General features: G+C 38.4%; 105 protein-coding genes, 7 tRNA genes and 9 rRNA genes (1 of these 121 only partly in view). 33 read left to right on the plus strand and 88 right to left on the minus strand.

All coding sequences use genetic code 11. The features are described from left to right. Both MHI47_RS16615 and MHI47_RS16620 read right to left on the minus strand, forming a co-directional pair. On the minus strand, positions 1 to 195 hold the start of the coding sequence (locus tag MHI47_RS16615) for a carbohydrate ABC transporter permease (protein ID WP_445678300.1). The gene continues 702 nt to the left of window position 1, outside the view; the window shows 195 of its 897 coding nt (coding positions 1–195); the start codon lies at positions 193 to 195; the stop codon falls past the left edge of the window. 277 nt (positions 196 to 472) lie between these two features. After that, a complete protein-coding gene (locus tag MHI47_RS16620) occupies positions 473 to 1,843 on the minus strand; it encodes an ABC transporter substrate-binding protein (RefSeq protein WP_093538263.1) in 1,371 nt (456 codons plus the stop codon). Between the two features lie 275 nt (positions 1,844 to 2,118). Between MHI47_RS16620 and MHI47_RS16625 the strand changes: the two genes are divergently transcribed. The 10 genes from MHI47_RS16625 (at position 2,119) to MHI47_RS16665 (ending at position 11,158) form a co-directional block, all read left to right on the plus strand. Further along, positions 2,119 to 2,913: a response regulator transcription factor gene (locus MHI47_RS16625; RefSeq protein WP_340831532.1), complete on the plus strand. Its 795-nt coding sequence runs from the start codon at positions 2,119 to 2,121 to the stop codon at positions 2,911 to 2,913. A gap of 4 nt (positions 2,914 to 2,917) precedes the next feature. Continuing rightward, the gene (locus MHI47_RS16630) at positions 2,918 to 4,726 is read left to right on the plus strand and encodes a cache domain-containing sensor histidine kinase (RefSeq protein WP_340831533.1); all 1,809 of its coding nucleotides are present in this window, start codon (positions 2,918 to 2,920) and stop codon (positions 4,724 to 4,726) included. A 232-nt stretch (positions 4,727 to 4,958) separates the two neighbouring features. Continuing rightward, entirely contained in the window at positions 4,959 to 5,396 is a 438-nt protein-coding gene (locus MHI47_RS16635) for a GNAT family N-acetyltransferase (RefSeq protein ID WP_340831534.1), read from the plus strand. Between the two features lie 387 nt (positions 5,397 to 5,783). Next, positions 5,784 to 6,326, plus strand: coding sequence for an NADPH-dependent FMN reductase (locus tag MHI47_RS16640; RefSeq protein ID WP_340831535.1), 543 nt, complete (start codon positions 5,784 to 5,786; stop codon positions 6,324 to 6,326). Between the two features lie 238 nt (positions 6,327 to 6,564). Beyond that, positions 6,565 to 6,756 carry an IclR family transcriptional regulator domain-containing protein gene (locus tag MHI47_RS20230; protein ID WP_445678314.1) on the plus strand — a complete coding sequence of 64 codons (192 nt, stop codon included), beginning with the start codon at positions 6,565 to 6,567 and terminating at the stop codon, positions 6,754 to 6,756. 119 nt (positions 6,757 to 6,875) lie between these two features. After that, entirely contained in the window at positions 6,876 to 7,577 is a 702-nt protein-coding gene (locus tag MHI47_RS16645; protein WP_340831536.1) for an alpha/beta fold hydrolase, read from the plus strand. A gap of 330 nt (positions 7,578 to 7,907) precedes the next feature. Next, positions 7,908 to 8,624, plus strand: a complete 717-nt coding sequence (locus MHI47_RS16650) for a carboxymuconolactone decarboxylase family protein (protein WP_340831537.1) — start codon at positions 7,908 to 7,910, stop codon at positions 8,622 to 8,624. Positions 8,625 to 8,637: 13 nt separating this feature from the next. Continuing rightward, complete coding sequence (locus MHI47_RS16655) at positions 8,638 to 9,324, plus strand: CoA transferase subunit A (protein WP_340763568.1); 687 nt, start codon at positions 8,638 to 8,640, stop codon at positions 9,322 to 9,324. Then, positions 9,317 to 9,952 carry a 3-oxoacid CoA-transferase subunit B gene (locus tag MHI47_RS16660; RefSeq protein ID WP_340831538.1) on the plus strand — a complete coding sequence of 212 codons (636 nt, stop codon included), beginning with the start codon at positions 9,317 to 9,319 and terminating at the stop codon, positions 9,950 to 9,952. Before MHI47_RS16655 ends, MHI47_RS16660 begins: the two co-directional genes overlap by 8 nt. 12 nt (positions 9,953 to 9,964) lie before the next feature. Continuing rightward, a complete protein-coding gene (locus MHI47_RS16665) occupies positions 9,965 to 11,158 on the plus strand; it encodes a thiolase family protein (RefSeq protein ID WP_340831539.1) in 1,194 nt (397 codons plus the stop codon). A gap of 90 nt (positions 11,159 to 11,248) precedes the next feature. Here the strand turns inward: MHI47_RS16665 and MHI47_RS16670 are convergent, their stop codons facing one another. From MHI47_RS16670 to MHI47_RS16685, 4 genes are all read right to left on the minus strand, one after another. Continuing rightward, complete coding sequence (locus tag MHI47_RS16670) at positions 11,249 to 11,569, minus strand: DUF3870 domain-containing protein (RefSeq protein ID WP_340831540.1); 321 nt, start codon at positions 11,567 to 11,569, stop codon at positions 11,249 to 11,251. A gap of 167 nt (positions 11,570 to 11,736) precedes the next feature. After that, positions 11,737 to 13,044, minus strand: a complete 1,308-nt coding sequence (locus tag MHI47_RS16675) for a TRAP transporter large permease (RefSeq protein ID WP_340831542.1) — start codon at positions 13,042 to 13,044, stop codon at positions 11,737 to 11,739. After that, on the minus strand, positions 13,041 to 13,586 hold the full coding sequence (locus MHI47_RS16680; protein ID WP_340831543.1) for a TRAP transporter small permease: 546 nt from the start codon (positions 13,584 to 13,586) through the stop codon (positions 13,041 to 13,043). The genes MHI47_RS16675 and MHI47_RS16680 overlap by 4 nt, the downstream gene beginning before the upstream one ends. Before the next feature lie 26 nt (positions 13,587 to 13,612). Next, on the minus strand, positions 13,613 to 14,635 hold the full coding sequence (locus MHI47_RS16685; RefSeq protein WP_340831544.1) for a TRAP transporter substrate-binding protein: 1,023 nt from the start codon (positions 14,633 to 14,635) through the stop codon (positions 13,613 to 13,615). A gap of 217 nt (positions 14,636 to 14,852) precedes the next feature. Between MHI47_RS16685 and MHI47_RS16690 the strand changes: the two genes are divergently transcribed. After that, the gene (locus tag MHI47_RS16690; RefSeq protein WP_340831545.1) at positions 14,853 to 15,599 is read left to right on the plus strand and encodes an IclR family transcriptional regulator; all 747 of its coding nucleotides are present in this window, start codon (positions 14,853 to 14,855) and stop codon (positions 15,597 to 15,599) included. On the opposite strand, the gene MHI47_RS16695 is transcribed toward MHI47_RS16690, so the two are convergent. Both MHI47_RS16695 and MHI47_RS16700 read right to left on the minus strand, forming a co-directional pair. After that, complete coding sequence (locus tag MHI47_RS16695; protein ID WP_340831546.1) at positions 15,592 to 17,241, minus strand: FAD-dependent monooxygenase; 1,650 nt, start codon at positions 17,239 to 17,241, stop codon at positions 15,592 to 15,594. The two genes, MHI47_RS16690 and MHI47_RS16695, sit on opposite strands and share 8 nt — an antisense overlap. A 19-nt stretch (positions 17,242 to 17,260) precedes the next feature. After that, entirely contained in the window at positions 17,261 to 17,899 is a 639-nt protein-coding gene (locus MHI47_RS16700; RefSeq protein WP_340831547.1) for an aspartate/glutamate racemase family protein, read from the minus strand. Positions 17,900 to 18,073: 174 nt separating this feature from the next. Between MHI47_RS16700 and MHI47_RS16705 the strand changes: the two genes are divergently transcribed. Continuing rightward, on the plus strand, positions 18,074 to 18,979 hold the full coding sequence (locus MHI47_RS16705; RefSeq protein ID WP_340831548.1) for a VOC family protein: 906 nt from the start codon (positions 18,074 to 18,076) through the stop codon (positions 18,977 to 18,979). 15 nt (positions 18,980 to 18,994) lie between these two features. Further along, positions 18,995 to 19,888 carry a fumarylacetoacetate hydrolase family protein gene (locus tag MHI47_RS16710; RefSeq protein WP_340831549.1) on the plus strand — a complete coding sequence of 298 codons (894 nt, stop codon included), beginning with the start codon at positions 18,995 to 18,997 and terminating at the stop codon, positions 19,886 to 19,888. 86 nt (positions 19,889 to 19,974) lie between these two features. On the opposite strand, the gene gltS is transcribed toward MHI47_RS16710, so the two are convergent. After that, positions 19,975 to 21,159 carry a sodium/glutamate symporter gene (gene gltS, locus MHI47_RS16715; protein ID WP_340831550.1) on the minus strand — a complete coding sequence of 395 codons (1,185 nt, stop codon included), beginning with the start codon at positions 21,157 to 21,159 and terminating at the stop codon, positions 19,975 to 19,977. 10 nt (positions 21,160 to 21,169) lie between these two features. Next, positions 21,170 to 22,099 (minus strand): formimidoylglutamase, encoded by a 930-nt coding sequence (hutG, locus tag MHI47_RS16720; protein ID WP_340831551.1) that lies wholly within the window; start codon positions 22,097 to 22,099, stop codon positions 21,170 to 21,172. Between the two features lie 118 nt (positions 22,100 to 22,217). Between hutG and MHI47_RS16725 the strand changes: the two genes are divergently transcribed. Together MHI47_RS16725 and MHI47_RS16730 are read left to right on the plus strand one after the other, a co-directional pair. Beyond that, positions 22,218 to 23,096: a LysR family transcriptional regulator gene (locus tag MHI47_RS16725; protein WP_340831552.1), complete on the plus strand. Its 879-nt coding sequence runs from the start codon at positions 22,218 to 22,220 to the stop codon at positions 23,094 to 23,096. Positions 23,097 to 23,367: 271 nt separating this feature from the next. Then, entirely contained in the window at positions 23,368 to 23,763 is a 396-nt protein-coding gene (locus MHI47_RS16730) for a pyrimidine dimer DNA glycosylase/endonuclease V (protein ID WP_340831553.1), read from the plus strand. 260 nt (positions 23,764 to 24,023) lie between these two features. On the opposite strand, the gene splB is transcribed toward MHI47_RS16730, so the two are convergent. The 4 genes from splB to MHI47_RS16750 all read right to left on the minus strand — a co-directional run bounded on the left by splB (position 24,024) and on the right by MHI47_RS16750 (position 28,424). After that, positions 24,024 to 25,052, minus strand: coding sequence for a spore photoproduct lyase (gene splB / locus MHI47_RS16735; protein WP_340831554.1), 1,029 nt, complete (start codon positions 25,050 to 25,052; stop codon positions 24,024 to 24,026). 391 nt (positions 25,053 to 25,443) lie between these two features. Then, complete coding sequence (locus MHI47_RS16740; RefSeq protein ID WP_340831555.1) at positions 25,444 to 26,280, minus strand: ABC transporter ATP-binding protein; 837 nt, start codon at positions 26,278 to 26,280, stop codon at positions 25,444 to 25,446. Then, positions 26,277 to 27,281: a FecCD family ABC transporter permease gene (locus MHI47_RS16745; RefSeq protein ID WP_340831556.1), complete on the minus strand. Its 1,005-nt coding sequence runs from the start codon at positions 27,279 to 27,281 to the stop codon at positions 26,277 to 26,279. The genes MHI47_RS16740 and MHI47_RS16745 overlap by 4 nt, the downstream gene beginning before the upstream one ends. Positions 27,282 to 27,299: 18 nt before the next feature. Next, positions 27,300 to 28,424 carry an ABC transporter substrate-binding protein gene (locus MHI47_RS16750; RefSeq protein WP_340831558.1) on the minus strand — a complete coding sequence of 375 codons (1,125 nt, stop codon included), beginning with the start codon at positions 28,422 to 28,424 and terminating at the stop codon, positions 27,300 to 27,302. 245 nt (positions 28,425 to 28,669) lie between these two features. On the opposite strand from MHI47_RS16750, the gene MHI47_RS16755 reads away from it, so the two are divergent. From MHI47_RS16755 to MHI47_RS16765, 3 genes are all read left to right on the plus strand, one after another. Next, positions 28,670 to 29,311, plus strand: coding sequence for a phosphate starvation-inducible protein PhoH (locus MHI47_RS16755; protein ID WP_340831560.1), 642 nt, complete (start codon positions 28,670 to 28,672; stop codon positions 29,309 to 29,311). After that, positions 29,308 to 29,913: a hypothetical protein gene (locus MHI47_RS16760; RefSeq protein WP_340831563.1), complete on the plus strand. Its 606-nt coding sequence runs from the start codon at positions 29,308 to 29,310 to the stop codon at positions 29,911 to 29,913. The genes MHI47_RS16755 and MHI47_RS16760 overlap by 4 nt, the downstream gene beginning before the upstream one ends. 293 nt (positions 29,914 to 30,206) lie before the next feature. Beyond that, on the plus strand, positions 30,207 to 30,611 hold the full coding sequence (locus tag MHI47_RS16765) for a hypothetical protein (protein ID WP_340831564.1): 405 nt from the start codon (positions 30,207 to 30,209) through the stop codon (positions 30,609 to 30,611). A gap of 234 nt (positions 30,612 to 30,845) precedes the next feature. Here MHI47_RS16765 and lexA read toward each other — a convergent pair whose 3' ends face one another. The 4 genes from lexA to MHI47_RS16785 form a co-directional block, all read right to left on the minus strand. Continuing rightward, positions 30,846 to 33,287, minus strand: coding sequence for a transcriptional repressor LexA (gene lexA / locus MHI47_RS16770; protein WP_340831565.1), 2,442 nt, complete (start codon positions 33,285 to 33,287; stop codon positions 30,846 to 30,848). A 191-nt stretch (positions 33,288 to 33,478) separates the two neighbouring features. After that, positions 33,479 to 34,210 carry an MBL fold metallo-hydrolase gene (locus tag MHI47_RS16775; protein WP_340831566.1) on the minus strand — a complete coding sequence of 244 codons (732 nt, stop codon included), beginning with the start codon at positions 34,208 to 34,210 and terminating at the stop codon, positions 33,479 to 33,481. Positions 34,211 to 34,315: 105 nt separating this feature from the next. Then, positions 34,316 to 34,909: an ankyrin repeat domain-containing protein gene (locus MHI47_RS16780; protein WP_445678315.1), complete on the minus strand. Its 594-nt coding sequence runs from the start codon at positions 34,907 to 34,909 to the stop codon at positions 34,316 to 34,318. A gap of 146 nt (positions 34,910 to 35,055) precedes the next feature. Further along, on the minus strand, positions 35,056 to 36,213 hold the full coding sequence (locus MHI47_RS16785; RefSeq protein ID WP_340831570.1) for a TerD family protein: 1,158 nt from the start codon (positions 36,211 to 36,213) through the stop codon (positions 35,056 to 35,058). A gap of 136 nt (positions 36,214 to 36,349) precedes the next feature. Here MHI47_RS16785 and MHI47_RS16790 point away from each other — a divergent pair, with 136 nt between their 5' ends. Beyond that, the gene (locus MHI47_RS16790) at positions 36,350 to 36,805 is read left to right on the plus strand and encodes a staygreen family protein (protein ID WP_093538248.1); all 456 of its coding nucleotides are present in this window, start codon (positions 36,350 to 36,352) and stop codon (positions 36,803 to 36,805) included. A 121-nt stretch (positions 36,806 to 36,926) separates the two neighbouring features. Here the strand turns inward: MHI47_RS16790 and MHI47_RS16795 are convergent, their stop codons facing one another. Continuing rightward, the gene (locus tag MHI47_RS16795; RefSeq protein ID WP_340831572.1) at positions 36,927 to 37,637 is read right to left on the minus strand and encodes a nuclease-related domain-containing protein; all 711 of its coding nucleotides are present in this window, start codon (positions 37,635 to 37,637) and stop codon (positions 36,927 to 36,929) included. A gap of 460 nt (positions 37,638 to 38,097) precedes the next feature. After that, the gene (locus MHI47_RS16800) at positions 38,098 to 38,256 is read right to left on the minus strand and encodes a hypothetical protein (protein ID WP_340831573.1); all 159 of its coding nucleotides are present in this window, start codon (positions 38,254 to 38,256) and stop codon (positions 38,098 to 38,100) included. Between the two features lie 381 nt (positions 38,257 to 38,637). On the opposite strand from MHI47_RS16800, the gene MHI47_RS16805 reads away from it, so the two are divergent. Next, positions 38,638 to 39,171: a dihydrofolate reductase family protein gene (locus MHI47_RS16805; RefSeq protein ID WP_340831575.1), complete on the plus strand. Its 534-nt coding sequence runs from the start codon at positions 38,638 to 38,640 to the stop codon at positions 39,169 to 39,171. 95 nt (positions 39,172 to 39,266) lie between these two features. Here MHI47_RS16805 and MHI47_RS16810 read toward each other — a convergent pair whose 3' ends face one another. The 4 genes from MHI47_RS16810 to MHI47_RS16825 all read right to left on the minus strand — a co-directional run bounded on the left by MHI47_RS16810 (position 39,267) and on the right by MHI47_RS16825 (position 42,662). After that, a complete protein-coding gene (locus MHI47_RS16810; protein WP_340831576.1) occupies positions 39,267 to 39,509 on the minus strand; it encodes a hypothetical protein in 243 nt (80 codons plus the stop codon). Between the two features lie 150 nt (positions 39,510 to 39,659). After that, positions 39,660 to 41,075, minus strand: coding sequence for a tetratricopeptide repeat-containing diguanylate cyclase (locus MHI47_RS16815; RefSeq protein WP_340831578.1), 1,416 nt, complete (start codon positions 41,073 to 41,075; stop codon positions 39,660 to 39,662). Between the two features lie 259 nt (positions 41,076 to 41,334). Next, entirely contained in the window at positions 41,335 to 42,375 is a 1,041-nt protein-coding gene (locus MHI47_RS16820; protein ID WP_340831579.1) for a Gfo/Idh/MocA family protein, read from the minus strand. Between the two features lie 80 nt (positions 42,376 to 42,455). Then, a complete protein-coding gene (locus tag MHI47_RS16825; RefSeq protein WP_340831581.1) occupies positions 42,456 to 42,662 on the minus strand; it encodes a hypothetical protein in 207 nt (68 codons plus the stop codon). A 511-nt stretch (positions 42,663 to 43,173) separates the two neighbouring features. Between MHI47_RS16825 and MHI47_RS16830 the strand changes: the two genes are divergently transcribed. Genes MHI47_RS16830 through MHI47_RS16840 form a run of 3 tightly spaced genes read left to right on the plus strand, consistent with a single transcriptional unit; the run spans position 43,174 to position 45,859 of the window. Next, positions 43,174 to 44,310, plus strand: a complete 1,137-nt coding sequence (locus tag MHI47_RS16830; RefSeq protein ID WP_340831582.1) for a betaine/proline/choline family ABC transporter ATP-binding protein — start codon at positions 43,174 to 43,176, stop codon at positions 44,308 to 44,310. Further along, positions 44,303 to 44,956, plus strand: a complete 654-nt coding sequence (locus MHI47_RS16835) for an ABC transporter permease (RefSeq protein ID WP_340763615.1) — start codon at positions 44,303 to 44,305, stop codon at positions 44,954 to 44,956. Before MHI47_RS16830 ends, MHI47_RS16835 begins: the two co-directional genes overlap by 8 nt. 9 nt (positions 44,957 to 44,965) lie before the next feature. Next, positions 44,966 to 45,859, plus strand: coding sequence for a glycine betaine ABC transporter substrate-binding protein (locus MHI47_RS16840; RefSeq protein WP_340831583.1), 894 nt, complete (start codon positions 44,966 to 44,968; stop codon positions 45,857 to 45,859). A gap of 95 nt (positions 45,860 to 45,954) precedes the next feature. Here the strand turns inward: MHI47_RS16840 and MHI47_RS16845 are convergent, their stop codons facing one another. The 11 genes from MHI47_RS16845 to MHI47_RS16895 form a co-directional block, all read right to left on the minus strand. After that, the gene (locus tag MHI47_RS16845; protein ID WP_093538232.1) at positions 45,955 to 46,569 is read right to left on the minus strand and encodes an NUDIX hydrolase; all 615 of its coding nucleotides are present in this window, start codon (positions 46,567 to 46,569) and stop codon (positions 45,955 to 45,957) included. A 208-nt stretch (positions 46,570 to 46,777) separates the two neighbouring features. After that, complete coding sequence (gene rlmN, locus MHI47_RS16850) at positions 46,778 to 47,845, minus strand: 23S rRNA (adenine(2503)-C(2))-methyltransferase RlmN (protein ID WP_340763617.1); 1,068 nt, start codon at positions 47,843 to 47,845, stop codon at positions 46,778 to 46,780. 109 nt (positions 47,846 to 47,954) lie between these two features. After that, positions 47,955 to 48,731, minus strand: a complete 777-nt coding sequence (locus tag MHI47_RS16855; protein WP_340831585.1) for a DUF1295 domain-containing protein — start codon at positions 48,729 to 48,731, stop codon at positions 47,955 to 47,957. Positions 48,732 to 48,746: 15 nt separating this feature from the next. Then, positions 48,747 to 50,534, minus strand: coding sequence for a DAK2 domain-containing protein (locus MHI47_RS16860; RefSeq protein ID WP_340831587.1), 1,788 nt, complete (start codon positions 50,532 to 50,534; stop codon positions 48,747 to 48,749). After that, the gene (locus MHI47_RS16865; protein WP_340763620.1) at positions 50,531 to 50,938 is read right to left on the minus strand and encodes a DUF2177 family protein; all 408 of its coding nucleotides are present in this window, start codon (positions 50,936 to 50,938) and stop codon (positions 50,531 to 50,533) included. Before MHI47_RS16865 ends, MHI47_RS16860 begins: the two co-directional genes overlap by 4 nt. A 294-nt stretch (positions 50,939 to 51,232) precedes the next feature. Then, on the minus strand, positions 51,233 to 51,871 hold the full coding sequence (gene trhA, locus MHI47_RS16870) for a PAQR family membrane homeostasis protein TrhA (RefSeq protein ID WP_093538226.1): 639 nt from the start codon (positions 51,869 to 51,871) through the stop codon (positions 51,233 to 51,235). A 269-nt stretch (positions 51,872 to 52,140) separates the two neighbouring features. Continuing rightward, positions 52,141 to 52,341, minus strand: coding sequence for a cold-shock protein (locus tag MHI47_RS16875; protein ID WP_090568691.1), 201 nt, complete (start codon positions 52,339 to 52,341; stop codon positions 52,141 to 52,143). A gap of 168 nt (positions 52,342 to 52,509) precedes the next feature. Beyond that, positions 52,510 to 53,025 carry a hypothetical protein gene (locus tag MHI47_RS16880; RefSeq protein WP_340831588.1) on the minus strand — a complete coding sequence of 172 codons (516 nt, stop codon included), beginning with the start codon at positions 53,023 to 53,025 and terminating at the stop codon, positions 52,510 to 52,512. A 228-nt stretch (positions 53,026 to 53,253) separates the two neighbouring features. Further along, the gene (locus MHI47_RS16885) at positions 53,254 to 54,204 is read right to left on the minus strand and encodes a hypothetical protein (RefSeq protein WP_340831589.1); all 951 of its coding nucleotides are present in this window, start codon (positions 54,202 to 54,204) and stop codon (positions 53,254 to 53,256) included. Between the two features lie 95 nt (positions 54,205 to 54,299). Then, complete coding sequence (pcp, locus tag MHI47_RS16890) at positions 54,300 to 54,899, minus strand: pyroglutamyl-peptidase I (RefSeq protein ID WP_340831590.1); 600 nt, start codon at positions 54,897 to 54,899, stop codon at positions 54,300 to 54,302. A gap of 205 nt (positions 54,900 to 55,104) precedes the next feature. Continuing rightward, positions 55,105 to 55,305, minus strand: coding sequence for a cold-shock protein (locus tag MHI47_RS16895; RefSeq protein ID WP_090568691.1), 201 nt, complete (start codon positions 55,303 to 55,305; stop codon positions 55,105 to 55,107). Between the two features lie 329 nt (positions 55,306 to 55,634). Between MHI47_RS16895 and MHI47_RS16900 the strand changes: the two genes are divergently transcribed. Continuing rightward, entirely contained in the window at positions 55,635 to 56,075 is a 441-nt protein-coding gene (locus tag MHI47_RS16900) for a small multi-drug export protein (protein WP_340831591.1), read from the plus strand. 48 nt (positions 56,076 to 56,123) lie between these two features. Here the strand turns inward: MHI47_RS16900 and MHI47_RS16905 are convergent, their stop codons facing one another. The 3 genes from MHI47_RS16905 to MHI47_RS16915 all read right to left on the minus strand — a co-directional run bounded on the left by MHI47_RS16905 (position 56,124) and on the right by MHI47_RS16915 (position 59,569). Continuing rightward, entirely contained in the window at positions 56,124 to 57,650 is a 1,527-nt protein-coding gene (locus MHI47_RS16905; protein WP_340831593.1) for a sensor domain-containing diguanylate cyclase, read from the minus strand. 283 nt (positions 57,651 to 57,933) lie between these two features. After that, positions 57,934 to 59,097, minus strand: coding sequence for a PstS family phosphate ABC transporter substrate-binding protein (locus MHI47_RS16910; RefSeq protein WP_340831595.1), 1,164 nt, complete (start codon positions 59,095 to 59,097; stop codon positions 57,934 to 57,936). A 16-nt stretch (positions 59,098 to 59,113) separates the two neighbouring features. Continuing rightward, positions 59,114 to 59,569: a helix-turn-helix transcriptional regulator gene (locus MHI47_RS16915; RefSeq protein ID WP_093538219.1), complete on the minus strand. Its 456-nt coding sequence runs from the start codon at positions 59,567 to 59,569 to the stop codon at positions 59,114 to 59,116. 193 nt (positions 59,570 to 59,762) lie between these two features. On the opposite strand from MHI47_RS16915, the gene MHI47_RS16920 reads away from it, so the two are divergent. Next, on the plus strand, positions 59,763 to 61,916 hold the full coding sequence (locus MHI47_RS16920; protein WP_340831596.1) for a M28 family peptidase: 2,154 nt from the start codon (positions 59,763 to 59,765) through the stop codon (positions 61,914 to 61,916). Between the two features lie 62 nt (positions 61,917 to 61,978). On the opposite strand, the gene MHI47_RS16925 is transcribed toward MHI47_RS16920, so the two are convergent. Both MHI47_RS16925 and MHI47_RS16930 read right to left on the minus strand, forming a co-directional pair. After that, on the minus strand, positions 61,979 to 62,941 hold the full coding sequence (locus tag MHI47_RS16925; protein ID WP_340831597.1) for a D-2-hydroxyacid dehydrogenase family protein: 963 nt from the start codon (positions 62,939 to 62,941) through the stop codon (positions 61,979 to 61,981). A gap of 12 nt (positions 62,942 to 62,953) precedes the next feature. After that, positions 62,954 to 63,688 (minus strand): sulfite exporter TauE/SafE family protein, encoded by a 735-nt coding sequence (locus tag MHI47_RS16930; protein WP_340831599.1) that lies wholly within the window; start codon positions 63,686 to 63,688, stop codon positions 62,954 to 62,956. A gap of 163 nt (positions 63,689 to 63,851) precedes the next feature. On the opposite strand from MHI47_RS16930, the gene MHI47_RS16935 reads away from it, so the two are divergent. Further along, positions 63,852 to 64,853: a PQQ-dependent sugar dehydrogenase gene (locus tag MHI47_RS16935; protein ID WP_093538215.1), complete on the plus strand. Its 1,002-nt coding sequence runs from the start codon at positions 63,852 to 63,854 to the stop codon at positions 64,851 to 64,853. A 104-nt stretch (positions 64,854 to 64,957) separates the two neighbouring features. Here MHI47_RS16935 and MHI47_RS16940 read toward each other — a convergent pair whose 3' ends face one another. Further along, entirely contained in the window at positions 64,958 to 65,452 is a 495-nt protein-coding gene (locus MHI47_RS16940; protein WP_340831602.1) for a GNAT family N-acetyltransferase, read from the minus strand. A gap of 48 nt (positions 65,453 to 65,500) precedes the next feature. Between MHI47_RS16940 and MHI47_RS16945 the strand changes: the two genes are divergently transcribed. Further along, positions 65,501 to 66,643, plus strand: a complete 1,143-nt coding sequence (locus MHI47_RS16945; RefSeq protein ID WP_340831603.1) for an FAD-dependent monooxygenase — start codon at positions 65,501 to 65,503, stop codon at positions 66,641 to 66,643. Positions 66,644 to 66,674: 31 nt separating this feature from the next. Here the strand turns inward: MHI47_RS16945 and MHI47_RS16950 are convergent, their stop codons facing one another. The 4 genes from MHI47_RS16950 to MHI47_RS16965 are packed head-to-tail and all read right to left on the minus strand — an operon-like array spanning position 66,675 to position 69,334. Continuing rightward, complete coding sequence (locus tag MHI47_RS16950) at positions 66,675 to 67,364, minus strand: hypothetical protein (RefSeq protein WP_340831604.1); 690 nt, start codon at positions 67,362 to 67,364, stop codon at positions 66,675 to 66,677. Then, the gene (locus tag MHI47_RS16955; protein ID WP_340831605.1) at positions 67,361 to 68,092 is read right to left on the minus strand and encodes a hypothetical protein; all 732 of its coding nucleotides are present in this window, start codon (positions 68,090 to 68,092) and stop codon (positions 67,361 to 67,363) included. The genes MHI47_RS16950 and MHI47_RS16955 overlap by 4 nt, the downstream gene beginning before the upstream one ends. Beyond that, positions 68,076 to 68,963, minus strand: coding sequence for an ABC transporter ATP-binding protein (locus MHI47_RS16960; RefSeq protein WP_340831606.1), 888 nt, complete (start codon positions 68,961 to 68,963; stop codon positions 68,076 to 68,078). Before MHI47_RS16960 ends, MHI47_RS16955 begins: the two co-directional genes overlap by 17 nt. Further along, positions 68,960 to 69,334, minus strand: coding sequence for a GntR family transcriptional regulator (locus MHI47_RS16965; protein ID WP_093538209.1), 375 nt, complete (start codon positions 69,332 to 69,334; stop codon positions 68,960 to 68,962). The genes MHI47_RS16960 and MHI47_RS16965 overlap by 4 nt, the downstream gene beginning before the upstream one ends. Before the next feature lie 173 nt (positions 69,335 to 69,507). Here MHI47_RS16965 and MHI47_RS16970 point away from each other — a divergent pair, with 173 nt between their 5' ends. After that, entirely contained in the window at positions 69,508 to 69,861 is a 354-nt protein-coding gene (locus tag MHI47_RS16970; RefSeq protein ID WP_340831608.1) for a VOC family protein, read from the plus strand. A gap of 60 nt (positions 69,862 to 69,921) precedes the next feature. Here MHI47_RS16970 and rrf (MHI47_RS16975) read toward each other — a convergent pair. From rrf (MHI47_RS16975) to MHI47_RS16990, 4 genes are all read right to left on the minus strand, one after another. Further along, a 5S ribosomal RNA gene (rrf, locus tag MHI47_RS16975) occupies positions 69,922 to 70,037 on the minus strand. 188 nt (positions 70,038 to 70,225) lie between these two features. Further along, positions 70,226 to 73,154, minus strand: a 23S ribosomal RNA gene (locus MHI47_RS16980). 195 nt (positions 73,155 to 73,349) lie between these two features. After that, a 16S ribosomal RNA gene (locus MHI47_RS16985) occupies positions 73,350 to 74,903 on the minus strand. Together the 16S, 23S and 5S rRNA genes form the textbook arrangement of a ribosomal RNA operon. Before the next feature lie 842 nt (positions 74,904 to 75,745). Further along, entirely contained in the window at positions 75,746 to 76,444 is a 699-nt protein-coding gene (locus MHI47_RS16990) for a hypothetical protein (RefSeq protein WP_340831609.1), read from the minus strand. A 180-nt stretch (positions 76,445 to 76,624) separates the two neighbouring features. On the opposite strand from MHI47_RS16990, the gene MHI47_RS16995 reads away from it, so the two are divergent. Further along, on the plus strand, positions 76,625 to 77,044 hold the full coding sequence (locus MHI47_RS16995; protein ID WP_340831611.1) for a hypothetical protein: 420 nt from the start codon (positions 76,625 to 76,627) through the stop codon (positions 77,042 to 77,044). Between the two features lie 448 nt (positions 77,045 to 77,492). Here the strand turns inward: MHI47_RS16995 and rrf (MHI47_RS17000) are convergent. The 28 genes from rrf (MHI47_RS17000) to acpS all read right to left on the minus strand — a co-directional run bounded on the left by rrf (MHI47_RS17000) (position 77,493) and on the right by acpS (position 100,412). After that, positions 77,493 to 77,608, minus strand: a 5S ribosomal RNA gene (rrf, locus tag MHI47_RS17000). A 109-nt stretch (positions 77,609 to 77,717) separates the two neighbouring features. After that, a 23S ribosomal RNA gene (locus tag MHI47_RS17005) occupies positions 77,718 to 80,646 on the minus strand. Positions 80,647 to 80,841: 195 nt separating this feature from the next. Further along, a 16S ribosomal RNA gene (locus tag MHI47_RS17010) occupies positions 80,842 to 82,395 on the minus strand. Positions 82,396 to 83,337: 942 nt separating this feature from the next. After that, a 5S ribosomal RNA gene (gene rrf / locus MHI47_RS17015) occupies positions 83,338 to 83,453 on the minus strand. A 109-nt stretch (positions 83,454 to 83,562) separates the two neighbouring features. Beyond that, positions 83,563 to 86,491 (minus strand): 23S ribosomal RNA (locus tag MHI47_RS17020). A 195-nt stretch (positions 86,492 to 86,686) separates the two neighbouring features. Continuing rightward, positions 86,687 to 88,240, minus strand: a 16S ribosomal RNA gene (locus tag MHI47_RS17025). A gap of 157 nt (positions 88,241 to 88,397) precedes the next feature. Beyond that, positions 88,398 to 88,471 (minus strand) — tRNA-Gly (locus MHI47_RS17030). Between the two features lie 28 nt (positions 88,472 to 88,499). Continuing rightward, positions 88,500 to 88,586 (minus strand) — tRNA-Leu (locus tag MHI47_RS17035). 64 nt (positions 88,587 to 88,650) lie between these two features. After that, a tRNA-Lys gene (locus MHI47_RS17040) sits at positions 88,651 to 88,723 on the minus strand. Between the two features lie 5 nt (positions 88,724 to 88,728). Then, positions 88,729 to 88,803 (minus strand) — tRNA-Gln (locus MHI47_RS17045). 3 nt (positions 88,804 to 88,806) lie between these two features. After that, a tRNA-Asp gene (locus MHI47_RS17050) sits at positions 88,807 to 88,882 on the minus strand. Between the two features lie 34 nt (positions 88,883 to 88,916). Next, positions 88,917 to 88,988: transfer RNA gene (locus tag MHI47_RS17055), tRNA-Glu, on the minus strand. Positions 88,989 to 88,992: 4 nt separating this feature from the next. Beyond that, positions 88,993 to 89,067 (minus strand) — tRNA-Asn (locus MHI47_RS17060). 80 nt (positions 89,068 to 89,147) lie between these two features. Beyond that, positions 89,148 to 89,618: a SprT family protein gene (locus MHI47_RS17065; protein ID WP_340831612.1), complete on the minus strand. Its 471-nt coding sequence runs from the start codon at positions 89,616 to 89,618 to the stop codon at positions 89,148 to 89,150. Positions 89,619 to 89,683: 65 nt separating this feature from the next. Next, entirely contained in the window at positions 89,684 to 91,849 is a 2,166-nt protein-coding gene (locus MHI47_RS17070) for a Tex family protein (RefSeq protein WP_340831613.1), read from the minus strand. A gap of 85 nt (positions 91,850 to 91,934) precedes the next feature. Next, positions 91,935 to 92,531: a PP2C family serine/threonine-protein phosphatase gene (locus tag MHI47_RS17075; protein ID WP_093537584.1), complete on the minus strand. Its 597-nt coding sequence runs from the start codon at positions 92,529 to 92,531 to the stop codon at positions 91,935 to 91,937. Continuing rightward, complete coding sequence (gene sigB, locus MHI47_RS17080) at positions 92,528 to 93,313, minus strand: RNA polymerase sigma factor SigB (protein WP_093537583.1); 786 nt, start codon at positions 93,311 to 93,313, stop codon at positions 92,528 to 92,530. Before sigB ends, MHI47_RS17075 begins: the two co-directional genes overlap by 4 nt. Further along, a complete protein-coding gene (gene rsbW, locus MHI47_RS17085; RefSeq protein WP_340831614.1) occupies positions 93,291 to 93,761 on the minus strand; it encodes an anti-sigma B factor RsbW in 471 nt (156 codons plus the stop codon). The genes sigB and rsbW overlap by 23 nt, the downstream gene beginning before the upstream one ends. Next, on the minus strand, positions 93,748 to 94,095 hold the full coding sequence (locus MHI47_RS17090) for an anti-sigma factor antagonist (RefSeq protein WP_093537581.1): 348 nt from the start codon (positions 94,093 to 94,095) through the stop codon (positions 93,748 to 93,750). Before MHI47_RS17090 ends, rsbW begins: the two co-directional genes overlap by 14 nt. 87 nt (positions 94,096 to 94,182) lie before the next feature. Next, positions 94,183 to 95,181, minus strand: coding sequence for a PP2C family protein-serine/threonine phosphatase (locus tag MHI47_RS17095; protein ID WP_093537580.1), 999 nt, complete (start codon positions 95,179 to 95,181; stop codon positions 94,183 to 94,185). A 15-nt stretch (positions 95,182 to 95,196) separates the two neighbouring features. Next, entirely contained in the window at positions 95,197 to 95,598 is a 402-nt protein-coding gene (locus tag MHI47_RS17100; protein WP_093537579.1) for an anti-sigma regulatory factor, read from the minus strand. 3 nt (positions 95,599 to 95,601) lie between these two features. Next, on the minus strand, positions 95,602 to 95,964 hold the full coding sequence (locus MHI47_RS17105; protein WP_093537578.1) for an STAS domain-containing protein: 363 nt from the start codon (positions 95,962 to 95,964) through the stop codon (positions 95,602 to 95,604). Further along, entirely contained in the window at positions 95,964 to 96,791 is an 828-nt protein-coding gene (locus MHI47_RS17110; protein ID WP_093537577.1) for an STAS domain-containing protein, read from the minus strand. Before MHI47_RS17110 ends, MHI47_RS17105 begins: the two co-directional genes overlap by 1 nt. 240 nt (positions 96,792 to 97,031) lie before the next feature. Continuing rightward, a complete protein-coding gene (locus MHI47_RS17115; protein WP_093537576.1) occupies positions 97,032 to 97,382 on the minus strand; it encodes a type II toxin-antitoxin system PemK/MazF family toxin in 351 nt (116 codons plus the stop codon). Positions 97,383 to 97,386: 4 nt separating this feature from the next. Then, complete coding sequence (locus MHI47_RS17120; protein WP_245762718.1) at positions 97,387 to 97,668, minus strand: transcriptional regulator; 282 nt, start codon at positions 97,666 to 97,668, stop codon at positions 97,387 to 97,389. 133 nt (positions 97,669 to 97,801) lie between these two features. Further along, positions 97,802 to 98,908 (minus strand): alanine racemase, encoded by a 1,107-nt coding sequence (gene alr / locus MHI47_RS17125; protein WP_093537574.1) that lies wholly within the window; start codon positions 98,906 to 98,908, stop codon positions 97,802 to 97,804. A 66-nt stretch (positions 98,909 to 98,974) separates the two neighbouring features. Continuing rightward, on the minus strand, positions 98,975 to 100,000 hold the full coding sequence (locus MHI47_RS17130; RefSeq protein WP_340763639.1) for a LolA family protein: 1,026 nt from the start codon (positions 99,998 to 100,000) through the stop codon (positions 98,975 to 98,977). Between the two features lie 58 nt (positions 100,001 to 100,058). Further along, on the minus strand, positions 100,059 to 100,412 hold the full coding sequence (gene acpS, locus MHI47_RS17135) for a holo-ACP synthase (RefSeq protein ID WP_093537572.1): 354 nt from the start codon (positions 100,410 to 100,412) through the stop codon (positions 100,059 to 100,061). Positions 100,413 to 100,480: 68 nt separating this feature from the next. Here acpS and MHI47_RS17140 point away from each other — a divergent pair, with 68 nt between their 5' ends. After that, entirely contained in the window at positions 100,481 to 101,107 is a 627-nt protein-coding gene (locus tag MHI47_RS17140; protein ID WP_340831616.1) for a rhomboid family intramembrane serine protease, read from the plus strand. A gap of 167 nt (positions 101,108 to 101,274) precedes the next feature. Here MHI47_RS17140 and MHI47_RS17145 read toward each other — a convergent pair whose 3' ends face one another. The 9 genes from MHI47_RS17145 to MHI47_RS17185 form a co-directional block, all read right to left on the minus strand. Then, complete coding sequence (locus MHI47_RS17145; RefSeq protein WP_340831620.1) at positions 101,275 to 102,777, minus strand: PH domain-containing protein; 1,503 nt, start codon at positions 102,775 to 102,777, stop codon at positions 101,275 to 101,277. Continuing rightward, positions 102,767 to 103,246 carry a PH domain-containing protein gene (locus tag MHI47_RS17150; protein WP_340831622.1) on the minus strand — a complete coding sequence of 160 codons (480 nt, stop codon included), beginning with the start codon at positions 103,244 to 103,246 and terminating at the stop codon, positions 102,767 to 102,769. The genes MHI47_RS17145 and MHI47_RS17150 overlap by 11 nt, the downstream gene beginning before the upstream one ends. Before the next feature lie 148 nt (positions 103,247 to 103,394). Continuing rightward, entirely contained in the window at positions 103,395 to 104,951 is a 1,557-nt protein-coding gene (locus MHI47_RS17155) for a DEAD/DEAH box helicase (RefSeq protein ID WP_093537569.1), read from the minus strand. A 338-nt stretch (positions 104,952 to 105,289) separates the two neighbouring features. Then, positions 105,290 to 106,009: an alpha/beta hydrolase gene (locus MHI47_RS17160; protein WP_340763644.1), complete on the minus strand. Its 720-nt coding sequence runs from the start codon at positions 106,007 to 106,009 to the stop codon at positions 105,290 to 105,292. Positions 106,010 to 106,028: 19 nt separating this feature from the next. After that, entirely contained in the window at positions 106,029 to 107,399 is a 1,371-nt protein-coding gene (locus MHI47_RS17165; protein WP_340831624.1) for a UDP-N-acetylmuramoyl-tripeptide--D-alanyl-D-alanine ligase, read from the minus strand. Between the two features lie 4 nt (positions 107,400 to 107,403). Then, positions 107,404 to 108,486 (minus strand): D-alanine--D-alanine ligase, encoded by a 1,083-nt coding sequence (locus tag MHI47_RS17170; RefSeq protein WP_093537566.1) that lies wholly within the window; start codon positions 108,484 to 108,486, stop codon positions 107,404 to 107,406. A 66-nt stretch (positions 108,487 to 108,552) separates the two neighbouring features. Then, positions 108,553 to 108,867: a DMT family transporter gene (locus tag MHI47_RS17175; protein ID WP_093537565.1), complete on the minus strand. Its 315-nt coding sequence runs from the start codon at positions 108,865 to 108,867 to the stop codon at positions 108,553 to 108,555. Continuing rightward, positions 108,867 to 109,205, minus strand: a complete 339-nt coding sequence (locus tag MHI47_RS17180; protein ID WP_340831626.1) for a DMT family transporter — start codon at positions 109,203 to 109,205, stop codon at positions 108,867 to 108,869. Before MHI47_RS17180 ends, MHI47_RS17175 begins: the two co-directional genes overlap by 1 nt. A 59-nt stretch (positions 109,206 to 109,264) precedes the next feature. Next, positions 109,265 to 110,008, minus strand: a complete 744-nt coding sequence (locus tag MHI47_RS17185) for a hypothetical protein (RefSeq protein WP_245762717.1) — start codon at positions 110,006 to 110,008, stop codon at positions 109,265 to 109,267. Positions 110,009 to 110,163: 155 nt separating this feature from the next. On the opposite strand from MHI47_RS17185, the gene MHI47_RS17190 reads away from it, so the two are divergent. After that, a complete protein-coding gene (locus MHI47_RS17190) occupies positions 110,164 to 111,345 on the plus strand; it encodes an FtsW/RodA/SpoVE family cell cycle protein (protein ID WP_340831628.1) in 1,182 nt (393 codons plus the stop codon). 361 nt (positions 111,346 to 111,706) lie between these two features. On the opposite strand, the gene MHI47_RS17195 is transcribed toward MHI47_RS17190, so the two are convergent. Further along, the gene (locus MHI47_RS17195; RefSeq protein WP_175496281.1) at positions 111,707 to 111,844 is read right to left on the minus strand and encodes an Lmo0850 family protein; all 138 of its coding nucleotides are present in this window, start codon (positions 111,842 to 111,844) and stop codon (positions 111,707 to 111,709) included. A 170-nt stretch (positions 111,845 to 112,014) separates the two neighbouring features. Here MHI47_RS17195 and MHI47_RS17200 point away from each other — a divergent pair, with 170 nt between their 5' ends. Beyond that, on the plus strand, positions 112,015 to 112,428 hold the full coding sequence (locus MHI47_RS17200; RefSeq protein WP_093537562.1) for a CBS domain-containing protein: 414 nt from the start codon (positions 112,015 to 112,017) through the stop codon (positions 112,426 to 112,428). Positions 112,429 to 112,605: 177 nt separating this feature from the next. Further along, positions 112,606 to 113,769, plus strand: a complete 1,164-nt coding sequence (locus MHI47_RS17205) for an MFS transporter (RefSeq protein WP_340763648.1) — start codon at positions 112,606 to 112,608, stop codon at positions 113,767 to 113,769. A gap of 205 nt (positions 113,770 to 113,974) precedes the next feature. Here MHI47_RS17205 and MHI47_RS17210 read toward each other — a convergent pair whose 3' ends face one another. Then, the gene (locus MHI47_RS17210) at positions 113,975 to 115,270 is read right to left on the minus strand and encodes an MFS transporter (protein ID WP_340831630.1); all 1,296 of its coding nucleotides are present in this window, start codon (positions 115,268 to 115,270) and stop codon (positions 113,975 to 113,977) included. Positions 115,271 to 115,343 lie beyond the last annotated feature (73 nt).

Raw genomic sequence — 115,343 nt, forward strand, 5'->3', positions numbered from 1 at the left:
CAAGGTTACATAGTTTTCCCATCCAATGAATTCAAAGCTTGTAATGCTATAGTCGAAGAAACTCATATATATCCCTCTTAACATAGGATATACAACGAAAATGAGGAAAAATGTTAACGCTGGTAACAAGAACAAATAACTCATCAACCAATCGTGCAATTTGTGTTTGTTTGGCTTACGAATAGTTGCTAACAATTTACTACCACCTCAATCTAATTCTTTTTTTAGATAAGTATATAAATATGGAGGATGAACACTGAGTTCATGGAATTTTAAAAAATGAATAATACTACTGATTTCAAAGGCTAAGAGCGCCACCTCGTGTGGCAACGCCTTTGTGACCACATCCTGTTAGCCTCCGCGGGCGATGGCAAGCATCCTTTTGACTAATTTTTCTTTTTAGAAAGGAGCAAGACATCAATGATGCTGCTCCTTTTCCATCTATTCATACTGCTGTGTAATATCGGTAATACTATTTTGCAGATTTTGCTTTTTCAATCGTTGCATTCGCTTTTTCCGCAAACTCATCTAATGCTTCTTTCGGTGTTTTCGTTTCAAGAATTGCTTCTTGCAGCGCAGGGAACCAGAAAGTACGGATTTCAGCATAACCATCTGCAGTAGTTGGAGGATCTGTTATAAATTTACGTGCTAACTCTGAGTAGTCATATTCAGACCCTTCGTATATCCCCGTTACGGAGTTACGAGCTGACAATCCTCCAGTTTGAATAAGGTTCTTTTCGCCCCATTCTGGATCATTCACGATAAAGTCGATTAATTTCTTAGAAGCCTCTACCTTTTTGTCATCTTCATTGTTGAATACAGCTAACCCTCCAAGAAACGGCTCAAGCTTTGGATCTGAACCATCTGGAGTTGGATAAGGTAATAATACATCTTCAAAGTCTTCTGTTTTATTTGGAGCAAATAGTGATTTTAGTACAGCAGAATAGTTAATAGCAAATGCCATTTTCCCTTGCAGGAACAAATCATTATGATCTCCTGCTTCAAGTGAAGCTGCACCCGGTGCTACTAATCCATCTCTAGAAGCTTGCACAACCCACTCAAGTCCTTTTACACCAGCAGCTGAATTAATCGCTACTTCGCTATAATCCTCATTTAAAAATCTACTTCCACCTAAGTTCGTAATGTAACCTCGTGTTCCTTGATCACCTGCAACACTCTTTGCATAAAACCCAGAAGGAATAATATCTGGCGCTTTTTCTTTCACTGCATTTAGAGCTTTTTCATATTCTTCGACAGTCCACGTACGATCTGGTCGATCTAAAGGCAATAAATCAAGTTCTCCAATTTCCTCAAACAATGTTTTATTTACCGCCATCATGAATGGTCCTGTATTGAATGGGTACATGAATACTTCCTCCCCAACCATCGATAGCTTTAACAAAGCTGGAGAAATATCACTCATTACCTCTTCTGGCATCATGTCATTTAACGGTGCAAGTAAATCTTTTTTACCCCAGTCAATAATTCTTCCAGGAGCATCATAAATTACGTCTGGCGCTGTATTTGTAGCAATAGCCACGTTAAGCTTTTCCGGACCACCTTCAAAAGTTAGCATTTCTAAATTCACTTTAATATCAGGATTTTTCTCCTGGAAAGCTGCTATAATTCCTTCTTCATACTTCCCTACTTCTCCATCTAAAGCCTGGAAGTTGGGAAAATTCCACCATGTTATTTCTACTGATTTTGCGTCACTAGAAGCTGGAACTTTTGTAGAATCATCTTTTTCTTTTTCACCGGCATCCTCACTACAAGCTGCCAAGAACATTGATACAACAAATGCAATTGCGATAAACAAAATGAACCTTCTCTTTGAACCTTGCATAGTATCCCCCCTATTATGAATCTGGAAATATCGGTAAGCGCTTTCATTACCTGTTTTTATCATAGAGTTATAGAGCTCTATCTACAATCCCTCTTATTTTACATTCATACTCCCATTCTGACCTATACACTCTAAATATATAAAATTATCTGAATGCTCATATAATTACCTATTGGGAAATTCTACTTTATCATGTACACTAGGAAAAAATGGCATAGAAAAATGTCTAAACGTCTTCTATAACAACAACTATTAAATCATTTTGGGGGAATATGATGTACAAATTAATGATAGTTGAAGATGAACCTGTCATACGTTCTGGCTTAAAGCAATATTTTGATTGGAAGGAATTAGGGGTTGAAACCATTGTGGAAGCAGAGAATGGCAAAGATGGAGTAGATACAGCTTTAATCGAATTACCTCACCTAATCATTACAGATATTCGAATGCCCGTAATGGATGGACTTGAAATGATAGGTCATCTACGACCAAAGTTACCTGACGCTATCTTCATTATTTTAACTGGGCATAGCGAATTTGAATATGCACAAAAAGCTATTCACTACGGCGGGGTACACGATTATTTACTCAAACCATTACAGTATGACAAGAGTTTTTCAGTTATTGTGGAATGCATAGAAAAAATCCGTAAGAAGCAATTAGGATCCCCAGAAACTATAGAGAGTACGCAAAATATACTGGATTCCTCTCTCATTTTGAATAGAATGGAAACGCTTTCTCAAGAGGATCTCCAACTGTTCAAAAAAATTGAATCCTATATAAAAAAGCATATTAACCAAGAGTTAACACTCAATATGGTTGCGGATCATTTCTTTTATAATCCATCGTATTTAAGTCGGTTATTTAAAACAAAACTCAATATGAACTATATGACCTTTGTAAGCGAAATCAGAATTCGCTATGCGCTAGAATGTCTAAAAGAATCCAAATACTCCATCAATGACGTGTCACTTATGTGTGGCTATAAAAGCTATAAACACTTCGTAAAATTATTTAAAAGTATTTCGCAAATGACACCTACGGAATACCGAAAACAATTAAGGATATAATGTGATGAAACAACTAAAACGACTCTTTCAAATATGTCAGTTTAAACATGTTAACTATCAAATTTTCAGTCTAATGATTATAACAATTACCATACCGTTGCTAATTTTATCCGTTATTATATATATCTTCTCTATACAATCAGCAAAAAGTGAATATCAAAATAGTTCGAACCTGATTCTCAATAATTTATCATTTAATTTCGATCAATACTTGCGGAGTGTGGAAATTGGAGCTTTAACAGCTCATATGGATAGTAATCTTCAAAATGCATTAGAAAACTGGGGGAAAACGGACTCCGACAAGGACTATGTTCAAAGTCTAGAATACGAAAATGCCATTGAACATTTCATCAGTAGCATTGAAATGACCATTGATAATGTAGACAGTGTACAAATCTTTTTAGATAATCGTGTATTTTACTCGAGCTTTAAAAGAGCTGTTTACGATGTTAGTAACCTTTCAAGTGAGGAATGGTATAAACAAACGGTCGCACAAAAAGGGAAAAGAGTATTATTTGGAACTCACCAACCCTTTCATCGCCCTAACTCCAATGAATCTGTTATTTCTATCGCAAGAGTCATTAACAAAAGTGGTACAAGGAATCCTTTAGGTGTTCTACTAATCGATATTCGTTTAGATTCACTCCGCAATATCTTAAACCTATCAGAGAATAGCAATCGAAACTTCGTTATTATGGATGACGTTGGCAAGATTATTTATGCTTCTGATTTAAATCAGGTTAACTCTAACAAAAAGTTTAAAACACCTGTTCAGCAAGCAATATCTGATACTCAAACAGATAACGGAAGCTTCTATGCCGAAGTAAATGAAGTTAACTCTTTCTTTAACTACGTTACTTCCCCATACTCCGGATGGACAGTTGTACAGTATATCGAAGAACAAGAAATGACAAAGCATGCAGATATCCTTCGTCAGGTTATTTTATGGTTAGCACTCTTCTCCATAGCGATGGCTATGTTGTTTATGGTGATCTTATATTCACGTGTGACGAAACCTATTATCTTTTTAAGTAAGCAAGTAAAAAAAATTGGAAGTGGACAATTCAATGTTAACTTAACTAGTGAACGTCAAGATGAATTCGGAGTTTTATATCAAGGGATTAGTAAAATGACTACTAACTTAAAGAATTATATTGAACGAGCTTCTTATCTCAAGGCCCAACAACAACTAGCACATTATCGTGCTCTAAAAAGTCAGGTCAATCCACACTTTTTAGCAAACGCCCTCGAATCAATTCAAATGAAGGCGGTCATCAACAAACAACGAGATATTGCAGAAATGATTGGACTCCTGGGACAGTTATTCCGCATCACTATACAAAGTGGAAAAGAAACTATCACATTGGAAGAAGAACTCGCACATATTCGCTTATATATACAAGTGCAGCAAATGCGATTTGGGGACAAAATACAGTATATCGAAAACTTAGCACCACATAGTAACTCCATACACATCGTACATTTTTCCCTACAGCCCCTAGTGGAGAATGCAATTATTCATGGTTTAGAACCGATGATTGGACAAGGCACGCTAGAACTTTCTTCTACCTTTTCAGGCAAAGACCTCCTTATTAAGATTCAAGATAATGGAGTGGGTATTAATCCAGAACAAGTTCAGCAATTACGGGATCATCTAGAAGAAACATCTAACACGTTAACCGAAGAACATATCGGTCTTAAAAATGTACACGAACAAATCCGATATTATTTTGGCAACAAGTATGGCATCACTATTGATAGTGTTTTAGGAGAAGGCACCACCTTAACCGTTCGAATTCCAGCGCTTTCATAACAAGAAAACTCAGGACATTTCGGAAGGGCTTGGACAAATTTTTTCTATATTATTAACGAGTAAATTAATAGTGGTATTGGTTGGACATAAATACACAGCCAGTATCACTTTTTTCTTTATCCCTGTGGTTTAAATTGAACTAAAGCGACAGGTTAGTTGAATTAGTAGAAATAGATATCTGGAATATTATGTTAGAATATATCAAAGAACTTTGAAAGGAATGACTCTTTTAATGGATATAAGAAGACCTAGTGATTGCGAACTTAAAGAGGTTCTTTTACTTTCTCCACAAGCCGTATTTGACGGCACATTGGGTAAAGTAAAACCTACAATTGAAAAAATAAAAAATCTTTTGGAGCCACTATTAGAAAAGGGGAACTATTATTTAATAGCAACAGAGAACGGTAAAATAATTGGGTGGATTCTTTTAGGGGCAAGTAAAGACCAATTTACTGATAAGATGAACGGATTTATTTATGAGTTATTTGTTAGAGAAGAATTTAGAGGGAATGGAGTTTCCAAACTGTTAATGAGAACAGCCATTGACCAGCTAAGATTAAATGGATACTCTGAAGTTCGTCTTAGTGCATTTGCAGGAAATCAAGCTATTAAACTTTACGAAAGAATGGGATTTAAGATAAGAACAGTTTCTATGAGTTTGCCATTATAAGCTTGGAAATTTTCACTAACGAGAGCTTTAGTAAAATACATTAAAATAAATGAGTAATGGTGAATATATCCCATCATTTTTGTACATTTTAAATAAACCTCTATCATTAACATAGCCTATTAACTTATTACTATTTCTCTTTATTGCCACTAGCTTTAAGGATCAACAGTATGTTTGTCGCGAAGACGTATTGTATATAGCAGCGAGCCAAATTCTTTGACTTACTTTTAGTAACCTCCTATACTAACAAAGGACTAAAGTTGAAAAAATGACACAATATAAAGAGTCTGCTTCTTATAATGTGTAACTATTAACGACTAGCAGTCACACACACTTATAATGGAAATCACAAATTTCCACTAACTAGAACTTTGGAGGGAACACATCATGAAATTAGTAGCAATTGTAGGAAGTATCCGAGAAGATTCATTGAATTTGAAACTAGCAAAACATCTACAAACACGTTATGCAGAGAAGTTTGAGCTAGAGATCTTAGATTTAAAACCGATTCCAATGTATAACCAAGATATCGAGTTAGATGCACCACAGGAAGTATTAGACTTTAAAGCAAAAGTAAAAGCAGCCGACGCTGTTCTTTGGATAACACCCGAATATAACTCTACGATTCCAGGTGTTTTAGGAAACGCTATTGACTGGATGAGTCGTGTAGATAAAGTGATGACTGGAAAACCATCTATGATTATGGGTGCTTCTATGGGTGCTATGGGTACGGTAAAAGCACAAATGCATTTACGTGATATTCTATTCGCAAGTGGTTTAAATTCACCTTTACTACCGATGAACGAAGTATACGTTGGAGCAGCGCATACTAAATTCAATGACAATGGTGAATTAACAGACCAAGCAACAGTTGAGTTTATTGATACAGTAATTGCTAACTTCCAAGAATGGATGAAAAATTACTTATAATACTGAAAAACACCTCTTCATCGAAGAGGTGTTTTCTATTTTCCTGCCTTACCTAGATGCTTCACAAAACCTTCGTACGCTTCTAATACACGTGTGTTCACTTCTTTTGTTTCAACTGGCATATTCATTTCCCCCTCAAATTTTGTAATTATCAAATCCCAGAAAGCCAATTGTAAACGCATATATTTTAGTTTTAAAAATATAACTTTGTCGCTATATTACTTGCTAAAAGAATTTAATTTATGTACGATACGGCTTTCGTTCTATCGCAACTCCAATTCGAGATGGAAATGGCAAAGTAATAGCAGCCATCAACTGCTCCGCCCATGCAGGCAGAATTTCTAAAGAAGTAATGTTAAAAGAGTTCCTCCCACTTCTACAAGAAAATGCTACGAAAATTAGCGAAGCCATGAAAATTATTAAAAACTAGAAAAGCTTGAAAACACTAATTAGTAAAAGAAAAATAGCTCACTCACAAAAATGTTTTTTGACATTTCTCAAAAGAGGGTGTACAAATTACTCTATACATTGCACATAAGGGGGATATATATGGAATATCGTTCAATTGAAGTTAACGGTGGTACGCTAGCTTATGCGGAATATGAAGGAACAAAGGGTGTTATCATAGGCGTTCACGGCTTAACAGGAAATAATAAACAGCTACATTACTACGCAGAGCAACTGAAGGGCGAATACAGATTTATTTCTGTCGATTTAAGAGGCCGTGGCAATAGTTCCGAAGCTACAGACAATACAGGTATCGAACAGCACACACAAGATATTATCAGTTTAATCGATGCATTAAATATACAAAACCCGATATTAATGGGCTACTCAATGGGTGGATTCATCATGGGGAATGTAGCAAGTAAACGGGATGATGTGAAAGGTGTTATTTTACTAGATGGCGCTGCAACTTGTACAGATCATCAACGAAAAATAGTGGAACCCTCCCTTGGACGTATTAGCAAACACTATGAAACTCCAGAAGCATACTTGGAGGAAATCCAAAAAATTTATAGCAATCTTGGAGTAGTGTGGAATGAGCATATGGAAAGCGTTGGTCGTTATGAGATTGCTAGGGTAGATGATCATTGGGAAAATAAATCGGATGAAAATAAAATTCGCCAAGATTTCCAGAGCTTCTATGATTACAAACCCGCCGAAGTGTTTGCTGAAGTGCAATGCCCCGTGTTATTAGTACATTCTACAGGTGGAATCGGTACGATGCCTGCATTATTTTTAGCTTAATCATATATAGAAACACAGAAACACGCAAAAGATATCCATAAAATTACATCAGATAGCAATCACTACACCCTTGTTTTTGAAGAGCGTAGTGATATAAACCCGGTAATTAAGGATTTTGTAAAAAAATTATAAAAAACAGTTGATATTTGCAAGGTTTTATGTGAATAATTAGTTAATCATAAATATAAAGCCTATCTGGTGGCTACAGAGAAATGACCTTTCTTTGTTTTCCCCACTTGACTGTTGGCCTCATTACGCTCAAATGACACTACTATTGTGTTCAAGAGCGTAGTGTGGCCTTTTTATTTAATTAAAAAGGAGCGAAATGATATGTCTACTGGGTTAGATTACTTTAAAAAAGTTTACGATGTCGTACCTGGCTGGGTTCAGAAAATGCATGATTATAACCCATCAATGCTGGATCATTATACTGCATTACGTGGAGCAGCAATGGCTGAGGGAGTACTTTCAGTAAAAGAAAAAGATATTCTACTAGTTGGTATTAACTCTGCACGACATTATGCACGAAGCATGGTTTATCACACAAAAGGTGCAATTGATGGTGGCGCATCACTGGAAGAATTAGTGGAGTATTTACTTGTAGCCTATATTTACGGCGGTGAAGAAGCATTACAAATTGGTCTTCAATCCTTTGAATACGCTTTAGAGCTAACTGGCACTCAAGCCGAGAAGATTTCACACGATTCTACAGCTACTGATATTGTTCGTTATTACGCACAATTTGCTACAACGGATGTTAGTAAAGATTACTACAAACAGCTGCTAACTCTTTTTGTATCAGAAGATGTAAACGCTTTAACTGATAAATTGTTAGCATTAAACGTGGTGGATGAACAAATGAAACACATTTTGATGACCGGCATTTACACAACTGTTTTAAAAAATACAGAAACAGATTACTGGGCTAAAAAAGCACGTGAAAAAGGCGTAGACGAGCCTCGATTAGCAGAGCTTGGATACATTTGTCTTTTGACAGCAGGTATCCCCTCTTGGTTTGAGATTAGTGACGCACTTATCCAAAAATAACGGAGTGAAAAAAATGAAATTTTATAATACAGCTGAAGAGGCATTAGATTGTGTCCAAACTGGTCATACAATTATGGTTGGTGGATTTGGTCTCGTAGGTGGTCCACTTACACTAATAGATACGTTAGTAGAACTAGATGTTAATGACTTAACGATTATTAGTAATAACCTTGGCGAGCAAGGACAAGGCTTAGGTAAATTACTTGAACAAAAGAAAGTCAAAAAAGCTATTGGCTCCTACTTTACTGGAAATAGAGATGTAGGTGATGCCTTCCAACGTGGCGAAATTGAAATTGAATTATTGCCCCAAGGTACATTAGCTGAATCTATTCGTGCTGGTGGTGCTGGGATTGCTGGGTATTATACAAAAACTTCTTTTGGTACTAATTTAGCTAAAGGCAAAGAAACCAAAATGTTTAAAGGCGAGGAATACGTTCTGGAGGAAGCATTACAAGCCGATATTGCTATTATTCGAGCTTACAAGGCTGATACGCTAGGTAATCTTGTATATTACAAAACAGCACGGAACTTCAACCCACTCATGGCAACTGCTGCTAAAACAGTTATTGTCGAAGTTGAGGAAATAGTAGAAGCTGGCGAACTTAAAAGTGATGAGATCGCTACCCCACACCTGTTCGTTGATCGCGTTATCCTAGCTAAAAAGATTTTGACAAAGGAAGGTGTCATCGAACATGGCTAATCCAGTTCAAGAAGCTATAGCTAAACGAGCTGCCCAAGAATTAGAACAAGGACAAATTGTTAACTTAGGTATTGGAATTCCAACACTTGTAGCCAACTATGTAAAACAAAACCATGTTTTCTTGCATACCGAAAATGGGATGCTTGGTGTCGAAGATGTTACCGAAGAGGATATTGACCCAAATATCGTCAATGCAGGAAAGTTTGCAGTCGGAGAAGCTATTGGTGCCTCTTACTTTGATAGTGCGACATCATTTGCAATGATTCGTGGTGGCCATGTGGACGTCGCAATTTTAGGTGTTCTTCAGGTAGATGAGCATGCTCGCATTGCCAACTGGGCTGTACCAGGTAAAAACATTATCGGTGTCGGCGGCGCCATGGATTTACTAGTTGGTGCTCGCAAAGTCATTGTAACGACTACACATACATCTAAGGATGGAAAAAGTAAAATTTTGAAAGAATGTAATTACCCTATCACCTCCACACGAAGTGTAGACACTATTATTACGGATTTAGCAGTCTTTAAATACATCGGTAGTCAATTACATTTAGTTGAATTAATGCCAGGTACCGATTTAGAAACAGTGGCAGCTAATACAGAAGCTACATTTATCAACAGCCTGAAATAAGGAGGAATCATTATGAAAGAAGTCGTAATTGTAGAAAGCGTTCGTACTGCAATTGGAAAGCTTGGCGGCTCATTAATGACTCAGACAGCTGATTACTTAGGTGCCGCCGTTATAAAAGAACTACTGACTCGCGCACAATTGGATCCTAATGAAGTCGATGAAGTAATTCTAGGTCAAGCAAAGCAAAGTGCTGATCAATCTAATGTTGCTCGTCTTGCTTCGCTAAGAGCAGATATCCCACTTGAAGTGCCCGGTTATACAGTGCATCGTCAATGTGGATCTGGTCTGCAGTCCATAAATAATGCTGCTCAACAAATTGCGCTTGGTTTAAGTGATGTAATTATAGCGGGTGGTACAGAATCTATGAGTACTGCACCCTACTATATTCGCAATGCTAGATACGGACTAAATGTAGGTAATAGCCAAATATTAGATCCAAATACTGAAAGTCAGCCCGGCTCTCAACCTGAATCATACGGTCTAAAAACAATGGGAGAAACAGCTGAAAATCTAGCTGAAAAATATTCTATCTCTCGTGAAGCTCAAGATGCATTTGCTTATCAAAGTCAATTGCGCACAGAAAATGCTATGAAAAATGGCTACTTTGATAAGCAAATTGTTCCATATGAGATTAAAACACGCAAAACAACGGAAGTATTTAAAGTGGATGAACATCCACGACTGACGCCAGTAGAGAAGCTAGCTACTCTAAAACCTGTGTTCCGTGAAGGTGGAACTGTAACTGCTGCTAATGCTAGTGGGCGTAATGACGGGGCTGCTGCCCTTCTCATAATGTCAAAAGAAAAAGCGGAACAACTAGGTCTGCAGCCAAAGGTTAAAATTATTGCCCAAGCTGCTGCTGGTGTAGACCCTTCTATCATGGGTATCGGACCTGTTCCAGCAACTAGAAAAGCATTAAAACAAGTTGGCCTATCTATTGAAGATATTGATGTGATTGAACTAAATGAAGCCTTCGCGTCCCAATCACTAGCAGTTATTGAAGAGCTCGGCTTAGACCAACGCAAAGTAAACCCGAACGGTGGGGCTATAGCAATGGGACATCCTATTGGAGCAACTGGTGCTATTTTAATGACGAAGCTTATTCATGAATTAGAGCGTACAGGTAAACGTTATGGGTTAGTTACACTATGTATCGCAGGTGGACTTGGCATTACAACGATTGTGGAAAATCTCCACTCAAAATAAAAGGGTCATTACTAGATTTTAGCAACTACTTTTATTAAATAGTGAAAACGCAAGAATGTTGTTAAATCAACATTCTTGCGTTTCAATTTTTCATTTATCTAGTTTTTCTAAATATCTTTTCTGTGCAGACTTTAAAGCGACAATAACTGCTCCACTTGAAGGTGCTATGTAATGCTCTTCAATACGTTCGATTAAAACATTAATATCAGTGGTAAAGTCGAAATCTATTAACATACGTTGAAAGAAATTTTGTGCTAACTTTGTTATAAAAGTAAATTCTGCATCGACTATTTTATGTGTTTGTTTATCAATTTCAAGGACAATACCTGCATGCTTGTAGATTTCATACATTGCCGTACCTTGTGGAGCTTTTGCATACGCAGTCACAAGTAAAGTATTTAATTGTTGCATTAATAGAACCTCCGTTAATTTAAACTAGATATAGTTTATCATAGTTAATCTAATTTTAATTTCACATACCTCTTTTCATAACTATGATTCCTATTTTTTCAAATAAAAGAGAGTTGGCTCAAAAGTAGCCAACTCTCTTTTATTAAATCACCTATATTTTGGATTCGCTATTTAAACGTAATATCTGGTAAGAACGTTACGATTTCAGGGAAAATGATTAATAAAATTATAAATAAAATCATTGTAATAATCGATGGAATTACACCTTTAAATATTTGCTCGATAGAAACGTGTTTTACTATACCTGCAATGATATAAACACTTAATCCGAGCGGTGGTGTTAATACCCCAATATTGACTATTAAAATCATGATTACCCCAAACCATAATCCGTTATATCCTAAATCAGTAATGATTGGATAAACTATTGGAAGTGTTAATACCATGATGGCAATTCCTTCTAAAAACATCCCCAAGAAGAAATACACTACTAAGATCAATGTCAAGATTACAAATGGTGCTACATCTAATGATGTGATGGAATCCGATAATAGCATCGGAATCTTTGATAATGCGAGGAATCTTCCAAAAATAGATGCACCAATTAATACAAAGAAAATCATAACCGTAATTCTCAATGTTTCATCCAATGAATCTAGCAGTATTTTAAGTGACATACGACGTGTAACAACCGATAAGATAAATGCTCCCATTGCACCAATCGCCCCAGCTTCGTTTGGTGTGAATACTCCCACGTAAATACCACCAATACTGATTAGGAAAATGACTAAAAACGGCCATACATTTTTAAGAGAGTAGACTTTTTCTTTCATACTCACTGTTTCAGTTCTTTGAGGAGCAATTTCAGGTTTCATTCTTACTTGAATATTTATCATTATCATAAAACAAATTGCCATTAAAATCCCAGGAACAATACCAGCAATAAGTAAAGCTCCGATTGGCTCAGACGTAAGTGCCCCGTACAGTATTAATAATACACTTGGTGGAATAAGTGATCCAAGAGTCCCCCCCGCAGCAACAGCTGCAGTGGCAAAGGTTGTTTTATAATTGTACTTTTCCATCTCTGGAATACAGATTTTGGCAAGAGTTGCTGTTGTAGCATTGGCCGATCCTGAAATAGCTGAGAAGATGGATGCTGCACCAATCGTTGCAATAGCAAGACCTCCACGAACTTTTCCAATCCATTTTTCAACGGCTGTAAATAAATCATTCCCAAATCCAGTGTTGGACATAAACATTCCCATTAATATAAACAGAGGGATAACACTTAGTGAATAACTGTTAACTGTTGAAAAGGATGATGATGCTAGTTGAGATAAGGCAACATCCATATTTTTAATCAAACCGATTCCTACAAAACCTACCAATAATAGTGATAGTCCAACTGGTACTTTAAAAAGAATTAGTAACACTAACACAATAATACCTATAAATCCGATTAATTCTGCACTCATTTATTCACCACAACCTTTGTAACTGTCGTTAACAGTGCTGCCAAATAAGTTAAAGTGAATCCTATACTACCAATGGTCACCAAGAATATGACAATATAAACTGGAAGTCCTAAATCACCTTTAACTTCACCGCTGTTCATTGAGGAAAGGCCAAGCTCAAATAATTTCCAAGTTAATAAAACTAATAGTACAGTTCCTATTAAATAAATTATTATTTGAACAACTCTTTGTACTTTAATTGGAAATTTATTGACTAAAAAATCAATTTCTAAATGATTCCCCATTATCTGGCCCATCCCTAAGCTAAAGAATACAACCATCGCTACAACAATTTCTGTTAACTCCATCGTTCCCTTTATAGGTGAGTTAAATAGAAAGCGCATTAGTACATCCACCACTGTTACTAGCATTAATCCAAACAATAAAACATATCCAATTTTATGGGTGATATTATTGATGAACTTCGTAATATCATTTACTTTCCGAGTGACTTTCTCTAATGACGTTTCATTTAGTGATGTATTTTGTTGATTATTATTCACTCTTCATCACCCCTTTGTATAACAATTTAGTTCGATCCAAGCTCTTTTGCTCTATCGTAAATTGCTTGACCTGGAAGTCCTTTGTCTTCCATTTCTTTTATCCAACTCTTAATCACTGGATTAACAACATCAGTCCAACGAGCAATTTCATCATCCGATAATTCTATAATTTCAATTCCTTCTTCTTTTGCTTTATCGAGACCCGCTTGTCCGCCTGCATCTAATGCTTTCCCTGTTTCCACAGCTCCTGTAGTGGCAAATTTATTTAAGATTTCTTTATTATCATCTGACAAGCTTGCATATGAGTCTTTGTTCATTACAGTAAACATAGAAGAGCTTGAAATATTTGTAATTGTGATGTAATCTACTACTTCATATAGTTTCATATCATTAATAGTAGAAACCCCTGCCATTGCTGCATCAATTACGCCTTTATTAAGAGATTCATATATATCGTTTACAGGCATTGAAACTGGAACTGCACCAAGTGCCTCTAAAGCTGCGTTCATTTGAGTAGATGGAGAACGAACTTTTAGTCCCTTTAAGTCTTTTAAAGATTTCACAGGCTTAGATGCACTTAAAATTTGATTGGGCTCGCCAGTAAACAACCATAGAGGATGAACATCATCATGCTCAGCTTGTATCTCAGGAAATTCATCGTATAGTGTTTGCATAATTTTAGAACCATCTTCAGAGCTTGTTGAGATAAAAGGTAAATCGCTTACAGAAGTTAGTGGATATATCCCTGGAGTATAACCATGTACACTTAAGGAAATATCAGCTGTACCATCAACAGCTAAATTATATTGCTCATCAGGAGCTCCTAACTGACCAGTGGGATAGATTTCTAATTTCATATTGCCATCACTTTCTTCATCCAATGTAGTTTGTAACTTCTCAATTACGTCCGTTTGGACAATATGGTGACTTGGCCAGAAATGTGAAAACGATAAATTAGCTTCTGATCCACTTGCATCCGAACTACTACATGCTGTTAATAACAAAAACAAAGCAATTAAAAAACCTAACTTTACACTTTTCACCTTCATCTTATTATTTCCCCCTTTTAAGATAGCGCTTTCATTTCTATGTAAAAATAGAAATTTTAGAATATTAACAAATTATATACGTAATAGCATTTATTATCAATAAATAATATTAATATTTAAATAAATATTTAATTAACCATTTTTTTCTCACCATTTGATAATCAATCATTTTTACGTGATATACTAACAATACTTATATGCAAAAGGAGTAATGATTATGTCGAGTCTACAAAAGATGCTAGCTATTCTTGATTTATTCACAGAAGAAAAAACAAAATGGCATATAGAAGCCATCATAGAAGAGATGGATTTTTCAGTCCCTACTGCCTATCGTTATATTAAAACGTTAATAGATGCTGGCTTACTAGCAAAAGTTAACAGTAGTGAATATATAATTGGTCCAAAAATAATTAAACTCGATTATCAAATTCGTATAAGCGATCCTTATATTGTTAAAGGCGAATCGATTATGCAAAGCCTTCAAGAATTAACAGGTTGCCAAGTACTATTAAGCAATATTTTTGATACTGAAATTATTAATGTTCATGCAGTTAGCCCTAATAATTGGAAGGAGCGTGTCACTTACGCAAGAGGAGTCCCTCATCCATTGTTGAAGGGTTCAACTTCAAAAGTAATCTACGCATACCTATCTAGAGCTAAGTTGTTGAAGCTTTACAGTGATAATTTAGCTAATATTGAATTAGAAAATTTGAGTGAATCTAAAAAAGATTTCCTGACATCCATGTCTCAAATAAAAAAACAAGGATATTGTATTTCTCATGGAGAACTCGATTCCAACTTAACAGGTATTGCTGCCCCAATTTTCAGTGAAAATATTATAAAAGGTAGCCTTACATTAATCGTTCCAACTCAAAGATTGGAAGTATATAATTTAGACCGCCTTATTACTTACGTTACAGAAGCTGCAAGCCAAATAAGCAGTATAACAAATGATTTCAACTAATATTATGCTGCAGTGCTGTTTCCTTGATAGCCATCGATTCTTTCATTTTCAGTGTATTTTCAAGCTTTCTAAAAAACTCATTCCATTGTTGGGATGTAAAAACACCTGCTACGTATCGATCAGGTCTCAATAAAATAAACTTGTTTTGATAAGCACTAAAAAGACTCTCTGTGTCGGTAATAACTGTCTCTCCATATGCTTCATGTGGTAAGTAGCTTGATGGAAGGACAGTTACTTCCTTTATCCCTAGCTTAGTAAACAAATCCTTATTAAATTCCGGAAAATTAATAGAATCGGGATTTCCGACTTTTAGTAACGTAAAGTTATTATTAAACGCGTAATCCATCAGTCTATACGTAATATCTGTAAAAAGAACATTGGGTTGTGGTATACACGCACCTAAAATAGATTCTTTTTCCCTCGTCTCTATATCAACAAATAATCCATTTGTACAAATTGGCTTTGGCTTAAATCTCATTTCTGTTACGTATCTCTTTAAAGGAGGTACAATGGACATAACTGAAAAAGCAGTGTTTCTAATTACTCGTCTTTTCTTACTAGTTGTTAGGATAAAATTTCCCATGTTAACGGATAGTTTAATCATCGCCGCAACATGATCTCTCCGCTCTTCCTCATATGAATCCAATATAGACTCATCTGAAATACCTTCTAAGATCAACTTCAGCTTCCATACAACATTATAAGAATCCCTTACACCCGAATTTAGTCCCTGTCCTGCAAAAGGAGGGGTTAAATGAGCCGCATCGCCTAAAATTAACGTTCTACCAACTCTGAATTTTTCTGCTATTAAGGCGTTGAAACGTACAACCGCTTTTTTCACGACATTTTCCTTTTTATAATTCGTAAAAGGTGCAACTAATTGCGCTAGAACATCATCCGAAAGCATTTCATCTTCACTTTCTCCTTGCAGCAGCATAAATTCATATCTTCTCATTCCCTTAGAGGTTGCTGCATGCATGGATGGTCTAGGAGGATTACAGTAGAATGCTGTATTTCTAGTTTTTACATCGTCATTTTTTAAGTCTAAAATAATCCAAGGCTCCTCGAAGCTAGAACCATCTGCTTTGTTAGAAATATCCTTAAGTTTAATGTTTAGTAGTTTTCGAACAGTACTACGTCCACCATCACAGCCTAGTAAAAACCTTGTCGATATCATTACAGATTCCTTTGTCACTGAATTACATAGATTAATACTTGTCTTATCTCGTTGTTCATCAAAACTTATTAGCTCATGATTAAATACGATGTCAACAGAAGGATATTTATGAGCTTTTTCATATAATGTCCGCTCAAATTCTGGTTGATCTATTTTGTTACGTGGATAATAACCAAACTTTCCTATCCGTGGCTTCACTTGAGCAAACGGCTTGATACTATCACTATCTGCAAAGTAATCTGCTCCCCCCCCGGGGCTAATTACTCGTTCCATGACTTTTTCTAAACCGAGATTTTGGCAAACCCTTAAAGTCTCGTCATCTACTAAAATAGCTTTTGGTATGTCACTTGTGGAAGTGTTTCTTTCTACTACCAAGGTTTGAATATTATATTCACCTAGTAAACTAGCTGCGATAAGACCTGTTGGTCCCGCTCCGATTATTACAACATCGTAATAACTCTTCATAGTGATTACCTCCTTCAATTTATGTGCTTTCATTTATTCTTCTCATAATTTCCTTCACTGCTGTTTGAGTTGGATCTATAATGGGTTTGTTTATTTGAACCTGCTTCTTAAGATGAGCAATACTAAATTGTGATAAGCCTATAACTTCAACTTTCCCAGCTAAAGAATGAATATGACTTTTCAGAATTTCATCGTGTTGTTTGAAATCTCCCTCTTCAGCCAAATGTATTAATCCATCCTCTACTACGGTCTTTATAACCTGATTAGATCTAACTTTCTTTAATGAACTGATCAATACTGGTGGTGTTTCTTTAACTGTCGAGATAATTCCCACATTATCATATTGTAATAATTCATTTATCAATCCTCGGTCAGAACGAACAATAGGGATGGTATATTTCTCATCAAAGAAATCAGCTAGGTCATTAAAGGCAGAGCAAGTAAACAAGACTCCATCACATTGTGCATCGATAGCAAGTTTAATGAGAGTATTAAAACGTGATTTAATCTGCTCATCAATTTTGTCCTTTTCTTTGAGTTGCTTCAGTAAGCTAGAATCCAATAAATGAACATACTCTACCTCAGGAGATACCTCTTTGAAGGCTTTTTCTATAGGAGCTATGGAAGCAGTAGTAGCAGAAATAAGGCAAATTCTCATGACACTCCTCCTCTTTAATTTTTTAATATTCTATGAACTGATAGTATTTAATAATGTACCGCATGTCAAATATTTTTTCCTAATTATCAAAATATAAAAATAAATCTGTTGATTAATCATTTAAATTGAATTATTATCATAATGTGATAATAATTCGATTTAAGGGGTGATTATTTGATTAAGACTGTTAAATTAACTTATGCTGCATTAAACTGTCGCAATGTCAAAAAAATGGTTGATTACTACGAGAATGTAATAGGTCTTACAGTAGTTGAATCTACCAATGATGATACTTTTTATTTAAGTACAGGATTAGAACATCATAATCTTGTTTTAACAAGCAGTGAAAATAGTGAACTCTCAACTATAGGTTTCCATGTTGCTGCCGATGAAAGCCTACTTGAAATACAAAAAAACTTAAAAGCTCAAGGAATTCAATCGGAGTTGAAACACGATTTTCAGCCTGGTGTCCACGAACTGTTAGAACTGGAAGATCCAGATGGATACAAAGTACATCTCCTTCAAAATATTGAGATGCCAGCCCCTGGATTTAAGAAGAATTCGATTTGTCCCCAAAAGCTTGGACATATTGCTCTCGGTTCGCTTAACCCAGAACTATCTAATGAATTTTATATGAAAGTACTAAATTTTAAACACACTGACAGAATCGGGGAAAGAGCGATATTTTTAACATGTAATAGTGACCATCATGTACTGAATATCTCTAAGTTTGGTCATAAGATGATGCATCATATCGCTTTCGAGCTAAAAGACTCAAGCCACCATACATTAAGCGCTGACTTTCTATCACAAAACGGAAAGGCTTTATCATGGGGACCTTTCCGTCATACAGCTGGTCATAATTTAGCGTCCTATCACCATGATCCAGAACTTAACGTAATCGAACTATTTACAGATATGGATCAGTTTATACCAGAATTAAATTACTTCGATCCACGCCCATGGCATGCTGAACTACCAATGCGACCAAAAGTCTGGGAAAATAATTGCACTTGGTATGATAGCTTTGAAAAAAATATTACTGACTATGTATTGGATAAAGTTCAACTAACAAAATAATTGGAGGCGTTTTCAATGAAATTAGTTACATTCGAAGTAAATAACGAAGAGAAATTTGGGATTTACACCGAAGAGGGGATTGTAGATTTAACTGCTAAAACAGGAATTAAAGACATTAAGTCTGCTCTAGAACAAAATATGTTTGATAGCTTATCTGCATACGTAAGTGATGGAGTAGATTATCAAATGAACGAAGTGAAGCTACTTCCTGTAATAACTAATCCTTCCAAAATATTTTGTGCTGGTGTAAATTACGATGAGCATCGCCTTGAAACGAAAAGAGACCATACTCCACATCCTACAATATTTTTCCGAGTGCCAAGATCTCAAGTTGCACACAATGCGCCAATGATTATTCCCCAAGAATCTGAACGCTTTGATTTTGAAGGAGAAATTGCCATTGTGATTAATAAAGAAGGGCGACGCATTTCACAGGAAGATGCATATGATTATATCGCTGGTTATTCCTGCTACAATGATGGAAGCGTCCGGGACTATCAACTTCATACTTCTCAATGGGGTCCAGGTAAAAATTTCGAGCATACAGGTGCATTTGGACCGTGGTTAGTTACTGCAGATGAGTTTAAACCAGGTGAAGTATTAACGTTAGAAACACGTTTAAATGGCGAGGTTATGCAAAAAGCTGATACAAGCCTACTCTTATTCTCTATCCCAGAGTTAATAGAGTATGTTTCTTCATTTATCACTTTAGAGCCAGGTGATGTTATCGTTACAGGTACTCCTGGTGGCGTAGGTGCAAAACGCAACCCTCCTGTTTTCATGAAAGATGGAGACATCGTAGAAGTAGAAGTAAGCAAAGTAGGAATCTTAACAAATCCTATCAAATCTGAAAAACTTATTCAGGCTGAACGAGAAGCTAGTGGAACTGTGGAAGTCACGCATAGCTAACCGTTCCCTTTAAAGCATTAAATAGCTGATAGAATAATGCCCTAAAAAGCATTCATTCTATCAGCTTTTATCAATCTAACAGCATTTTATTTAAAGAGATTAATAGTTGTTATAATAATTGGCATACCGAAAACATCTATTAAGAATGCTCCTACAATCGGTACGACTAGGAATGCTTTCCGTGATGGACCAAATTTCGAAACTACCGCAGACATATTAGCCATTGCGTTAGGTGTTGCACCTAGACCATGTCCAAGGAAACCCGATACCATAATTGCTGCATCGTAGTTTTTTCCAAGCAAGCGGAAAAGGACGAACACAGCGAATAGTACGATGAAGATTACTTGAACTAAAACGATGATAAATAACGGTAATGCTAAGTCTGCAATTTCCCATAGCTTTATGCTCATCAATGCCATTGATAGGAAAATACCAAGGGAAATATCACCGATTAAATTTATTTCTCTCATATTGATTAGTTCAGGCTTGATGCGATCCACCACATTACGAACGATTACTGCTATGAACATAGCACCTACATAACTAGGTAAAACAAATCCTGTTATAGTAGAGAACCATTCGCCTACATATGTACCAACTGCCATACAGAACGTGATTAAGAAAACTTGCATCATGAATGATTTGTCTGTAATCGGACGTTGTGATTTTTCAACGTATGCTTCTGTTTCTTCAGAAGATGGCTTTAAGTCAAATTTGCGGATTAAGTAGCCGATAACAGGACCACCAACAAGTCCACCAGCTACTAGTCCACATGTAGCTGCAGCCATCCCTATTGATACTGCGGATGGTACTCCTAACCCTTCAATTGTTTCCCCAAAAGCTGCAGCCGCACCATGTCCCCCTTCCATAGATACAGCCCCAGCCATAACGCCGATCAATGGATGAAGATCCATTAATTTAGCTAAAGAAACACCAATCACATTTTGCATTAAGGCTAAGAATCCACAAGCTAACCAATAGATTACTAATAATTTCCCACCTAATTTAACAAGTTTGAAACTCGCACCAAGTCCGATAGTTGTAAAGAAGGTAATCATGAAAATAGATTGTAGTGATGTATCTAACGTAATCTCGATTAAGTCTAAACCCTTTAAAGTCGTTGCTAGAATTGCGAAGAGCAAGCCTCCTACAACCGGTGCCGGAATACAAAATCGATTTAAAAAGCCTACCCTTTTAACTAAAAAAGTGCCTACTAAAAATAATGTTACTGCAAGACATAATGTTGTAATTTGATTTATAGCCATATACATTCCCCTTTGTTTATTCGAAGCTATTCATAATTACTTCATTTATAAAGTAAGCCCCCAATTTTGCTGTTTGATTGTTTATATCAAGCGAAGGATTCACTTCACAAATACTAAAACTTACCGTGTTTTTATGCGAAACCATCTGACGTAAAATGTCTCGAACTTTTATAGCGGATAAACCAAACGGAGATGGTGCACTGACACCTGGAGCTTCAGCGGCATTTAAAACATCCATACAAAGAGTAACGAGTAATACATCATGGGCGTCCATAAAATCTGTTAAACATTTGTTAAACTGAGGTGAATCCAATTGTTCATCTAAAAAATATTGAACATTATAATGAGCTGCTGTATTGAATAATGCCGTAGTGTTCCCATATTGTTGGATGCCACATACGAAATAATGTGCATTTGGATCCTCGTCTAAAATTTGCTTAAACATGGTGCCAGAAGAGGTTTGTTCATCATAAGCACGCATATCAAAGTGAGCATCAATATTAAGTAAACCTATGGAAGCTTCTGTCCCTACTGCTTTACGCACTCCTAAATATTGTCCATATAACGTTTCGTGCCCACCTCCAAGTACAATTGCCTTCCCATTTGTTAGGATGTCAGAAACTTTATCTCCCAATTCCAGTTGCGCCTGCTCTAGTTCATGCCCCTCACAAACGATATCCCCAAAATCCACTAAAGAATTTGTCTGAACATGATTGCGCCATGGTAACGATGCCAACTGTTTCCGCAAAGCAAGAGGAGCATCTTTTGCACCAACACGTCCATTATTACGCCGGACACCTTCATCACAAGAAAAACCTACTAAGCCAATTTTTCCACGCTCAGTTGTTGGTTCGACTTGAACAATTTGGTGATAACGAAAGTAGGCCGAATCCACCTCATGATCGATGCGCCCTTGCCAAATACTCACATCCGTTTTTCTATACAATAGGCTCGTCTCCTTATAAACTGAAAAATTCATATTTTCATTATATTTATATGTATTTATAATAACAAATACTATTTTTTTATATTATAATAGTTTAAAACTATAAATGAGGTGCGAAATGGATTTACGGAGGATGTATTACTTCAATGCCACTGTAAAATATCAAAGCTTTTCAAGAGCCGCAAAATCTCTACATATATCCCAGCCTTCATTAAGCAATGCAATAAAAACCTTAGAATTAGAAATAAATGCACCACTTATAGAGCGCACAACCAAACAATTTCAACTAACAGAATTAGGTCAGCAATTCTATGAACGTTCAAAAAGTTTACTTGCTCAATTTGAAGTAATGGATACTGAGTTAAAGGAGTTAGCAAAAGGCGAGCAATTAGAAATTAGATTAGGCATGATTGAGTCAGCAAATCACTGGTTTTCACAAGTAATCATTGCCTATCAAAAACAATATCCACAAAACCAAATTACGTTAATCGATACCTTGTACAATCAAACGGTTCGTCAAGCGTTATTAGGTTTAAATGTACATGGTGTTATTACAAACCAGCATATTGTAGATCAGGAAATAAAAAGCGAATTATTGTATACCGAACCGTACGTCGTGCTAACTAAAAAAGATCATCCTTTTGCTACAAAAGAGAAAATAACGCTCGTAGACTTTGCGGAAGAATCCCTCATAATAGGAATGCCTGAATTTCAAACGAGTGCACAAATATTAAAAGCATTTGAACAAGAAAATATCACACCACATATTCAATATAAAATAGAAAGATTTGAGATGATTAAAGTTTTGGTAGAAGAAGGTCTCGGAATCGCTCTACTGCCCCAACAATATGTTAACCACCATTTATCCGAGAGCTTAATATCACGTCAAGTACACAGTGATTTCCTAAGTCGAAGTGTATACTTAAGTACTATGAAAGATCGTACATTTCCGGAGAGTATACGAAAGCTATTTGAACTCATAAAGTCAATGCACTGAATTGATACAGCATAAAAACAAACTATGAGCTGTTTTTAAAGGAACGTGATACTTACAAATGATTTGTAGTACTATAGGAGTAAAGCGTTTGATAAAGCTGTTCTCGAATTTATTTCATTCCTTGGTGAACTATTAATAAAATATCCCCCTATTATTGTTTTGACTTTGATGTAATAGGGAAGTAAAAGTGTTCATTGATTAAATTAAGATTGGCTGTTGGATGAACTCATAGATGAAATTACTTTAGCAGATTGAACTGGAGATGATTTTTTTGCGTTTATGGCACCAAAGTTTGCTTAGCGTTTTGCCAAAATCTCAGCTACTGGCACAGTGGCGTGAGTTGAATAGTATTTATGCAAAGGAAGACCGGCATATTTTGATAAATTATATTTATGACTATTCAAAAGATGATTTGTTTTCCTATACTCAACTCGTTCTGCAAGAGATGCGTGCACGTGATATCAATATTCGTACAGTCGATAAAATGGAACGTTACTTCGCAGATGGACCTTTCGAGAAAGTGATGAACCCATTTATCCATCATCATAACAACGAGTATTTCGAGATATGTTATTTCAATCTTAAAGAAAAATTTATGCGTGGACAGAAGGACTTTGATACGGAGCGATTTGAGGCTTTGAGGAAGATGTATGAGACGCTGGAGTGAGGTATTCGTTGTGCGTTTATTTGGTATGATGCTTCGAATCGCAAGGCGGATATCAAGAATCACAAGATACTTCCGGAAAATCGCAAGTCGGAATGTGTATTTGGATGAATCGCAAATGAACTCCTTCAAATCGCAAGTTAGACTCTGAGAATCGCAAGATACTACCGGGATATAGCAAGTTCATCTCCACTAATCGCAAAACGACCCATTTAAAAAGCGTAAAGCCCCTTCACTCCTGGAGCTTTACGCTTTTTAGTATCTCAAGTAAAATATTCTAACTTCGCATTCGGAAAGTATTTATCCATATAGCCGTAAAGATGAGACTTTATATCCTCCTCTTCGTCCTTTTGATAAATATACTTCCCAATTCCATACTTGCCCCATTTGTAGCGTCTTTCTTCTTCATTTAACTCGAGTTTTGACTTTGGATAATTTTTTTCAATTACTTTTTTTGCGGGCTTTGTAAACCGATGTTGGATGAATTCAAAGGTAATATCATCTCTTGCATCTTTTGGCAATTCCTCGTCTAGTCGTTCGAACATCTGACGGTAGCCTTCCTCCCAGCCATCATGAAGGTAGATGGGAGCAACGATAAAACCAAGCGGGTACCCTGCTCTTGCTACTTTCCCTGCAGCCTCGATTCTTTTATCCAAAGGAGAAGTGCCTGGCTCAAAATTTTTAATGACATAGTCGGCATTTATACTAAATCGGAATCGCGTATTCCCATTGTGTTTGGCATCCAATAAATGGTCGACAAAATGAAATTTCGTTACAAAACGAAGCCTACCTAGCTCTGTTTGACCAATATGTTCAATGGCTCTTTTTAATGAATGTGTCAAATGGTCAATTCCCACAATATCGGAAGTACATGCTGCTTCGAATCGAGTAATCTCAGGTGCACGTTCCTCAATATAGCGATCCGCCGCTTCGAAAATCTCCTCCACGTTCACGTAAGTTCGAATATATGGTTTACTGCCCATCGTCGTTTGTAAATAACAATAATGACAATGCCCCATACATCCTGTCGCAAGTGGGATTGCATATTCAGCAGATGGCTTGGACGTATCAAATTTTAACGTTTTGCGAATACCTACGACTAAGGTAGATTTTGCGATGCGATATTTTTGAGCGTCTGTTTCACCTGGTAAATCCCGAATTTGATTGTGTGAAGTAGTAAAGCGGATTTCGATACCCATTTTCTCGAACTTTTCCTTTAGTTCTTTTCCAAGCGGATAATCCAGTGCGTTAGGCTCAAAATAAACAAGCTGTGGTACGAAGGGTTTATTCATGCCGCGAACTACCTAATTCATTATTTTTGTCCATTCCATCACCTTTCTCTTTTTTATAGCTTGTCTTAAAAGTGAGGAATTATGAAAATGGACATAACTTGGGGTGATTGCTTAAGATTCGAATCAGTTAATGCACGAGAATATAACGGCTTCCCACCAAACAAACACATTTAGTGTAAGTGGTCACTTCACTAATTGGGTCAAGACCTCAAATCCGTTTTTTCTTTCGAGAAGCCACGATTTTCCCATATGAGAGGTCGGAGTCTGAAATTCGATGTTGCTTACACAGCGACAACATCAATTCCCTCCCTTAACTCTGGTAGCTACGAAAAACTTGAAATATGATTAAAGTAAACATAAAAAAACCAGATCAGAAATTCTGATCTGGTTTTTATTTTGGTTCGTCACCATTGTTCTCTATGCCAAAATAAGTAGGAACCATCGTTTCATACACTTGGCCATCTATTTCATTGCGGAGTCGCTTCACGTCAATCTGGAAGTAATTTAAAATATGAGCTTCTGTCATGATGTCAAATACGTTACCAGTTATCACCGGTAGTTCTTTCGCTACCATTAATACTTTATCGCCAAGATAGAATGCATGGTTCGCATAATGTGTATTAATAATGCATGCCAGTCCTTTTACTTTTACCAACTTTTTAATGGTTTGTAAGATGACTTTTTGTTTTTGCATATCTAGATGAGATTCAGGTTCATCTAATACTAGGATTTCTGGTTCTGCTACTAGTGTTCTAGCTATTAACGCGAGTTGTAACTCTCCACCGCTTACAGCCGTGCAAGCTTGATTGGCTAAGTGTTTAATGCCGACTAATTCTAGCGCTTCTAGTGCTAGTTCCTGGTCTTTTTTTGAAGGTTGCGCAAAAGCACGTATATATATAGCACGTCCCATTGTTACTAACTCCAAAATGGAATAGCTAAATGTCATCTGAGAAGCCTGTGGTACATAACCGATTTTCTTCCAAACATCTTTTGAGTTTAGAGACGTAAGTGGTTTACCATCAAGTAAGGTTGACCCTGTTCCCCATTTCAATAAACCCATCATGCATTTCAAAAGGGTCGTTTTACCTGCACCATTTGGACCGAGGACCGATAAAATCTCTCCTGGATGTAATTCAAAATTGATATCATTCGTATATAAAAAATTAGGAGTCTCACCTTTTTTAGGTTTCGTATAGGAATAATTGCCGTTTTTGACTTGTAAGATCAACTCCAGCCACCTCCAGTTTTACGAAGTAAGTATGCGAAAAATGGTGCTCCAATTATAGCCGTCAAAATGGATAATGGTATCTCTGCAGCAGTTAAACTTCTTGATAAGTTATCAATAATGAGCAAGTAAACCGCTCCAATTGAAATAGATGCTGGCAGAACATATTGGTTATTACTACCGACAAGCATACGAGCTATATGAGGAATGATTAAACCGATCCAGCCAATAATCCCCGCGATGGAAACAGCTGCAGCCGTGATTAATGTTGCACCTAAGATGACCATCCATTTTAGTTTTGTAACAGAAATACCCAGTGATGTCGCTTCTTCTTCTGATAGCGACAAAATATTTAGACGCCAACGTAATACATATAAGATCAATATACCAATCAAAATAAGGGGACCACCAATATATAAATCGGCGTAGCTTGCTGTTCCAAGGCTACCCATTAACCAATAAGTAATGGCAGGCAACTTTTCTTCCGGATCTGCTAGAAACTTCACGAGTGAAATTAGCGCTTGGAATAATGCACTTGTTACAACTCCTGCCAATACAAGCATAAATATGGGCATATCCTTTTTTACGCCACCTATTAAAAAGGTAAATCCGATAGCTAGCATCCCCATACCTAATGCAAGGAGTTGCATCGTTAAACCATTTCCAAAAAGTAAAATACCTATTGATGCACCAAAACCAGCACCTGCAGATACACCTAAAATGTCTGGGCTAACTAATGGATTCGAGAACATCCCTTGAAACGCTGCACCGGCGATAGATAACCCGCCCCCGATTAGCATTGCTAGAAGAATACGAGGTAAACGAACGTTAATGACAACTGTTTCTTCCATGTTTGTCCACGTTTGTTCCATAGGAATAATCTGTGAGAGTAGTATTTTCAGCTGAACAATGAAATCAATATGGTAGCGCCCTATCCCAATCGAGATAAGCGCTACTATTAGAGGTAATGTCCACAGTAATGTTTTAATTAACTTTGACTTCATTTGAAGGACACCTTTATATTAATATTTTGCTGCTTCTGATGGTGGATTTTGAATCTCTTCCACTTGATCATCAGTTAATTCATAATCATAGAAACGGCTATAATAGTCTTTAATCTCTTCATCCATATCATACGAAAATAATTCTGGGTAATTATGTTGCGCCATCCATTTAAGCATCAATGGTGCATCCCCACTTGGCGGATACCAACGATAAATACCTAATGGCATCTTATAGACTTTCTTGTCTTGTACTGCTTTTACTTCGCTCCAGTCCTGACTTTCGAATACATTGTTATATAAGTCTTCTGGTTGCGTTTCCGTAAAGTTTGTAATGTAAATAATGTCCGGATTCCATTCGTAGATTTGCTCCATATTAACTGCTTTAATCCCGTCAATATCATCTGCTGCAACATCAATACCACCAGTTGCGTTTAGCCATCGGTTACCATGCATATTTGTACCTGCAACGGAAATTTCTCCATCACTATGATATTGTAAGACCATTACACGTGGTTTATCTTCCTCTTTAATGTCTGCTTCTGCTAATGTGTCGTTAATCAGTTGTTGGTTTGCTTCACCTTCAGCAATAATTTCTGCAGGACGATCTGTTACACCAGTAATTTCTCCAGTTAGGGTTAACCAACGATTGAGCGTATCTAATGGGTTTAGAGAATCCGTATTGGTATCTAAAGCAACTGTAGCAATACCAGTTTCCTCTAATTTTTTCACCGTATTTTCTTGGCTTGCAATTTCAAAATAGACTTGAGGGTCTAATGTTAAGAGTTCTTCTATATTTACTTCACCATTTTCTATAAAGTTTGTTTTCGCATCCAAAATTGCTGGCGAAATGTCTTTTAAAATAGAATGGGAAGCTGCGTTAAATGAGTTAGGATGAATCCCAACAATCTCTTCCGTTGAGTTTGTAGCGATAAACCAAGTCGAGAAATAAGGGAGAATACTACCCATAACAACGCGGTCTAATTTTGCAGGTATTTCTACTTCTCTATTCAATTCATCTACAATTATTTTTGTTTCTGCTGTAGGTTCAAGATCTTTACTTACTTCATTATTAGAATCACTACATCCAGCTAGTAATAACGCTAAAGAGGCTGCAGTTAATATATACTTATATTTACTTTTCATGTTGTTCCTCACATTTCTTCAATTGAGAATGATTTTCATTACATTTAATAACTTATACTAATAAAACTTATACGTCAATAAGCTACACATAAGCCGTAATATTCCGAATTATTTCGTATGATTTTTGTTATTTTAGTATACAAAAAATGTCCCTCTTCAATTGCTTTTACCGCTTAATCTATGTTAACATTCATGAATGAGAATTATTATCAATTGTATCAATAGAAATGATTGGAGGGCTCTTTGTGGCTCAAGTTAATCCTATATTGTATTTAGATCCCGGCCATGCATTCGGCTTAGAAAATCGTACGAACTCATTTATCAATCAAAACTTTACATTAATTGACCAATATCGCTTGACCGAAATAGATTTAGCTCCATTTACATGTATCGTTGTACACGACTTTGCCGATCAAGAACATTTATATAGAAACAAGGCAATTATCGAAGAATTTTTGGCTGAGGGAAAAATTGTCATCTTTTGTGGTCATCTATTTAAAGAGTGGCTACCAGGATGCCCTATTTTCACTCCCCGTACTATTCAATCTCATACAGATTATGAAGTGGTTAATGACAGACAACATCCGATTTTTGCTGGAGTCCATCCGGATGATATGACTTTCAACAAAGGTATTGCAGGCTTCTTTGCACGTGTGACACATTCACCAGTACCTCCCGGCGCAGATGTGTTACTTACATTCCCAGACAAAGTGCCAATGACGTATATTGACCATTGTTCTACAAACGGGACAATTTTATGCCATGCTGGGCGTGATTTATTTGGGCTTCGCATGCAAAATAGATCAACAGACCGTATTAGTGCACAACTTCTCCAGTGGATTCATGATGAATACGAGCAGCTACAAAAAGGTGGGAACAACTTATGAGGAAAATTGCAGTTATTTACAGTGGAAATTCCTCCCACTATCGCACATTTAATGAGCCAAAATATAAACAATATATAGATCACTTAATTTACTTTCCTGATTTTATGACTGCTTCATTAGAAGGAGTGGAGGTGCTTTTAGTTCCTTCGCAGTTACACGGAAACCTTTTATTGGAAGCAAAAGAAAAAATAAGCGTGTTTGCGAGTGCAGGTGGAATTGTTGTAGCATTTGGTCCACAACCGTGGGGATGGCTACCGCATCAAAAATGGGAAGAACGTGAAACAAACTTCTGGTGGTGGCGTGAAAAAGATGCTAAAAGTGGACTTGTATTAGCTGATCCATGCTATGATTTGTTTAACTACATAACATTAGCAGATGCAACTTGGCATCAACATGGTGTCTTCTGGCCAGTCGAAGGTGCACAAAAACTGATCACTACCGAAGACGGCGGTGCAGTACTCTATGTAGACAAAGTAAGTACAAATGGGACATGGATTATCACAACACTAGATCCTGACTATCATTTTGGATCTTATTTCATGCCCGCTACAGAGCGGTTTTTAGACGGCTTCATGCCTTGGTTAGCAAACGGTAAAATATAATAAAAGCCTGATTGGAGACAAATTTCTTGTTTCCAATCAGGCTTTTTTTATCCACACGGTGGGAATGAAGTCTACATGTGCTAACCTTCCACAAGATATTCCTAAGCAGGAGGAGCAAGGAGTATAAACCCCATTTCTGGCCGGCTAACATTATTTTACTGAAGCTTCAACACTCGCCTTGTATTTTCCAATGTTTCTTACACACAGACAGCATCACCGATGAAACTGTTTCCTTCTTCTGCTAGACTAGTAGAAACTACTAATCCAGAAAATATAAGAAAGTAGGCGAAGCTATGAATCTTTTCCTATTCATCATGCTACTCATCTCGTTGACAATAATTATCGTCATAACCATTTACGGATTAAGAGCAAAGACTAGCGAGAACAAGATGCTATTCCAATCTCTCCCAGCCTTCTTTTTATTCAACTTTTTATTAATAGCTATACCACTAGTATACAATCTGTTTCCAGAGCCAAAAATAGAAAATACTAGTTTCTTTTTCACGCTGCTGTTTCCAGGCATAAGTTCACATTATGTTGGCTTCTTATTCATCGTACTATTTCCAACGTTTTTAGGTATTTTACTTTCCATGACTATACTAGGTATTAAAGGACTGACCAAGTGGAAGACAACGAAAGATAAACTCTTGCTCGCAAATCCATTCTATCCACCGCAAGCATCGTCTCCCTTACAGTGACGATTATCCTCTATACATTACTAACTATTTACATCATCTGTCTTAAATTGGTGAGGAAGCAAAATAAAAAAAACAATCTTATTTAGTTTAATATCCATATGCAAAAAGCTGATAGCACAAGTACTGCGAAGAGTATTTATTCTATCAGCTTTTATACTTCTATTAACATACCAGTCTCTGCTAACCCAATGTTGATTTCCTTGTTTTTCGAACTAGCTACCAACAAAGATAGTATTAAGATTTACTTTTCATAATCCCGATTACCTTTCCATTGATCAATACGTCTTCTTTTTTCATTTGAATCGGTTCGTATTTTTCATTTTCGGAAATGAGGAGAATAGAGTCTCCCATCGGCATAAACTTCTTCATCGTCGCTTCTTCATCAATTATTGCGATGACAATATCTCCGTTAGAGGCAGACTGCTGACGGTTAACAATTACAGTATCGCCTTTATCAATGCCTGCTCCAATCATACTTTCTCCAGTAACAGTAAGAGCAAATGTGTCCAGTTCGGACATCACCCACTCCTTAGGAAGTGTAAGGAAATTATCGTACTCAATACTAACTGAAATGGGAATCCCAGCCGCGACATTACCGATATGCGGGATCTTGCACTTCGTGTCGTAGTTTACAAACAACCCTGACTCAAGATCTGCATATTCAACTACTTCATCACTATCAATTTCCGTGGCAATCCTGTACTTTTTACTATTTTTCAGATTTGTATAAGTTCGGCTATTTTTCGTTTCTGGTAAAAATTGCGGTTGGCATTTTGGTAAATCATTTAATATTTCTCCAGTCCTATTCATACAAATTACTTGGAGACCGTCTGTCACTACGCCATAGCGTGCTCGAGTTTCCGCCTCTAAATACGATTTTAACTGTTCCGTCGCATCTTGAATGCCGCTTCCAAACTGTTTTACTTCGATAAAAAGATAAGGAAGCAAATCCCCGTTTCCATATATGTGCACAGCGATATCTACAAAGCCTTTACGTGAGAATTGCTGTACAGGATACTCCAACTCTAACAACTCCAGGGGGTAACCATATGTTTGATGTAATTCACGAATCATCCACTGCCGTACTACTTCCTCTTTGGAATTAGGGTCCATAATTTGATTGGTCAACTGATAATTTTGAATTCCAATTGATTGGAATGGCCTTAGTTGGCTATCTCTTTTCATTCGTAGATAATCAAAATTCATTTCTTTAATAAATCTAGATGGTTTTCTCACTGAAGACATATATAACAACTCATTTGCTCGAGTCATTCCAACATACAATAATTTACGTTCGTCCGAATCCATCGTATCTTCATCATCCACCAACCCAATCAGCATATTATTAGGGATAACCCCTTCATTCAAATCTATTAAAATAATTACCTTAAATTCTAGTCCTTTAATCGAATGCATCGTCACTAATTTTACCTTATCGGATTCAAAGTTAGCCTCCGCTGACTGGAGAATCTCACATGCGATTCCTTCCTGTTCAAGACCTTGGGCAGCACTTTCAATCAGTCGTTTCTCTTTAGCAACTAGACAAATTTCTGAAAGGCGGTAATCTTCGGATAGTGTTTTTATTTCATTTACTAAAAAGGTTAATTGTTCTTGACTTGTTGTAAAGAATCTATAAATAGGTGGATGCCCATGTCGATCTATTAATGATGGCTTTACAAAGTCAACATTCGTGTTAATAGTATGATCATTCTCAATAAGTTGATATGCTGCCTTCGAAATTTCAGTTGTTGTCCGATAATTTTTACTTAGGGTTCTGGATTTCCCACTCATATCGTATCCAATTGATGTATAAGGTCTTCCTTTACCAAGCCATGACTGTGAATAAATACTCTGTGTGTTATCGGCCACAAAAAGGATGGAAGAATACTCTTTTTCTTGATAAATACATTTTAAAAATTCAAGTTGAACCCTTGTTAAATCTTGGCTCTCATCTATAATAATATGCGTATATTTGCCATGATTTATTTGCTGTGCTTCTTTTAGAGCCATGATATTCATTTGTTTATAAGTAACAAAACCTTCTTGCATAAGCATTTCGTTAAAGGTTTCCATTAATTCAAAAATTGCTTTACGAAGATCTGAGTTTTTCGTTAACTTTTGAGGTGACCCACTTCCTCCTGTCGCACGTCCAATTCGATCCATCTGCTGGTAAGTTTCTACATCTTCTATTTGGCATGCATTGATCCACGTTACTTCATCCAACAAGAAATCACTATTCTTTGGACTTAGAATCTTACTTTTTGAATATTGCTGTTGTATTTTATGTATCGCTTTTATCATTATTTTACGTTCTAAAATCTTGTTGGAAGGTTGCAGTGAAAGATTCATGCGACGAATATAGAAGGAAAAGTATTTATACATAATGCTGTCGATATTAATAATTTTCACTTCACTTTCTGAAGAAAATAGACCAACTAATTGATCTCCCTCTTCATCCGCAAGTTTATGATATTGGTACTTAATATATTGTAATAATGTTTTATTGTAAGTAACGAGAAGAATTGTATCATTGTCTTCAGGAGTATAGTGATTCTGTAGAAAAGAGATTCGCCTAATCGCCACAGTTGTCTTTCCTGATCCGGCAACCCCCTTAACCATCATATGACCGTTCGGTTCCAATTCCACAATCCTTCTTTGTTCCATATTAAGCTTCATGTTGCCACCCCCACCCGTCCTTAACTAGTAGAATATTCTTACTTCTATTTTAGTAACAGATTAGGTATTTAGCAACCTTTTCCCATTTGACTGGAATTTACGTAAAAGATACCCCCTGTTCATCTCCTAATTTGTTAATTAAAAATAGCTACTAGAACAAATACTTCAAAGAGTATTCATTCTAACAGCTGTTATAATTCTATTAACATTCCTGACTCTGCTAACTCAATATTTGGATTGCCTTGTTTTTTCGCACTAGCTACTAAATCGTTCAAATCACCGTAGTGTGGAAGATGTGTTAATAACACTCTTTTTGCTTTTGATTGGTATGCAAGTATTCCAGCATCCTTCGAAGTCATATGCCCCGAGACTTCTCCGTCCATTCCTTCATACAAACTACATTCCGTTATCAAAAGATCACTATCCGCTGCAAAATCAATTAAATCCGGAGTAAAACTAGTATCAGACGTAAATACAATACTTTTGTTGTCACATACAATTTTTACGCTATACGTTTCTACGGGATGGATATTCCGCATAAACGTACAGCTGAATGGCCCGATGTCAAACTGACTCTGTTCATTAAATGAAGTGAAACGAGAATAAGCAACAGCTTCCACTTGCTTTTGCATCCCCTCGTCTTCCGGTCCATAAACACATAATTCTTCCGAAGTTCTACCTAACTGTGTATTTACCAGCCTAGAGAATAAATACGATCCAATATCACTGAAATGATCATAATGGTAGTGAGTTAAAATAACATGATTTATATCATTTAAATCTATATAATTTTGTAACTCTGATAAGACACCACTTCCACAGTCTAGTAGTAATGAAAATCCTTCGTGCTGGATTAAATATCCTGAGCAAGGGCCATTCTTTTTAGGGAACCCTCCCCACATACCAACTACTCTGCATTCCATAGGTTTTAGCCTCTTTCTATGAATCTTTCTGATTCCATGATATTATCATGCCCTATTAGGGAGTACCAAATTATATATAATACTCTGTAAAATATTCCTAGATTATTAGTTTGCCCCTGCTTCTAACAAAATCTCTTCAATCTCTTTATATCCCTTTTCCCTAGCATGTTCCAACGGAGTTACGCCATCTTTATCTGCAAGATTTACATCAGCTCCGTGCTCGATTAATAAACGAATCGTTTGCTGCTGTTTTTCAGATCCATCATTTAAAATGATAGCCTCGAGCAAAGCAGTCCACCCTAGATTATTCACATGATTCACGTCAGTCTTTGTATTTGTCAGAAGCTCTTTCACTACCTCTACATAGCCATGTTCTGAGGCAGGGATGAGTGCAACTCCACCATATCGATTAGTGATCGTTGGATCTGCTCCAGCTACAATCATTAGCTTTAAGATTTCCATATATCCTTCTGCTCCTGCATAAAGAAAAGGGTTATTAAGCATATTATCCTGAATATCTACATCTGCACCTTCAGCGATTAATACCTTGACCATTTCCACGTCATTTGCGTAAGTAGCAATCATGATCGCTGTTCTCCCCTGTGTATCCTGTGCATTGATATCTACTCCTTTATCAAGTAAATCTCTAACTCTATCAACCTCTTTGCCTTCTACTACTTTGAATAATTGCTCGTTCATCGTCTCATCCTCTCCTATATTCATCGCCATACAGCCTTGGAGGAATAAAGTTATCCCCATTAATATGAACAGTCTCTGCATATCCTACCCACAACTTTCCACCATCATCCTAACTTCCGCACACAAATGGATACAGCATATAAAAATTATTTAAACTCAACTACTCCACGATCCATTTCAAACAAGCCATCCGCGTATAGCTCTGGAGAATGTTCAGAACCAGATTTTGAATACCTCTCTACGTGACTGACATTAATATTATCGGCATCTGTAAAGTCAATATGGGCAATCGCTACCCAGTAAGCTAAACGATTTTTCTCATATAACGGGCTAGTTATCCGTTGACCCAATTGGTTATCAACGACAGCTTGCGCCTTCATACTTTTGAAACTACCTATGCCGTTGCTAACTGCGCTATATGCTGCAAACAATACATACTTCAATTTAGAGGGGTCGTGTATAACAATAGTTTCTTTTCCTGCTCCCCTACTATCACCATCTAGCGTAATAAAAGGCTTTTGGTTCGCATTCCCCATTGAACGGTAATACACTTTTCCTGTATCACCATTTTTCAATACATAAAAACAATATAAATCTAAATCCTTTTTACGATTCGCCCACTCCAAAGTGGCTACAATTTTATTGGACTTAGCTATCGATATGGATTCCTTTTTCTTCAGATTAATATTCATTTTCTCCAGGTTTGGCTTTTCTTTTTTAGGTGCTTCTATAGGAGGTGGAGTAGGATCACTCTGTATACTACTCTCGCTATTTTCAATCTCTAAACCATAATTTAAACATAATGCCTCCAGCCCTCCATTAAATCCACTACCAATCACACTAAATTTCCAATACCCCTTATATCTATATAACTCACCTACCACTATGGCCGTCTCCTGCTGCAAGTCGTCACCAAACGAATAAGTATATAAAGTATTGCCTGTAGCAGCATCTCTTATAAGAAGCTCTAGCTTTTCTACTTCTTGAAAACGTAAATTTTGCGCGTCTCCTTCATGAATAGTCAAGGCAATAGCTATTTTTTCAATTGTTTCAGGAACAGTATTCAACTGAATAGTAATCGAGCCATCTAATATTGTTCCTTTCGCATAGCTAACTGATTTATCGGGACTATGTGGTTGACCGTAAAAGATAAAATGTTCATCCTTTTCGCAGCGATCCCCAGCTTGCAATAAAAAGGAAGAAATATCTAGCTCCATATCTTTTTTCGGTGTGGACCATCGAACAAAACATTCCAATTGTGTTGTATTTTCTAATGTAACCTTCTGCCCACGTTGTATTTGCATGAAAACACCCCTTTAGATTATTACTTACCATTATACAAAATACGCTATATTTTTTCTTTGTTTTCACCATGACTTGTTACCGATCTCAAACAAAAAAGTAGCATATACATATAAATAAACGATTGGGGTTAATGGCATGAGTAAGTTCAATTCAGAAAAACTTTCTGTTGAATACAGGGATTGTGTCACCGCTACGGAGCCGATTATTTCTAGAAAATATACACTAACTCATTCTGATTTCACTGGAGAACTATTCTTAACAATTGGAACCCAGTTTGCGTGGGATAAAGTCAATCCTAAAATGAGAGATGAAGTATTAGGTGAATGGGTAACACATGAAAATTGTTTATATTTCAATGTATTTCTATATATCGATCAAGGAGAGTATGACTTAACCACAGCAACCAAACGAGAGGAAGTTTTCCGACGCGAACTACCACTTGCTTTAACAGCTATTCGATATGGTGACAGGTTTTTATTCCACCTATACCCAGATCTAAATAATCCCTTAATCATTGTGAACTTTATATCCACTTATCCTCCACTTGCTAAACAAGAGATTTGGCAGACTTTCAACAGTTTCACCACTTAATTTTCATTTAAATTGAAAAGATTGAAATATGCAATGATGTGTTGTATATTTCAACCTTTTCGTTTACAGTACTTTCTTTCAACTAAATCAGACGTTCACATATTCCATGCATTTTTTATTTCTAGCGAGTAACATTCCCCTTAATCTTTTCAATATGTTGTTCCTTCACAGATTTATCTACCTTTTGGTACTGTGCTAGAAAATTATAGATTTTGTCTATATAAGGGGCTTCTAAAGTCTTGGGGGATTCTTGAATTTGTTGCGCGATTAAGTTAGATAAACGATCGCGTTTGATAACGTATGTATCTTTTGTCTCGCAAGTAACTTTCTTTAGCTCACATCTTTCGCTGAAGACTATGACAGATGTAAATTGAGTAGTTTCCAGGGATGGCAACAGGTCCTTAAGCGCTTTTATATGACCTAGATTTTGCTTAATTGGATTGTAAAAAGAAAACTTTTGTCTATTTGGAAAGGTTTGCATCCAGTTTTGTGACTTTTCATCCCCGAAAATCCAACCGCTATAATTTTTCGACTCGATTACATAAATACCGGTTTCATGAATGTAAACCAAATCGATTTCAGTCGTTTTTTCTTTGCCGTTGGGGATGTAAATATTGAACAATGCTTTGTGGTACCCCGGCAACTTTGCCAATTTACCATAGGATAAGAATTCCCCGTAATTTCCTTTGTTGAATATCGTGGAGAATAGTCCATTTCCAGTCTGTTCCTTATAAGTAGAGATGACTGACTTTTGCTTGGGTTTATCTGCAGGCTTATTTACTGCAGGAGAAATAAGTAAATCTTCTAGACGATGGATTATTTTTTTGAACAAACACTCACAGCCTTTCGTTTATTTACCCCTAAATATGCTCCCTGTTTTATACAGTACTTACACACCGGCCCAAGTAATGGTTTATTAGCAACTCCTGTCACTTAACCTCTCCTTAAATAATATTATTTCAATTATTAATTCATCCAATTTGAAATAATAAACACTAGATATTCTAATCAACTCAATAATATCACAAAATTTAACTATTTAATTGGACTTTATATATAAAAATTAACAAATAAAAAACTACCAAGTTATATCTCTGGCAGATTTCATTAGATTTAATATTTAAAGTTATTGTCTAATATCGCGAGGTATTTCCTCAAAACAGGGAAATTACTTTGTTCGAATCTCTCCTAATTTCAATCCATAGAAAAAACACCTTCTCATTAATAATTCAAGTATTGTATACCTGTTTTTAACGAAAGGTGCTTTCATTTCTCTTATTATCCTTCAATACTTATCTTCCGCCACGTTCATCCACATGATGATCATTTTGGCCATCTTTCACTTGAAGTTCTTCTTTCTGTTGGTCACTTAACTCATTAGGCTTTCCTTGCTCCACAGTTAGATCTTCTTGATTGGAGTTATCCTTTTCATGATTAGACTCTTTTTTCATCACATTCACCTCCCTATTTTTCTTCTTAGTATTTCTTTTCCCTAAAAAATTCACTTCTAACGTTTTTCTTTTAAAACTTAATGATTCGATTATTTCTTCCATAAAAAAATTACCCTTTTTCGTATGCTTATAGCTGTCCAGTTAATCTTTACATATCATGTAGGATGAAAAATTTAAAGCGATAAGTTTAATAGGATAATTTCCAGAAAGTATTGTATGATGGGACTAAAATAAATATGCTCCCTGTGTAACACACAACTTCAACACTACTTGGAATGGCTAACTTTATATTTCTTTTATAAAAGAGCCATGACCAGAATTCTCTTATCTTCGACCTGTTTGATCCTGGTCTCTCTAGAAATCTAACTAAAGGAGTTTATTATGATTAATAAAAGAAAAATTGTATTGTTCATTGCCACAAGCTTAGACGGGTACATTGCAACAGAGGATGACTCTTTAGAGTGGTTATTTAATGTGGAAGGTGAAGGTGATAATGGATATTCTGAATTCTATGACACAGTAGATACTGTAATAATGGGTAGACGCACATACGACTGGCTTCTCGAACAAGAATCAGAAAGCTTCCCTTATGAAGATAAGGAATGCTATGTTTTCTCTAGAACCGTTAGTAAGGATAATGAGAACGTCAAATTCTTTAGTGAAAATGTAGTCGACTTTACAAATCAATTAAAAAATAAAGAAGGTAAAAATATTTGGGTAATGGGCGGTGGAGATTTAATCCACTCATTCATTAATGATAAATTAGTAGATGAAATGATTATTACAGTGTCCCCAGTGCTAATCGGAAAAGGAATTCCCTTGTTTAAAGAAGTGGATTTTGAGACGGAGCTTACTCTAAAGAGTATTAATCGTTTTAACCAATTTGCTGAGCTTCATTATGAAGTGAAAAGATAAGATACACTCATGCGTCTTGTCCTTTTAAGGTTTCCTACTGTTTGTTCTAAACCACCATGTTACTAAGCTCCTGAACCAATTCCCAATAAAAAGCATCAGATTTTATCAATCCCTGATGCTTTTTTCGTTTTATCTATTCGGTGATATTCTGCTATTTGAGTCACTCGAACTCTCCTCGTATTTAGTTCATGATATATCTCTCTGCTATCTGTAAATGAAATATATCCATCCCGCTCATTTTGAATTAGTTCTTCCACTTTTTCTTGGGACTCGGCATAGATGAACCTTCTAATATAATGCTCTTCATCAAAAAAGTAAGTGACTTTGAATTCTTTCACACCATGTATCTCCTGTCCCTATCATTTCCACAAGTATAAGTTAGTTTCTTCACTCTTAAACAGTTCTTATATTCGTCAATAAAAAAACAAGCTCCTTTTCTTTTAAAAGGAAACTTGTAATTAGAGGAGTATATTTTTTCCTACCGTTACTTATTTTAAGCTACCTGCATAAACCTGATTCTTGCCATTTTGTTTTGCATTATAAAGTCGCATGTCGGCCAAATGAAAAAGCTCGTCAAAAGAATTAAGTAAATCATCTTCTGTTGAAGAAATTCCAAAACTAGCTGCTATTTTTATCGACTGTTCATTCTCAACTAATCTCATACCTGTTATAGCTTCTTTCAATAAACTAGCAAGCTTCACTGTCTCTTCTATGGAACTTCTTCCAATTATCACAAATTCATCCCCGCCATAACGCCCGATGACGAAATCAGGACTCAAAGTGCTTTTACACAACTTGCCTACTTCACGAATTACCTTGTCACCCATTAAATGCCCGTGCACATCATTAACCGCCTTGAATCCATCCAAATCGAAGGCAATACAGCTAATTGGCGTCTTCGTTTCTTTAACATCCACGAGCCAATTTGTTGCCAGTTCACTCACATAGCCTCTATTATACAAACCAGTTAAGTAATCCAATTCCGCTTTTTTCTGTATCTTGGATAATTGGTGTTTTACATTCAATTTAATAGCCTTAAAAGCAATTTCTCGCTCATTAATAATATTTAAAAGATCTATGTACTCTTTTTGTACTTGATAAGATAACTGGAAATCTTCCATTATTTCACTAGTCTTTAAACGCTTTTCTTGTATAGTCTTTAACAAATATACATCCTGATAAGTATCTACCATTTCCTTTGCAGTGGAATATGCTTGAAAAGCCTTTTTATATGCTTTCTTCTTTCTTAGCCATTCTCCTTTTAGTAATTGGAACTGTGCACGTTCTCTTACAAATGACCCGAATATATTTTTCTGTTCCATTTCATCCATTACTCGGTTCGCTTCTTCTAAAAGGTTTAAGTTAATATAGGCATGAGCTATATTGAACATTACCCTTACTTCTAATACAGGAGTGTTTGGCTCATGTAGCTTTGCAGCAGCTAGTCCTTTTTTTGCCATTTTTAATGCTTCTTCATAATCCTCTAGTTTGATACACACATGACTATAATTACTATAGGCATTGCTCAAAATATTATATTTCTTTAACTGCTCAGCAAGCTGCATACTTTTTTGCAGTGTTTCCTTCGCAGATTCATATTGTTTGTTAAACTCATATAACAAGAACAAAATATTATATAATTGCAAATAGTCCGCATCGTCACCATGTACTTGTGTAATTCCCTCATATAGCTCCATACTTGCAAATGCTTCCTCAATATCTCCTATGGAATAATAAGAAGCAGCCTGGTTAATATGAGCTATAAGCATCGATTTATAGTCACTATAAACGGTCCCAATCTCCAACAACTCACTTGCTTTTTCGATTGTTTCCTGATATTTCCCTTCAGCTCGTAACTGACTAACTTCTGTCTGCAAACTAGTTAACTCTTCTTTCACCATCATCTTGCTCCATTCTCATAGGACTTCTGTAGTACTAATTATGTATATTAAATAAAATTGTTAAAATATAATTTGAAGGATATTGTAACCTATTTGTCCAATAATTCACATTTTTGACTACCTAATTATAACTTGTGGTTCATTATTTATCCAGTACTCGGAAGATGATTAGGAGGTTTCTGAACTGCATATATTTTTATACAAAAAAAACGAATTCTTCTATACAAGTAGAATTCGTTTTCACATTTTACTATATCAAACCTTATGCTTCAATAGTTACAACCGTATTTGTTTCAGCTGCTTCTATAATACCTAAAATAACTTTTAAAGCAAGAAGTGCATCTTCTCCAGTAACAAGCGGAGTCTGATCCATACGGATGCTTTCGATAAAGGCATCGATTACCCCACTGTTTGTTTGGTTGTTATTCGTTTGGATATTCTCTAGTTGGTATTGTACCTTCTCTCCATCTTTCGTAATCACTTCTAATTGGTGCTGATCACTATGATAGATTTTCACAATACCTTTTTCACAGTAGATAATAGTGCTATTATCTTCTTCTCCGTAATACGTCCAAGAGAATGCAGCAGTACCTATACGTCCCTTTTTCGTTTTTAAACTACATACGATATTATCGCATACTTCTATCGGTTCGTTGTTTTCATCCACTTTGTCTAGTGCCCCCTGGAAGGCACTTACCTGTTCCATTTCATCATCTAATAAATAATGCAATAAATCTATCTTATGGATTCCTAAATCTCCAGCAACACCTAGGCCCGAACGCTCCTTTTGAAAAAACCAGGTGGAGTTAGATTTATTAATACCCCATTGTTCTGGTCCAGAGTGTCCAAATGTCGTTCTAAAAGTCAGCACTTTTCCAAGCTCTTCACTTTGTATGATTTCTTTTGCCTTTTGATGCGCACGAGTAAAACGTTGATTGTGATCGACCATAAACTTTTTCCCGGATTGCTTTTGGGCATCCAGTATTTCTTTTGCATGTTCAATCGTAAGCGAGATTGGTTTTTCACACAGAACATGCTTCCCATTTAATAATGCTTTGGTTGAAAAAATATGATGAGATTCATTCGAAGAACAATCACTAATTACTTGAATCGTGGGATCTGTTAATAATTTATCTACATCTTGCTCTACTATCCCATCAAACATGACCGCTAAAGCCTCTGCTCGTTCAGGATTCCGATCATAAAAAACGATTTCGTCCACGAATGGATTTGCTTTATATTCTGGTGCATGGCGCAATTTAGTAATCGACCCACAGCCTATAATTCCCACTTTTATCCCCATTGTATCTCTCCTTTTTTGTTCCCTGTGTAAGAAACAATTTAGAATTGTTTCTTACACAGGGAACATCAAAAAACGATTTCCTACTCGGAATCGTTTTTTGATGCTTTATCTGCTTTAATGCCTCTTGCCAAATATATGATTAACATTACTGTTCCTGAAATTGCAACGACCATGCTAACTAAGAAGCCTGTAATCCACAGAGCAAAATCCATTGTTAAATCTGCAAACATAAAAATACCAAGCATCACTGCTCCTATAAACATCAGCACTGTACCAGTTCTTTTCAACGTTGAACCTCCTCTAGCTGTAACATAGAAATTATACTTATTTTCATCTTATCGAACTTACGCTTAGAATCGCAAGCAATACACGACTTTAACATAAACTACCTACTACAGTTTCTAACTTTCTATAAAACTAATTGCTTTCGTAATTGGAAAATAATTGGAAGCACCTTTGCAAAACTAGGAAAATAGTGTTACCCTTAATAAAGGAAATATTTATATAAATGATTTTATTCTAAAAAACCAGACGATTTTCTCCCATCACTTTTCTATTCACACTCTACGTGAAACCATTCTATGCTGATCACAAGTTCAGCACCAATTGCTATTTACTTCTCTCGTCAAAGGTAGTTATCATTTTGATAAAATCACATTTTGAAACATTAGCTGTATGTCTTAGCAATGGCATAGAGACACCTCACTTTCCCAAAGGAATTGTAGGTAGTCCTTTTTTTGTGCGCCAAATTAATGTAAATATTTTCTATTTAAATAATTATTAACCAAGGAGGTACTTATGATAAAATTCGAACATGTTAGCAAAGTATATACGGATGGCTTTAAAGCTGTGGATTCAGTAAGTTTTGAAGTCCCAGAAGGTGAGTTTTTAGTTCTTATCGGACCTAGTGGTTCTGGAAAATCAACCACAATGAAGATGATTAATCGAATGATTCCGCACACAAACGGGACTATATCTATTGATGGAAAGGACATTACGAAGTTAAACCCTTCAGAATTACGTCGTAATATCGGATATGTTATCCAACAAATTGGTCTTTTTCCACACTATACAATCGAAAAAAATATTGCAATTGTTCCAGAGTTAAAAGGCTGGGACAAAGAGAAGATTAAAGCTCGAGTGAAAGAGTTACTCATAATGGTTGACCTTGACCCTGAAGTGTACGGTAGTCGTTATCCCAAAGAACTTTCGGGAGGACAACAACAGCGTGTGGGTGTGGCAAGAGCACTGGCATCTGACCCTCGTGTCCTTCTCATGGATGAGCCGTTTGGTGCATTAGATCCTATAACTCGTGATCAGCTACAAGACCAATTAATAACTTTGCAAAGAAAACTAAAGAAAACAATTGTATTCGTGACACATGATATGGATGAGGCGTTAAAGCTTGGGGATCGTATTGCGATTATGAAAGACGGAAATTTACTCCAAATAGATACTCCAGAGAAAATATTACAAGAACCTGCTTCCAACTTTGTCGAGGAATTTATCGGTAAGGATAGAATTATACAAAACCCGGAACTGATGCCTGTGGTCAGTGTAATGACAACAAGAGTTGTAACCTCTTTACTTAATCTCTCTCCTGAAAAAGCATTATTAATGATGCGTCAACAAAAAATTACTTCTTTAATTATTGAAGATGATCTGGATGATTCATTCGTTGGGCTCATCTCTGCCTACGAATTAATAAAAAAAATGAATTCGATTCAGTCAATCGAAGAAATCCTAATAGTACCTGAACATACCTTGACCATAACAGCGACAGCAAAAGATGCAATTATGATGATGCCAAGTGTTAAATACGGGGTTATACCTGTCTTAAATGAAGCAAAAAAAGTAGTTGGAATAGTGACTCGTGGGACATTACTCACTGCTTTGTCCAGTCAGTGGACAGAATTGGAGGGTATAAATGAATAATTTAAATATATGGGAACAGTTTATGCAACAAGCAGAAATGCGCTGGACAGAGGTACTAGAAGCAACTTCTGTTCATATACAATTAGTTTTCTTCTCTATGCTAATCGCAATTGTCCTAGGAATTGGTTTAGGAATTTTAATAACACGCGTTCCAAAGCTATCAACAGTAGTACTTGGTGGTGCGGGAATTATGCAAACCATCCCGAGTTTAGCACTATTAGGTTTTATGATTCCTATTTTCGGTATTGGTGTAAATACAGCAATTGCTGCTCTATTTCTGTATTCTCTTCTTCCAATTATAAGAAACACATATACCGGTATTAAAGATGTCAATAAAGCAACAGTAGAAGCTGCGAAGGGTATGGGTATGACAAGTCTTCAAGTGTTGATAAAAGTAGAACTTCCTCTTGCGATTCCAATGATTATGGCCGGTGTACGTACTGCTGCTGTTATTAATGTCGGAACTGCTACACTTGCAGCGTTTATCGGTGCTGGTGGTCTTGGAGATTTCATCTTCCTTGGGATTACTCGTGGTATAGACGGATTAATCTTACTAGGTGCTATTCCAGCGGCATTATTAGCGATAATTTTAGAAATTTTCTTTACTTATCTAGAACGTTGGACGACGCCAGAAGGGTTAAAATAAGGTGATCATATGACGAAAAAAACTCTTATTAAATGTTTAGCACTACTTCTTTTAGTTACTACACTATCAGGCTGTATATTCAAAGAAGAGGATGCCTTAATAATAGGGTCTAGAAACAATACGGAAAGTATCATTCTCTCTAATCTTATGGGCCAATTAATCGAAGAAAAAACAGGTATTAATGTAACTTATAAAGAAAACCTTGGTGGATCTAATGTCGTTTGGACTGCTATGTTAAATGGAAAAATAGATGTTATTCCAGACTATACTGGTACGATCGTTATTAACTATTATCAAGAAACTACCGGTAATGCCGATGAAACGTTGGCAAAGACAAAAGAGTTAGTTTTAGCTGATGGTATTACTGCTCTTGAATCTTTTGGTTTTAACAATACGTATACATTAGCCCTTGATGAAGCAGAGGCTGAATCATTGGGAGTAACAACATTTAGTGACTTCGCAAAAGTTTCCGATGATTTTATACTCGGCGCGGTTTTTGAATTTATCGATCGTCCTGATGGTTTACCAGGGTTTCAAAAAGAGTACGATCTTCAGTTCAAGGATGTAAAGGGAATGGATCACGGGATTATGTATCGCTCCATCAATGCTAAAGAGGTAGACGTTATTAACTCTTATACAACGGATGGTCAGCTACAAATGTATAATTTACGTGTGTTAGAAGATGACAAAGGTTATTTCCCACCATATCATGCTCTTCCTCTCGTTCGAACAAAGGTATTGGAACAGTACCCTGAAATTGGCGAAGTCCTCCTTGAATTAGCAGGTAAAATTGATGAAACAGCAATGCAAGAGATGAATGCTAAAGTAGACAATGAAGGACAGATGGTTGAACTTGTAGCTAAAGAATTCCTTCAAGAAGCTGGATTTATCAGCAAAGAATAGATGTGTCGAAAACACCGATTCCTTTTGGGAATCGGTGTTTTATATGTTCCCTGTGTAGGACACTATTCAGAATAGTGTCCTACACAGGGAGCCGTTTATTTTATCGTCTCCACAAAATGCTTCAATACCCTAGCTGTCAGACCCCAAATTGTATATTCCCCATACTCGTAAAACCATTCCTCAATTGCACGAGGTCTCCATTGATATTTGTCTCCGTTGAAAATCTTGTCGTATGGGAAATCCATCGGAGGCATTGGCTGTACAGAAACTGTATGCATATAGGGCTCATGATTTAAAAGCCAGTTAACGGGGATCGTGAATACCGCTTCGACCTCGTCTTTGTTAAAGGATTCGATTTCGTGATGGTCGATCGTTGCCACAAATGGGTAGACAACAAATGATGGAGAGGCAATATATGCACTCATCTGCCCCAACACCTTGATGCATGTTGGATCGACACCTAACTCTTCATGGGTTTCTCGAATTGCCGCTTCCATTGGAGATGCGTCTGTTGGATCGATTCGACCACCTGGAAAACTGATGTCCCCTGGTTGCTTTCTCATCGTTAATGAGCGCACCTCGAATAGCACATGCCATTCGCCATCCACTTGTACTAGGGGTATTAAAACAGCATAACGTAGTGCCGTTTCCTCTCCTATAAAAAGCGGTTGCTTATCATTTAGCTCCTTCTTCAGCTTATCCAAAAACACAGAATCTCTCTCCCAACATTAGTATTATTCTATTATCGTAACATTAAAATTGCTGTCCATAAAATAAATGCCATCTTTCGCCAAATAAAGATGTAGTTTTCCTTTTTCCAATTAAATAACATAGAAAAAACACTCAGCTTGATGAAAATCCAACTGAGTGCTTATTAAGTGATATCCTAGCTAATACTACCAAAAGTTAATACGCTAATTACCGTACTTTTTCCTTTTTCATTTGCTTACTTCTCAACTGACCACACGCAGCATCGATGTCTGTTCCATGTTCTTGACGAATTTTGCAATTGACGCCTCTCTTTTTCAGCGTATCATAGAACGACAATACAGATGCTTGTTCACTTCTTTGATACTGGCTATGTTCATCGACAGGGTTATACGGTATCAAGTTGACATATAACTGATCCTTTATGTCATGAAGTAAATCGGCTAACTCCTCAGCTACTTCCTTCGTATCATTTACGTCCTTCAGTAGGATGTATTCAATCGTAATTCTTCGATTGTTTTTTGATAAGTAGTATTTTAGAGATTCCATTAGCTTTTCAATTGGCATGGCACGGTTGATCTTCATAATTCTAGTACGTAGCTCATTGTTTGGTGCATGTAAGGATATAGCTAGATTTACCGGAATTTTCGTATCCGTGAATTCATAAATTTTATTGACAATACCACTCGTAGAAACAGTTATCTTTCTAGCAGCTATTGCGAGTCCTTTATGATCAATCACGACGTTTAGGAAGTCTAACAGATTTGTAAAGTTATCAAACGGCTCACCAATTCCCATCACGACAATGTGACTAACCTCATCTTTTTGCTCCAGTTGGTCTAGATGCAGTTGAATATTCATAATTTGTTCGACGATTTCTCCGCTTGATAAATCGCGGCTCTTTGCAAGTAAGCCACTCGCACAGAAGCTACAGCCGATGTTACAGCCTACTTGCGTCGTCACACAAACGGAAATACCATATTTATGTCTCATCATAACCGTTTCGATCAAGTTGCCATCTTGCAGCCTAAACAAAAACTTCATCGTTCCATCGGCTGCTTCTTGCTTTACATGTTCCGTAAGGGTTTGTATCGTATAATGTTCTTGCAATAATTGAATACATTCTTCATGTATATCTGTCATATCTGCAAAATTCGTAACACGCTTTCTATATAACCAATTCCAAACCTGTAACGCTCGAGACTTTTTGTGGCCACGTTCATGAAGCCACTCTATTAATTGATCTAATGTTAATCCATATATAGATGTTTTATTCATAACTATCCTCTTCTCTAAATTCTGCTTCTAAACATTTAAATTTCATTATAACATTTGAAGTATAAAACAGAGAACAGAAAGGTACATCCAGAATAGTCCGTCAATAACTTTAAACTTGTTTGGAATACATTGGGATAAATTTACTAGTTGTTCTTTCATACTCCGCCCATTCCGGATGTTTTTTGTATTTTTTCTCAAGTAATGGAACTCCTGATACAAAGAGCAATAGTAATGTAATAATTAGCGGACTATAAAAACCTACCCAACCATTTGGAACGGATAGCGAGATAATGAAAATACCCCACCACATCGTTGCTTCACCAAAGTAATTTGGGTGGCGTGTGTATTTCCACAATCCGTATTTCATCAGTCTGCCTTTATTCTCCGGTTTGCTTATGAACGCTTTAAGCTGACTGTCACCTACTACTTCAAAAATGTATCCAATAATCCATATTGCTATCCCAATATAATCTAACCAGCCTAATCCCATTTCAGAGGATTTATTGACCGTTATGATGGGCTGTGCAATGATAAACAGTAGGATAAGCTGAAGAAGATATACATTCAAGAACATCTTCACGTACTTCGATTTAGTCGTACCCCAACGTTTACGCATATTCACGTATCTATAATCTTCATCTTTACTCCAATTTCTACGGAATAAATAGTACGCTAGACGAAGTCCCCATAAGGCCACTAAAATTGTAACGACTGCTGCACGTTCTGATTGAAATTCACTTACATAAAAGCTATAACCGCCAACAATCACAAAGCCCAGTCCCCATGCAATATCTACTAAACCATTATTCTTTTTAACCTGCCCAATTAAAAATACGACAAAGAAAAATGCCAATAATACTAGTAATATTTCGATATAAATATTCATATTCCTCATCCCCCCTTACTCTGTTGTTAAAGCAATTGCTACGCAGCCAACCCCTGCATTCATCGCAACAATAGATGAAATATTAGTGATATATGTTGGCTCTTTTCCAATTAATAAACTGAATTCCTTCGCATATTGCCTTGCTTGTTGTTCAGCATCGGCATGCACGATAGAGTAACCTGTTATATTTTTACTTTGTGCTATATTGCTTACAAGTGCCTGCATTTTCTTTTTACTAGAACTATCACTTAGAGCTTTACCAAGGATGATGCCCTCTCCATTTTCATCAATCGAAACAACTGGTTTCAGATTTAATAATTTGCCTGCCATCCCTGTTATCTTATTGATACGACCAGATCTTGCCATATATTTTAGCGTTTTAACATGCACAAAAATTTTCGTGTTTTGTACAGCTTTTTCCGTTTGATACACTACCTCTTCAAAAGACTTACCTGCTTCAATGGATTCCGCTGCCTTTAAAACGATTAGTCCTTGCGCTGCCGAATTCGACTTGGAATCGATTACTGCAATTTTTTTCCCGGCGTCCTGTAGCTTTTGCGCAGCTTTAGTAATCGTTTCAAATGTCCCACTCATTCGATTCGATACTGTTATAACGACAATAGAATCATAGTTTGTAGAAATAAAGTTCAAGAAATCCTCCGCCGCTTTACGGGTTGGCTGCGAAGATGTTGGATAATTTTCTCCCTTATCCATTAACTCATATAAATAGGAAGGGCTTATCGTTAGTTTATCTAAGTAATTGCTATCATCTACAATCAGATTCAATGGAATCATATGTATTTGATGTTTGTCCATAATGTCTTTTGGTAGATCTGCTATGGAATCTGTTACAAGTGCAATTTTATGCTTTCTTGCATGACCTGCTTCATATTGTCTTTGCATATCATCTGCTTTTTGTTGAATAATCTGTCCGAAGTTTTTTAATCGATGAAACAAATCTGCTGGTGTATTTGTATGAATATGAATGCGTATTTTATGTTCATTTCCTGCAACTATTAACGAATCCCCGAGATCACTTAGAGTCTGTCTAATCTGATCTAAGTCCAAGTTTTCTCCTTTTACAAGTGCTTCCGTGCAATACCTGTGACTTAAATCTTGGCTATCATGTGTATGAGTATGTTCAAGTGGGATAATATTCTCTTCTTTCCCAACTGGTGTTTCATTGCTTTTCCCCGTTTGAATGAAGTGCCCAAATCCTTCTAAGAAATGGATAAAGCCCTTTGCTCCTGAATCGACGACCGAAGCGTCCTTTAAAATCTTTAGTTTATTTGGAGTATCCTTCAATGATTGCATAGCGATAATCATTGATTTTGTAAATACTTCTGTAAAATCTGTTGCTTTATCCTTTAATGTATCTAAGGAATTTGCCCAGTCACGCATAACGGTAATCATCGTTCCTTCAACTGGATTGGAAATTGCTTTGTGTGCGTATGATACTGCACTAGTTACGGAGTGAGAAAATCCTTTAATGGAGATTTCCTCTTTATCTTCTAACCCCATATATAAACCATTGATGAATTGTGCAAAGATAATACCAGAATTACCTCTAGCACCAACTAAAGCAGCGTCCGCAATGGTTTCCATCGTTCTTTTAGCAGAGCTTTGTACTTTTGCTTCTTCAATGATGGCATTCATTGTAAATGCGAGATTGGTACCAGTATCTCCATCAGCTACTGGAAATACATTGATTTTGTTGAGGTCGTGCTTTTGTTTAATAACCTCACGGGCACCCGCTAAAAAGCCAAAGTATAGCTTTTCACTATTCATATATTGTATGGTCATCCTTCTGCACCTCCGAAATAACTTATGACGAAGAATGTAATCATCGATGTGACACCACATAATACAGTTCCCCAAATAATGTCTAATATGGTTACTTGAATTGGCCAATCCTTTAAGGTTGCAAGATTTGTCATATCATATGTAGCATAAGCAATCATCCCAAAGAATCCACCAGCTAAAAGCGCGTACTTCCAGCTATCCTTTGCAAGCGCGGGATTGATCACGAAGAATATTAAACCGGCTATGAATAATAGATAGAACAGACCCGCTGCTACCCAATTCACATCCGCTTTCATCAGATGTCCAAGCTTTTCTTGATATAAATTTTTAGAAATAAAACCGAGCCATATGATATCTATTAAGAAAAACACAATAATTGTTACTACATAAGTTTTTAAATACATTCTCTTAACCTCCTTAAAGATTTCAGTTTACGAACTTCTGTTAAATTAAAAATAACATTCTATTCCTCTTGTGTCAATACTTTGTATAACCTTAAATGTGATAGTTAATACAACAATGGCTGATTTATACGGTTAAAGGTTATACAAGTTGTACACACTTACAAGTGAAATGATAAGAGGAGGATAAACTAGAATCATTTTACGTTCCAGCTAGAAAAAATGGTCAAACCAAAAAAGAGCTGCCGAAATTAAACTCCGACAACTCTACCTTGTATTTTAATTTTCCCTAATATTTTACGGCAACAACGTCATAACTGCGAAGAAATGGAGAATAGACGCTGCAAGTACAAATACATGCCAAACTGCATGATGATAAGTAAAAGCCCGCCACACATAGAAAACTGCTCCTACTGTATATAAGATACCACCTATAGCTAGCAGTATAAGTCCTTGTGATGATACATTCTCGAGAAGGGGTTTCCATCCAAATACCATTAACCAACCCATTACGACGTATAATAAGGTCGAAGTATGTAAAAAACGTTTCACAAAAAATGCTTTGAACACGGTGCCCCCAATTGCAAGCCCCCATACGATACCGAACAATGTCCAACCCAACGCACCTTTAATAGCAAGAAATAAAAAAGGGGTATACGTTCCAGCTATAAAAAAGTAGATAGCGGAGTGATCCATAATCTCAAAGAAATCTTTTACACGTCCTGCCGGAAAACTATGGACAAGTGTGGAGGACAAATATAATAGGACCATCGATGAACCAAACAACGTAAAACTTACGACATGCCAAGCTGTTCCCTGCATGGCAGAAGATACGATTAGTATGACAAGCGCAGCGATACTAAAAATAGCCCCTATCCCATGAATGATTGCATTAGCTATCTCTTCACGTTTTGAAAATATATGTGTATTGCTCATATTTTGCACATCCTATTTCTAAGTTCTTTCTTTATATACTATCACTTTGCTTTAAAAAAATCTGATAGCATGCGTTCTAGATGTTAATAATGAGCCAAACTTAAGGTAAAAACAATACAATTCTAGCCATATTAATAAGATCTCAGTTCACTACGCTCGTTTAGTTGGTATAGCTATTTTCTTCCATTAACAATAAAAAAATGCACAAAAAAAGACACCCTTAGAAAGGATGTCTTTTTTGCTAACTATGTTTAATTAATTCCGAAGAATTAAAGTTTTACAATGTTAACTGCTTGTGGTCCACGTTGACCATCTTCAACGTCAAATTCAACTTTTTGACCTTCGTCTAAAGATTTGAATCCGTCGCCTTGGATTGCTGAGAAATGAGCGAATACGTCGTTTCCACCTTCAACCTCGATAAATCCAAAACCTTTTTCTGCGTTAAACCATTTTACTGTACCTTGTGTCATGTAAAAAACCTCCATTTATGGTGAATAAAAAAATTCACATATTACGAAAAGCTACCGAAGACTCACGATTACCTTTAGTAATATGTGAATTCATTGTTTCTATCTAAGCAATTTAATTATTATCCTAACTATACAACACATTCAAACAAAAAGCTAGTGAAATGATTATTATATTTTAAATAATATTTCTAACGTCTCTAAAACATGGTCCAGGAACACAGAAATGTCACTTATTTGATCTTCATTAATCTTCTGATCAAACTTCACTTCTATAGTGTTTTTATAACTTGATAATTCCGTTCCAAATGCAAAGCTAAGTGTTTGGGTCAACGATATATCGTCCTCCCAAACGTTATTAATTGCTTGTTCAATTTCTTCACATTGTAGATCGGGGTTTTGTATATTTTTGATAAACTTCAACTCTAATGTACACCCTAGATTTTTATTGCCTATTTCTAGGATTTCTCCTGCCAAATCTTCTAAAGATGCATCTAAGATTATTTCCACTGTTATATCCTGCTGGTCAGCTAAAGTAAACTCTATCTTAAAAGCTCTCGCGATGACGGAAAGGTCCATGAGGTCGACTCGGTTTTTAATATCTATCTTACGTTCTATATTATCTAAATCGTATACATGATTTTCAAATGCTACTTTTAGATTTTCAAAAATAGTTGGATCATACATTGGTTTTCCTCCTGAGAACAATTTACGTGCGCTTTATCTATACTTGCCCCTGTTAAATGAAATTATACTGTTGCCAATGCCAACATAATCATTTGTCTAAAAGACAAGTTAATTGTCAAATTATTTCCCGAGAAATAAGTATAGATATCGCTCAATTTCGTCATATTATACAGATCTTATCGCCAATACGGACAGGCGTTGGCACTTGTACTTTTCGGTTCACCTATATTATTGTTCAATTATCTTCGCAATTTCTATCCCCATATTATATAACATATCTTGATCTTCTTTAAGCTGTTCCTCTAGTTGAACAGTTGTATGTTCCAAACTGCTTATTGTCTCATTAATGTGATCTATCGAGTTATTAATTTTGGAATGAGTGGACCATGCAGAAAATATATCATCGAATATATAATCTGCGAATGTAACAAAACTATCTCTTTCAACAGATAAGTTCTCGGCATTTATTTGTTGGATATCTAACAGTTCTGTTTGAAAATTTTGTAAAGAACGCTGCGCAGCATGAATAGCATTTTCTGATTCATCCAGTTTACTATGCTTTAATGAGGTTGCAATTAGTCCCCCACCTAAAAAAGTGTCCCAAGTAGAGTAATCCTTTGCGCCTTCTAGTGACTTTAGGGCTCTTCTTAAGGCAATCTTAGCCTCATGCCCCGCAGATATTGCTTCTGTTATTTCACGGCTACTTGATGCAAGAAATGTCTTTTGATCATATAACTCGTCGAGACGAGCTGCCTCCACCTGCTTGTTCCCGTATATCCATCCCTCTTTTTCTTTCATTAACGTTTCCCATTCCATATCAATAGATTTCCAGCGCGCTTGATCTAGCTCTCTTTCAATATCTACTATATCCTGTTCTAAATCTGTCACTGTTTTTTCTATTTCTCTGTACTTCGCTTCTATAGTAGCTAGCTCACTTAATTCCTTTTCTCGGATCTCGTCCTGCTTGCCAGTCCATGTTCGAACTACCTTCAAGATTGAAAACCCGTCAAGATTCTCCACATCTTTCTGTTCCTTTTTTAAACGCGACCAATACGTTTGCTTTTTATGTAATGCGACCTCTAAATGTTCCGTTAGTGTTTGGTGCTTTCTGTTTACCTTATCCCTATTTATAATTTCCGTTTTTAAAACTGCCTGACGTTCTTGTAATTTATCCCACATGTATATCCCCTCCTGCCTCTTATACGAGTTAGTAGGAAATACGTTTCAACTGTCTAAAATATTTTTCAGTAATACAATAGCTGGCGGTATTACTTTTATAGCACTCCGATACAAATTTCTACCCCTCGTTTTAAATCTACATGAGACCAACTCGGAATTTTCCCATGCTGAATTGCTAATTCATGAGATGCTGGTATATGGATGAACCCGCACGGCATGCTTAGATTGTTCAATTTAGCATAATGTAAAGCCTCGTACATGACGTTATTACACAAGTATGTACCAGCTGTGTTCGAAATAGCAGCAGGAAGTCCTTGCTTCGTTAATTCGTCTACCATTAATCGAATAGGTAATGTCGAAAAGTAACCCGGATCTCCGTCTAGCTGTATTGACTCGTCTACTGGTATATGACCATTGTTGTCTGCGGCACCGTCTTTCACATTGATCGCAATGCGTTCTGGTGTAATCTTATAACGCCCACCAGCTAAACCTAAGGATATAACGGCATCTGGTTTTATCTCTTCTATATAACGTAGTAACTGAGCTCCTGCCTTCGTAAAGTCGACCGAGAGAACTCTGCTTGTTACTTCATACTCTCCTATTATCGACTTGTCTAATTCCTCTACAATTTTCTTGGTCGGATTTACTGTAAATGCTAAAAATGGTTCAAATCCAGTCAAAAGTAGTTTTTTCATCCTTCACCTCTCCATTCCTTATCGTGACGCTTTTTAAAATATCGTTTCAATTCATTCTTTCAACTTAGAGTTATTAATAGTTTACCAAAGATAGTGCTATTTGAATTTTCAATTTTCCTTTAATTAAAAAAGCACACAAAAAAGAGATACTCTCGAAAGAGTATCTCTTTTTAACAGTAGTACCTTTACTTAAAATTCCTAAGAATTAAAGTTTTACGATGTTTACTGCTTGTGGTCCACGTTGACCATCTTCAACGTCAAATTCAACTTTTTGACCTTCGTCTAAAGATTTGAATCCGTCGCCTTGGATTGCTGAGAAATGAGCGAATACGTCATTTCCACCTTCAACCTCGATAAATCCAAAACCTTTTTCTGCGTTAAACCATTTTACTGTACCTTGTGTCATGTAAAAAACCTCCATTATGGTGAATAAAAAAATTCACATATTACAAAAAGCTACCGAAGACTCACGATTACTTTTTGTAATATGTGAATTCATTGTTTCTATCTAAGCAATTTAATTATTGTCTTAACTATATAACATAATTAAGCATTTGTCCACTGAAATGATTAATAGTTAGATAATTTTTTTTTTGAAGATAGAATCCCTCTAAATATGGATTATTTAGTAGTCTGATCAAAGGCTATTAATAATATGAATTAATAGGTTGTAATAAAAGTGAAACTTTTCTTATACAGCATCGTAACTAAGGGACGGAAGGAAGTGTATATAACGTGAATTATTTCTTAGTATTTTTGGGAGCAGCCATACCTTGGCTTGAATTAGGACTAGTCATTCCTCTGGGGATTATCTCCGGGTTAAATCCTTTAGCAGTTATTATCGTCGGTTTTATAGGAAATATGGTAACAGTACTTGCCCTTATTATTGGCTACGATAAATTTAAACTATGGCTAGCCAAACGAAATGAAGGAAAAGAGCAAAAAGTATCCAAAAGAAGTGAACGCGCAAAAGCACTTTGGGATAAATACGGTTTACCTGGAATGCTCATGCTTGGACCTATTTTAATCGGTACACATGTTGCCGCGTTTATAGGCATGACACTTGGAGCATCTAAATTTAAAACTACGATATGGTCGACCATTAGTATTGGGGTTTGGGCAATAATATTTGGTGTTGCGACGTCCCTTGGTTTTGACTTTTTTGTACGTGAATAGATAAATAACGAAAACGGCACAATTTAATTATTGTGCCGTTTTCGTTATTTAATCATTATTATTTATTTCATGGAAACATACATATTGATTTTTCCCTTTATTTTTTGCCTCGTACATTGCTGTATCCGCACTTTTTAAAACTTGTTCTATAGTAGTACCGTCTCTTGGATATATACTAATACCAATGCTTGCAGTGACAAGTGTACTAATAGCATTAAACTGGTATTCCCTTCCTATTTCCTCTAATAGTCGCTGAACTATTCTTTCTAGTTCCTGATTATTCATTTGATCGAATAATACTAAAAATTCATCCCCACCATACCGAGCAACCAATCCATTCTTTTCTGCTGCAATAATTTGTACTCTTTGCGAAAGTTCTCTCAATAGTTGATCACCTATTTCATGACCGTATGTATCATTCACCTGTTTAAATCCATCCAGGTCAACAAATAAAATGATTAACTCATTCGTTGAGGCATCCATTCGTCTACTTACCTCTTTCTTAAATGCATAACGGTTAGGTAACCCAGTTAAATGATCATACAACGCTAACTGAATTACTTCATCATGCTTCTCTTCAAGTGAAGAGAGAACCTGATTAATAGTATTTTCAAGCTTGGAAATTTCGTCGTGCTGATTCTTTTTAACATGAATCCTCAAGTTAACATTTCCTTCTGCTTGAATATTATGAAGCTGCTTGGAGAGATTACTGATCCGACTGATTATAAAACGATCTAACAGAAAAATTGTAAGAAGAACAAATATAATTCCTATAATTACTAAAGAAACTGCAATGTTATTAACTGTATTCTTTTTCTCCATATAGAAGCTTCTATCCATATTAAAGCTTATCCCCAATAATGACTGTTCTTTGTAGTCTTTTAGTAAAATCGAACCTTGCATTTGATCGGCGCCTGTGACTTCAATACCAATCCGTCCCTGCGTTTTTTCATTGTCCTGCACTTCATGAAACGTCAAATCAAACGACAACTCTTTTCCGATTCGGTTAATAGTACGTTCATCTAGATATTTCCCAATGATTAAAGTACCTACAGAAGGTCCATCTCCATTGCTTTGATAGATGGATTCAAATGATGCCAGTGAGAATCCATTCTTGCTCATTACAAGCAATTCTTCACTAGTATTTTCTACACTTTTAATAGCAGGTAGAAATTCTTCATAAAAATCATTCTGCAGAGGTACTATTTTTTTGTTATCTAAGTCATAGCCTACTTGCAATTTAGGGTTTTTTTCACTATCTATATAGATTATGTAGTTAATGTTCAGGTTAGCGAATGTCTCAGGTTCTAAGTTTCGTTCGATATATAGAGGATTTTGATCCACCATAAAATCATACGTATCATCCCAAATGGACCAATCTCTATTTATTTTCCCTAAATTATGTAATGTTGATTGGATATTGTTCTCTATTCTCTTTACTTCACCTATGGCAGTATCCCTATCTAAATCATTAGATTCTTTTAAAAGTACTGGTCTTAAAAATGACAAAAAGAGTGTCACTAATAGAATCATTGTAATACTGACTACAACAACAGCTTTTTGTTTTAGTTTCATGTTTTTCCCCCGCATTATCTCTCTATTAAGGAAGCATTATACACACTCATACATACCCCAATAAACCTATGTCAAACATTTTTTAAGAGGACTTATATATCACATATACTTTAAAATAATAACCCTTTAGTCTCTATAGATGAGATTTCACCTTAAATTAAATAGGTGTATAGAATCACTTTAATGAAAGAATCTATCAAGCGTGGTTTAGGTGAAATAACATTGTACGTTTTGAATATACATATAAAAATAGCCGCAGTGTATAAACTGCGACTTAATATTTCTATTCTTTTAATGGAACATATCCTACTTTTTCCACAAGTGCTTGCCCCTGCTCCGATAACACCCACTCGATTAGCGGCTTTACATTTGGATTTTCCGTTCCTGCTGTAACAATATAGAACTCTGATGTAATGGGATAAGTATTTGCTCGTATATTTTCTTTCGTCGGTGCCACTCCATCTACTTCTAGTAGTTTAATCTCATCATTGTCGACCATTTCGGTGGAATAAAATCGAAATGTAAAGCCAATTGCATTCTTATAGTTTCTATATTGGGACACCTCATTTATGATACCACCCATTCCTGTAACTATATCCTTTGAAGGTGGCTGCATAAGCGGCATTCCCTTCATAAGTGACTGAAGCGCAGATTGAGAGCCACTGTCTTCTGGTCGTTGAAAAGCCCGTATTTCATCATTGTTTCCCCCTAATTGTTTCCAGTTGGTGACCTTTCCCATATATATATCTGTAATTTGTTCTACAGTAAGGTTATTTACAGGATTTTTTTGATTGACAAAAAAGACAAATGCTTCTCGACCAATAGGAATCATCTGTAGCTCAAGTCCTTTTTTCGCTGCAGTTTCCTTTTGAGCTGTAGATGGTGCTGCAGCAAAAATCATATCTACCGTACCATCAAATAGGTTCTCATAGGCATACTGTGTAGTGCTCACCATTACTTCACTATCGTAGGAAGGATACACCTTTTCTGGATATGTCGCTTCTGCAATGGCCGCATATAACGGATAAAGTGCAGTTGCCCCGTCTAATATTGGTAAATCATCAGTTAGCTGAAGTGTCACTTTCTCCTCTAACTTAGTAACCTTACCAAATTGTGAAAAGGGTTCGTACTTACTTATATCCACCTCTGCATCTACTGTAGGTATTAAGTGAGTATACGCATCTTTTATAGGAGTAATGGCGCTGACTAATATGGCTGCTCCTGCGATAGAACCAAAAATAACTTTCCGCTTTTTTGTTTGAAAAAGATGAAGTAAATTAAACACAAACAGTAGATATAGCACCAATCCAACAGTTATAAGCAATGCAATATAATCGATTTTCCCCATAAGCAGTAGAAACAACGCACCGAAGCCTTCAAAGAACACCAATACGATTAATGCAAAAATGGAAACCAATACTGTCGCAAATTTAGACTCTACTTTCATCCCATTTCCCCCATTATTATTCTTTTTTAGTTAGTTCATTTAAGCGAATTTTTGCTTCCTCTTCATCAAACGAACTAAACCATCGATAATTTTTATCATCTAAAATACGATAATGCTGACTAATAACGTTTTGTTGCAATCGGAAATCTCCCTTTGAAATAATCTCTTTCCACCATACACGTCCACCCATTGATTTATCCTTCGGACGATTTATGCCGTCATGCGCTATTGTTTCAATCACTTCTAATGGATCATCCCCTAAAACCGACCGCAATATCTCACTATCATGAAACAATGCACATACTGCAATTACACTAGTCCATCCTGCTAGTACTCTCTCTTTCTCTATTTGGACAAGCGTTTTCTTAGAGATACCTATAATGCTCGCCATTTTTTCTTGTGAATAACCTTTTTCTAGTCGAACCATTCGAATCCGCAAGGAAATAAGCTGTGTTACATATTCTTTATCCATATATGGCTCCTCTAAAATGAATTTTCACTCTATTTAGTGTAATTTTACACTAAATGTATCTTAATAGCCAATAGTTATTAGGTTTTTTCTTTTTAATATAGGGAATGTGATAAGTGAAAATTACTCTTGTAATTACGCTAGTTTTATCGTTTAATAAGCTAGTTGTTAAAAATTTTGTAAAGGAATGTGATAAATGAACAAGTTTACGGGAGGAATAGCATTATCTTTGGTAATCGCTATGTCATTGGGGGCCTGTGCGCCTAAAGAAGAGTCGACAGAAGTAAAAAAAGAGGTTACACCTGAAAAGGATTTAATCAGTGTAAATGAAGATTATCTATCAGCTGTCGACGTCGACTATGCCTTTGGATTCACGAAGAGCTTAGAAGAATTTAAAACAAATGAAAAACTTGGTTATCGGACTGCTGGATCAGAGGCAGAGCTGAAAACTGGAGAAAAAATTGCGGACGAAATGAAGAAAATTGGACTTACTGAAGTGACAAAGGATGAATTCACCTTAGACACATGGGAATTTGAAAAAGCGGACCTAACATTCGTAGATGAAAATGGCAAAGAGCATTTGGCTGTTTTAGGAGCATACCAAGTGAATTTTGATACGAATGGTGTAAAGGATCTTGAAATTGTCTACGGTGGTAAAGGGACTGCTGATGATTTAGCAAATCTAGATGTCGAAGGTAAGCTAGTTTTAGTTGACATAAACCAACGCGAGGAATGGTGGATAAACTATCCTGCCTACCAAGCACATTTAAAAGGAGCTGCGGCAGTAATTGCAGTTCAGGAAGCAGGTTATGCGGAAGCCGATGAAGATGCACTTAACGCTCAGGATGTCTGTGGACCGGATGATGCTCCTGCATTTTCTATGTCTCAAACGGATGCAAATCAGCTGAAGAAGGCTTTAGAATCTAGTGAGAATGGTACGATGACTGTAAAATTCGATGCTAAGTCTACGGTCAAAATGGATGGAAAGTCTTATAATTATTACGGGAAAATTATCGGAAAAGACCCGGAATCATATATTATTTTATCTGCTCACTATGATTCTTACTTTACAGGATTCCAAGATGACCATGCAGCAATCGGGTTAATGATGGGTGTCGCTAAAGGGTTAGTAGACAGTGGCTATCAACCAGAAAAAACAATTATTTTCAACGCACTCGCTGCAGAAGAATGGGGAGTTTCTAACTCTCGCTATGACTGGTCAACCGGGGCTTATAACCAAATATTCAATATTCATCCGGAGTGGGTAGGAAAAGCTTTTGCCAATATGAACTTTGAGCTTCCAGCCTATGAGCACACAACACAAGATGAAATTCGTTCTGTCTATGAATTGAATAGTTATTTAACGGATTTTGCTAAGAATGTACCAACTGTAGATGGTGTCTATAAGGATGGAATTTCTGTCGTTTCACCACTGCGTACATGGTCAGATGATTTTTCATTTGGAATTGCTGGGGTTCCAGCCCTTCGTAATGATTTCCAAGACAGTGATTTCATGCGTACCCATTATCATTCACAATTTGATAATGAGGACACATATAACGCAGAAGCATTCAAATTCCATTTAAATCTATACGGTTTACTTTCCATGCATTACGATCAAACAGCAGTCGTTCCACTAGACTTCACAACCCGTTTGACGGCAATGAAAAAAGTAATTGACACAGATACTTTTGGACAAGCTGAAGTTTCTTCCGACCAATTAGTTGCGGAGATTGACAAAGCTATTGCACTTGCAGAAGAAGTAAATGCAAAGGTCGCTAAAGTAAATGATGATTATTTTACTGCTTTAACTGAGGAAGATACCGAGGCAACACAAAAGTTATATGAGGAAAGCCGTGATTTGAATAGCGGTCTACTCGCTGCATTCAAACACGCTGAAGATCAATTCGTTCGTTTAACATGGGAAGATGCACAAATATTCCCACACGAACATGCACAAAATAATATTACTAATCTTATACTCGCTATCGAAGCTTTAGAGAAAGGCGATATAACTACTGCAGTGGATGAATACCTATGGGCTATCGACAATAATTGGTATGCCTACGACTTTGATAAAGAGGTATTCAATTACTTTACAAACTATGTGCTAGAAGCGCCTAAAGAAAAACTGATGTGGGGTGAAGGCAGAATAGTCGATCACGAAAACCTATTCGATCCGATTAACTCATTGATCGAAAAAAGTGAGCAACAAGATGCCGACATATCCGCTGAACTAGCAACATTGAATGAAGTACTAGAAAGACAAAAATTATTATTGAAAACAACTACAGATGAAGAAACAAAAGCTGTACAAGAACTAGGCAAACAGCTTGAAGCATTAAAATAATTATAAAAAAGGCTATCAGAGAGTTCGTGTGAACTCTTTAGATAGCCTTTCCTTTTTTCTATTTATAATAGTAAAGAACGAATCACTCTCCCATCCAAGTACGCCTGTATATCTTCCACCGCTTCTTCGTAGTATGTAGTGTAGTTTTTCTCTGTCACATATCCTAAATGTGGAGTAGCTAATACATTCGGCATTGTTCGGAAAGGATGGTCTTGAGGTAATGGCTCGAGGTCGAATACATCTAATCCTGCTCCGGCAATCCAATTTTCATGGAGCGCTTGTATAATTGCTTGCTCGTCAATTATAGCTGCTCGAGATGTATTGATTAAATAAGCAGAGCTTTTCATAAGCTTTAAGTCCTTCTTACTAATAAGTCCTCTAGTTCTGTCGCTTAATACGAGATGAATAGAAATGTAATCACTTGTCTCTAACAACTCTTCTTTTGAATTTGCCAATTGAACACCTAGCTTATCTGTTTGCTCCTTCGTTAAGTTTTGACTCCAGGCGATGACTTCCATTCCAAAGGCTTTTGCTATAGTTGCCATTCGCCCTCCTATTTTACCGAGCCCAAGGAGACCTAAACGCTTCCCGTATAAATCTGTCCCAACTGTACTCTGCCATAATCCATTGCTACGAAGTTCAGCGTTTTCTTTTACAATATGACGTGCCAAGTTTAGTATTAAAGCCCATGTTAACTCAGTTGGTGGCTCAGAAGAGCTCGCAGTTCCACACACAGCGACTCCATGCGCAGAAGCAGCCTCAAGGTCAATCGATGCATTTCTCATTCCAGTAGTAATCAGTAATTTAAGCTTAGGTAACTTTTTGAAGAGTGTTGCTCCAAAAGGTGTACGCTCACGCATAATAATTACTATCTCCGCATCACGAATGGAATCTACTAATTCATCTTCATCATTAAAGTGCTGAGAAAATGATACAACGTCGACCTTCTCTGTAATACTTGACCAATCTGCACTTTTTAACGCAACTTGCTGATAATCATCTAGAATAGCACAGCTTATCCTCATACTAATTTCCCCCTATCTCAAATAGTCCACAACAATTTGCACTAAAAGCAATATAGTTACTACACGTAATAATGGCTTCACATGCTTTGTCTTTAATTTTCGCGCAAGTCGAAGTCCAAGCTGCGCTCCAAGTATCGCCCCTAGCATTAGGGCAAATGTAACCGGCCACATTATTTTACCAGTAGAAATATACGTAATGGATGCTCCAAAGCAACTAGAAAACACACCAATTCGAGCAAGTCCTACTGCACGTATATAGGCAATTTTTTCACTCGCATATAAATATAGCGCTAATGTGCTGCTCCCTGGACCGAACATGCCGTCGTACATACCAATTCCCAACAAAGCTGGAGCTGTTTTTTTGTTTAGTTGAAAGATTTCCATGCCGCCAAAATTCCCTTTACCCATAAAGGAAGTAATAAAGGCAAAGCTCAATAAAATAATAGCAATTATCGTCAGTACCTCACCACTTAGAAAAGATGCTATCAGCCCTCCTATTATTCCTCCTCCTAAACAAAATACCAATACGGAAAGTGCTTCCTTACCCGTTACCTCTTTTTTAGTGAAGATTACTAGAAAACTTGAAAGCGAGCTAACTGTATTAGAGACTTTATTTGCCCCAATGGCTGAATGCACAGGCAGACCCATTAATAACATCATTGGTAAACTTATAAGCCCACCGCCTCCAACTAATGTGCCCACTACATTTCCTACAATTCCTATGATGAAAAAGATTAAAAACTCCATTTAACTGCCTTCTTTCAAAATCCGCTTCTGTCTATTTAGCTTACATCGACTCATATCATAAGTAAATTCGATAGTTATTATCGTTTTACATAGGAAAAACTTATCATTCTTGGAAGGTTTAATTGTTCTCTTAAGGGAACTAGTAATACATGGAGGGATTATGATGAAAAAGTGGATTCTAGTTATTTCCCTAGTTTTATATGGTTGCGCAGAGGAAACTGAAAAATCACCTACCCAGGGTCCCATTGCAGAAAAGATCGCAACTAATTTGAATATCCCCTGGTCTATCAATTTACAGGACAATACATTTTATATATCAGAAAGGGTCGGAACGATTGCACGTATACAAAATGACCATGTTGTACATGAGCCCGTTCAACTTTCGGATAGTCTTTCCTCTGTATCTGAAGCAGGACTACTCGGCTTTGCGCTGAAACCTGACTTCCCTGAAACTGGTGAAGCTTATGCTTACTATACGTATGACATGAATGGAAAACCCTTTAACAAAATCGTGACTATTCAACGCCAAGATGGGCAGTGGCAGGAAATTGCCATTCATTTGGACGGCATTGAGACCGGCAATATACATCACGGTGGGCGTTTAGAAATTGGTCCAGACGGGTCTTTATATGTAACTGTCGGAGACGCTGGAAACCCAATTAATGCGCAGGATCCAGCTTCACTAAATGGGAAAATTCTTCGTATGAAAGATAATGGTGCTTTTGAAATATTCTCTATGGGGCACCGCAATCCACAAGGTCTCGCTTGGAATGCGGCGGGAACACTATATGAAGCGGAACATGGTCAGTCAGCAAATGATGAAATCAATTTGGTTGAACAAGGCAAAAACTACGGCTATCCAATCATTGAAGGAGAGGAAACGGAAGAAGGACTTGAATCACCTATTATCACTACTGGCAGCAAGGAAACCTGGGCACCTTCAGGCATTACCTTTCACCAAGGAAAATTATATGTAGCGACTCTCCGCGGTGAATCTATTAAAATACTGAATGTGGAAACTGGCGAGGTGGAACAATCGATTACCGGGTTCGGACGAGTACGAGACGTATTCTCTGATGGGGAATCACTCTATTTCATCACCAATAACACGGATGGCCGAGGAACACCCAGTGAAGATGATGATGTACTATATAGACTAAAATAACAGGTATGATCGAGCGATGTTTGCACGTGATCGATCGATGTTTGGAAGGCATCGATCGATTTCCCCGTGGGATTGATCGATTTTCCTTCTACATCAATCAATTATCACACGTCATTGATCGATTCTAAACAAATCCTTTTTGACATAGCAATTTGAATACCAGATCTCCCATTAAAACGTCTGCCCTCATCGAGAAAACCTGATTTTATATACACAGCCTGTGCAGCAATGTTTGCTTCATTCACTCCTAGAACGATTCTGTTTACATGTTGAAAACGCTTCGCCACAAAAGATTGAAGCAGTATCATTGATGCTTGCGCAATTCCCTTCCCCTGATAATCTGGATGAATGGAATATCCCCTTAGTAAAATACTCTCTTCAATATCTGTGTAATGAAATTTATCCTCACCGGTATCTAGTACGAAAAATCCAGCAACTTGATCATCTTCCGTTATAATAATGGGAGTATACGATGCATTTATATTAGCTCGCTCTAGCAATTCTAATGGATGTCCCGTAAATGAAAGTTGCTCCACAGATAGCGGATAATTTTCTAATGGTTTTCTATAAACGTCATTATACATAGTTAGATTTATCATGATTATCACCCCTTTAGATTAGAATATCACAGGAGGAGGTTTTACCAAATGAAAATAGCAATAATAGGCGGGGGTATTGGAGGGCTCTGTGCTGCCGTAACCTTACAAAAACAAGGTTTTTCTGTTCAGGTATATGAAGCTAGTCCAACTTTTCAACCTGTCGGCGCTGGTATTGGAATAGGCTCTAATGCTTTGCAAGCACTGATGGAAATTGGTGTTGGGGAAGAGATATTTTCGAATGGTCATGCTCTTCATCAACAGGTATTTCTAGATACCTATGGGAATACACTCAATACGATAGATCTTACCGTACTAAAAGAGCTTTATGGACGAGAGAATATTACCATTCACCGAGCTGATTTACATGAGATTTTTCTGAAAGCACTTAAACCAGATACACTTCATTTCAATAAAAAGTACATATCTGTCGAGCAAAATGATAATCAAGTAACTGTCTATTTCGAAGACGGTACAACTGTGACCGCAAATTTACTCATAGCTGCCGATGGTATTCATTCATCTATACGGCAACAACTACTACCTGGCTCTGTTACTCGATACGCAGGCTACACATGTTGGAGAGGAATAACAGAGAACAATGGAAGAGTTGATGAATACACATCTTCGGAATATTGGGCAACACAAGGAAGATTTGGGATGGCCCCGATGAAAAATGGGTTGATATATTGGTTCGCCTGTATTAATACAACGGCTAGAAATCCACAATTTCAAAAGCTCACTGCTCCGGAAATCGGTGATATATTTGACCATCTTCCAAAAGTTGTACACAACATAATTACAACTACACCTCTCGAGAGAATTCTTCACCATGACTTATCTGATATTAAACCACTGCGGCAATTTGTTTTTGGAAGAGTAGTTCTTCTTGGAGATGCTGCTCATGCCACTACACCCAATATGGGACAAGGAGCAGGACAGGCTATTGAGGATGCCATCGTTTTAGGTAACGGCTTCAAACAATTTGAACATGTGGATAAGGTGTTAGCATTTTATGAAGAAAAGCGAGTTGCACGAACTGCCAAAGTAATTAGGCTTTCTCGTCAAATTGGAGAAATCGCTCAAATCCAATCTCGCCCAATTGCCAGTGTTCGAGACTTTTTATTCCCTTTTATCCCTTCTAAACTTTTAATGAGACAATTGAAATTCTTATTTGATGTAAAACTAAAATAAAGTGCTCGAGTAGCAAGCACTTTATCTTTAGTTAATACATTTGAAGCCCCAATGGATCCACGACCTCTATATGCTTTGGGACTTTTAAGTGAATATACGTGAAACCTCTTACCATCCTAATCTCCATCGTATCCGTTTGCTGAAATACGTTTAACTCATTAGATAACTGATCGAATGTAAACTCTTGCTCTACAGGCTCATGTATAACTAACTCATTTCCCTTCCATTCTGCTTCATGAAGGGGAATCTTATCTTCTATTTTTAATCCATATAAATTTATATGAGACCGGTATACCTTTCCTTCAATCTTTTGAGCAGTAGAGTCTATCCATTCCACTACCACTTTTGTAGAATATGAGTCATTTCCTATATATCCTAGAGTTAATGTATTCCCACTTAGTTCATGAGTCCATTCTTCTTTAAGAAACTTCTGACTCAATTTGCTCTCTTCTTGTTTTAGTAACTTTGCTTCAAATACTTCGTTTTCTGTTTGTAATTGCTGTAATTGTTCTTCGGATAATTGTTCTACTTTCGGTTCCTTTGGTAGTATTTCATATACAACTCCAACACCGATTAATAAACTGAAGTAGATAATTATCACAATTTTATTTAGACGTAGACTCCCTTTATATTTTACTTTCTTCGTTATATAAAGAACTATAAGTATTCCAATGACTACAGGTATTAATCCAATAAAGAATATCATCCAAGTATTACTCATACTCTAACCCCCAAACGGTTAGAAATTGCAGTGGATGTCGCAAAGATCAATATCGCTATACCAAAAGTTTTTGCAATCAATATTAGCAATGAACTGTTCTCTACAAAAATGATTTCTGATATCCTTATCCAAGTCCCTGTCAGCAACAACATAATAATAATTACTAATGCACCAAAGAACAGTAGCTTATGCTTTTGAAACAAAGTGCCAGCTATATATCCTAACGAGCTGAACATCCATAAGAAAATAATCATCGCTAGAATAGTTAATAAAGAATTCATAGGATTATCTAGAATAGTAGGACCTTCTACAAACTCATTAGTACTATTAAACGTTAAAAAGATACGCATTAGATAAACTGAAAAGTAAGTAGTCACCCCTGCATAACAACTAAAAATCAATAAAACGATACAATTAGCTATATTGCTACTTAGACGAGTAGCTACAAACGAAAAGTCATCATAGCGGTATGCTCTCGTTGTAATTAGATTACCAACTGAAATAGCTAATAATGAGACAAAAATGAATCCTGAATCGATTGATGATATATTCAAATTAATAGATATATTATTAATGGAAGTTCCACTACTTGACCACCCAGTAGCAAAAAGTATCCCTAACACCTGTAAAATAATTAGTGAGTAGATCAATCCGCTATAAGCACTTAGCTTAAACTTTACCTGAGATAGTACTACACTCGTTAGGCTACTGTTACTTAAAAACATCATCGATTCCTCCTTTGCTCTCACTCGTCATGTACATGCATACCTCACTGGCAGTTAACATCTGAATGTTGGCACCTTCTAAGCGAGCTCTTTCCAGCTCCGAATTTTTTTTAACCACTGCATATTGCTTTTGCTCATCAACTCTTTTTGAATGAAGAACTTCTTCCCCTGCTGTCCATTTTTCCACATCTGCAACTGGTCCCTGAATAGCTACCGCATATTCCTTCACTTCATCTAAGTCTGCATGAAGAACAACTTCCCCTTTATGAATCAATAATATATCCTCTAGTAAATGCTCTATTTCTGATAAATGGTGACTAGATATTAAAATAGAGCGAGGATATGCAATATAATCCTTTAGTAAAGCTCTATAAAAGTCTGTCCGGACCGCTTCATCCATTCCGTTTGTTGGCTCATCAAACATCGTTAACTCACAATGTGTAGACAATCCGAAAATCATATTAAACGTAGCTCTTGAACCTTTGGATAACTTAGAATGCTGTTGCTTGGAATCCAGTTTAAAGTATTGAAATAACCGTTTGGCAAGTTGTGTATCCCACTTTTTATAAAAAGCTGGCGCACTTCGCAATATCTCTTCTAAGGTAAGTGAGTCTGGAAAAGTCATTTGATCATCCACTAAAATACTGTTTGCAGAAACCAGTAAATTATTATAAGGGTTTTTTCCAAATACATTTACTTCACCAGATTTATGCTTAGTTAAGCCTGCTAATATTTTGAGCAAAGTTGTCTTCCCCGCACCATTACGACCAATAAGTCCTGTAATTTTTTGATCTGTCAGTTGAAAAGTAATATCTTCTAAAGCATTAGTTCTTCGATAACCCTTGCTTACCTTTTGACAATCTATCACATTCACTGGATCTCCTCCTCACATTTATGGATGAGTTGTATTAATTCCGCTTTTGTTACTGATAACCTTTTCGCTTCTAAAACAATGTCTGTTACCATTTTCGTAAGTGTTTCATTTCTCCGTTTTTCCAGAATCATCATTTTGGCCTCTGGTGCTACGAACATCCCAAGTCCCCTCTTCTTATATAATGTCATTTCCTCTACAAGTATCGTTAGTCCCTTAGCAGCTGTAGCTGGATTTATATTGAAAAGCTCTGCCAACTGATACTGAGAGTATACTTTTTCGTTAGCCGTAAAACGCTCTGCAATAATTTCATTCTCCAACCATTCTGCAATTTGCACATATATTGGCTTACTGCTGTCGTTACTTAATATCACCTGAGGTTAATCTCCTCTCTCCTAAAAATCAGTACATTAGTGTTGTAATGTAGTATATAATATTAACTGTCAATTGTCTAGTTATATTTGGGTCCTATGCATGGGCAAGTATTTTAAAGGAATTTGCAATGAAATAGAGAATAGATATATATAAGAAATGAGGGAAATTATTTATGAAGTTAGGACAAGTAGCGATAAATGTGGAAAATGTGGAAAGAGCGGTTACATTTTATAAGGATGTTATTAATTTATCTCTGTTATTTGAAATGGATGGTCTAGCTTTTTTTCAATGTGGAGATACACGACTTCTGTTAAGTCGAGCTGAAAAAGAAGAATTCAATCACCCCAGCTCCGTGTTATATTTCCAAGTGGAGGATTTAAATAGCGAGGTTTTGAGAATGAAGGAGGCAGGAGCTACTTTCATCGATGAACCACATATGGTAGCAAAGGTAGGGGATACAGAAACCTGGATGGCATTCTTTAAAGATACAGAAGGAAATACACTTGCATTAATGAACGAACGTTAATTTTTCAAAAACAAAAAAGAAGTCGTCACCGATATAACTCGGTAACGACTTCTTTTTGGTGCCCAGCGACGTCCTACTCTCACAGGGGGAAACCCCCAACTACCATCGGCGCTGAAGAGCTTAACTTCCGTGTTCGGTATGGGAACGGGTGTGACCTCTTCGCCATCATCACTAGACTCTTTCGGCTTCCAATATACGGCGCATTGCGTTGTCAACTTCATTCGATCTGTCAGTCACGTACGTTAGTACGTTCCTTCCTTCTCTCACTTGTTTCCTAGCACTGCTTGTATCTTGAAACCCTCATGTAAACTAGAGTGCTTGTTCACTCAAAACTGGATAAACGACATTGTTACGTTAAACAAATTTGGTTAAGTCCTCGATCGATTAGTATTCGTCAGCTGCACGTGTCGCCACGCTTCCACCCCGAACCTATCTACCTCATCGTCTTTGAGGGATCTTACTTACTTGCGTAATGGGAAATCTCATCTTGAGGGGGGCTTCGTGCTTAGATGCTTTCAGCACTTATCCCGTCCACACATAGCTACCCAGCGATGCTCTTGGCAGAACAACTGGTACACCAGCGGTGTGTCCATCCCGGTCCTCTCGTACTAAGGACAGCTCCTCTCAAATTTCCTACGCCCACGACGGATAGGGACCGAACTGTCTCACGACGTTCTGAACCCAGCTCGCGTACCGCTTTAATGGGCGAACAGCCCAACCCTTGGGACCGACTACAGCCCCAGGATGCGATGAGCCGACATCGAGGTGCCAAACCTCCCCGTCGATGTGGACTCTTGGGGGAGATAAGCCTGTTATCCCCGGGGTAGCTTTTATCCGTTGAGCGATGGCCCTTCCATGCGGAACCACCGGATCACTAAGCCCGTCTTTCGACCCTGCTCGACTTGTAGGTCTCGCAGTCAAGCTCCCTTCTGCCTTTACACTCTTCGAATGATTTCCAACCATTCTGAGGGAACCTTTGGGCGCCTCCGTTACACTTTAGGAGGCGACCGCCCCAGTCAAACTACCCGCCTGACACTGTCTCCTACCCGGGTTACGGGTATGGGTTAGAATTTCAATACAACCAGGGCAGTATCCCACCGACGCCTCCTCCGAAGCTGGCGCTCCGGGCTCTAAGGCTCCTGCCTATCCTGTACAAGTTGCACCAAAATTCAATATCAAGCTATAGTAAAGCTCCACGGGGTCTTTCCGTCCTGTCGCGGGTAACCTGCATCTTCACAGGTACTATAATTTCACCGAGTCTCTCGTTGAGACAGTGCCCAGATCGTTACGCCTTTCGTGCGGGTCGGAACTTACCCGACAAGGAATTTCGCTACCTTAGGACCGTTATAGTTACGGCCGCCGTTTACTGGGGCTTCAATTCGCACCTTCGCTTGCGCTAAGCACTCCTCTTAACCTTCCAGCACCGGGCAGGCGTCAGCCCATATACTTCACCTTACGGTTTTGCATAGACCTGTGTTTTTGCTAAACAGTCGCCTGGGCCTATTCACTGCGGCTCTTCTAGGCTATGAACCCAAAAGAGCACCCCTTCTCCCGAAGTTACGGGGTCATTTTGCCGAGTTCCTTAACGAGAGTTCTCTCGCTCACCTTAGGATTCTCTCCTCGACTACCTGTGTCGGTTTGCGGTACGGGCACCTTTCACCTCGCTAGAGGCTTTTCTTGGCAGTGTGAAATCAGGAACTCTAGACATACGTCCTCGCCATCACAGCTCAATGTTATAGAATGCGGATTTGCCTACATTCACACCTTACTGCTTGGACATGCATAACCAACAGCATGCTTACCCTATCCTTCTGCGTCCCCCCATTACTCAAACGGTGGTTTGGTGGTACAGGAATATCAACCTGTTATCCATCGCCTACGCCTATCGGCCTCGGCTTAGGTCCCGACTAACCCTGAGCGGACGAGCCTTCCTCAGGAAACCTTAGTCATACGGTGGACGGGATTCTCACCCGTCTTTCGCTACTCATACCGGCATTCTCACTTCTAAGCGCTCCACCAGTCCTTCCGGTCTGACTTCAACGCCCTTAGAACGCTCTCCTACCACTGATACCAAAGGTATCAATCCACAGCTTCGGTGATTTGTTTAGCCCCGATACATTTTCGGCGCAGCGTCACTCGACCAGTGAGCTATTACGCACTCTTTAAATGATGGCTGCTTCTAAGCCAACATCCTGGTTGTCTAAGCAACGCCACATCCTTTTCCACTTAACAAATACTTTGGGACCTTAGCTGGTGGTCTGGGCTGTTTCCCTCTTGACTACGGATCTTATCACTCGCAGTCTGACTCCCAAACATAAATCATTGGCATTCGGAGTTTGTCTGAATTCGGTAACCCGGGATGGGCCCCTAGTCCAAACAGTGCTCTACCTCCAAGATTCTAACGTTTGAGGCTAGCCCTAAAGCTATTTCGGAGAGAACCAGCTATCTCCAGGTTCGATTGGAATTTCTCCGCTACCCACACCTCATCCCCGCACTTTTCAACGTGCGTGGGTTCGGACCTCCAGTAAGTGTTACCTTACCTTCATCCTGGACATGGGTAGATCACCTGGTTTCGGGTCTACGACCACATACTCATTCGCCCTATTCAGACTCGCTTTCGCTGCGGCTCCGTCTTCTCGACTTAACCTTGCATGGGATCGTAACTCGCCGGTTCATTCTACAAAAGGCACGCTATCACCCATTAACGGGCTCTAACTACTTGTAGGCACACGGTTTCAGGATCTATTTCACTCCCCTTCCGGGGTGCTTTTCACCTTTCCCTCACGGTACTGGTTCACTATCGGTCACTAGGTAGTATTTAGCCTTGGGAGATGGTCCTCCCAGATTCCGACGGAATTTCACGTGTTCCGCCGTACTCAGGATACACTCAAGAGAGAATGAATTTTAGACTACGGGGCTTTTACCCTATCCTGCGGACCTTTCCAGATCGCTTCGTCTAACTCATTCCTTTGTAACTCTATGTAGAGTGTCCTACAACCCCAAAAGGCAAGCCTTTTGGTTTGGGCTATTCCCGTTTCGCTCGCCGCTACTCAGGGAATCGAATTTTCTTTCTCTTCCTCCAGGTACTTAGATGTTTCAGTTCCCTGGGTGTGTCTCAGATGCGCTATGTATTCACGCAAATGTACTGCTCCATTACGAACAGTGGGTTTCCCCATTCGGAAATCTCCGGATCAAAGCTCACTTACAGCTCCCCGAAGCATATCGGTGTTAGTGCCGTCCTTCGTCGACTCCTAGTGCCAAGGCATTCACCGTGCGCCCTTATTAACTTAACCTAAAAGTTAAAAAGTCTTACACGTCGTGATTACGTAAATAATCACAACAGAATTTCTTGTTGTTTATTGTTTCAATGTCGTTTTATCCAGTTTTCAAAGAACAAGAGTTGAATCTTCATATAAAATGAACATTCAAAACTGAACTGCAAAACGTTAAGATACGAATAAAGATTCGTATTCCGATATTATCCTTAGAAAGGAGGTGATCCAGCCGCACCTTCCGATACGGCTACCTTGTTACGACTTCACCCCAATCATCTGTCCCACCTTCGGCGGCTGGCTCCCGTAAGGGTTACCCCACCGACTTCGGGTGTTACAAACTCTCGTGGTGTGACGGGCGGTGTGTACAAGGCCCGGGAACGTATTCACCGTGGCATGCTGATCCACGATTACTAGCGATTCCGGCTTCATGTAGGCGAGTTGCAGCCTACAATCCGAACTGAGAACGGTTTTATGGGATTTGCTCACCCTCGCGGGGTTGCGACCCTCTGTACCGTCCATTGTAGCACGTGTGTAGCCCAGGTCATAAGGGGCATGATGATTTGACGTCATCCCCACCTTCCTCCGGTTTATCACCGGCAGTCACCTTAGAGTGCCCAACTGAATGCTGGCAACTAAGATCAAGGGTTGCGCTCGTTGCGGGACTTAACCCAACATCTCACGACACGAGCTGACGACAACCATGCACCACCTGTCACCGCTGTCCCCGAAGGGAAAAGCCTATCTCTAGGCCGGTCAGCGGGATGTCAAGACCTGGTAAGGTTCTTCGCGTTGCTTCGAATTAAACCACATGCTCCACCGCTTGTGCGGGCCCCCGTCAATTCCTTTGAGTTTCAGTCTTGCGACCGTACTCCCCAGGCGGAGTGCTTAATGCGTTAGCTGCAGCACTAAGGGGCGGAAACCCCCTAACACTTAGCACTCATCGTTTACGGCGTGGACTACCAGGGTATCTAATCCTGTTTGCTCCCCACGCTTTCGCGCCTCAGCGTCAGTTACAGACCAGAAAGCCGCCTTCGCCACTGGTGTTCCTCCAAATCTCTACGCATTTCACCGCTACACTTGGAATTCCGCTTTCCTCTTCTGTACTCAAGTCCCCCAGTTTCCAATGACCTTCCACGGTTGAGCCGTGGGATTTCACATCAGACTTAAAGGACCGCCTGCGCGCGCTTTACGCCCAATAATTCCGGACAACGCTTGCCACCTACGTATTACCGCGGCTGCTGGCACGTAGTTAGCCGTGGCTTTCTAATGAGGTACCGTCAAGGTACGAGCAGTTACTCTCGTACTTGTTCTTCCCTCACAACAGAGTTTTACGATCCGAAAACCTTCTTCACTCACGCGGCATTGCTCCATCAGACTTTCGTCCATTGTGGAAGATTCCCTACTGCTGCCTCCCGTAGGAGTCTGGGCCGTGTCTCAGTCCCAGTGTGGCCGATCACCCTCTCAGGTCGGCTACGCATCGTCGCCTTGGTGAGCCGTTACCTCACCAACTAGCTAATGCGCCGCGGGCCCATCCTGTAGTGACAGCCGAAACCGTCTTTTAACATCTCCCCATGTGAGGAAATGGATTATTCGGTATTAGCCCCGGTTTCCCGGAGTTATCCCAATCTACAGGGCAGGTTGCCCACGTGTTACTCACCCGTCCGCCGCTAAATCAGAAGAAGCAAGCTTCTTCGTCATTCGCTCGACTTGCATGTATTAGGCATGCCGCCAGCGTTCGTCCTGAGCCAGGATCAAACTCTCCATAATAGTTCACTTCCAGTATGCAGAGCACATTGAAAGCGAACAAATTAGAACTAGTTTAAAAGCTCATTTTGTTTTGCTGGCATCATCATTAAATGATGTCCAAAATTGTTTTGCTATCATCCTAACAAGTTAGTTGAAAGCTATGTTTCTTAACGTTTTGCATGTTCAGTTTTCAATGTTCATGTTGTTGTAATGTCGTTTTGACAACTTATATATCATATCAATTTCTGATGTGATTGTCAACAACTTTTTTTAAATTGTTTTTTTGTTTAACGTCACTTGTTAAAGTGACAACTTGATAACTATACCACTTATAATGGTCATTGGCAAGGTCTTTTCCAATTTTCTTTTAGAATTCTATATTTAATGCAAGAACAGCTACGTTTCCTCCTGTTCCTACTATATAAAAGGAATAAATGGATTTTATATAAGGAGAGACTATGTTAAAGGGAAAGGTTGATCATTGATATAAAATACAAAGGCATATCTACGTTCATTTTCCTTTGGAGTCCGTTTTTTACTAAAGTACCCGTTAGTTGTATTAGTACATTATCTTTTATTAAACATTATTGTCATACTGGAACATTATTCTGTCAGTCCTACTAACTTATTATCAACTACCTTCCATACAGGACTTTCAAATGCTTTACGCCTATACTCGTAATCTTCCTTCAATTCCTCTAATGATTCAGCAGGCATTATTTCACCCCATATATGAGAAAATACTTTTCGTTATAATGAACCTCGCATATCTTATAATAAGGGTTTACCACTTTTAAGATATTTATCCTCCAAAACTCTATAATCCAGCACATAAATTCCATTCTCTTTCACCCGAATATGGTCTAATGTTTAACTAGACCATAAAATGGGTTTTTATTAATATCCGTTATAAATTTAATTTCTTTTGCTTGATACATTTTATCACTGTATTCATAAGTAATGATAATATCTCCAACAAACATCGCTGGTGTTATTTGACTACTTACTCTGACCATAAGATTTTTGTTAATTACTTCATAATCTATAACGCTGCCAAAACTTATATCATCAAATAAATGCGTTGATTCTATTGACTTAGTATCGACAATGAATACTTTGTCACCCAAGGTGATTTCGGCTTTTTCAGGAGTTAATTTTGTTTTTACGTTTTTATTGATAATTGCTAAGGGATTATCGACAATGACATCAATCAATCCATTTCTATAACTATAAACATAAACCTCTTCATCTCGCACACCAGAACCGTAACCTTTTGTTAAAGTTATGATTAATTCCTTTTTTCTATCTTCGTTTATGTCTTGGTAGAATATTTTAGGGGCATAGGTTGGGTTTGTAACATTTATCCCAAAAGGTATAAAGTAAGTCTCTCCTTTGAAATCTAGTTTAAAGTCCCGATATAAATCTTCATTCGTTTTCTTAGCGTATAATACTATATCTTCGGATAACTTCGTAACCACTTCATATACTTCTTTTGTTGCACTTAGAGTTTTGGGAACAACAAAGAAAATAAACACTAACACTAAAATAATGTATTTTTTCATAAAAAACACCTCATTTTAGTGTTCCCAGAGATCTTTCTTATACCACTAGATTGTGGCGTTAGTTGAACAAAAAAAGAGCTGTACTATCCAACTCTATATTTCACTAAGGCACCCGTTGGTTAAATAAGCATAAGGTATAACAAAATTATCTTTGGTAAGAATAATTTTGAGGTGATAAATGTGATTCGCAAAATTTTATTTTCGTCAATTCCTATACTTTTCCTTTTTAATCTACTCATAGTAAGTGCTCAAGGCATTACGGAAATTGAACTACTTGATATTGAAAAAAATAAGATAATAACCATGCCAACAAATCCTAAAATACAACTCGAGACTAAAAGAATTATTAAAGAAATTGATAATATTGTTAAAAAATTCAATCCTATTCCAGACAAAGGTTATATAGTGAAAATCCCCTTAACGCTATCTCTTCGATTAGAAAATAAATGGGTGAATACTTTGATTGATGAAGTTATCATTATTATTCCCGAAAATGAAAAGCCTTATTTACTCATATTTGATGATAAAAAAAAGCCTCATTTTTTTACCTTTAAAACAGAAATTGATACGTTACTAAAAACTTTAGATTCTCCCCTTTAAAAAAGACCACTTATTGGTCTTTTTATATGTACTTCTTCAACTAACCTGCGGCTTTCATTCAAAAAGAAAATAGAGTTGCCAAAGCAGCCTATTATCTTTTGTTAAAGTATGAATTAGCTGAATAAGGATTATTTAGAAATCAATAGAATTTGCTATCTGAACGAGTATTTCGGGTGTTACTTTATGAGATACGTCTGCATCAATACTAAACATATACTGCCAATTATCACTTTCGAAGACTAACAAATTAAATCCAAATTCCTTTTTATTCGTTAACACTCCAGAGCACGAAAGCGAATAGCCGACAGATTTTTTCGGCAGCTGCACTCGAACTCTTCGTCTCTCAACTTGCTAAACTTTCTTATATAGTAACTGCCTTCGGCTTATTTTTCAGTAAACAAAAAAAGAAGTCGTCACCGATATAACTCGGTAACGACTTCTTTTTGGTGCCCAGCGACGTCCTACTCTCACAGGGGGAAACCCCCAACTACCATCGGCGCTGAAGAGCTTAACTTCCGTGTTCGGTATGGGAACGGGTGTGACCTCTTCGCCATCATCACTAGACTCTTCGGCTTCCAATTTACAGCGCACTGCGTTGTATCTTGAAATCCTTATAAATAGAGTACTTGTTCACTCAAAACTGGATAAACGACATTGTTACGTTAAACAAAATTTGGTTAAGTCCTCGATCGATTAGTATTCGTCAGCTGCACGTGTCGCCACGCTTCCACCCCGAACCTATCTACCTCATCGTCTTTGAGGGATCTTACTTACTTGCGTAATGGGAAATCTCATCTTGAGGGGGGCTTCGTGCTTAGATGCTTTCAGCACTTATCCCGTCCACACATAGCTACCCAGCGATGCTCTTGGCAGAACAACTGGTACACCAGCGGTGTGTCCATCCCGGTCCTCTCGTACTAAGGACAGCTCCTCTCAAATTTCCTACGCCCACGACGGATAGGGACCGAACTGTCTCACGACGTTCTGAACCCAGCTCGCGTACCGCTTTAATGGGCGAACAGCCCAACCCTTGGGACCGACTACAGCCCCAGGATGCGATGAGCCGACATCGAGGTGCCAAACCTCCCCGTCGATGTGGACTCTTGGGGGAGATAAGCCTGTTATCCCCGGGGTAGCTTTTATCCGTTGAGCGATGGCCCTTCCATGCGGAACCACCGGATCACTAAGCCCGTCTTTCGACCCTGCTCGACTTGTAGGTCTCGCAGTCAAGCTCCCTTCTGCCTTTACACTCTTCGAATGATTTCCAACCATTCTGAGGGAACCTTTGGGCGCCTCCGTTACACTTTAGGAGGCGACCGCCCCAGTCAAACTACCCGCCTGACACTGTCTCCTACCCGGGTTACGGGTATGGGTTAGAATTTCAATACAACCAGGGCAGTATCCCACCGACGCCTCCTCCGAAGCTGGCGCTCCGGGCTCTAAGGCTCCTGCCTATCCTGTACAAGTTGCACCAAAATTCAATATCAAGCTATAGTAAAGCTCCACGGGGTCTTTCCGTCCTGTCGCGGGTAACCTGCATCTTCACAGGTACTATAATTTCACCGAGTCTCTCGTTGAGACAGTGCCCAGATCGTTACGCCTTTCGTGCGGGTCGGAACTTACCCGACAAGGAATTTCGCTACCTTAGGACCGTTATAGTTACGGCCGCCGTTTACTGGGGCTTCAATTCGCACCTTCGCTTGCGCTAAGCACTCCTCTTAACCTTCCAGCACCGGGCAGGCGTCAGCCCATATACTTCACCTTACGGTTTTGCATAGACCTGTGTTTTTGCTAAACAGTCGCCTGGGCCTATTCACTGCGGCTCTTCTAGGCTATGAACCCAAAAGAGCACCCCTTCTCCCGAAGTTACGGGGTCATTTTGCCGAGTTCCTTAACGAGAGTTCTCTCGCTCACCTTAGGATTCTCTCCTCGACTACCTGTGTCGGTTTGCGGTACGGGCACCTTTCACCTCGCTAGAGGCTTTTCTTGGCAGTGTGAAATCAGGAACTCTAGACATACGTCCTCGCCATCACAGCTCAATGTTATAGAATGCGGATTTGCCTACATTCACACCTTACTGCTTGGACATGCATAACCAACAGCATGCTTACCCTATCCTTCTGCGTCCCCCCATTACTCAAACGGTGGTTTGGTGGTACAGGAATATCAACCTGTTATCCATCGCCTACGCCTATCGGCCTCGGCTTAGGTCCCGACTAACCCTGAGCGGACGAGCCTTCCTCAGGAAACCTTAGTCATACGGTGGACGGGATTCTCACCCGTCTTTCGCTACTCATACCGGCATTCTCACTTCTAAGCGCTCCACCAGTCCTTCCGGTCTGACTTCAACGCCCTTAGAACGCTCTCCTACCACTGATACCAAAGGTATCAATCCACAGCTTCGGTGATTTGTTTAGCCCCGATACATTTTCGGCGCAGCGTCACTCGACCAGTGAGCTATTACGCACTCTTTAAATGATGGCTGCTTCTAAGCCAACATCCTGGTTGTCTAAGCAACGCCACATCCTTTTCCACTTAACAAATACTTTGGGACCTTAGCTGGTGGTCTGGGCTGTTTCCCTCTTGACTACGGATCTTATCACTCGCAGTCTGACTCCCAAACATAAATCATTGGCATTCGGAGTTTGTCTGAATTCGGTAACCCGGGATGGGCCCCTAGTCCAAACAGTGCTCTACCTCCAAGATTCTAACGTTTGAGGCTAGCCCTAAAGCTATTTCGGAGAGAACCAGCTATCTCCAGGTTCGATTGGAATTTCTCCGCTACCCACACCTCATCCCCGCACTTTTCAACGTGCGTGGGTTCGGACCTCCAGTAAGTGTTACCTTACCTTCATCCTGGACATGGGTAGATCACCTGGTTTCGGGTCTACGACCACATACTCATTCGCCCTATTCAGACTCGCTTTCGCTGCGGCTCCGTCTTCTCGACTTAACCTTGCATGGGATCGTAACTCGCCGGTTCATTCTACAAAAGGCACGCTATCACCCATTAACGGGCTCTAACTACTTGTAGGCACACGGTTTCAGGATCTATTTCACTCCCCTTCCGGGGTGCTTTTCACCTTTCCCTCACGGTACTGGTTCACTATCGGTCACTAGGTAGTATTTAGCCTTGGGAGATGGTCCTCCCAGATTCCGACGGAATTTCACGTGTTCCGCCGTACTCAGGATACACTCAAGAGAGAATGAATTTTAGACTACGGGGCTTTTACCCTATCCTGCGGACCTTTCCAGATCGCTTCGTCTAACTCATTCCTTTGTAACTCTATGTAGAGTGTCCTACAACCCCAAAAGGCAAGCCTTTTGGTTTGGGCTATTCCCGTTTCGCTCGCCGCTACTCAGGGAATCGAATTTTCTTTCTCTTCCTCCAGGTACTTAGATGTTTCAGTTCCCTGGGTGTGTCTCAGATGCGCTATGTATTCACGCAAATGTACTGCTCCATTACGAACAGTGGGTTTCCCCATTCGGAAATCTCCGGATCAAAGCTCACTTACAGCTCCCCGAAGCATATCGGTGTTAGTGCCGTCCTTCGTCGACTCCTAGTGCCAAGGCATTCACCGTGCGCCCTTATTAACTTAACCTAAAAGTTAAAAAGTCTTACACGTCGTGATTACGTAAATAATCACAACAGAATTTCTTGTTGTTTATTGTTTCAATGTCGTTTTATCCAGTTTTCAAAGAACAAGAGTTGAATCTTCATATAAAATGAACATTCAAAACTGAACTGCAAAACGTTAAGATACGAATAAAAATTCGTATTCCGATATTATCCTTAGAAAGGAGGTGATCCAGCCGCACCTTCCGATACGGCTACCTTGTTACGACTTCACCCCAATCATCTGTCCCACCTTCGGCGGCTGGCTCCCGTAAGGGTTACCCCACCGACTTCGGGTGTTACAAACTCTCGTGGTGTGACGGGCGGTGTGTACAAGGCCCGGGAACGTATTCACCGTGGCATGCTGATCCACGATTACTAGCGATTCCGGCTTCATGTAGGCGAGTTGCAGCCTACAATCCGAACTGAGAACGGTTTTATGGGATTTGCTCACCCTCGCGGGGTTGCGACCCTCTGTACCGTCCATTGTAGCACGTGTGTAGCCCAGGTCATAAGGGGCATGATGATTTGACGTCATCCCCACCTTCCTCCGGTTTATCACCGGCAGTCACCTTAGAGTGCCCAACTGAATGCTGGCAACTAAGATCAAGGGTTGCGCTCGTTGCGGGACTTAACCCAACATCTCACGACACGAGCTGACGACAACCATGCACCACCTGTCACCGCTGTCCCCGAAGGGAAAAGCCTATCTCTAGGCCGGTCAGCGGGATGTCAAGACCTGGTAAGGTTCTTCGCGTTGCTTCGAATTAAACCACATGCTCCACCGCTTGTGCGGGCCCCCGTCAATTCCTTTGAGTTTCAGTCTTGCGACCGTACTCCCCAGGCGGAGTGCTTAATGCGTTAGCTGCAGCACTAAGGGGCGGAAACCCCCTAACACTTAGCACTCATCGTTTACGGCGTGGACTACCAGGGTATCTAATCCTGTTTGCTCCCCACGCTTTCGCGCCTCAGCGTCAGTTACAGACCAGAAAGCCGCCTTCGCCACTGGTGTTCCTCCAAATCTCTACGCATTTCACCGCTACACTTGGAATTCCGCTTTCCTCTTCTGTACTCAAGTCCCCCAGTTTCCAATGACCTTCCACGGTTGAGCCGTGGGATTTCACATCAGACTTAAAGGACCGCCTGCGCGCGCTTTACGCCCAATAATTCCGGACAACGCTTGCCACCTACGTATTACCGCGGCTGCTGGCACGTAGTTAGCCGTGGCTTTCTAATGAGGTACCGTCAAGGTACGAGCAGTTACTCTCATACTTGTTCTTCCCTCACAACAGAGTTTTACGATCCGAAAACCTTCTTCACTCACGCGGCATTGCTCCATCAGACTTTCGTCCATTGTGGAAGATTCCCTACTGCTGCCTCCCGTAGGAGTCTGGGCCGTGTCTCAGTCCCAGTGTGGCCGATCACCCTCTCAGGTCGGCTACGCATCGTCGCCTTGGTGAGCCGTTACCTCACCAACTAGCTAATGCGCCGCGGGCCCATCCTGTAGTGACAGCCGAAACCGTCTTTTAACATCTCCCCATGTGAGGAAATGGATTATTCGGTATTAGCCCCGGTTTCCCGGAGTTATCCCAATCTACAGGGCAGGTTGCCCACGTGTTACTCACCCGTCCGCCGCTAAATCAGAAGAAGCAAGCTTCTTCGTCATTCGCTCGACTTGCATGTATTAGGCATGCCGCCAGCGTTCGTCCTGAGCCAGGATCAAACTCTCCATAATAGTTCACTTCCAGTATGCAGAGCACATTGAAAGCGAACAAATTAGAACTAGTTTAAAAGCTCATTTTGTTTTGCTGGCATCATCATTAAATGATGTCCAAAATTGTTTTGCTATCATCCTAACAAGTTAGTTGAAAGCTATGTTTCTTAACGTTTTGCATGTTCAGTTTTCAATGTTCATGTTGTTGTAATTTCATTTTGACAACTTATAAATCATATCAATTCCTGATGTGATTGTCAACAACTTTTTTTAAATTGTTTTTTTATTTAACGTCACTTGTTTAAGTGACAACTTGATAACTATACCACTTATAATGATAATTAGCAAGGTCTTTTCGTATTTTCTTTTAGAATTCTATATTTTATACAAGAACAGCTATGTTTCACTCCTGTTTCTACTATATAAAAGGGGTTTATTTAAGGGAACTACCCTCCTCATCAATTCCAACTGTTATATCATCTCCAATTAACTTAAAGGTATACTCTCCCTCTGTAGCTTTTTCTATTTCCTTTTTGCAGATCATCTTACATACCTTCTTATAGAGTTAAACAGTCTTCTACTTTCGTATATTGAATAAAATTAATCCCCAATAGTTAAATACCAATAGATCCTTTAAGGTTTAAATTAGGTTTATTTAATCTCTTACTTTTTCATTTTATTAACACTAGAGTCTTAATCCAAATTAATCATATTTATTCCCAATTCTTATACAAAAAAATCCCTTAATGTCTGACTCCGCAACAAATCTTTTAGAACCCCGTGACGCCCTATTCTCACTGGTAGAAACCTCCAACTACCATTGGCGCTAGATTTTAACTTCTGTTCCTGCCAGATTCCACTTGCTCGTACACTTTCTTATATAGTAACTGCCTTCGGCTTATTTTTCAGTAAACAAAAAAAGAAGTCGTCACCGATATAACTCGGTAACGACTTCTTTTTGGTGCCCAGCGACGTCCTACTCTCACAGGGGGAAACCCCCAACTACCATCGGCGCTGAAGAGCTTAACTTCCGTGTTCGGTATGGGAACGGGTGTGACCTCTTCGCCATCATCACTAGACTCTTCGGCTTCCAATTTACAGCGCACTGCGTTGTATCTTGAAATCCTTATAAATAGAGTGCTTGTTCACTCAAAACTGGATAAACGACATTGTTACGTTAAACAAAATTTGGTTAAGTCCTCGATCGATTAGTATTCGTCAGCTGCACGTGTCGCCACGCTTCCACCCCGAACCTATCTACCTCATCGTCTTTGAGGGATCTTACTTACTTGCGTAATGGGAAATCTCATCTTGAGGGGGGCTTCGTGCTTAGATGCTTTCAGCACTTATCCCGTCCACACATAGCTACCCAGCGATGCTCTTGGCAGAACAACTGGTACACCAGCGGTGTGTCCATCCCGGTCCTCTCGTACTAAGGACAGCTCCTCTCAAATTTCCTACGCCCACGACGGATAGGGACCGAACTGTCTCACGACGTTCTGAACCCAGCTCGCGTACCGCTTTAATGGGCGAACAGCCCAACCCTTGGGACCGACTACAGCCCCAGGATGCGATGAGCCGACATCGAGGTGCCAAACCTCCCCGTCGATGTGGACTCTTGGGGGAGATAAGCCTGTTATCCCCGGGGTAGCTTTTATCCGTTGAGCGATGGCCCTTCCATGCGGAACCACCGGATCACTAAGCCCGTCTTTCGACCCTGCTCGACTTGTAGGTCTCGCAGTCAAGCTCCCTTCTGCCTTTACACTCTTCGAATGATTTCCAACCATTCTGAGGGAACCTTTGGGCGCCTCCGTTACACTTTAGGAGGCGACCGCCCCAGTCAAACTACCCGCCTGACACTGTCTCCTACCCGGGTTACGGGTATGGGTTAGAATTTCAATACAACCAGGGCAGTATCCCACCGACGCCTCCTCCGAAGCTGGCGCTCCGGGCTCTAAGGCTCCTGCCTATCCTGTACAAGTTGCACCAAAATTCAATATCAAGCTATAGTAAAGCTCCACGGGGTCTTTCCGTCCTGTCGCGGGTAACCTGCATCTTCACAGGTACTATAATTTCACCGAGTCTCTCGTTGAGACAGTGCCCAGATCGTTACGCCTTTCGTGCGGGTCGGAACTTACCCGACAAGGAATTTCGCTACCTTAGGACCGTTATAGTTACGGCCGCCGTTTACTGGGGCTTCAATTCGCACCTTCGCTTGCGCTAAGCACTCCTCTTAACCTTCCAGCACCGGGCAGGCGTCAGCCCATATACTTCACCTTACGGTTTTGCATAGACCTGTGTTTTTGCTAAACAGTCGCCTGGGCCTATTCACTGCGGCTCTTCTAGGCTATGAACCCAAAAGAGCACCCCTTCTCCCGAAGTTACGGGGTCATTTTGCCGAGTTCCTTAACGAGAGTTCTCTCGCTCACCTTAGGATTCTCTCCTCGACTACCTGTGTCGGTTTGCGGTACGGGCACCTTTCACCTCGCTAGAGGCTTTTCTTGGCAGTGTGAAATCAGGAACTCTAGACATACGTCCTCGCCATCACAGCTCAATGTTATAGAATGCGGATTTGCCTACATTCACACCTTACTGCTTGGACATGCATAACCAACAGCATGCTTACCCTATCCTTCTGCGTCCCCCCATTACTCAAACGGTGGTTTGGTGGTACAGGAATATCAACCTGTTATCCATCGCCTACGCCTATCGGCCTCGGCTTAGGTCCCGACTAACCCTGAGCGGACGAGCCTTCCTCAGGAAACCTTAGTCATACGGTGGACGGGATTCTCACCCGTCTTTCGCTACTCATACCGGCATTCTCACTTCTAAGCGCTCCACCAGTCCTTCCGGTCTGACTTCAACGCCCTTAGAACGCTCTCCTACCACTGATACCAAAGGTATCAATCCACAGCTTCGGTGATTTGTTTAGCCCCGATACATTTTCGGCGCAGCGTCACTCGACCAGTGAGCTATTACGCACTCTTTAAATGATGGCTGCTTCTAAGCCAACATCCTGGTTGTCTAAGCAACGCCACATCCTTTTCCACTTAACAAATACTTTGGGACCTTAGCTGGTGGTCTGGGCTGTTTCCCTCTTGACTACGGATCTTATCACTCGCAGTCTGACTCCCAAACATAAATCATTGGCATTCGGAGTTTGTCTGAATTCGGTAACCCGGGATGGGCCCCTAGTCCAAACAGTGCTCTACCTCCAAGATTCTAACGTTTGAGGCTAGCCCTAAAGCTATTTCGGAGAGAACCAGCTATCTCCAGGTTCGATTGGAATTTCTCCGCTACCCACACCTCATCCCCGCACTTTTCAACGTGCGTGGGTTCGGACCTCCAGTAAGTGTTACCTTACCTTCATCCTGGACATGGGTAGATCACCTGGTTTCGGGTCTACGACCACATACTCATTCGCCCTATTCAGACTCGCTTTCGCTGCGGCTCCGTCTTCTCGACTTAACCTTGCATGGGATCGTAACTCGCCGGTTCATTCTACAAAAGGCACGCTATCACCCATTAACGGGCTCTAACTACTTGTAGGCACACGGTTTCAGGATCTATTTCACTCCCCTTCCGGGGTGCTTTTCACCTTTCCCTCACGGTACTGGTTCACTATCGGTCACTAGGTAGTATTTAGCCTTGGGAGATGGTCCTCCCAGATTCCGACGGAATTTCACGTGTTCCGCCGTACTCAGGATACACTCAAGAGAGAATGAATTTTAGACTACGGGGCTTTTACCCTATCCTGCGGACCTTTCCAGATCGCTTCGTCTAACTCATTCCTTTGTAACTCTATGTAGAGTGTCCTACAACCCCAAAAGGCAAGCCTTTTGGTTTGGGCTATTCCCGTTTCGCTCGCCGCTACTCAGGGAATCGAATTTTCTTTCTCTTCCTCCAGGTACTTAGATGTTTCAGTTCCCTGGGTGTGTCTCAGATGCGCTATGTATTCACGCAAATGTACTGCTCCATTACGAACAGTGGGTTTCCCCATTCGGAAATCTCCGGATCAAAGCTCACTTACAGCTCCCCGAAGCATATCGGTGTTAGTGCCGTCCTTCGTCGACTCCTAGTGCCAAGGCATTCACCGTGCGCCCTTATTAACTTAACCTAAAAGTTAAAAAGTCTTACACGTCGTGATTACGTAAATAATCACAACAGAATTTCTTGTTGTTTATTGTTTCAATGTCGTTTTATCCAGTTTTCAAAGAACAAGAGTTGAATCTTCATATAAAATGAACATTCAAAACTGAACTGCAAAACGTTAAGATACGAATAAAGATTCGTATTCCGATATTATCCTTAGAAAGGAGGTGATCCAGCCGCACCTTCCGATACGGCTACCTTGTTACGACTTCACCCCAATCATCTGTCCCACCTTCGGCGGCTGGCTCCCGTAAGGGTTACCCCACCGACTTCGGGTGTTACAAACTCTCGTGGTGTGACGGGCGGTGTGTACAAGGCCCGGGAACGTATTCACCGTGGCATGCTGATCCACGATTACTAGCGATTCCGGCTTCATGTAGGCGAGTTGCAGCCTACAATCCGAACTGAGAACGGTTTTATGGGATTTGCTCACCCTCGCGGGGTTGCGACCCTCTGTACCGTCCATTGTAGCACGTGTGTAGCCCAGGTCATAAGGGGCATGATGATTTGACGTCATCCCCACCTTCCTCCGGTTTATCACCGGCAGTCACCTTAGAGTGCCCAACTGAATGCTGGCAACTAAGATCAAGGGTTGCGCTCGTTGCGGGACTTAACCCAACATCTCACGACACGAGCTGACGACAACCATGCACCACCTGTCACCGCTGTCCCCGAAGGGAAAAGCCTATCTCTAGGCCGGTCAGCGGGATGTCAAGACCTGGTAAGGTTCTTCGCGTTGCTTCGAATTAAACCACATGCTCCACCGCTTGTGCGGGCCCCCGTCAATTCCTTTGAGTTTCAGTCTTGCGACCGTACTCCCCAGGCGGAGTGCTTAATGCGTTAGCTGCAGCACTAAGGGGCGGAAACCCCCTAACACTTAGCACTCATCGTTTACGGCGTGGACTACCAGGGTATCTAATCCTGTTTGCTCCCCACGCTTTCGCGCCTCAGCGTCAGTTACAGACCAGAAAGCCGCCTTCGCCACTGGTGTTCCTCCAAATCTCTACGCATTTCACCGCTACACTTGGAATTCCGCTTTCCTCTTCTGTACTCAAGTCCCCCAGTTTCCAATGACCTTCCACGGTTGAGCCGTGGGATTTCACATCAGACTTAAAGGACCGCCTGCGCGCGCTTTACGCCCAATAATTCCGGACAACGCTTGCCACCTACGTATTACCGCGGCTGCTGGCACGTAGTTAGCCGTGGCTTTCTAATGAGGTACCGTCAAGGTACGAGCAGTTACTCTCGTACTTGTTCTTCCCTCACAACAGAGTTTTACGATCCGAAAACCTTCTTCACTCACGCGGCATTGCTCCATCAGACTTTCGTCCATTGTGGAAGATTCCCTACTGCTGCCTCCCGTAGGAGTCTGGGCCGTGTCTCAGTCCCAGTGTGGCCGATCACCCTCTCAGGTCGGCTACGCATCGTCGCCTTGGTGAGCCGTTACCTCACCAACTAGCTAATGCGCCGCGGGCCCATCCTGTAGTGACAGCCGAAACCGTCTTTTAACATCTCCCCATGAGAGGAAATGGATTATTCGGTATTAGCCCCGGTTTCCCGGAGTTATCCCAATCTACAGGGCAGGTTGCCCACGTGTTACTCACCCGTCCGCCGCTAAATCAGAAGAAGCAAGCTTCTTCGTCATTCGCTCGACTTGCATGTATTAGGCATGCCGCCAGCGTTCGTCCTGAGCCAGGATCAAACTCTCCATAATAGAGAACTTAAAAAGCTCAATTTGTTTTGCTGGCATCATCATTAAATGATGTCAAAAATTGATTTGCTATCATACTAACTAAGTTAGTTGAAAGCTATGTTTCTTAACGTTTTGCATGTTCAGTTTTCAATGTTCAATATTCAATGATATTAAATAATGGAGCGGGTGAAGAGAATCGAACTCTCATCATCAGCTTGGAAGGCTGAGGTTTTACCACTAAACTACACCCGCATTAATTTTTGTTAAATTGTTATGTGACTGGTGCGGCCGAGAGGACTTGAACCTCCACGGGGTTATCCCCCACTAGGCCCTCAACCTAGCGCGTCTGCCGTTCCGCCACGACCGCTTAGTACTTAACAGAACAAGGTTGATTATACTCTCGAACACCTTAAATGTCAACAACAATTTGATGAGCCATGTAGGATTCGAACCTACGACCCTCTGATTAAAAGTCAGATGCTCTACCAACTGAGCTAATGGCTCAAAAATGGCTGGGGTACCTGGATTCGAACCAGGGCATGATGGAATCAAAATCCATTGCCTTACCGCTTGGCTATACCCCAACATGGCGGTCCCGACCGGGATCGAACCGGCGATCTCCTGCGTGACAGGCAGGCATGTTAACCGCTACACCACGGGACCGTTGAAAATACAAAGTAATAAATATAAATGGTAATGACCCCTACGGGATTCGAACCCGTGTTACCGCCGTGAAAGGGCGGTGTCTTAACCGCTTGACCAAGGGGCCATAATGGCTCCGAAGGTAGGACTCGAACCTACGACCGATCGATTAACAGTCGATTGCTCTACCACTGAGCTACTTCGGAATAACTTTTGTCGTTTTGTTTTACTCGACTTTTTCTATTATAGAGAGGGTTTTGCAAAACGTCAACTACTTTTTGATAATTTATTTAAGATTTTCAAAAGAAACTAACATTAGGTCTCCAAAACACTTGCCACAACGGTATTTCCTAGTATTTAAACGAATTTTCCGATTATATGAAAGAGAGCATTTTACGCATTTATACGTATATCTCTTTTTACTTTTCCGGACATTTCTCTCCACTAAAGTAGAACAAAATCTAGGTGAGTTTGTTATTTTAAGTAACTCCCTAAAGTCAGTATCTCTATGCTGATAGCCTTTTCCTTCTATATGTAAGTGATAATGACAAAGCTCGTGTTTGATCACGCCTAGCAATTCCTCCATTCCGTACTTTTCGAAAACTAGCGGATTCACTTCTATATTGTGCGATCTCAACATATACCTTCCACCAGTTGTTCTAAGTCTTTTGTTGAAATATGCTTTATGTTGAAATTGTTTCCCAAAGACTTCGTTTGATACATGACTTACTAGTTCGTGTAATTTTTCATCAGACATATTATCTCCCCCCTATTTAAAAAGAGGTTGTCCAGTGGCATATCTCCATTGGACAACTCTATTCGTTACACTTGTTGTTCAGGAGGAAGCATCGTTAATGCAATCCTTCCTTTGTTGGCATCAAACTGTTCTACCCAGACAGTAACTATATCTCCAAGGGAGACAACATCTAAAGGATGTTTGACAAAGCCTTTTTTTAGTTTAGAAATATGAACTAGGCCATCTTGTTTTACACCAATATCTACAAATGCACCGAAGTCTACTACATTTCTTACTGTTCCTTGTAACTCCATTCCTGTTTTTAAGTCCTCTAATTTGAGTACATCTTTTTTCAGAATTGGCTGCGGGAATGCTTCACGAGGGTCACGCGCTGGTTTGATCAATGTATCTACAATATCCTTTAATGTGATCTCCCCTATTTCTAACTCTCTACTTACTTCTTCAATAGAAATTTTCTTTAGTGCCTCTTCTGCTTCTTTTGTGCCTATTTGCGTCTTCTTAAGTCCTGCAATTTCCAGTACCTGCTCCGCTCCCTTATAACTTTCAGGGTGGATTCCTGTTGCATCAAACGGATTTTTTGCATCTGGTACGCGTAAAAACCCAACTGCTTGTTCATAAGTTTTGGCTCCAAGGCGTGGAATTTTCTTAAGTTGTGCTCGCGAAGTAAACCTCCCTTGCTCGTTTCTCATATTAACCACGTTTTCTGCAACTGTTTTTGACAGCCCTGAGACGTATTGTAAAAGGGAAGCAGATGCAGTATTTACATTTACTCCTACTTGGTTAACCGCAGTTTCTACTATAAAGGATAAGGAATCGGATAATTTCTTTTGCGAAACGTCATGTTGGTATTGTCCTACTCCTACTGCTTTTGGATCTATCTTCACTAATTCCGCCAAAGGATCCTGCAATCTTCTAGCAATAGATACCGCACTTCTCTGCTCTACTTGTAAGTCAGGAAACTCATTACGCGCTGTTTCAGATGCTGAATACACACTGGCACCCGCTTCATTTACTATTACATACGCTACCTCGCCCTCTACCTCTTTCAAACAGTCCACAATGAATTGTTCTGTTTCGCGAGAAGCGGTACCATTTCCGATAGCTATTAAAGAAATAGGATAGTTTTTTAAGTAAGCAAGTACTTTTTTCTTGGAACCCTCCACATCCATTTTAGGCGCATGTGGATAAATAGCCGATACTTCTAGCAGTTTTCCTGTATCATCTACAACCGCTAATTTACACCCAGTACGATAAGCTGGATCGACACCTAGAATTACTTTTCCCTTTAATGGTTGTTGCAATAGTAGGTTCCTTAGGTTTTCGGAGAATATGTGAATAGCCTGAGCTTCTGCTTTTTCTGTAAGCTCTGCTCGAATCTCTCGTTCAACAGAAGGCTGAATTAGTCGTTTGTATGAGTCTTCTACCGCCAATTCAATTTGTTCCACTGCATCACTAGAGGATGGTTTAATCCAATGTGTTTTCATCACATTAGCTGCTTTCTCCATAGGAACTTGAAGAGCAACTTTTAAGATATCTTCTTTTTCCCCTCGGTTTACCGCTAATATACGATGAGGAACTATCTTTTTAACAGGTTCTTCGTACTCATAATACATTTCAAACACATTCTTTTCATCTAGCTCTGCCTTTTTGACCGATGTAATAATTTTACCGTCCGCACGGGTAATATTACGGATTTGCTCTCTTATTTTCGCGTCGTCAGCAAATTGCTCAGCTAAGATATCTCTAGCTCCAAGTAACGCATCCTCTACTGAAAGAACTTCTAGTTCTTCATTTAAATAGCCTTCTGCTATCTTAGAAATGGATTCTTTAGGGAAAGTCATGATGAGAGCCGCCAAAGGTTCTAATCCTTTTTCCTTTGCAATAGTAGCCTTTGTTCTACGTTTTTGCTTATATGGTCGATATAAATCTTCTAATCGTTGCAATACCGTCGCATTTTTAATAGAAACAGTTAACTCTTCGGTTAGTTTACCTTGCTCTTCAATTAAGCGAAGGATCTCTTCTTTTCTTTGTTCCAACTGCTGTATGTAATTATACCGATCTTCAACGGCTTTAATTTGGACTTCATCTAAAGAGCCTGTTTGTTCTTTTCTATATCGTGCTATAAAAGGAACCGTATTTCCCTCTTCTAGTAATTTTATAACTTGTTCAGCTTGTGATGATTTAACACCTGTATCTTTTGAAACAAGTTGGAGCATTTTCTTTATTTCCAATATGAACACGTCCTTTCTTTATAGTACTCAGTTTATCATATTTGTTACCTTCTAGAAAAAGCCAAACAAAAAAGCTTACCCTATATTAGAGTAAGCTTCCTACTATAAACGTTGAGTCGTCGCCATGTTCAATTTCTTTAAAAATCGTTTCATAGAGACATTCCGCATTCGAGGCATTTTTTATAGTGGATTTTGGACTTTTCATCACAACCCCGTCTGAGTGAAGCATGAACAAATCATTTTTTTCACAGGCATATGTTTGGGTATTAATCTTTTGCTTTCTGCCTGATAAGTAGCCCATAACGGGTAGAGGATAAATCATTTTATCGGTAGAGCGTTTATACATATAAAACTTCACATTACCAACACAGCTATAGGATATAGTTTGATGTTTATAATCTATTTTAACTATCGCTACTGCTGCACCTCTCTTACTAACCATTAACTCGTTGCAACGTAGTAGTAATTCATCTAATGTTTCTTCTTTATATTCCTCTAGAATCTTCGGGATAATATCTGCAGACTCTTTAGCCACAGGTCCATTTCCCAACCCATCTGCTATAGCACAAAGCATAAACTCATCTGTCTTTGTAATATAATAAGTATCTCCAGATTCTAGATTTCCACTTTTGGCCTCTTGGTATACAAACAAATCTACTTTGTCATCTGAAAAATTCATCATTTAACTACTTCACCTGACAATAAAATGGCCTCCTGTAATTTCTTTATAGCCTTTCGTTGAATCCTAGATACATGCATTTGGGATATACCTAGACGATCTCCTGTTTCTTTTTGACTAAGCTGCTCCATGTATGTAAGTTGAATGATTTCTTTCTCTCGATCTGATAATACATTTAGTGCATTAGCAACAAGTAAGCGTTGATCTGTTTTCTCGTATTCGCCATCTGCTTTACCAATAACATCAAATAACGTAATGGTACTACCGTCTGAGTCAGATTCAAGTGAATGATCCATAGATAATGCCTGATAACTTTTACCCATTTCCATGGCTTCAAGCACGTCTTCTACTTCTACACCTAGAAAATCAGCGATTTCCGGAATAATAGGAGAACGTTGGAATTCCACTGTTAGTGTTTCCACTGCTACTCGGATTCGTGGTCCAAGTTCTTTTATCCTTCTTGGAACATGTACAGCCCAAGTTTTATCTCTTAAAAAGCGTTTTATCTCTCCGATAATGGTAGGGATAGCAAAAGCTTCAAAGTTTTTTCCGAATGATGGATCATATCTTCGGATAGCTCCAAGAAGACCAAGCATGCCGACTTGGGCGATATCCTCATGATGCGATTTACCATTAGAATATTTTCGAGCAATGGATTCTACCAACCTAGTGTAATTCAGTACTAAGTTAGTTTGTGCCTCTTCACTTTCTGTCTCTTGATATTCTTTGATCCAACCCAATATTTTCTCTTTCGATTCTTTATTAGGAAGGGACGTGTTCGACATTTTCATCCACCTGCTCTACTCTGACATGTTTCGTCATAAATACAGTAACGCCTTCTTGGTGATGTACTTTAACCTCATCCATTAATGTCTCGATCAAATATAAACCAAGACCTCCTTCTCTCAAGTAAGATCCTTCCTCTAAATCATGATAAGGGCCGACTTTTGCTTTCGTTTCTTCAAAGTCAAAACTTTTACCATGATCCGCTACCATGATTTCTATTTTTTCATCGTATAATGCACAGCCAATAACCACTTCGCCTTCCTCATTATCCGCATATGCATGTTGGACTGCATTTGTAATCGCTTCACTTGCAGCTATTTTTAAGTCTTCGATATCATCATACGTAAATCCGATACGATTGGCCAAACCAGAAATTGTGAGGCGAGCAACGCTAACATATTGAGGCTTTGCAGGCACCCGAATTTCAACATAATCAAACGGTTTCATCTATTTTCACCTCTTCATCTCTAGCCTGTATATCCATAATTTCCACTAAACCAGTAATATCAAATAAGCGCTTCAATCTAGATGAAAGTCCCGTTAACTCCATATGACCATTTGCAGCTATGACGCTCTTATAAAAGCCCACAAAAACACCTAGTCCCGTACTATCCATATAGGAAACATCTTGTAAATTCAATTCAACATGTATATTATCCTGTAAGGTTACCTCTGCAAGTTTCTCTCTTAAAATCGGCGCTGTAAAAGCATCAATTTCTCCACCAATTAATCCTTTAATATGCAATTCAGCTATCGTTTGTAATTCAACTGAAATATTCATTTTTATTCCCCCGTTTTCGCTATATATAGTCTATTATCTATTGTCTATAGTCTCTATACCACAAAGCAGTTATTAATAAACCTCAAATTACTTCTTTTTGAAAATAACGAGTGTGAAATCATCTCGTTGTTCAAACTCCTGTAATTCCTCAAGCTTGTGAAACACATATTCCACCATATCTTGAGCAGATTGATCTCTTACGCTTTCAATAATATCCATCACGGTTTTTTGGTCAATGAATCCCTCTTTTGAACGGCATTCAGTTACACCATCAGTCATCATAACGACAAAATCGTCTTTTCCTAAAGAAATAGAGTGTTGTTCGTATTTAACATTGGGAATTACACCTAACAATAATCCCTTTGCTTGTAGTTCTGAAAAACTATTAGACTTAGCACAATAAAATAAAGGTGGCTCATGTCCTGCAGAGGCATATGTAAATACACTTGTAGAAGTATCATAAGTTCCATAAAACATGGAGATGAACATCGAATCACTTACACTTTTCTCAACAATTCGATTGATGACATCTAGTACAACAATGGGTTCGGTTTCTGCTCCATTTAAACTATCCATCCCATACTTAATCATGGACATGCATAGGGCAGCTGGAATCCCTTTACCGATTACATCTGCAACGGCAATACCTACTGTAGTATCATCATTTAGAAAATGCGTGTAATCCCCATTCATTTCTTTTGCAGGAACAGAGATCATCCCTATATCTAAACTGTTCATCTCTGGCACTTTAGTTTTCAACAACGTTTGTTGAACATTAGAAGCCAGCTCCATTTCCATTCTAAAGTTTTCCTGTTTTTTAATTAGGGTCTGGTGTTCTTTTAGTGCAAGTCCATATCTAATCATCACTTCTATTAATAAATCAAAAGAATGCCAAACATTATTTGGCAATTCAGGCATAAGCTCTTCTAAAGAAGCCTTATGTATACTTATAACTTCCTCTGGAGAAATATTCTTTTGGATAAGTTGTCTACTGAAGTTTTGACCTTCATACAAATTATGTTCTGTTTGTCTTTGTGTATATTGCTCTAAAATCTCTCTGTATTGTCTCTTAAATTCTTGAGGCATACTTTGAATTACCTCCTATCTTAATAACTTAGATGCACTAATAGTGGTACCTTCTCCTAGGACAGTTTCAATTTTGAAATCGTCCATTAGTCGCTTTACTCCTGGAAGGCCGGCACCTAAACCACCTGATGTCGTATATCCATCTTCCATGACTTTACGAACATCTGCAATTCCTGGTCCTTTATCAGATGCAATGACAAGCAGACCTTTTAGGTTGCCATCAGTAATTTGTCTAATTTCTATTTTACCTTTACCAGCATATAAGTATATATTCCGAGCGAGTTCACTAATCGCTGTTGTAATTCTTGCTTGGTCAACTGTACCGAAGCCTACATCCTTCGCTTCATTTCTACCAAGTTGCCTTGCAGCAACGATATCCCACTCAGTTATTATATCAACAGAAGACCTTAAGTTCATGGACTAGTCCTCCAATTCTCGTTCTAATTTTTCCAATCCATTTTCTAAGTCTAGGGCCGTAACTACATTTTCGAGTCTAATGCCTAATTCTATGAGAGTAATAGCTACCGCAGGTTGAATACCTGTAATTACTACCTTCGCACCCATTAGACCCGACATACTGATTACATCTCCCAATACTTTTGCGATGAATGAGTCTATAAAATCTATTGGTGTAAGATCAAGGACTACTCCTCTTGCAGATGTTGTATGAAGCTTATCAAGTAAATCTTCTTGAAAAGAAAGAGCAGTTTGATCATCTAACTCCCACTGAATGGAAACGATTAAACAATCTCTCAATTTTAAAATAGGTATTCTTGTCATCATTATGCTTCCACCTCTACTATTGCTCGATTTGTTAAAGCCAGGGCTTGTTCAACGCCTTTTTGTAAAGTACTTGTTGTTGTAAAATCATTTAAGTTTATACCTAGTGTAACAATAGTTTGCGCAATTTCCGGACGGATTCCGACTAGCATACATTTAGCTCCGACTAATCGGACGGCATCTGCTGCTTGAATAATATGATGCGCAACCATCGTATCTACTACTGGGACGCCTGTAATGTCTAGCAACACAACTTCTGCACGATGCTTTACAACTCCCTGTAGAAGATTTTCCATTATTAGCTTTGCTCGTTCCGTATCAATTGTACCTACTAAAGGCATTACAGAAATTTTTTCGAAGACAGGTATTAAGGAAGCAGACAGTTCTTGTAGAGCAATCTTTTGTAGACTCACCGTTTTTTCCCACACTACCGAATAGGCATCTACAATGCTGTGATTCAAAGGAATAATCCAATTATTTAATATTTCTCTATATGATTGGAAATTACCTTCATCTAAGTTCTCTACATCGTCCATTTTTTCATAGATAATTTCTGTGAAGTTGGTTAAGGCTTTTAAAACAAAAGAGATTGACCATCCATAATGTACAATTTGAACGGAAAAATCATTTAACTTGGCCGTATATGTATCGTGGTCTTCCGTTAGACTTGAAATCATTAACTCTCCGAATTCACGAACTGTATTATCCACTATTCTATTAGACATAATCTGGAAGAAACGATCATCCTTCTCTTCCTCCATCTTTATTCTCCACTTTTCTAAAATTTCATCAATATTATCGTGAATATACGAAGCAATTCTGCTATTCATTGTTTTACATACATCTCCTCGTTGAATATTAGTAATTATATTGTACAGAATTTCATCTAACATTACATCTTTTACACTTGTCCATGTATTACCTGATTAGTGATACTACCCTGTAATATAGTATTTTGCAAACCAAGTAAAGTGAATTAGTTTTACCTTCAACTCTAACTTTGTTAAAAAAATTCCTATTAAAAAACACAATGTGTTTTTGTCGGTTCCACATTGTGTTTTTACTATGTATTAAAATTTAACAATCCCTAAGCTAATCCCTAATGCATGATCTACGTCTTCCATCACATCTTCATCTAGGTGGGTGATTTTATCCGTAAGTCTGGATTTATCAATTGTTCTTAACTGCTCCAACAAAATAACGGAATCTCGTTCAAAATCATATTCTTTTGCATTTATTTCTACATGTGTTGGTAACTTTGCCTTTTGAATTTGAGCTGTGATAGCTGCCACGATGACAGTTGGACTGAATCTATTACCGATATCATTTTGTATCACCAAAACGGGTCTGGTTCCACCTTGCTCAGACCCGATTACTGGTGATAAATCCGCAAAAAAAACGTCTCCACGTTTTACGATCAAATTTTCATCCTCCACTTACGAGTCGCTCTGTCGTATGTTGAGCTTCATACTCTGCATGTAAACACTCCGTGCAAATGGATAGATTTATATGAGACATCTCAACATAGCCTTTCTTCATCGCTTCTCTTATAAGATTTGCCTGACCATTTTTTACATATTCATTTGCTTGGACACGAACGAAACTTTCTACGCCAGTTAATGATTGTTTTACGGTTTTTACTCCTTCATTAACCAATTGATTTGGAAGCTGAATGATCGCTTCCTTTTTCTTTTTATCACTTACCACAGCAAACACCTCCGACAAAACATTTCCCTATATGACAATATACTTCATCTTACCATTTCTATAGCTTAAATAAAAGACATTAAGAGAAATGGTTAGACAATTTATGCATATAACTTTAAGTTTTGTCGAAAATCTACTTGCTATATATTCTAGGGATTCTGTTAGAGAAAGTGCAACAAACTTCATAAGGGATAGTTTCCAATGCTTCCGCCCATTCTTCTATTAGAATCTCTTCATTTTCCTGTAAACCTAGTAATGTAACTTTTTCGCCAACCTCTATTTTTTCATCGAGACGAATCATGCATTGATCCATACAAATTTTCCCGACGATTGGCATCTTTTTACCTTTTATCAAAACAGACTGGTTATGAAGTTTCCTTAATAGCCCATCTGCATAACCAATCGGAATTGTTGCAATCCACTCATTTGTTGGAGCTACATATGTAGCTCCGTAACCAATGGTAGAACCCTTCGTTACCTTTTTAACATGTGCAACCTCAGTGTGTAACGAAAGAGCTTTTTCTAAGGGAAACGGAAGTTCTCCATTAACCCAAGAAGACGGCGCTATTCCATACATAGATATACCAAAACGCACCGCATTCCAGTGTTGGTCAGGGTATAGTAAAGCCGCTGCACTATTAGAAGTATGAACCATTGCGGGTCTTTGCTCAAATACATTTAATAATTGTTCGAATCTGGAAACTTGTTTTCGGAATAGTGTTTGCTCCTCTTCATCAGCAGTTGCAAAATGAGTAAAAACGCCCGTAATTTGCAACCAATCTCTTTTGCTGATAAAGGCAAGTGCCTGCTGTAGCTCTGTCACTTCTGTAAAACCAATTCTACCCATTCCACTATCGATTTTTATATGAAGCTTTAAAGGAATTTGAAGATCCTTAGTAGCAAGTAACCACTCATATGAATATGCTGTAAGTGTAATGTTTTGTTTAGAAGCTTCCTCTAAAAAAGAGAGCGGAGATGTACCTATTAGAAGTATTTCCGCTTCAATACCCGCTTCCCTTAAATGTAATGCTTCTTCTGGCGTGGCAACCGCCAAAAGATTGGCTCCTGCTTTTAATGCTGCTTGCGCAACTTCAATATCTCCATGACCGTAGCCATTCGCTTTAACTACAGCAATCACGGCAGTATGTTCTGGAAGTATTTCCATGAGCCGTTTAATATTATTTTGTATAGCTTGTAAGTTTACTTTGATGAATGTAGGTCGGTATAGCTTTTGAGACATATAGTTCCCTCTTTTAATCAGTTTAAACCGATTATCCTACTAGTGTACTGAAGTAGTCAACCCTAATTACTTTAAACCACTAGTTGTCATAGATGCAGCAACTTCAATCATTTCTTCTTTCGTCAATGTAGAGGATGCAATAAAGAATGACATACCATCTTGCTCCCAAGAAAGAGACTGGTCAGTAATTGCACCAATTGCAACTCCTAGATCAACCGGATCTCCAGGTGAGAATACAGGAATAATAGAGGAGTCCCCCGGTTCGCTTCGATGTTGAATTATCGTAAACTCTTTGTCTCCACTATATGTTAAAATAACTCTTTTTTCTCCGTCGACTTCCACCACTTTTTCGTCAATATTGTGCACTTGATCCCATTTTAACATTGGATAATAAGTTTCCATTTCAGCATTATCAATCTCTGCCGATGTCTCTACGGTTTCTTCCGTGCCTTCAGCTTTACCTGTAGGCGTTTGCTCTATTTTATATTCTGCTGCTGCATGTGTTTTTCCTAGCGATACTTTTTTAAATGTAATATGAATTTGCTCTTCTTTGTTCTCATTCATGATAGAAACATCTGTTGGTAGTAATGTCTTTTTATTGATGTAAATCTTTTGAGTTGGCAGCATAGTTTTATGGTTGTTACTAGTTTTTGTTTCAAAGACATATTTGTCACCTTCTTCTTTGAAGGTTGCCGTTTTGTCTTTTTTTATGTCGTTGGCTAGTGAACCGATTAAATATGCTTGGCTATTTTCAGTTGGCCATTTACTTTGGAACTTATACGTTTTGTTCAGCGCTGGTGTTACGACAAATACACCTTCTGTGTTACGGATGATCATTTGGGTATTCTCTGCATTTGTATCCGATACCTGTACTCGGTAAAAATCTGGTTTAGTGTGCCAAACTTCCACACCATATACTCTTGGTTCTTCCCCAGTCATGATGCTCATCTCTGCTTCGAGCTCATACCCCTTTGCATCCACCCACTTGTTACTAAGTTTTTTCACAACATCTTCTTTCGAATCGGCTCCACATGCGGAAAGTACTAAGATTGTTACAATTAAAAAAAATAGTTTAGCCACGCGGCTCTTCAATCAGTCCATCCTTTCTATTATCACTGCGTTCATTCATTGTATGTAGATGGACGACCGGTTATGATTGTAGAATTACTTGAGCAGCCACATAAACTTTTGTATGGGTTATAGATACAAATCCATTAACTTCTATTCCTTTAAAATATAAAACAGGCTTACCTGAAGGTTCTTTTAAAATTTCAATATCTTGAAAACTACAATCTTTCCCTATTCCAGTTCCTCGAGCTTTAGAAAATGCTTCTTTGGCTGCAAATCTCCCTGCTAAGTATTCGATTCGTCTTGTCCCGGATAACTCATTTAATTGAACTCTTTCTTTTTCGGAAAGTACCCGCTCTTCAAATTTACGTGTTTTAGCAGAAATGGATTGGATTCTTTCTATTTCAGTTATATCTAATCCTATTCCAGTAATCATGAATGTTTCTCCTTTCCAAATATCCTCCTTACAGGATATACTAATAGTAGATAAATTGAGGTGAAATAATGTTTAGTAGAACAGAAAATTTTAAACAATACATAAAACTATATCCAGTTGTTTCTTCTTTGCTTGCATTGAATATTGTTATTCATTTGTTAACTTTAGTCCCTATATTTGGATCGCAATTATTTAATTACGGTGTTCACTTTAACTTATTAATTAGTGAGGGTGAATATTGGCGTTTGATAACTCCGATATTCTTGCATGCAAACTTTGCTCACTTATTATTCAATATGTTCTCGTTGTACATATTTGGGCCAGAGTTGGAGCAACTAGCTGGTAAGGCTCGTTTCCTAACTATTTATATGCTAGCAGGATTAGTTGGTAATGTCGCTACCTACCTAATACACGATTGGAATTATACAAGTGTTGGGGCAAGTGGTGCTATTTACGGGATATTCGGTGCTTTTGGGGCTTTGGTTTATTATACGAGAAATTTCATGCCACAGCTAAAACAAATTATTATTCCGATTATTGTAATTGGAGTAATTATGACATTCCTGCAACCGCAGATTAATGTTACTGCTCACATAGCTGGGCTGATAACTGGTTTTGCACTAGGAATGGTTTACTTCCATCCGAAGCGAATAGCTGCTTGGAAGAAAAGACAGCGTAAGCTTAAATCTGTTTAAGGATTAAAATCAGATTCTATCGTTTCCGAAGTGCTTCGGACAGATTTACAGCTATTTTATTAACCGTTAATTTTTTGAGAGACTGATTGTGACTGTCGTCGCAATCAGTCTCTCTTTTTTCATTAATCTTATTCCTGGGCTCACACTTCATAAAAAAAGAACAGCCCTTACAAAGGCTGTTCCTTCTCTCTATCTATAGGCTCTATCCTAGTAGGTTCATACCATTTCATTAAGCTCTCTGCATCAGCTTTTTCAATATGAGGAATAGTAGTTGATGATCCAGACACGCCTGACTTAATAGTAGTCATAATAGAAGATACATTGGCTTTTTTTTGAAAATACGTAGTGCGAGCTGTCATTGCTTGAATACGTTTCTTTTCCATCCAAATAGATACTCTACTAAATAGACGATATTGCACAACAAGTTGCTTTTCATCCATCCAATATCCAGCCGTCTTATGCTGCCATGCTCCCCATAGGAAACTCAGTGGAAATAGTAAGAAGGAGAATAGTCCAAATGGAAAGAAGAAATAACTTACACATGCTGCAACTGGAATCATCCATAAAAAATCTAAACGATAGAAAAACTTTCTCGACCGCTTCGGAACTCTTGTAAAGTTAGCTTCAAATTCATAGTTAGGGAAAATTTGAACGAGAATCGGATTTATTTTATCCTTTTTAATGAGAGGGATTAACCTAATTTTCTCATCCTTCTCTGCTAGTGATCCCCCCGCACTATCCACGATGACGGTCGCATGTCCCGTAAGCTGCCTTAAAGGATTTTCCACTATACGTACTGCCTGAATGCGAGATAAAGGAATAGTTATTTTTTTCTTTTCTAATAATCCCCTAGTAATAATAATCTCCTGATCTTCAACCCAGATAGTAAACTCATAGTAATTTATAAAAGTAATAGCTACTGATACAATCCATGCTACTAGCAGCGCAAAGAATACCAATAATGCAATTAGTAGAGCTCCAAAACGGATAAACATAATAATCTCATTGTAAATTGTTTCGTATGGGATCAATTCCGAGAATTGCGAAACGAACACTGCTAAACCTGAGAAAAATACACCTACCCCGCCTGATGTACTAGCAAGAATGAATAAATCTTTTCGAGACATACGAAACAAGGGCTTCCTTTGCTCTTTCGCTAGCTCTTCTTGTTGAAGATCTCCATCAGATATAGTTGATTCTTTATGTTTAGCTAGATTCATCTCTTTTTTAATTTGCTCCGCTGCTTCTTTGGTAATTGCGGTCAATTCAGCATCCGCTTCTTTTGTCGCGCCCCCGCCAGCTGTTTCTACTTTCACCTTTATTAAACCAAATGGTCGATGAAATATGCCCTCTGTATAATTTAAACTTTGTATTCGTTCAAATGGGATATACCTTTTTTTCTTTACGAAGAGACCATATTCGATGCGAAGCTCTTCTTCTTCAAACCAATAACGAAACCTTTTCCATTCAATGATGCCACTAACTAACATTGCGATTAATAGTACGGCATAAATAATATAGATAATATAGGAGGTCCAACTACCAGAGCCTCCCCCAAATCCATTAACGGCAATAACTACGACTAATGGAATAATCATTTCTTTTAATACTTTTACAAAGTTAATAACTGCTGAAATAGGATGTAGAGTAAACTTTTCTTTAGACATCATCTTCCGCCACCCTTGCAAGTACAGAAATCCTGCCTCGAAGTTCATCCGCTTCCCCAGTTACGAGTGCAGGAATAGTATGACTCGTCGCAGCAGTTGAAATAGTAATAGAAGATAGATCATACTTTCTCAAAATAGGTCCCTGTTCCGTATCAACATGCTGTACTCTCACCATTGGCACTAAAGTTCTTTTCACGATAAACAAACCATGCTGTAATTCAATTTCTTGTTCACGCACTTCATATCTCCAACGAGTCCATCTAATTTTGGGGAACAAATAAATTAATAAATATCCTATGAGTAATATCACTACTACATCTACTATGTATAACCATATAAATTGTCCTGTAAAATAATTGATAAATCCTACTCCAATACCTACTAAAAGGACAATTAACGTTTGAAATAACCCGTAAATTCTCCAGACACGTAATCCACTTTCTGATAATTGATTGATTGGTTCTTGTCTCATATGAAACCCCCTCTTCCATCATTGTATACGAAACAAAGGATAAAATGTTTCAATAAATGGCAACTTCCATTTAAAAATTCTTCCAAAAGAAAAAAGGATGAACTTACATCGAAATGTAAGTTCACCCTTTATAATTTCTTGTCTTAAATTATTTTTCGCTACGTGGTGAGCGAGTTCTTGTGCTACGTTGTGTAGAGCCGTCACGGGGACCACTGCTACGACGTGCGCCTGAACTTGGACGTGAACCGCCAGCTGATGATGAACGAGGTCCGCGATCGCTGCTTCCACTACGACCACCTGATGAACTACGTCCGCCACCGCCGCTACGGTTACCTTTGTAACCACCGCCGCCACTGCGTCCGCCGCCACCACGTTCTCCACGAGAAGGTAATGGACGTTCTTCAGAAAGAGAAATCGGAGTATCATCCGGTTCTTTCGTCATTGATTTTAAAGCTGCAGCAATTACATCTACTGCTTCAAATTTTTCAAGCATTTCTTGTGCTAATGGACGATAATCGCCTAAATCATTTTTGTTTACAATTTCAGCTAAAGATTCTACTGCAACACGTTTAAGTCCAACTAGTGCTTCATCAGAGCTTGGAGGGATTAAAGCTTCCATACGTTTTTTCGTTGTATTCTCAACGATACGTAAGTAACCCATTTCTCTCGGTGTTACGAATGTAGTTGCGATACCACTTTTACCTGCACGCCCTGTACGACCGATACGGTGAACATAGCTTTCAGGATCTTGTGGGATATCAAAGTTATACACATGTGTTACGCCAGAGATATCTAATCCACGTGCCGCTACATCTGTTGCAACAAGAATATCGATTTTACCTGCCTTGAATTGTTTTAATACAGACATACGTTTCGCTTGGCTTAAATCACCATGAATACCTTCTGCAAGATATCCACGAATGCTTAGAGCATGTGCTAATTCGTCTACTCTACGTTTTGTACGACCAAAGATAATCGCAAGTTCTGGTTGTTGTACATTTAAAATTCTTGAAAGAACATCAAATTTCTCACGTTCAGTAGCTTTTACGTAGAACTGTTCAATATTTTCAACAGTCATTTCTTTAGACTTGATTTTTACTTCCACTGGATCTTTCATGAAGCGTTCTGCAATTTTACGAATTGGTCCTGGCATTGTAGCTGAGAACAATAATGTTTGACGCTCAGGAGGTACACTTTCTAAAATTGTGTTAATATCTTCAATGAATCCCATGTTAAGCATTTCATCTGCTTCGTCTAAGATAAGTGTTTGAACTTGGTCAAGTTTTAACGTACGACGGTTAATATGGTCAAGAATACGACCAGGTGTACCTACGATAACTTGTGGTTTGTTTTTAAGTGCACGGATTTGACGGCTAATTTCTTGCCCACCGTATACTGATAATAGACGAACCTTTTTGTCATATCCTAATTTATAAAGCTCTTCCGAAACTTGAATTGCAAGTTCACGTGTTGGAGCGATGATTAACGCTTGGATATTTGGGTTTTTAATATCGATTTTTTCAATCATTGGGATACCAAATGCAGCAGTTTTACCTGTACCAGTCTGTGCTTGACCGATAACGTCGCGTCCACTCATAGCATGTGTAATAGTACCTTCTTGGATTGGTGTTGCTTCTTCAAACCCCATACGTTGTACGGATTTTAATGTAGAAGCGCTAATATTTAATTCTGAAAAGTTTGTCAAAATTTTAATCTCCTTTTTGTCCTTTTTCGACAAATGGTTACATTTTCAGATGAAATTGCGGCAAATTCGAGCCTATACGAGGAACGTTTCCGTTACTTAAAATTCTCTGTGGTTTTAGATCAGAGGGGTCTTATATAAAGGGAAAGCCCGGTCTTTTGCCGAGCGGTCTGTTAATGAGTGATCGTGCCATACTACTTCAACAAACCGTTATGTTCAAAAAAAAGTACTCTTCAATAAACGCTGAAGAGTCTCCACACAAAATGTATCCATTGCTCTAAACGTAGTATATCATGCAACAAACTCAGTTGCAATGAATAAGCAACTGTTATAATTATTAATTAATTACTTGCAATATTCCCCTCCTCTTCTTCCTCCTTCAAAAAATTGAGTGCGGTATTAAACCAATCTTGACAGTCTTCACTATGGCAAATATGGTGTTTCCCTAATTCCGAATAGACTATTTCTTTTTTCAAAGAACCAATTTCATCGTAGATAAACTGGGCAGTGGCATAAGGTACAATACCATCTTTTTTACCTTGGACTATATAGACTGGTACTGTAATTTGACCATAATAAGGTTGAACTATACGTACTAAACGGATAAATTCTAATGTTGCAGGTATAGGAGTTCCTTTCACTTTATAACTGTATTGTTTATATAAAGTATTTTCTGCAAGCTTACCAACAACTGCCTCTTTAGCTATATCCTTTATATCTTGTAGAAGTTGGGATGGATATATATACTTTGCAGCAGCACTCAACAATACAAGTTTGTGAATTGGATAACGATTCGCCAAGTACATCCCAATAATACCACCCATGGAAAATCCCACTATAATTACACGGTCTACTTCTTTTTGTAACTGGCGAAGCGACTGTTCCGCCGCCATCATCCATGATTCTGCTGTTACATTTTTTAGCTCCAACGTTTCACCATGACCAGGTAAAGTAGGGACAACGATGTTCCAGTTTGTATGCGCTTGTAAATAGTCTACAAATGGCTGTATCTCATATGGTCCACCTGTAAAACCGTGAATACCTAATACTCCTGTTTTCATCGTCCCCACACCTATCACATTATTTTTGAAATGGCTCAATTACTCTTTCTAACTGCATTCCCCTTGAGCCCTTTACTAAAACAATAGATTGATCATTTATTTTATTTGCTAAGAAAGCCACAAGTTTTTCTATGTCATCATTAACCCAAATAATTTGTTTGTCAGCAAATTGTTCTACCAACTTGTTATACAGCCATTCCATCCGTGGACCGTATAAACAAACTCCGTTAAAGACTTCACTCGAAATCGATTTGCTCATCTCTTCATGGTATTGCTGCTCTTTGTTACCAAGCTCGAGCATATCTCCTAAAACTAACCATTTTTCTGGCTTTATAGAGGATTTTTCAATGAACGAAATTGCTGCACGCATGGAAGTCGGAGCCGCATTATAAGCATCATTAATGAAAACTGCCCCATTTTCCCCTTCGATTACTTGCATTCGCATATCTGTTAAGACTATTTGTTTTAACGCTTTACGCATTTGTTCGGAAGTTAATCCAACTTCTTTTCCGATTAATAGTGCAGCAAGCGTATTTTTCACTTGATGCTCTCCTAATACAGGAATAGACATTTCTTCGTTTAACTCTCCTTCTACACGGAAGGTGCTTCCTTGTTCCGTAAAGTTCACTTCAGCAATACGTAAATTATTGTGTTCCTGAATACCGAATGATTTAGTCATTATATGAGGATTTCCTTCAACAAACGGACGTAGCAATGGTTCATCTCCATCATAGAATAATTGGCCAGTTGCCTCTAGCCCTGCAATAATTTCAAATTTTGCTTTTGCAATACCTTCACGAGAGCCGAGATCCTGCATGTGCGCTTCGCCAATATTCGTAATAACTACATATTTTGGCTTTGCCAAATTGGATAAAAATTCAATTTCGCCAAAAGAGCTCATTCCCATTTCAAGCACTGCAAATTCCGTATCTTCTTCAAGAGAAAGGATTGTTAAAGGTAAGCCTAACTCATTATTAAAATTACCCTCTGTCTTTTTCACGCGGAAATATGGCGAAAGCATACCTGCCACCAAATCTTTAGTCGATGTTTTACCATTAGATCCAGTAATTCCGATGAACACTGAATGCAATTCAGCCCGATAAGCCTTCGCCATTTGCTGAAGTGCTCCTTCTCCGCTTTCTACAAACAAAAGGGGAACGTTTTGGGGTGGATTCGGTTCGTCTTTCAACCAAAGGGATGCTGCTGCTCCTTTAGCAAAAGCATCCTGAACAAATCGATGACCATTTACTTGCTCTCCGCGAAATGGTATAAACAAATCACCTGGTTGAATCGTTCTTGTATTGATCGAAACTCCTGTAATAACAGGATTCTCATCAATTTTCTCTTCAATGTGTAACCACTCTGCTATATGTGCTAATGTCTTTTTCACTTGGTCACTCCCCGTCTTTCGAGTGTTCCAACTGTTGCTTTTCTTCATGACGTTCAAGCGCTAATTGGATAAGTTCTTCTATTAAATCGGAATACGAGAGACCTGATTCCATCCAAAGTTTAGGATACATGCTTATAGGTGTAAATCCTGGCATTGTATTTACTTCATTGATAATGACTTCTTCTTCATCTGTTACAAAAAAGTCTGCCCGTACAAGACCCGAACAATCCAAGATTTTGAAAGCACGAATAGCAGCATCCTCTAATTTCCCTTGAAGCTCTACAGAAACTTGGGCAGGGATTGCATAATTGGTTGTGCCATCCTCATATTTTGCCTCATAGTCATAAAAGTCCTTCGTCGGTAGTACTTCCCCCGCAACGGAACATCTAGGCTCATCATTACCAAGTACGCTCATTTCAATTTCACGCGCCATAATTCCTTGCTCCACAATAATTTTACGGTCATATTTAAAGGCATACTCTATTGCTTTGATAAGTTCTTGGCGGTTTGTAACTCGACTAATCCCTACACTAGAACCTAGATTGGCTGGTTTTACAAATAGAGGCCACTGTAGGCTTTCTTCCATTTTTTGAAGTAAATCATTCTGATTTTTTTTCCATTCTCTATTTATGAAATAGATATATGGAACCTGTGATAAGCCAGCTTGTGCAAATAACTGCTTCATCACTACTTTATCCATACCTGCCGCAGATGCTAATACACCATTACCAACATAGGGTAAGTTTAATACTTCTAACAATCCTTGTACCGTTCCATCTTCCCCGTTCGGACCATGCAAAAGAGGAAAAATAACATCTAGTTGAGTTGTATCGTCCCCTTGTTGCGGTAGAAAACTAGTAATCGTATTTGGATTTGTTATTTCACTGCCAAATTGCAGAGATTCAATTGACTCAACTGCTGCAGTGAGCTGACCTTCTTTTCTCCATTCACCTGTTTTTGTGATGAAAATTGGATACACTTCATATTTATCAAAGTTAATCGCTTGAGAGACCGCTCTTGCAGTAAGTAAAGATACTTCATGCTCTGCAGATTTCCCACCGTATAATAAGCCCACTTTTATTTTCATAAGTTATATTCCTCCACGTTTTGGATATTCATTATTTTATCACGGACAGCCTCAATAGTTGAGTATTTAACCAAACAATTTAAGACCCACTACACCCATAATTATACAGCTTAAAAAGAACAACTTCTTTCTACTTCTTTTCTCTTTAAATAAATACATCCCTAATAGAACACTTCCTGCAGCACCAATTCCTGTCCATACAGCGTAACCAGTACCAACCGCAATTTCTTTTAATGCTAAAGACAATAAGAAAAAACTTAAAGCAGCAGAGATCACTGTTAGAATCGTAAATTTTATGTTTTTGAATCCATCCGATAACTTCATGCTAATAACGAAGGCAACTTCAAATACACCAGCAATTACTATTAAAAACCACGCCATTAGATCGCCCCCTCTTCATCTTCATCATCTACTAGTTTAAGACCGATGATTCCAAAAAGTAGGACAAACAAAAAGAGTAGTTTCCCTGCACTTACTTCTTCACTAAACCAAATAATGCCAACAATAGCCGTTCCTGCTGCTCCAATACCCGTGAATATAGCATATGCTGTACCGATCGGAATCGTCTTCATCGCTTTAGCAAACAGGAAAAAACTTACGATTAAAAATATAATCGTTACAATAGAAGGAACAAGCTCCGTAAAGCCATGTGCCTCCTTTAAACCAATCGCCCAGACGATTTCTGTTAACCCTGCTATTATCAATAAGATCCACGCCACTTAGTTCACCTCATTACAATAAACGCTCTCGCCACTTTCCCGTAGCAAAAGCGTTCTATTTATACTTCTATTAAGACGTCTGATGGCTTAGCCATATGTAAGTTTAGATCTTCCAAAACTTCATCTGGGAAAATATTTTCTGGGAGAATGCGAATCTCAATACCATAATTTAGTTTATCTGTTTTGAACAAGGACATTAACACTCCATCTTCAAACAATTCGTTATGCTCTGTTACTTTCTCCGCAGACAATCTAGGCAGAACGATATTATTCTTTTTACGCCAAAAAGCACTCGACTTAGACTTTTCACCAATCAACCCGGTAAAAACGTTTGCAACTAAATGATTTAAATCCTCCATATCACGGAAGTAAATTTTAGTAATTTTCTGCCCTTCGTCTGAAAGGTAGACAAATCTATTTTGTAGATGATGATAAAACGGTGATCGAATAGCTTCTTTTTTATGTGCTATGTATAGTAGCTCTGCTTGTTCTTGAGGAGAGAGCATATTCAATTTCCGCTCATCTTCAAAATCCATAAAGCATAATTCAAATGGGCCTTCAGCAAATTCCTTGATAAAATGGTTGTATTGTTCAGGAACTATAAATTCAAGCTGTGTATGCATATTAAATGAAGCATCATCATAACCATGTTTTAGTAATAAAAGAGCTGACAAATCAGTGAAATTCCTTATAAATTGCTGAATCGTAATCCCACTAAACAGAGCAAAGTGCTCTACCTCATTAACGTGAACATACAAATGAGTTAAGTACTCATCCATATCTCTCACTTCTTTTTTTGCCACTGAAAATCACTCCTTTATCTGTTCTTAATAATAGCACGATTAATACAAGGAAACATCTTTATTACCTCTCACGTCTCTATTAAACCATCAAGCAAAAAATATCAATATACGCTATAATAAATGAATGAAATTCGAAAGAAATATAGGTGACTTACATGGAAAACAAAAAAGGCTTTGCTGATCGTTTCGATTGGACACTTGCTTTTATTATATTACTATTTCTAATCATTAGTTTGTTTGCTATTTCATCAGCACAAACGACTGGACAATATGGCATAAACTTTATACCTAAACAGCTTGTTTGGTATATTATTGGTTCTATTATTATTGGAATTGTCATGTTTTTTGAACCAGAACAATATAAAAAATTGTCTTGGTATATTTATGGTATTGGAGTATTTTTACTATTTATCCTTTTCGTACTCCCTGACAGTTTAGCTTTAGTAAAACCGATGAATGGCGCAAAAAGTTGGTTTCACTTACCTATAGGTGATATTCAACCTGCCGAATTTATGAAAACTTTTTATATACTAGGACTGGCCCGATTAATCACTATGCATCATGAGCAAAATCTTATTAAAACGGTTAAAACTGATTTAATTTTGCTAGGTAAAATGGGTGTAACTTTAATTATTCCTTTAGCATTTATCATGCAACAACCAGATTTAGGGACATCGTTAGTGTTCCTTGCAATTACTGTAGCCTTAATCATAGTCGCAGGAATTACATGGAAAATAATTCTCCCCATCTTTTTAGGTGGGTTGGGAATGGGCGGTTTACTACTTTGGATGGCGGTTTATATGCAGGATTTCTTATCGGATAATTTTGGATTTAACCCGTACCAATTTGCACGTATATACTCATGGTTGGATCCCTATTCATACGCATCTGATGAAGGAATGCATTTAATCACTTCATTAAATGCAATTGGCTCTGGAGAAATTTTCGGTAAAGGCTACGGAGAACGTATTGTGTATGTCCCAGAAAATCATACCGACTTTATATTTGCTGTCATTGGCGAAGAGTATGGTTTTGTAGGAGCAAGTATTGTGGTTAGCCTTTACTTCTTACTTATTTTTCATTTGACGAAAATTACCCTTCAGTTAAAGGATGCTTATAGTACGTATGTATGCGCAGGTATCATTGCAATGATTACATTCCATGTATTTGAAAATGTCGGCATGACGATTCAGTTATTACCGATTACTGGTATACCCCTTCCTTTTATAAGTTATGGTGGTAGTTCACTCATGGGGAATATGTTAGCCATTGGTTTAGTGTTTAGTATGAAATTTCATCATCGAACTTATATGTTTTCAAAAAATGAAGACGATTAATCAATTAAAGCGTGTAGATAAAGGGATTAACGCCCGACCTCTGCACGTTTTTTGTATTGTTGGACAGGTTAAAAAAAGTTCAAAACATATTTCTAACGTTTCCGAAGGGCTTTGAACAGACATTTTGCTATATTATTACCGAGTGGATTTTTAGGGATACTGATTGGTAGTTTTATGGCGTTTGTCCCCCAAAAGGAAGACATTGATCAAACTTTGTTTGATCAATGTCTTTGCGACGGAAATCAGCAGTATCATTGTCTAGGTGCCTAAATAAAAGACACCAAATTCTATATTATTTTCTTCTAAGAAAAAGAAGGTGACTCTAATCGTTTGTTAACGAAATTGTAGAGTCACCTTCTTTTTAGTTTTGCGCATGAGGACTTTGTGCTGGTGGTGCTAAAGCTTTAAGTAGGTCAAGTCTAGATTTAGTCATTGTAACAGTAACACCAAGCTTAGAAAGATTACTTACAATTTTCTTCAAATCAACTTCCTTTACCATTGAATCCACCTCGTCCTTCTATAATAATTACGATTTTCTTTCGTAAAAGTTTCTTGTTTGTCTAATTAATATATTTTATTATACCACTTTTTACCTAAGTTTAATCTTTCATTTTTATTACATATATTATGGTCTTGTAAACCATGCTATTTCTTAAAGGAGTGAATGGTTTGAACATAAGAAATGTAATGAGTAAACAAGTAGTAACGTGCAACCCACAGGACTATGTCAGCGAAGTTGCAGAACAGATGCGCACTTTGGATATCGGCTGTTTACCCGTAGTCAGCAATAAAAAATTAGTTGGAATGATTACTGATCGAGATATTGTGACAAGGGCGGTTGCCAAAGACATGAAAAGCAAAGTAGAAGATGTTATGACTAAATCTGTTATCTCTGTTACCCCAGAAGATTCTACATCCGATGCATCCATTGTTATGGCACGCCATCAAGTTCGAAGACTTCCCGTAGTAGAGGATGGTGTCCTTGTAGGATTTGTCTCTTTAGCTGATTTAGCTTTTCCTTTTCCACATGTCCAAGAAATTTCTAATGCTATGGAAAGTATATCCGAGCCAAGGGATTTCTAAACATAAAAGCTGTCCTAATTAGGACGGTTTTTTTTATTACATTCCACATGGTTATACCTTACTTTGTAGCATTTAGCTCTTTTTTTATTATCTACTAGGATATCGATTACAACGTGGCAAACTGATTAAAAACGTGTAATATAGAGATTAGAAGATTGCAGAAAGCGGGTTTGATGCGTGAAAAAGATTCTACTCATATTGATGTCTATCCAATTTTTAGTTTATCTCGGCTTTGGAATTATTATTCCCGTGCTGCCAGAGGTTATTTTAGAGCAAAATTATAATGAAATTCACGTTGGTGGTTTATTGACGATTTACTCGTTAGCTTCCTTCTTCACTGCTCCACTTTGGGGAATGCTATCCGATCGTATTGGCCGTAAAACACTTATTTTAGTCGGATTGGTAGGATTCAGTTTAAGTTTTTGGTTGTTTTCCTTGTTTTTTGATTCGCTCTTTATGCTTTACTTATCTCGTGTAGTTGGAGGATTATTTTCTGGGGCATTGTATGCAGCAGTTACAGGTTTTGCAGCTGACTTATCAACGGAAGAAAACCGTAATAAGTATATGGGATTCCTCGGTATGTCGATTGGTTTAGGCTTTATATTCGGTCCAGCAATTGGCGGAGTTCTCGGACATATAGATTTAGCTCTTCCATTTACAGCTTCTGCTATCTTGTTACTGGTGATTTTCGTGTATGCTTTGATCATTTTAAAAGAACCAGAGCGTACAGGTGAAGCAAATAAACGTGCACTCCTTCCTAAGGGAGCTATGAGTTTGTGGAGCTACCGCATTAAATATCTATTCCTATTTTCGTTCATGGTCACGTTTTTACTAGCGGGTCTTGAGGCCACGTTCCAATTGTTCCAAATCGAAAGAATTGAGATTACCCCGCTACAAATAGGCTATTTGTTCATGTTCAGCGGATTTGTCGATGCGGCAATCCAGGGTGGTGTCGTTCGACGTATTAAAAATGGTACTGAAACAAAATGGCTTTTGTACGCACAAATTGTTACAGCAATTGGATTGTTTATGACTGTCTTCACTCAAAGTATTTTCTGGGCAGGACTATCTTTATGTGTGTTTACTGCAGGAAATGCGTTAGCACGAACAACGATTGTTTCTCTCACAACGAAAGAATCGGGTGGACGCTATGGGACAGCAGCAGGGATGTCTTATTCGATGGATAACCTAGGTCGTATTATCGGTCCATTATTATTCGCTTGGCTATTTACAAAACAACCAGATAATATTTATATGCTATCTGGGGTACTTGCGGTGCTCTCTATTGTTTTAATCTTTGCGTATCGCAAATCAACGAAATCATTAAAGAATGCGGCATAGTATTTAGCTATTAATACAGGTGAAGGAAAACAATTCCTTCACCTGTATTTTTATGTGGTTGAGCTTCCTTGTATCAAGATGGTGGTCTCTCATATACGAGTTAGTTCCTCTCGGATAGCTGGGCCCGTATAAGTAAGGAGCTTTCTCGTATAGGCTCTATTCTCTCTCGTATAGTATAATTTCGCTCTCGTATAACCAAACCAGACTAACTTTCCGTCTTTAAATACGCCACTCTTTTCTGCCCCAACTCCGGATGTGCAGCTCTAACTACAGAAGGTCTTGCCAAGAATAGAGTTACTAATATCAACAACATACTAGAGACAATTAAAATACCTTCTGCTGGGAATATATCGTATAAGAATCCGAACAATACCATTCCAAGTGGCATAAGCGCCATTGCGCAGGTTTCTATGATAGAAAATACACGACCCTTATAATCATCCTCTATCATTTTCTGCATCATTACCTGTATCGGAGTGTTAGTTACCATCATTGTTGCTCCAAAGAAGAACATTAGTACAATATAAAATACTACTAACATTGTGGAGGACATAGTTATTAACAATGGCAAAGCCACGGTCCCCATAAGAACTCCTAATACAACGATTCCCCATTTAGATACGAGAAACGGAAATTTTAATTCTTTTCGTGTAGAGAAGTAAATAGACAATAGAAGCATTCCAATCGCAAATGCGCCCTCTGTAAAACCAAAATGTTGTGCATTAATCTTTAATTTTTCAATGAGGATAAATGAGTATCCTACCTGATAGGCACCAAACAAAAAGTTGATAAATAAAGAGATGACAACCATTGTTTTTAAAATAGGTTGCTTCATCAAGTAACGTAAACCAGCTTTCATACTTTCTAGCATTGGTTCCTTCGGTTCCCCTTCAACTACCGCTTTTCGCTTCGCAAACAATTTAAAGTCCATCGTAGATTCCAAAAGAACCGCAATAACGGAAGCAACCATATACATAATTAGGAATACCGGCATAGACACTGCTCCGTAAAGAAGTCCGCCTACAGCTGGGCTTCCAATGGCTGCAAAAGAAATGGACATTTGGTTGAGCGACATTGCTTTTTGAATTCTTCCCTCATCGACTAATCCTGTAATAGATGAACTAAAAGTAACTCCGGAGAATAAAGAAGTTAACGATAAGATCACGGTCGTACTATAAATCGCGAATAAAGATAATCCCATCGTCAAACTCACAACGAGCAGCCCACCAATTGCGATTGTTGTTGCAATCTGTGCCACAATAACAATCATTTTACGAGAATATTTATCAGCAGCATATCCCGCAAAAGGTGCAACTATCGTTCTCGGTAAAATACTACAAATCAAATTTAGTGCAAAGCTGGATGCAGATCCTGTTAACTGTAAAATATAAAAACTAATTGCAAATGCATAGACCTGTGCTCCAAAAGTGGAAACTAATTTGCTTACTGTGAACGTCCACAAATGATATGTCGCCTTCTTAAGTTTTAGTGCTTCTTCCATTTCTCTAACCCCTTCGTTTTGTGAATTATCAAAAAGTTTAATATGATTAAACAAATAATATCATGAATATACT

The organism is Psychrobacillus sp. FSL H8-0487 (genome assembly GCF_038008385.1).
Lineage (GTDB): Bacteria > Bacillota > Bacilli > Bacillales_A > Planococcaceae > Psychrobacillus > Psychrobacillus psychrotolerans.

Bases quoted from the DNA above. Each gene is read 5' to 3' on its own strand.
- MHI47_RS16620 (WP_093538263.1), bottom strand. From the start codon at position 1,843: ATGCAAGGTTCAAAGAGAAGGTTCATTTTGTTTATCGCAATTGCATTT.
- MHI47_RS16625 (WP_340831532.1), top strand. From the start codon at position 2,119: ATGTACAAATTAATGATAGTTGAAGATGAACCTGTCATACGTTCTGGC.
- MHI47_RS16630 (WP_340831533.1), top strand. From the start codon at position 2,918: ATGAAACAACTAAAACGACTCTTTCAAATATGTCAGTTTAAACATGTT.
- MHI47_RS16635 (WP_340831534.1), top strand. From the start codon at position 4,959: ATGGATATAAGAAGACCTAGTGATTGCGAACTTAAAGAGGTTCTTTTA.
- MHI47_RS16640 (WP_340831535.1), top strand. From the start codon at position 5,784: ATGAAATTAGTAGCAATTGTAGGAAGTATCCGAGAAGATTCATTGAAT.
- MHI47_RS16645 (WP_340831536.1), top strand. From the start codon at position 6,876: ATGGAATATCGTTCAATTGAAGTTAACGGTGGTACGCTAGCTTATGCG.
- MHI47_RS16650 (WP_340831537.1), top strand. From the start codon at position 7,908: ATGTCTACTGGGTTAGATTACTTTAAAAAAGTTTACGATGTCGTACCT.
- MHI47_RS16655 (WP_340763568.1), top strand. From the start codon at position 8,638: ATGAAATTTTATAATACAGCTGAAGAGGCATTAGATTGTGTCCAAACT.
- MHI47_RS16660 (WP_340831538.1), top strand. From the start codon at position 9,317: ATGGCTAATCCAGTTCAAGAAGCTATAGCTAAACGAGCTGCCCAAGAA.
- MHI47_RS16665 (WP_340831539.1), top strand. From the start codon at position 9,965: ATGAAAGAAGTCGTAATTGTAGAAAGCGTTCGTACTGCAATTGGAAAG.
- MHI47_RS16670 (WP_340831540.1), bottom strand. From the start codon at position 11,569: ATGCAACAATTAAATACTTTACTTGTGACTGCGTATGCAAAAGCTCCA.
- MHI47_RS16675 (WP_340831542.1), bottom strand. From the start codon at position 13,044: ATGAGTGCAGAATTAATCGGATTTATAGGTATTATTGTGTTAGTGTTA.
- MHI47_RS16685 (WP_340831544.1), bottom strand. From the start codon at position 14,635: ATGAAGGTGAAAAGTGTAAAGTTAGGTTTTTTAATTGCTTTGTTTTTG.
- MHI47_RS16690 (WP_340831545.1), top strand. From the start codon at position 14,853: ATGTCGAGTCTACAAAAGATGCTAGCTATTCTTGATTTATTCACAGAA.
- MHI47_RS16695 (WP_340831546.1), bottom strand. From the start codon at position 17,241: ATGAAGAGTTATTACGATGTTGTAATAATCGGAGCGGGACCAACAGGT.
- MHI47_RS16700 (WP_340831547.1), bottom strand. From the start codon at position 17,899: ATGAGAATTTGCCTTATTTCTGCTACTACTGCTTCCATAGCTCCTATA.
- MHI47_RS16710 (WP_340831549.1), top strand. From the start codon at position 18,995: ATGAAATTAGTTACATTCGAAGTAAATAACGAAGAGAAATTTGGGATT.
- gltS (WP_340831550.1), bottom strand. From the start codon at position 21,159: ATGTATATGGCTATAAATCAAATTACAACATTATGTCTTGCAGTAACA.
- MHI47_RS16725 (WP_340831552.1), top strand. From the start codon at position 22,218: ATGGATTTACGGAGGATGTATTACTTCAATGCCACTGTAAAATATCAA.
- splB (WP_340831554.1), bottom strand. From the start codon at position 25,052: ATGAATAAACCCTTCGTACCACAGCTTGTTTATTTTGAGCCTAACGCA.
- MHI47_RS16745 (WP_340831556.1), bottom strand. From the start codon at position 27,281: ATGAAGTCAAAGTTAATTAAAACATTACTGTGGACATTACCTCTAATA.
- MHI47_RS16750 (WP_340831558.1), bottom strand. From the start codon at position 28,424: ATGAAAAGTAAATATAAGTATATATTAACTGCAGCCTCTTTAGCGTTA.
- MHI47_RS16760 (WP_340831563.1), top strand. From the start codon at position 29,308: ATGAGGAAAATTGCAGTTATTTACAGTGGAAATTCCTCCCACTATCGC.
- MHI47_RS16765 (WP_340831564.1), top strand. From the start codon at position 30,207: ATGAATCTTTTCCTATTCATCATGCTACTCATCTCGTTGACAATAATT.
- lexA (WP_340831565.1), bottom strand. From the start codon at position 33,287: ATGAAGCTTAATATGGAACAAAGAAGGATTGTGGAATTGGAACCGAAC.
- MHI47_RS16775 (WP_340831566.1), bottom strand. From the start codon at position 34,210: ATGGAATGCAGAGTAGTTGGTATGTGGGGAGGGTTCCCTAAAAAGAAT.
- MHI47_RS16780 (WP_445678315.1), bottom strand. From the start codon at position 34,909: ATGAACGAGCAATTATTCAAAGTAGTAGAAGGCAAAGAGGTTGATAGA.
- MHI47_RS16785 (WP_340831570.1), bottom strand. From the start codon at position 36,213: ATGCAAATACAACGTGGGCAGAAGGTTACATTAGAAAATACAACACAA.
- MHI47_RS16790 (WP_093538248.1), top strand. From the start codon at position 36,350: ATGAGTAAGTTCAATTCAGAAAAACTTTCTGTTGAATACAGGGATTGT.
- MHI47_RS16800 (WP_340831573.1), bottom strand. From the start codon at position 38,256: ATGAAAAAAGAGTCTAATCATGAAAAGGATAACTCCAATCAAGAAGAT.
- MHI47_RS16805 (WP_340831575.1), top strand. From the start codon at position 38,638: ATGATTAATAAAAGAAAAATTGTATTGTTCATTGCCACAAGCTTAGAC.
- MHI47_RS16815 (WP_340831578.1), bottom strand. From the start codon at position 41,075: ATGATGGTGAAAGAAGAGTTAACTAGTTTGCAGACAGAAGTTAGTCAG.
- MHI47_RS16820 (WP_340831579.1), bottom strand. From the start codon at position 42,375: ATGGGGATAAAAGTGGGAATTATAGGCTGTGGGTCGATTACTAAATTG.
- MHI47_RS16830 (WP_340831582.1), top strand. From the start codon at position 43,174: ATGATAAAATTCGAACATGTTAGCAAAGTATATACGGATGGCTTTAAA.
- MHI47_RS16835 (WP_340763615.1), top strand. From the start codon at position 44,303: ATGAATAATTTAAATATATGGGAACAGTTTATGCAACAAGCAGAAATG.
- MHI47_RS16840 (WP_340831583.1), top strand. From the start codon at position 44,966: ATGACGAAAAAAACTCTTATTAAATGTTTAGCACTACTTCTTTTAGTT.
- rlmN (WP_340763617.1), bottom strand. From the start codon at position 47,845: ATGAATAAAACATCTATATATGGATTAACATTAGATCAATTAATAGAG.
- MHI47_RS16855 (WP_340831585.1), bottom strand. From the start codon at position 48,731: ATGAATATTTATATCGAAATATTACTAGTATTATTGGCATTTTTCTTT.
- MHI47_RS16860 (WP_340831587.1), bottom strand. From the start codon at position 50,534: ATGACCATACAATATATGAATAGTGAAAAGCTATACTTTGGCTTTTTA.
- MHI47_RS16865 (WP_340763620.1), bottom strand. From the start codon at position 50,938: ATGTATTTAAAAACTTATGTAGTAACAATTATTGTGTTTTTCTTAATA.
- trhA (WP_093538226.1), bottom strand. From the start codon at position 51,871: ATGAGCAATACACATATATTTTCAAAACGTGAAGAGATAGCTAATGCA.
- MHI47_RS16875 (WP_090568691.1), bottom strand. From the start codon at position 52,341: ATGACACAAGGTACAGTAAAATGGTTTAACGCAGAAAAAGGTTTTGGA.
- MHI47_RS16880 (WP_340831588.1), bottom strand. From the start codon at position 53,025: ATGTATGATCCAACTATTTTTGAAAATCTAAAAGTAGCATTTGAAAAT.
- MHI47_RS16885 (WP_340831589.1), bottom strand. From the start codon at position 54,204: ATGTGGGATAAATTACAAGAACGTCAGGCAGTTTTAAAAACGGAAATT.
- pcp (WP_340831590.1), bottom strand. From the start codon at position 54,899: ATGAAAAAACTACTTTTGACTGGATTTGAACCATTTTTAGCATTTACA.
- MHI47_RS16895 (WP_090568691.1), bottom strand. From the start codon at position 55,305: ATGACACAAGGTACAGTAAAATGGTTTAACGCAGAAAAAGGTTTTGGA.
- MHI47_RS16905 (WP_340831593.1), bottom strand. From the start codon at position 57,650: ATGAAACTAAAACAAAAAGCTGTTGTTGTAGTCAGTATTACAATGATT.
- MHI47_RS16910 (WP_340831595.1), bottom strand. From the start codon at position 59,097: ATGAAAGTAGAGTCTAAATTTGCGACAGTATTGGTTTCCATTTTTGCA.
- MHI47_RS16915 (WP_093538219.1), bottom strand. From the start codon at position 59,569: ATGGATAAAGAATATGTAACACAGCTTATTTCCTTGCGGATTCGAATG.
- MHI47_RS16920 (WP_340831596.1), top strand. From the start codon at position 59,763: ATGAACAAGTTTACGGGAGGAATAGCATTATCTTTGGTAATCGCTATG.
- MHI47_RS16925 (WP_340831597.1), bottom strand. From the start codon at position 62,941: ATGAGGATAAGCTGTGCTATTCTAGATGATTATCAGCAAGTTGCGTTA.
- MHI47_RS16930 (WP_340831599.1), bottom strand. From the start codon at position 63,688: ATGGAGTTTTTAATCTTTTTCATCATAGGAATTGTAGGAAATGTAGTG.
- MHI47_RS16935 (WP_093538215.1), top strand. From the start codon at position 63,852: ATGAAAAAGTGGATTCTAGTTATTTCCCTAGTTTTATATGGTTGCGCA.
- MHI47_RS16940 (WP_340831602.1), bottom strand. From the start codon at position 65,452: ATGATAAATCTAACTATGTATAATGACGTTTATAGAAAACCATTAGAA.
- MHI47_RS16945 (WP_340831603.1), top strand. From the start codon at position 65,501: ATGAAAATAGCAATAATAGGCGGGGGTATTGGAGGGCTCTGTGCTGCC.
- MHI47_RS16950 (WP_340831604.1), bottom strand. From the start codon at position 67,364: ATGAGTAATACTTGGATGATATTCTTTATTGGATTAATACCTGTAGTC.
- MHI47_RS16955 (WP_340831605.1), bottom strand. From the start codon at position 68,092: ATGATGTTTTTAAGTAACAGTAGCCTAACGAGTGTAGTACTATCTCAG.
- MHI47_RS16970 (WP_340831608.1), top strand. From the start codon at position 69,508: ATGAAGTTAGGACAAGTAGCGATAAATGTGGAAAATGTGGAAAGAGCG.
- MHI47_RS16990 (WP_340831609.1), bottom strand. From the start codon at position 76,444: ATGAAAAAATACATTATTTTAGTGTTAGTGTTTATTTTCTTTGTTGTT.
- MHI47_RS17065 (WP_340831612.1), bottom strand. From the start codon at position 89,618: ATGTCTGATGAAAAATTACACGAACTAGTAAGTCATGTATCAAACGAA.
- MHI47_RS17075 (WP_093537584.1), bottom strand. From the start codon at position 92,531: ATGATGAATTTTTCAGATGACAAAGTAGATTTGTTTGTATACCAAGAG.
- sigB (WP_093537583.1), bottom strand. From the start codon at position 93,313: ATGTCGAACACGTCCCTTCCTAATAAAGAATCGAAAGAGAAAATATTG.
- rsbW (WP_340831614.1), bottom strand. From the start codon at position 93,761: ATGAAACCGTTTGATTATGTTGAAATTCGGGTGCCTGCAAAGCCTCAA.
- MHI47_RS17090 (WP_093537581.1), bottom strand. From the start codon at position 94,095: ATGAATATTTCAGTTGAATTACAAACGATAGCTGAATTGCATATTAAA.
- MHI47_RS17095 (WP_093537580.1), bottom strand. From the start codon at position 95,181: ATGCCTCAAGAATTTAAGAGACAATACAGAGAGATTTTAGAGCAATAT.
- MHI47_RS17100 (WP_093537579.1), bottom strand. From the start codon at position 95,598: ATGAACTTAAGGTCTTCTGTTGATATAATAACTGAGTGGGATATCGTT.
- MHI47_RS17105 (WP_093537578.1), bottom strand. From the start codon at position 95,964: ATGATGACAAGAATACCTATTTTAAAATTGAGAGATTGTTTAATCGTT.
- MHI47_RS17110 (WP_093537577.1), bottom strand. From the start codon at position 96,791: ATGAATAGCAGAATTGCTTCGTATATTCACGATAATATTGATGAAATT.
- alr (WP_093537574.1), bottom strand. From the start codon at position 98,908: ATGTCTCAAAAGCTATACCGACCTACATTCATCAAAGTAAACTTACAA.
- acpS (WP_093537572.1), bottom strand. From the start codon at position 100,412: ATGATTACTGGAATAGGATTAGATATAACTGAAATAGAAAGAATCCAA.
- MHI47_RS17140 (WP_340831616.1), top strand. From the start codon at position 100,481: ATGTTTAGTAGAACAGAAAATTTTAAACAATACATAAAACTATATCCA.
- MHI47_RS17145 (WP_340831620.1), bottom strand. From the start codon at position 102,777: ATGATGTCTAAAGAAAAGTTTACTCTACATCCTATTTCAGCAGTTATT.
- MHI47_RS17150 (WP_340831622.1), bottom strand. From the start codon at position 103,246: ATGAGACAAGAACCAATCAATCAATTATCAGAAAGTGGATTACGTGTC.
- MHI47_RS17160 (WP_340763644.1), bottom strand. From the start codon at position 106,009: ATGAAAACAGGAGTATTAGGTATTCACGGTTTTACAGGTGGACCATAT.
- MHI47_RS17170 (WP_093537566.1), bottom strand. From the start codon at position 108,486: ATGAAAATAAAAGTGGGCTTATTATACGGTGGGAAATCTGCAGAGCAT.
- MHI47_RS17175 (WP_093537565.1), bottom strand. From the start codon at position 108,867: ATGGCGTGGTTTTTAATAGTAATTGCTGGTGTATTTGAAGTTGCCTTC.
- MHI47_RS17190 (WP_340831628.1), top strand. From the start codon at position 110,164: ATGGAAAACAAAAAAGGCTTTGCTGATCGTTTCGATTGGACACTTGCT.
- MHI47_RS17195 (WP_175496281.1), bottom strand. From the start codon at position 111,844: ATGGTAAAGGAAGTTGATTTGAAGAAAATTGTAAGTAATCTTTCTAAG.
- MHI47_RS17210 (WP_340831630.1), bottom strand. From the start codon at position 115,270: ATGGAAGAAGCACTAAAACTTAAGAAGGCGACATATCATTTGTGGACG.